The following is a 114,466-nucleotide window of genomic DNA, read 5'->3' on the forward strand; positions in this document are numbered from 1 at the left end:
CGTCGCGCCATGATGACTCGATTTAGACTGGTCACTGTTTGCCCCTGATATTTTGTAGGCAATAAACCACATGACCGGCCCGAAGTCGGTACCAAAAAAGGCGATGTGATCAACTATTTTTTGGTAGGAAAATGGCGCGGTTGACGGGGCTCGAACCCGCGACCCCCGGCGTGACAGGCCGGTACTCTAACCAACTGAGCTACAACCGCGCATCTATTTTCGTGGCCTTTACCCTGGACCAAGGAGTGCAGCGATGGCGCGGTTGACGGGGCTCGAACCCGCGACCCCCGGCGTGACAGGCCGGTACTCTAACCAACTGAGCTACAACCGCCCGCTGCGCGTTCATCTCTGAACGTTTGGGTGTATTATGGCTACGCCCGGGCATCGTCAAGCGGCGTTTTGAAGTTTTTTAGCCGAACCGGATTTTTTCCCAACTATTCGACTTGGCACGCAACACCCGCAATCCGCGTATCTGTCGGCGGACCCGATAATAGCGCGCTTTGAACTTGCAGAGAACCGCAAGCCGCTGTATCGAGCGCCGCTATGGGTGATTAGCTCAGTGGTAGAGCGCTTCGTTCACATCGAAGATGTCAGGAGTTCAAATCTCTTATCACCCACCATATTTTCAATGACTTACCGACAGTAGATAAAGTGACGCAAAGCCCGTTCTTTCAACACGCTAAGCGTGGCTTTTGTCCTATCCGCCAACGTAGACACCAGATTTCGGGCGATAGAATATCTTCTGGTCATGCAGCCGACCAAGCAGCTCATGGGCCTTGCGCACAAAGTCTTCGCGGGTCTGCCTGTCCTCGTTGCCTTCGTCAACCAGAGCAACAGACCGTGATGCGATGGAATGGCGCATGGCCTCTTCGATCAGATCCATATCTTCCACCGAAAGCTCGAACAAATCATTGTATTGAGGCATCCTGAGATCTCCTAGCTTAGCGCAGGCTCATAGATTGCCCGAAGTTCCAATTCATTTCCACCTCTATGGACTGCGGTTGATGGCTCCAATCCGACCCAAATATTCGATCATAAACGTATTGAGCCCAAGATTTCAGCATATTCTTAAAGACTTGCCACATTTCCGGTCACCCGCTTATCTTACGGTCATTGATCATCGATCTGGCGCATTTCCTGGGTGAATTTACAAATGGCAAATCTGAAGCGGGAAATTGGCCTGGTTGGTCTGACCTTCATTTCAGTTGGTGGCATTATCGGATCTGGCTGGCTGTTCGGTCCGCTTCTCGCTGTTCAACACGCAGGTCCAGCTGCCATCTTGTCCTGGATCATCGGTGCCGTTGCGATGTTCATTCTGGCGATCACGTTTGCCGAAATCTCGGCCATGCTGCCGATCCCCGGCGGGATCGCGCGGGTTCCGCAATTTTCTCATGGCAATATCGTGTCGATGGCAATGGGGTGGACGGCTTGGATCGGCTACAACACCACCGCACCGATCGAGGTAGAGGCTATGCTCAAATACCTCGCCCCCTATGCATCTTGGCTACACGCAGCAGATACAGGCGAATTGACCGGGGCTGGAGTGTCAGTAGCCTTGCTCTTCATGTTGTTGTTCGTCGCTGTAAATGCGTTGGGTGTTAAATTCTTTGCACAGGTGAATGCGACCCTGACGTGGGCCAAGATAGGGATCCCAATCGTCCTGTCCGTCCTATTGATCGCGACTCGATTTGATGCACAGAACTTCTCAACGCCTGATGGCTTCGCACCTTACGGCCTCAAAGGGATCATGGCGGCGGTTTCTACCGGAGGCGTGATTTTCTCTTTCATAGGGTTCCGGCATGTCGTTGATATGGCTGGGGAAGTTCGCAATCCAAAGTTTGCCATCCCAGCCGCCCTGGTTCTGTCGATTGTGCTGTGTGCCCTGATCTATCTGGGACTACAGATCGCCTTTATCGGAGCACTCGACCCTGCAATGATCAGCAAGGGCTGGGCGAGCCTAAACTTTGGCGGTCAAGGACCACTGGACGGCGTCATCATGTCGGTCGGTCTGCTGTGGTTTCTCAGCCTGCTGAACATCGGATCGATTATCGGCCCATTTGGAAACGGTTTGGTTTCGACAGGTTCAAATGCGCGCATTGCAATGGCGCTGTCTCAGAACGGTTTCCTGCCAAAACGCCTGCAGAGGCTTTCGACCTTCGGTGTCCCTTTATGGGCGCTAGCGCTGAACTTTCTGATTGGAACGCTCTTTCTGCTGACCGTACCATTCACCACTGTCATCGCCTTGAACGGAGCAGCGATTGTGCTTTCGTTCGCAGTAGGACCAATCGCCGTAGTATGCCTGCGGGACCTGCTGCCAGATCAACCACGATCAATCCGAATCCCTGCCGTCAAGCTCGTCGCGGTGACAGCCTTCGCCATTTCAACGCTGATCGTCTATTGGAGCGGTTGGGACACGGTTTGGAGGCTGGGTATTGCACTACTGGTTGGCATGGCACTGCTGCTAATCCGTTTCCACAATCGACTGGACGAGATGGACGCCACCGAGGCGCTTTGGCTGATGCCTTATTTCTGTGGCTTGGGACTGATTTCCTTCATGGGTCAGTTTGGTGACGGCGCACAGAAACAAATTCCGTTCGGCTGGGATATCCTAATTTGCGTCGCGTTTTCGGTAGTGATCTTCGTGCTCGCCGTGCGCTCGTCGCTGTCTGACAAGAAGTTTCAGGCCTATATCGCAAACGAGGAAGTGCTGGATCCAGCGAAACCTGTCATTGGTCTCTGAATCGAAAAAGGCGGGGAATAACCCCGCCTTTCTGAATTATCTGAATGGCTTTAGTGAGCCGTGGCAGACGGCCCGGCACCTTCCGCGGCTTTGGCCGCTGCAGCAGCAGCTTCTTCCGCAGCTTCGTCCCATTCAATAGACTCGGGCGTGCGGATAAGCGCCTGCTCAAGGACTTCCGAGACATGCTTGACCGGGATGATCTCCAGCCCTTCCTTCACGTTATCCGGAATATCGGCCAGATCCTTCTCGTTTTCTTCCGGGATCAGAACGGTTTTGATCCCACCACGAAGGGCAGCCAACAGCTTTTCCTTAAGCCCACCGATCGGCATGGCATTGCCGCGCAGCGAAACCTCGCCCGTCATGGCGATATCCTTGCGCACCGGAATGCCGGTCAAAACCGATACGATCGACGTCACCATTGCCAAGCCTGCTGATGGACCATCCTTGGGTGTCGCGCCATCAGGTACGTGAACGTGGATGTCGATCTTGTCGAAATGCGGCGGCTTCACCCCGATCTGGGGCGAAATCGAACGCACATAAGACGAGGCCGCGTCGATGGATTCTTTCATCACATCGCCCAGCTTACCGGTGGTCTTCATCCGCCCCTTGCCGGGTAGTTTCAGTGCTTCGATATGCAGCAAATCACCACCAACCGATGTCCAGGCCAAGCCTGTGACCACACCAACCTGATCGTCCTGTTCGGCCAGCCCATAGCGGAACTTGGGCACACCAAGGAAATCATCCAGATTTTCAGGCGTTACCGTTACGGTCTCGGCCTCTTTCTTGATAATCTTGGTCAGTGATTTCCGCGCCACCTTTGCAATCTCGCGCTCAAGGTTCCGGACGCCCGCTTCGCGGGTGTAAGTGCGGATGATCGCTTGCAATGCCTCATCGGTCAGCTCGAACTCCTTGGCTTTGAGGCCATGGTTCTTGATCTGCTTGCTGATCAGGTGTTGCTTGGCGATCTCGCTCTTTTCGTCTTCGGTGTAACCGGCCAGCGGAATGATCTCCATCCGGTCCAGCAGAGGTCCAGGCATGTTGTAGCTATTTGACGTGGTCAGGAACATCACGTTGGACAGGTCATATTCGACCTCCAAGTAGTGGTCCATGAACGTGTTGTTCTGTTCCGGGTCCAGCACTTCCAGCATCGCCGAAGCCGGATCGCCACGGAAATCCTGCCCCATCTTGTCGATTTCATCCAACAAGATCAGCGGGTTCGTGGTTTTCGCTTTTTTCAACGCCTGGATGATTTTACCAGGCATCGAACCGATATAGGTCCGACGGTGGCCGCGAATTTCAGATTCATCGCGCACACCACCCAGCGAGATGCGAATGAACTCGCGACCCGTAGCCTTGGCAACCGATTTACCAAGCGAGGTTTTACCCACGCCCGGAGGGCCAACAAGGCACAGGATCGGGCCTTTCAGCTTTTTTGAACGTTGCTGCACCGCAAGATACTCGACGATCCGTTCCTTGACCTTCTCAAGCCCATAGTGATCGGCGTCCAGAATATCCTGCGCCCGGCCCAGATCCTTTTTGACCCGGGATTTGGTGCCCCATGGCAGGGACAGAATCCAGTCAAGATAGTTGCGCACGACAGTGGCCTCGGCCGACATGGGCGACATGTTCTTGAGCTTTTTCAGCTCGCCCTCAGCCTTCTCGCGCGCTTCTTTCGACAGTTTGGTCTCGGCGATCTTTTCTTCCAGCTCAGCAACTTCGTTGCTGCCGTCTTCGCCATCACCCAGTTCCTTCTGAATGGCCTTCATTTGCTCATTCAGATAGTACTCGCGCTGCGTCTTCTCCATCTGAGATTTGACGCGGGTCTTGATCTTTTTCTCGACCTGCAGAACCGACATTTCGCCCTGCATCAGGCCATAGACCTTCTCAAGCCGCTCGCTGACGCTGAGGGTTTCCAGCAGTTCCTGCTTTTGTTCGACCTCGATGCCCAGATGACCCGACACCAAGTCAGCCAGCTTGGCGGGCTCGGTTGTTTCACCGACCGCAGCCAGCGCCTCTTCGGGGATGTTCTTGCGCACTTTGGCATAACGCTCGAATTCGTCCGCAACGGTACGCAGCAGAGCTTCGGTCGTGGTGACATCGCCCGGGATCTCGGTCAGATACTCGGCGCGGGCTTCGAAAAACTGATCGTTTTCAAGGAATTCGGTGATCTGAACGCGCGCCTGCCCTTCGACCAGCACCTTGACAGTGCCGTCGGGCAGTTTCAGCAGTTGCAACACGTTGGCCAGTACGCCCGAACGATAGATACCGTCAATTTCGGGATCATCTTCGCCGGGATCAACCTGGCTGGACAACAGAATTTGCTTGTCATCCTGCATCACCTCTTCCAGCGCGCGGACCGATTTGTCTCGGCCCACGAACAGCGGCACGATCATATGAGGGAACACCACAATATCGCGCAGCGGCAGGACGGGGTATGAGGAATTCAGAGGCTCTTGCATGCTCTATCCTTATCATTGGCAAGACGGCACCGGTCCCTCGTTCAGGCAACCTTCGGCCATCTCCTGTCTTGGACGATAAAGGTGGGGCACCTGTTCCCCCATTTCAACCTCATCGCCTTTTGTCGTGATGCAGCATGACCCGTTGATTTGGGGACTTCAAGGCGTCCCGCAGACATATCCACCGTTTTTAACGATACGTGCCAAGAATAAGGGCATGAGTTGGTTAAAAGACTTTTTGCACAGCCCGAGACAAAAAGAAGCCGTGGCCGACCTCATTTTTGCACTCCAACCCCTTCTTTGACGAATGACAGACGAATCCACCAAACCGGCCCGTGACCCCATAATCGGCGCGATCAAACCCGTCACGATTTCGCTTGAGCGGCTGGCACAGCATCCTGACCGCGCCCTGATTGGTCATGAAAAAGTCATGGCCCCAATCCGATTGGCAATCTGCGGGGCGCGGTAAGGCAGGTGCGCCGTTGCGCTCGATAATGGTACATGACAGGTCCGAGGCACCGGGCTCCTGCCCAACGACGCACTGGATGTTTTCGGATGGTGTTTCAAAGGTCCAGACGTCTGCGTTTGATACCGATGCGAATAATGTAAATACGATGGGAATAAGAACTCGAGGCATGGAATCCTCCTGCAAAAAACAAAATGAAATTCGTAGATCTAATGCAAACAATATAGCGGAAAACGTGCCATTTGTCACCGAAAGGGCAACAACTTAAAGCGGCTCGATATCGCCCTGCGCCCGCTGCGCATGGAACTGCGCTTGCCATTCGGCAAATGTGCTTGCGGAAATTGCCTCTCTCATCCCCTGCATAATCTCTTGAAAGTAATGCAGGTTGTGCCAAGTCAGCAGCATACCCGAGATCATCTCGTTCGAGCGGAAGACGTGGTGCAGATAGGCGCGGGAGTAATTCGAGCAGGCGGGGCAGCTGCACTGTTCGTCCAGGGGGCGCGGATCGTCGGCGTGGCGAGCATTCTTGATGTTGACGACGCCATGGCGTGTAAACACCTGCCCCGTACGGCCCGAGCGCGAAGGCAACACGCAATCCATCATGTCGATGCCCCGCGCGACCGCCCCGACGATATCGTCGGGTTTGCCCACGCCCATCAGGTATCGCGGTCTATCCTCGGGCAGAAAACCGGGGGCATAGTCGAGGCAATCAAACATGGCCCCCTGTCCTTCGCCAACCGCGAGGCCACCAACGGCATAGCCCTCAAACCCGATCTGTTTCAGCGCCTCTGCGCTCTCCTCTCGCAGATCCTGCTCCAGCCCGCCCTGCATGATGCCAAACAGCGCATGACCCGGGCGATCCCCAAACGCCTCGCGGGACCGTTCGGCCCACCGCATCGACAGGCGCATTGACTCGGCAATCCGATCCCGATCCGCTGGCAGCGCGGGGCACTCGTCAAAGCACATGACGATGTCGGACCCCAACAAGCGCTGGATTTCCATCGAGCGTTCTGGCGTCAGTTCATGTTTTGAGCCGTCAACGTGCGATTTGAAGGTCACGCCCTTCTCGGTGAGCTTGCGCAAACCGGCCAGCGACATCACCTGAAAGCCACCCGAGTCGGTCAGGATCGGACGATCCCAATTCATGAACTTGTGCAACCCACCCAAACGATCGATCCGTTCAGCCGTTGGACGCAGCATCAGATGGTAGGTGTTCCCCAATAGAATATCAGCCCCGGTCGCACGCACGCTTTCTGGCATCATCGCCTTCACGGTCGCAGCCGTACCCACGGGCATAAACGCAGGCGTCCGCACCTCTCCTCTGGGCGTATTGATCACACCGGTACGGGCCTTGCCGTCAGTTGCTTTCAGGTCAAAAGAGAAACGATCAGTCATCAAAGGGCCTCGGGTCGCGGAACCGGGCAGGCTTTGCCCGATCTGTCTGTGCAATGCAACCCGTCAGGGCAGCGATGCAACGCGTTCGGTAAACAGGCGTACAACCCCTGCCCCGTCGACGTCCTTGCATACCCGTACCGGGGGTCGCGTGGCATCAATGCGCGTCGCACCATGTTCGGCACCGCCAGAGATCACCCGCAGGCCGGTTTCTACGATCTCGAACATCGGATCATGGGTGCAGGCGATGACGGCTGTTGAATCGTGCAGACCACAGCCTTCCAGCCCGCCAACCTCTTTGTAGAACTTCAGATAGAACCGCGAGATATCACGCAGAAACCCTCCCATATCAGGGGAATTCTGGGCCAGCCCTTCAAAATCCGCGGTCTCATACAGCGTTTTAAGAGTCACATCCAAACCAACAAGCACAGTTGGCAAAGGTGCAGCAAATACTTCGTCCGCAGCTTTGACATCATGATAGATGTTGGCCTCGGCATGTTCCGTGATGTTTCCCCGGCAATAAACTGCGCCCCCCATGATCACCAGCTTGGCCAGATTGTCGGCAAACTCTGGGTCCAGTCTGATCGCATCCGCAATGTTGGTCAGTGGCCCGACGGCACAAACGACCAACTCACCGCGATGGGTCCGCGCCATCTCAACCAGAAACTCTGCCGCGGCCAACTCGTGGTTTGCTCCGATCTGAGGAATTTCCGTGATATCTCCAAACCCTTCTGGCCCATGTACATGCTCTGACGGGGCATGACCGTCTTCGCCGCGCGCAAAGGGTGCCCCTTCAGCAACTGGGATACCCAAACCCAATTTATCAACCAGATAGCGTGCATTGCGGCTGGATTGATGCACGTGGGTGTTGCCGAACACGGTCGTCAGGCCCATTAGCTCAATTTCGGGTGCGGCGGCTGCATAAGCGATCGCCATTGCATCATCGATGCCGGGATCTGTATCAATTATCAGTTTCATCTCTGCCCGATACCGCAAACGCCAACAGGATGCAAAGCAGCCACAGCATGCGATTTCCGTATCAAATAATCAGTTTCAGAGATTTGCATTCAGGCCTGCTCAATCCATACCAGAGTTGAAAACGGGCGACTCAATCCCCAAATGTATACTATAGTACACAATAAATGAGGACAGATATGACAGAAGACCAGATTATCGGACTACTTACATCAAACGTTATCTATCTCCTGGCGGCGGCGCTGATTGCGCTCGTCATCTTCAAAGGCGTCAAGATTGTACCTCAATCCGAAAAGTTTGTGGTTGAAAGGTTTGGCCGATTGCGCTCGGTCCTTGGGCCCGGAATCAATTTTATCGTTCCTTTTCTTGATGTTGCACGCCACAAGATATCCATCCTTGAGCGTCAGTTGCCAAATGCAACTCAGGACGCGATCACCAAAGACAACGTATTGGTGCAGATCGATACTTCGGTTTTCTACCGCATTCTTGAGCCTGAAAAGACGGTTTATCGTATTCGCGACGTGGACGGAGCGATTGCTACAACAGTTGCTGGTATTGTCCGTGCCGAGATTGGTAAGATGGACCTGGATGAGGTCCAATCGAACCGCGCGCAACTGATTGAACGTATTCAGGAAAGTGTCGAAACTGCCGTTGACGATTGGGGCATCGAAGTCACGCGTGCCGAGATTTTGGACGTGAATCTGGATCAGGCCACGCGTGACGCCATGCTGCAGCAATTGAACGCCGAACGTGCGCGTCGCGCTCAGGTCACCGAGGCAGAAGGCCAGAAACGCGCCGTCGAACTGCAAGCCGATGCCGAGCTTTATGCGGCAGAACAAACCGCCAAAGCCCGTCGTATCTCGGCAGAAGCCGAAGCTTATGCAACGCAGGTTGTTGCAAAGGCCATTCAAGACAACGGGCTAGAGGCGGCGCAATATCAAGTTGCGCTGAAACAGGTGGAATCGCTTAACGCTTTGGGCAATGGCACCGGCTCGCAGACCATCGTCGTGCCTGCAAATGCACTTGAAGCCTTTGGTAATGCATTTAACATGCTGAAAGGAGGCAAATGATGGCTGATCCTTTCTGGCTGACATGGTGGGTCTGGCTGGCCGGGGCGCTTGCGCTGGCCATCCTCGAAGTCGCATTGCCAGGGTTTATCTTCCTGGGTTTCGCCATCGGTGCCGCCATTACAGGGTTTCTATTGTTGGTTCCCGGCATGGCACCCTCCCTGCCCGTTCTGCTGCTGATCTTTGCGGTTTTGTCGTTGGCTGCTTGGCTGGTTCTGCGCCGCATGTTCGCTTTACCGCATGGGCAAGTCAAAACCTTCAACCACGATATAAATGAGTGATCTGTTCCGGCGCCCATAACGGGCGCCATTGGACCTCTGGACGCTGCACAGTGGTTTCCCTATATAATCTCTCAGGTAACAGACCCGAGGCATCAATGACCCACCCCAGCGAACAGTTCGAAGGCAGCCCGCTCATTGCACCTTCTACCATCGAACACCCTTTGTACGAACCCGTGGTGGAAGCGTGTCGGACGGTTTTTGATCCCGAGATTCCGGTTAACATCTATGATCTGGGTCTGATCTATACCATCGACATCACCAGCGAGAATGCAGTCAAGATCATCATGACCCTGACCGCGCCAGGCTGCCCGGTTGCCGGTGAAATGCCCGGTTGGATCGTCGAAGCCATCGAACCTGTTGCGGGTGTCAAAGAGGTGGACGTTGAACTGACATGGGAGCCCCCCTGGGGCATGGAAATGATGTCAGACGAAGCCCGGCTTGAACTGGGATTCATGTAACCCAAAACTTACCCACAGAAAATTCAGACCTGTTACAAAACAGTGTGCTGCGTGTTACTTAACCGTTTTCGGGTTGTCACAATGTTGGGCCACAACGCCCGCATCTGATGACCCGGAGATCAAGAATGCGCCTCACAACACTTTGTGCCACCCTATTGTTGCCCACACTGGCCGCCGCCAATGGCATCACGCCACAGATCAGCTATGGTCCACGCCCAGCTTATTTGATCGATAAGTTGCCGGATGGCGAGCTGAAGACAACACTGCAGGCCTGCGCGGCGCAAACACCCGAACCCTCGGATTTTTCGATTGGCCACCGAGGTGCTCCGCTGTTGTTCCCGGAACATACGGTTGAATCGAATGTAGCCGCTGCGCGCATGGGGGCGGGCATTTTGGAATGCGACGTGACCTTTACCAAGGATCACGAACTGGTTTGCCGGCACGCACAGAATGACCTGCACACCACAACCAACATCCTTGTCAGCGATCTGGCCGACACCTGCGTCGTACCCTTCACCGCTGCCGATGGTGAGATCGAAGCGCAGGCCGAATGCCGCACATCTGAGTTGACGCTAGAGCAGTTTCGCACGCTGACGCCCAAGATGGACAGCGCTGACAAAACTGCGACCACGCCCGAGGCCTATCAGGGGGGCGTCGCGGGTTGGCGTACCAATCTGTTTGCCGACGCAGCGCACACCATGACCCATGCGGAATCAATTGCTCTGTTCCGCGATCTGGGGGCTAAGTTCACACCTGAACTGAAATCCCCGTCTGTCGAGATGCCATTCAACGGTTTCAGCCAGCAGGACTATGCACAAAAGCTGATCGACGAATACAAAGCCGCGGGTGTTCTGGCGTCGGACGTTTGGGCCCAAAGCTTCAATCTGGACGATGTTCTTTATTGGATCGAAAACGAACCGGAATTCGGCAAACAAGCCGTGTTCCTTGACAATTCCTACTATATCGATGGGTTCGACCACAACGATCCATCGACTTTCCCACATGATTTCAAGGAGCTGCATGCCAAAGGTGTGAACTATATCGCGCCGCCGATGTGGATGCTGGTGACCGAACAAGACGGCAAGATCGTGCCTTCTGTTTGGGCCACACAGGCCAAGGACGCAGGATTGAAACTGATCACGTGGACGTTGGAGCGTTCGGGGCCGCTGCAAACCGGTGGAGGCTGGTATTTCCAGTCGGTTGAGAATCTGACCACGGATGACAGCATGTACTATCAGCTGCTGGATGTTCTGGCGCAGGAAGTAAAGGTCGAAGGCGTCTTCTCGGACTGGCCTGCAACCGTCACCTACTACGCGAATTGCATGGGCCTCTGACCAAAGCCTTCCCCCATTTTATGGCCCATTCTGGACCGCCCTTGCCCGAGGGCGGTCCAATTTTATGATGCAATCATTTGATGTTACATGTCGATTTTATTTCAGCCGCACGGGCATCCAGTTCATTGATGTAGTCGCCTGATAACATCTTGAGGTGCTTTTGCTCGGTCCCGGTCACCAATCCCAACAAGGCCCCAGCAGGTAGGATTGAGACCACGCTTTCCACCTGCTGATCCTCAGCATGTTTCTTCTCAGCCGCAATCGCGCGTAAATCACCCGGCGCGGTAGCGCAATTGACCGGATGGCGTTTGTCATCCGCTGCGAACACCGGGGTTGCCAGTGCAATACAAACCAGACTGATCGATACGCCAAGGCCAGGCATATTTTTTGCTTTTTGTTCCATCTCTCTTCGCCTCTAGTAGTAATCTACCCAAATAATCCGACAATACGGGCACGCTAATGCCCTCCTGCCGTTGCAGGCAACCCATCACAGCTGCGGTATTTGTCATCTCGCTCTCTTGAGCCTGACGCAGACCGGCCTTAGATTAAGTCTAACGCGCGAATACGGAGCCCGCCCATGTTTGGCATTCCCGGCAAACAAGCCGTGACTATGACACCTAAAGCCGCCGAACAAATTGTTCGGCTTATGAAATCCGGTGGCCACGCCGGATTGCGCATTGGCGTCAAGAAAGGCGGCTGTGCAGGTATGGAATATACCATGGATTATGTGGATGAGTCAGATCCGCATGATGAGGTGGTCGAGCAGGACGGCGCACGCGTAATGATCGCACCGATGGCTCAGATGTTCCTGTTCGGGACCGAGATCGATTATGAGGTCTCGCTGCTTGAGGCTGGCTTCAAGTTCAGAAACCCGAATGTGGTTGATGCCTGCGGTTGCGGGGAATCGATCAAGTTCGACGAAACGATTTCGGCTCAGAACTAAGGTTAGACCACAATATATTGACCTCGCTGCCGGAATTGTCAGCCCCTGTCTTCGATGATATCCGAAGAGCATAACACTTGAGTTCTCGGAGGGACGGAGATGCGGCGCAAACTGGCGGCAGGCAACTGGAAAATGAACGGAACCAGCGCTGCGTTGAGCGAGCTTGAGACGCTGAGCGCGTCGTATCCTGCGCCTTCGGTCGATATCCTCATCTGCCCGCCCACAACGCTACTTGATCGTGCGGCGAACGCGGTCAAAGGATCAGGCATCACGGTTGGTGGGCAGGATTGCCATGCTGCCTCCTCGGGTGCTCATACCGGAGATATCAGCGCCGAAATGCTGCTGGATGCCGGTGCGGACACGGTGATCCTTGGCCACTCCGAACGACGCGAGGATCATGGCGAGCAGAACGAAGACATTCGCGCCAAAGCCCGCGCTGCGATGGAAGCGGGCCTGAAGGCAATCATCTGTGTCGGGGAAAGCTTGGAACAGCGCGAGGCGTCAAACACGTTGGATATCATCGGCGGGCAGATGTCAGGCTCGATCCCTGACCAGTCGACCGGAGAGAATCTGATTGTCGCCTATGAACCCATCTGGGCCATCGGAACCGGCAAAGTCCCCACTCTCGAAGAGATCGGCGAGGTTCATGATTTCATTCGCGCCCGGCTTGAAAGGCGCTTTGGTGAAGGCGTTGGCCGCTCGGTTCGGCTGCTTTATGGTGGGTCGGTCAAGCCCGGCAACGCGTCCGAGATATTCGCTGTATCCAATGTCGATGGCGCGCTGGTTGGCGGTGCCAGCCTGAAGGCCAAAGATTTCTCGGGCATTATCAACGCGCTTGAGGGCGCCTGATTCTATTCAGCAATATCCTCAGCCCATAACTCGGGCTTTTCTTCAATGAACCGCTTCATCAACGCGATGCAGTCCGGATCGTCGGCAATCACAACTTCGACTCCGCGTTCGCGCAAGAAGTCCTCATTGCCGCCGAAATTCAGTGTGTCCCCAATGACAACGCGCGGAATGCCGAACTGAATGATGGTGCCCGAGCACATCATGCAAGGCGAAAGCGACGTATAAAGCACCGTATCACGGTAGGTTTTCTGCCGACCCGCTTTGCGCAGCGCGTCCATCTCACCATGTGCAATCGGATCACCGCCTTGAACCCGCTGATTGCGGCCTTGGGATACAACCTCGCCTCCGCGCGCCAGAACCGAACCGATGGGGCAGCCGCCTTCGTCAAACCCTGCCTTTGCCTCGTCATAAGCAATGCGCAGCAGGCGTGTGTCGGTATCGGTCAGCATAGGTTGTATCCTTTAAGTTTCGAACCCAAGCTGCCCGACACCGATTGATGCGTCAACGCTTAGGCCAGTTTCATGACAACCAAGCCGCTCACAATCAGTACCGCCGCCAAAATGCGCATCGGCGTCAAGGCTTCGCCGAGGAACAAGATTCCGACGGTAAAGGCTCCGACTGCACCGATCCCGGTCCAAATGGTGTAAGCGGTGCCAAGTGGCAGATCACGCATCGCCAGCGCCAATAGGCCAAACGATCCGATCATCGAAACACCCATGATCGCCGTCGGCCACAGCCGCGTGAAACCGGCGGTTTGTTTCATCGCCACGGCCCATACGATTTCAAGCAGGCCAGCGAATAAGAGTAAAATCCAGGGCATAAGAACACCTCACTCTGTGAATTCGGGTCGTCCCGAATGATCAACCATGATGGTGAGGTCGTCCTCTGAGCTTTAGATATACTCTTAAGCCCCGCTTACAAGGTGTAAAGAACCGGGCGGATTGCGCCGCCCGGCCAGCTAACTGCTCGGATGTTTTGGTCTAATTCGTAATTATCTCGGGGCCCATGAACGTGTTAGGCAGGAAGGTGGATATCCACGGGATGTACGTGACCATGATCAGGAACACGAACAGAACGGCCAGGAATGGAAGTGCCGCTCTGACAACGCCCATCATCGGCATCCCCGCTACGCCCGAAGTCACGAACAGGTTCAACCCGACCGGAGGCGTAATCATCCCGATCTCCATATTCACCACCATGATGATGCCCAGATGGATCGGATCGATCCCAAGCTCGATGGCAATCGGAAAGACCAGTGGTGCCACAATCACGAGTAGACCCGAGGGCTCCATGAACTGACCGCCGATCAACAGGATCACGTTGACCACGATCAGGAACGTCACTGGCCCCAGCCCCGCAGACAACATCGCTTCTGCAATGTGCTGAGGCACCTGTTCGTCGGTCAACACATGCTTGAGGATCAAAGCGTTGGCGATCACGAACAACAGCGTCACGGTCAGCTTGCCAGCCTCGAACAGCGTGTGCTTGGTATCGGGGTGAATAAACGCCGTGATCAAAGCATAAGGTTTTTTCAGCAGCGAGATATTCTGCGCATCGCCTTTGGTACTGAGCGGCCCCATGTCCTTGTAGACAAAGCTTGCGATGAAGAATGCATAGACTGCCGCCACAGCTGCGGCCTCGGTCGGGGTAAAGATGCCTCCGTAGATACCGCCCAGAATGATGACGATCAGGAACAAGCCCCAACCGGCCTCGCGGGCAGATGTAAAGACCTCACCCCAGCCTTTCCAGTCACCTTTGGGCAGGTTCTTGACCTTGGCCATGACGTATATGGTGATCATCAACATCAGACCCGCCATCAGGCCCGGTATGACGCCCGCTAGGAACATCCGCCCGACCGAGACTTCGACGGCGGCGGCATAGACCACCATCACGATTGACGGCGGGATTAGAATGCCCAGCGTACCCGCGTTACAGATGACACCGGCGGCGAATTCCTTGGAATAGCCGACCTGACGCATCCCGGCGATAACAATCGACCCGATGGCAACCACAGTTGCCGGGGATGAGCCTGACAGTGCCGCGAACAACATGCAGGCGAACACGCCCGCAATCGCCAACCCGCCGGGCAAATGCCCCACGCAGGCAACCGAGAACCGGATAATCCGCCGTGCAACTCCACCTGTTGTCATGAAAGACGATGCAAGGATGAAGAATGGGATAGCCAACAGGGTAAAGTGCCCTTCGAACGCCTCGAACAATGTCCCTGCAACCGAAGCAAGCGAACTGTCCGAATAAATCAGTAGAAACAGGGTCGAACTGAGGCCCAAAGCCACCGCAATCGGCACACCGATCAGCAAAAGGCCAACGACCATCGAGAAAAGGAGTACGACGTCCATCAGTCATGCCCTCCTTGCTGAGCACGAACTTCTTCGATCTCGTCCTCGACTTCATGGCTGGCGACCAGGCGGTCAGTTTCACCGCGCCATATCTGAACGGCGACCTGCGCGAACCGGATCACCAGCAGCAGCATCGACAGCGGCAATACGAGATAGGGAACCACCTTAGGCAGCTTCTCGTAATATTCGCCGTAGTTGATCATGTCTTCGAGAAAGCGCAGCGGCGCGACCATGGGTATGTCATCAACTTCGTAGAAGCTCTGGCTGCGCGCGCTCATGTCGAAACCGGTGGGGAACCAGCGACCCGAGGTTGGAGGCAGATCGGCGAACACTGCCCAATAGTCGTATGACCCTTTGAGCAAGAGCAGCGAAAACACCAGACAACAGGCCACTGCAATCAACGCCAGAATCCGGCGCGGCGCCGGGGCCAGCATATTCAGGATCGCATCCACGCCCAGATGCGCGTGTTTTTTCACCGCATAAGATGCGCCCAGAAGTACCAGCCATCCAAAGGTGAACACTGTCAGTTCTAGCGCCCATAGAATATTGGAATTAAACACAAACCGCGCGATCACATTAGCAAAAGTGACGACCGTCATCAGCCCCAGTAAGCATGCAATCAAGGTTTCTTCGATATGGTCGACCAGCCCGCCTTGGCCGGATTTCGCACCAGACATCTCTCTGTCCCCGCAATTTTTTTGATGAGAGTTGAGGGAGTGTGGCGGGCCATAGCGGCCCGCCCAGCCTGCGCATCCATAACTCCCCAGTCCCCGGATGCGCGGCCTAAACCGGGATCAGAACCCGGCGTTGATCGCCTGTGCGGCGTCGATTTTGTCCTGACCGACGTCACCGGCAAACTTGTCCCAGACCGGCTTCATCGCATCAACCCAGGCTTGGCGCTGTTCTGGGTTCAGTTCGCGAATGATGCCACCTGCGTTGGTGATCGATGCTTTGGCTTCTTCATTCACCGCGAAGGCCTCTTTGTTCCGAGTCTCGGTCACTTCGGTAAGAATGGTCAGGAACTGATCACGCACTTCGGGATCAAGGCTGTCCAGCCAGTCCACCGAGGTCACAACCAGATAGTCGATGATGCCATGGTTTGTTTCGGTGATACCGTCCTGAACCTCAAAGAATTTCTTGCCGTAGATGTTCGACCAGGTGTTTTCCTGCCCGTCCACAACGCCCTGCTGCAGCGCGCCGTACACTTCCGAGAACGCCATCTTCTGCGGGCTACCACCGATCGCTTCCATTTGCGCAACCAGAACGTCCGAGGATTGTACGCGGAACTTCAGGCCTTCTGCATCCGACGGATCTTCCAACGGCTTGTTTGCCGACATCTGCTTCATGCCATTGTGCCAAAAGGCCAGCCCCTGCAGTCCGCGGCGCTGCATGCTGTCCTTCATCGCCTGACCATCAGCAGAGGCTTGGAACGCATCCACGGCATCGATGTTCTTGAACATGAATGGCAGGTCAAACAGGCGGAATTGCTTGGTGAACTTTTCGAACTTCGACAAAGACGGTGCGGCCAGTTGCACGTCTCCTTGCAACATCGCCTCAAGTACCTTGTCATCGTTATAGAGGGTCGAGTTCGGATAGACCTCCATGCACATCACGCCGTTCATCTCGTCATTGACGCGCTGCTCAAGCAGCGATGCGGCGATGCCTTTGGGGTGCTTGTCTGTGTTGGTCACATGCGCAAACTTGACGACGATCTCGCCAACTTCGCAGGCCGCCAAACCTGCTGTCGCGGTTACGGATAAAGCAATCGCAGTTGCTGCCGTTGTCAGGAATTTCATCAGTCTTCTCCTCCCAGACTTCCCTAAAACTTTCATCAAGCGCCCAATCAGCGCCGTCTGGTGCGGAGTGAACCGAATCAACACTTCACTCTCAACAAATTGTTCATCAGCGGACAAATTAGATTTTTTATTTATTAAATCATTTGGTTAAAGCGCATCCGACGCTAATCTAGCATATCAAAAAATCGACCATGTGCGAATTTCCGCACAGGCAAAGTGCGCCCTGTGCGGGTTTCCGCACAAATTTCGAATCACACCTTCCGAATCGCACATAAGTAACAGCGCGCAACCGCAGCCCGCCCTGCGGGCTGCCGGGCCCAACGGCTCTGCCAGTATGATAAATACTGAAAAAAGCTGGCGGGAGAATTTCGCTAGCGGCGATAGTCTTCTGGTCGGATGTGATAACGGGCCAGCTTGTCATAGAAAGTCTTGCGCGGCAGCTTCAGCGCCTTGGCCGCATCTGCAGCCTTACCATTGTGGCGCCCAAGAGCCGCGATCAGCAAAGACCTTTCGACCCGCGCCAATTGCTCGCTCAACCCCAGATCGTTGGCCTGAGCCACCTCGTCCGGCATTCCCAGCACAAACCGCATGGCCGCCGACATCAGAGAACGCGCATTGCCCGGCCAATCCTGCGCCATCAACGAGGCCAGATGCTCGGGTGTTACTTCAGGTTCGGCAATTCCGGCTTGTTCTGCCGCCTGCGCAACGTAACGACGAAAGATAATGGGGATATCTTCGGGGCGCTCTGATAGCGCTGGGATACGCACGCGCATAACATCCAACCGATAGAACAGGTCTGCATTGAACCTTCCCTGCGCGCAAAGGTCGGACAAATCGGCTGTTGCCCCCGCAATGATCCTGACATCTGCCCCCTGCTCGATCATCTCCAGCGCTGCAAACTGCGTTGCATCTGTCATCGCCGAGACCTCATTTAGAAACAGCGACCCTCCCGCAGCGTCTGCGCAGACACGCAGCAGATCATCCGGGTTCAGACCTGAGGCCGGGCGTTTGACAAATGGCCCCTGCCCAACCGGCGACATCAGGTGGACCACCTCTGCCACCTTCGAGATCCCACTGCCCGCCGGACCGGTCACCAGTACTTCGGCATGCGTGGGCGCCACGCTGCGTACGCGTTCGCGCAAGGCCTCGGCCTGACCGGACAAGCCAAACAGCATGCGCGCCGCGGGATCTCCACGTTCAAGCTCGCGCCGCTGCTCACGCTCATGCAGAACTTCCGCGCGCGCGGCAAAGGCACGTTCGAGCACATCGAGCAGGTCAGCAGCAGCGCAAGGCTTTTCAAGAAAATCAAATGCTCCCTGCCCCATGGCCTGAACAGCCATCGGAATATCCCCTTCGCCGGTCAGCAAAACCACAGGTAGCTCCGGATCCACTTCACGCGCAAAGGACAGCAGATGAAACCCGTCGCGCCCGGGCATTCGGATATCCGATATGATCACCCCATCAAACTCGCGATGAATGTGATCCTTGGCAGCAACAAAGGACCCGGCTGAAACCGGTTCATAGTCCGCTAATTCAAGTGTCTGGGCCAATGCCTCACGTACGGCGGCGTCATCGTCAACCAAAAGCACTTTGCGGATCATGCAGCCTCATCCTCTGCGTAAGGCTCCAACTCAACCGTGAACTCAGCACCGTCCTCGGTATTTGAACCGCGAATGTCGCCCCCAAAGCTCTGAACCAACCCATAGGAAATGGACAATCCCAATCCCATGCCCTCAGATGAGCCCACTGTTTTTGTGGTATAGAAAGGCTCGAACATCCGATCAGGGTCTTCGATGCCCGGGCCCGTGTCACGGACCGAAACACGGATGGGTTTGCCCGCTATAAGCGAAACCGAAATCTTGCGCATCGTCCGATCGGCCATCGCATCCGCCGCATTGTTAATAAGGTTGACGAACACCTGTACCAGACGCACCTCGCCACCCCAGGCGTAAACGGCATCCTTCGGCGGCAGCCATTCCAGTTCAACGTTATCATCACGCAGCCGAACTTCGGCTAGTTCGGTGGCCGCGTTTAGCACCTGAACCAGATCTACGCGTCCCATCGGTTCGCTTTCATTTCTCGCAAAGGCGCGCAGGTTCTTGATGATCCGCGCCATTCGGGCGGCCATATCCGAGATGCGACCCAAGTTTTCACCCGCTTTCTCGTCCTTTCCGCGCTCTAGAAAGGCAGACCCGTTATCAGCGAATTGTTGAATCGCCATTAGAGGCTGATTTAACTCGTGGCTGATACCTGCCGACATCTTGCCCAACGCGCTCAGCTTGCCAGCCTGCACCAGGTCAGCCTGCGCCTGTTTAAGCGCCGCCTCCGCTTCTTCGCGCTCGACGACTTCACGACGCAGCGCCGAATTGGCAGCCGTCAATGCCCTGGTCCGCTGAGCCACCCGGCTTTCCAGCACCATGTTGGCTTCAGCGAGCGTGCGCCGACGTTCAGAGGCCAAGAACAGTAGCGCACCGAATGCAAAACAGATGGCCGCAACTGCCGCTGCCTGCAAACCCGCCAATCGGCGCGCAGGGGCCACATCCACCAGCATTTCCGCAGTCATCGCAATAACGGGCAGTTCTAGTGTCAGGTGCAAAGCACGTCGTGGGAGATAGCGACCCCAATTAAGTGTCCAAACCTCATGACCCGCTACTTTGGTCGAAGCAAAATCAACATTCTCTCCTTGGGGTGAAGTCAGGCCTTGTTGACCCTCAACGCGGTTCCAGAGCAACAAATCCGAGCGGTTCGAGATAAACACGACGCCGTCGGCATCAACAAAAAACACAGCATCGGTGCTGCCACGCCAAGTCTGTTCAACATCCTGCACATCGGCCAATACCATCAGCGCTCCCAGAATCTGCCCTGTATCAAGAAACGCGGGTGCCGCATATGAATAGATGCGATCACCGCTCGCCTCATCCACGCCATGCGCGCTTCCTAGTGCGCCTTGCATAGCCCGCTCAAACGCGGGGTGCGCAGACATATCGCGCCGCGCCACGGGTTGGGCCGCCGCCAGAATCTGACCTTCCGTGTCCAGATACATCACGTTCACTGCGGCCGTTTTGTCTGCAACCTCCAGCAGCACATTTCGGGCCGCCAGCTGTTGATCCGGACCGTCAAGCGCCAGCAAAGCAGGATGATCCGCCATCAAAGCAGCCACTTCCTGATAGACCTGCATCTGGGTGCTCAAACGGTCTGCAGCCAATTCGAGGTCGGCTTCGGCTTTTTCGCTTAGCTGTGACAAGGCCTGACGATACCCGTATGTCCAGACTGCCGCCGACAGCAGGGCAACCGCACAACAGAAACCTGCGATAATCCAAAAACGTTGCATATCTAGGGTCTTGCATTCAGCGGCGCCCATGGCAAGTCTGCAGCGCATGAAGACACTGGCCCAATCACCGACCGATCCCGCATTCGTGCAAAACCCCTACCCGTTTTATGACCGGGCGCGTCAGTCTGGCGATCTGTTCTATTGGGAGGACTACGGCATCGTTGCAGCCGTTTCTCACAAAGCGGTGCAATCATTCCTCAAAGATCGGCGCTTCGGGCGCGAAGTTCCCGCAGAGCTCGCGAAACCGGGCGCAAGCCATCTTGCGCCGTGGCTCAAGGTCGAGTCTCATTCCATGCTGGAACTCGAACCACCTCGACACACCAGACTACGGTCATTGGTCCTACGGGCGTTCACTTCGCGCGCAATCACCGCTCTGGAATCATCGATCGAACAGCTGTGCAAAGATTTGATCGGTAAATTCCCCGAAGGTCCCTTTGACCTGCTGCAAGCCTACTGCACGCAGGTTCCGGTTATTACGATCTGTCGCCTGCTAGGCGTCCCCGAGAACATGGCGCCGCAGTTGCTGCATTGGTCGCACGCTATGGTTGCGATGTACCAAGCCAACCGCTCGCGTAAAACCGAAGACGAGGCCGTACGGGCAACACAAGAATTCACCACTTATCTCGAAAACTATATTGAATTGCGGCGCAAGGACCCTCGTGACGATCTGATCACCCGATTGATCGTCGCAGAGGAAGATGGCGAGAAACTCTCGCGCGACGAACTGATCACAACGTGCATTCTCTTGCTCAACGCCGGTCATGAAGCGACGGTTCATGCCATCGGCAACGGCGTGAAAACGATACTTGCAACAAACACCCAGCAACTTGCCTTGTCACCTGACACCATCGACGGGCTGGTCGAGGAAATACTTCGGTTCGATCCGCCGCTCCATATGTTTCGGCGCTACGCCTACGAAGATGTTGAGATCTTTGGACACCGCTTCTCGCGTGGCGGCGAGGTTGCACTTCTCTTGGGGGCTGCCAATCGCGACCCTGTTGTCTGGGACCGACCCAACGCGTTCGATCCGACGCGCAACATCAGCGCCAATACCAGCTTCGGCGGAGGGCTGCATTTCTGCGTAGGGGCCCCCTTGGCACGGCTTGAGATGCGGATTGCGCTTCCAATCCTATTCCAGCGGTATCCAAATCTGGAACTATCTGATGAGCCACAATACGCAGACACCTATCATTTCCACGGGCTATCAAAACTGATGATTCAAACCTAAGAGCCCACCGCGCGTAAGATACCTACGCGTCACTCAAAGACTGATCCACTCTTCATCTGGCTAAAAATATCCGGGGGGAGTCGCCCTTGGGCGACGGGGGTAGCACCCCCAATAAACGCTTCACTCTATCCAGCAGACTTTAGAGGCAGCATCGTGGTCGATTTGATCTCCTCCATAGACAACAGAGCTGTAACGTTGTGCACCCGCACCTCAGATATCAGCGCCTGATAAAACGCATCATAAGCGCGCGCATTCCTGACCCGGACTTTCAGGATGTAATCAATGTCGCCTGCCAGACGATGAGCCTCCTGAACTTCAGGTCTATCGCGCAGCGCTTTCAGGAACTTCTGCTGCCATTCCGCTTCATGCTCGGACGTGCGGATCAATACAAAAAATGTGGCTTCGAACCCCAGCGCTTCGGCGTCCAGCAATACGGTTTGCTGACCAATAACACCCGCCCCTCTAAGCTTGCGAATACGATTCCAAACCGGGGTCTTCGAACTGCCTACTCGGGCCGCGATTTCGTCAAGCGACTGGCTCGCATCGCGTTGCAGCTCGGCTAGAATTTTCCGATCTGTGTTGTCTATCCGCACCGACATTCCAATTTTCCTTTCAATTCAGGACATGGGTTCCACCCGCCACCACAATCAGAACGGACGTTCTTATTTGACGGCGCATATGGCGATTTACCGGGAATATTTCCTATATTGGCAATCAAGTCAATTCAGCCACGAGATGATCCAATGCAGGTCAAACACTCAATCAAACGCACACGCAAGCCGGGCTTTGCCCGCGCTGCACTCGATCTGCAGATTGTCGCGGTATTTCATAAGGAGTTTGCCTGATGGCTCGCGCTTTTACCCCCAAAGTCGTCACCGCCAACGACTTGTTGGAAGGTGATGTGATTTATCAAACCGAGGATGATCGCTGGTCGCGCGATCTGTCCGAGGCCGAGTTGATCACCGATGAAGCGCATGCGCAGGTTCGTCTGCTGGATGCCGCGCGTCAGGCCAATAAGATCGTTGGCGCCTATCTGGCCGACGCCGTGGCCGGTGAAAACGGCCCCGAGCCCACCCATTTTCGGGAAGACTTCCGCCGGACTGGTCCGTCCAACTATGCCCACGGCAAACAGGAAACTTCCCCGCAGCCCCGGGCCTGATCTCTGGCCTATCTCTCTCCCCTTCAAGGCCCCGGATCCGGGGCTGCAACTAAGGACAGCTAAACATGTATCGCTACTCCGAGTTCGACACAGCATTTTTGGCAGAACGCAACGCGCAGTTCCGGGCGCAGGTTGAGCGTCGCATCGACGGCTCGCTAACCGAAGACGAATTTAAGCCCCTGCGCTTGATGAACGGCCTGTATCTGCAGTTGCACGCCTACATGCTGCGCGTTGCCATTCCTTATGGCACGCTGTCCAGCGCACAGATGCGTCAACTCGCCTTGCTCGCCGAGAAGTGGGACAAGGGTTACGGCCATTTCACCACCCGTCAGAACATCCAGTATAACTGGCCAAAGCTGAACGATGTACCGGACATGCTGGACGCGTTGGCTGAGGTTGGCATGCATGCCATCCAAACCTCAGGCAACACCATCCGCAATGTGACCGCCGACCATTTCGCGGGTGCCGCAGCGGATGAGGTTGCGGACCCACGACCCTATGCCGAACTGCTGCGGCAGTGGTCAACCGACCACCCCGAATTCCAGTTCATGCCGCGTAAGTTCAAGATCGCCATCACTGGCTCTGAAAACGACCGCGCCGTGATCAAAGCGCATGACATCGGCCTGCAACTGGTTGAACGCGACGGCATTCTGGGCGCGCGTGTTATCGTTGGCGGTGGTCTGGGCCGTACCCCAATGATCGGCAAAGAACTGTCAGACTTCGTCGCGTTTGACGACCTGCTGGCTTACTTGGAAGCCACCGTGTCCGTCTGGAACCAGATCGGTCGCCGCGACAACAAGTACAAAGCGCGCATCAAGATCACCGTACATGAGCACGGCATTGATGCCATCCGCGCCAAGGTTAACGAGCGCTTCCTCCAGGTGCGCCCGCAATTCAAAGGCGCCGATATGAACCTGCTGGAAGAGATCAAGGGCCACTTTGCTCCTCCCGCCTTCCGCGAAGGATCGGTTGCCTCGTTCGAAAGCGCCTATACGAACGATCCGGTTTTCCGTTCGTGGATCGACACCAACATCGCGCCGCATAAAAACGCGGACCACGCGATCGTCACGATCTCGATCAAAAAGCACGGCGCAACGCCGGGCGATGCAACGGCTGAGCAGATGCGCGTGATGGCCGACCTGGCTGAAGAGTTCGCCTATGACGAGCTGCGCATCAGCCATGAGCAGAACGTGATCCTACCGCATGTCCATAAATCGGACCTGCCCGCGATCCACGCCAAGCTGAAAGAGCACGAACTGGCCACCGCCAACATCGGCCTGATCAGCGACATCATCGCCTGCCCCGGCATGGATTACTGCGCGCTTGCAACGGCCCGTTCAATCCCGGTTGCTCAGGAAATTGCGACCCGGTTTGAGGACATGAAACTGGAGCATGATATCGGCCACCTGAAGATCAAAATCTCGGGCTGCATCAACGCCTGTGGTCACCACCATGTGGGCCATATCGGCATCCTTGGGCTGGATCGTGCCGGCGTCGAAAACTACCAGATCACTCTGGGCGGTGACGCGACCGAGACAGCGGCAATTGGCGACCGCACCGGCCCCGGCTTTGCCTATGATGAGATCGTTCCAGCCGTTGAGCGCATCGTCGAAGCCTATCTGGAGCTGCGCGACAGTGCCGAGGAGACCTTCCTCGAAACCTATCGTCGCGTTGGTATGGCTCCGTTCAAAGCTGTGCTGTACCCCGAGGCGCAGGCCAATGCCGCTTGACCTGATCCAGACGGAACTGGGTAGCAACAGGCGCGAGCTGACTGAAAAAGTCAACGCGCTGAATGCCCAGTTCAAACACCATAGTGCACATGACGTAATGCACGGCGCGATCCAAGAGATCGAGGAACTTGCGCTTGTCTCAAGTTTTGGCGCTGAATCGGTGGTGTTGCTGCACATGGCGGCGGTGGCTGATAAAGCCACGCCGGTTCTGTTCATCGACACGCAGATGCTTTTTGCCGAAACACTGGAATACCAGCATGAAGTCAGTGAGCGTCTGGGGCTGACCAATGTCAAAATCATCCGTGCGGATGAGGATGAAATTCAGCGTGATGATCCCTACGGTGCCTTGCACCTGCGTGATACCGATGCCTGCTGTAACCTGCGCAAGACGTTTCCTCTGCAACAGGCGTTGTCTGGGTATTGCGGCTGGATTACAGGGCGCAAACGGTTTCAGGCTGGCACGCGTGCGGCGCTTGAGTTCTTCGAGGTTGAAGACGGCACGGGCCGGATCAAGGTCAACCCGCTGGCCCATTGGGCACCAGAAGACGTTCGTACCTATATGGACGAAAATAACCTGCCTCGGCATCCGCTCGTGGCCAAAGGATACCCTTCGATCGGCTGTGCGCCCTGTACATCTCCGGTTAAAGAAGGCGAAGACCCGCGCTCGGGACGTTGGCGCGATCAGAACAAGGAAGAATGCGGCATCCATTTTGTAGACGGAAAAATGGTGCGCATCGGAGAGAAAACATGAACGTAATCGTAAATGACGAGGGCTTTTCGCCCGATGATTGGACCGACGGCTTTGTCACATTGGACGACGCGGCCAACGATGTTGTTGCGCTGGACGTGACATCGGACACAGATCCGGATGAATTGATCGATCGTTTGGGCTCGGCTCAGATGGTGCGTGTCGATTTCCCCTCTTCAGCGGATGGGCGCGGCTTTACCATAGCGCGCGTGTTGCGGCTGAAAGGCTTCAAGGGTCGTCTTCGTGCCAAAGGCCACGTGCTGGCGGATCAATACGCGATGGCGCGTCGCAGTGGATTCGATGAAGTTGAAATCGATCATAGCCTTGCGGCCCGCCAACCCGAGGATCAGTGGTTAGCCCGTGCTAATTGGCAAGAGAACAACTATCAGGCCCGCCTGCGTGGTTGAAACCACTATCGCCAGCTTGTGATACGAAAGGGGCAATCTGCCCCTTTTCCTGACTTGGATCAAAGATTAAACGGAGATGTCGGTTTACCTCACCGGCAGAAACAACGATGACAGAGATGAAACCCGTGAGTGAAGCAACAACCGTAAAGGCCCCCGTTCTGCCGGACGCCCAGACCGTGACCGATGTGAAGCATTGGACTGACCGCCTGTTCTCGTTCAAGGTATCGCGTCCGGCCTCGCTGCGCTTTCGCTCGGGTGAGTTTGTGATGATCGGTCTGCTGGGCGACAACGGCAAACCCTTGCTTCGTGCTTATTCGATTGCTTCACCGTCCTGGGACGAAGAGCTTGAGTTTTACTCGATCAAGGTTCAGGACGGCCCGCTGACTTCGAAACTCCAGCACATCCAGCCTGGAGATCAGATCATCCTGCGGCCCAAGCCCGTTGGCACGCTGGTCCATGATGCCCTGCTGCCTGGCAAGCGCATCTGGTTTTTTGCCACCGGTACAGGCTTTGCGCCTTTCGCCTCGCTGTTGCGCGAACCGCAGACTTATGAGGATTACGACGAGGTTATCATCACCCATACCTGCCGCGATGTGGCTGAGCTGGATTATGGTCGCGAACTGATCGAAGGCATCAAGCAGGACGAGTTGCTGGCTGAATTGATCGGCGAAGGCTTTGCCGACAAAATCCGCTATTACCCAACCACAACTCGGGAAGAGAGCCCCAAGATGGGCCGCATTACCGAGTTGCTGAAGGATGGCACCGTGTTTGCTGATCTGGGCATCGAAGGCGGCATCAAGCCGGATACCGACCGCGCCATGGTCTGCGGCAGCCTTGCGTTCAACCATGACATCAAGGCGATCCTTGAAGAGTTTGGATTGCGTGAAGGCGCCAATTCCGACCCCAAGGAATTCGTGATCGAAAAGGCCTTTGTAGGCTAAACATGTATCGCAGCCGGGCATTTTGAAGGCCGGACAGCGTAAATACCCCCAGATACCCGGATTTTTCCTGCTGGCTGGTGTTTATGCCGCTTGAAACGATCAACAGCCCGGTCTAAATTCCGGGCTCGAAATTCTGCAATCATCAAAGGAATGAACCCATAGCCCGCAGACCTCACAACGCGCCGCCACAGCGAGATACCGGCCCGCGCGTCAATGACAAGATCCGTGCTCCCGAAATTCGCCTGATTGGCGCCGAAGGTGAAAATGTCGGGGTGGTTCATCCCGCAAAAGCCATGCAGATGGCCGCCGATGTTGGCCTCGATCTGGTTGAGATTTCGCCCAACGCCAACCCGCCGGTCTGCAAAATCATGGATTTCGGCAAGTTCAAATACGAACAGCAGAAACGCGAAAGCGAAGCCCGTAAGAAGCAAAAGATCATCGAGGTGAAAGAGGTCAAATTCCGGCCCAACACCGATACGCATGACTATGACGTCAAGATGCGCAACGTATTCAAGTTTCTTGAAAACGGCGACAAGGTCAAAGTCACCCTGCGGTTCCGTGGTCGCGAAATGGCGCACCAGAACTTAGGTCGTGAACTGCTTGAGCGTGTGGCCGAGGACGTCAAGGATCTGGGCAAGATAGAGAACATGCCCAAGATGGAAGGCCGTCAAATGATCATGATGATCGGCCCGCTGCCGCAGAAGTAGCCAACATTCTGATCGAATGACAAAAGCCCCTCCGATGTCGAAGGGGCTTTTTAATGTCTGCATTTCCAGGCCGATCAGATTACCGAAGAGATCGCTCGTTCCAGTTTGTCGACCAACTCTGTCAGTTGCTCTTCTTCGATAATAAAGGGCGGTGCCAACAGGATATGATCACCGTTGCGTCCATCACGCGTGCCCGACATCGGATAACATATTAATCCCTCGGCCATGGCTGCCTTTTTAATTTTACCCGCCACGCCGCGCGATGGATCAAACGGCGTTTTCGTGTCGCGATCTGCGACTATTTCAATCCCTCGAAACAGGCCGCGCCCGCGAATATCCCCGACATTCGGATGCTGACCAAGCCTGTTTTCCAGCATGCCTTGCAACTTTTCTCCCATCACGCTGGCCCGCGCTGGCAGGTCACGAGAGGTAAGCTCTTGTACGACGGCCAAGGCAGCGGCCGTCGCGACCGGATGCCCGATATAGGTGTGACCATGTTGGAAAAACCCTGAACCGTCCCGGATCGCATCATAGATCTGGCTCGAGCACAGCATTGCTCCTATGGGTTGATAACCGGCCCCTAACCCTTTGGCAATACACAGGATATCGGGGGAAACACCATCATGATCGCAGGCAAACAAGTGCCCTGTGCGCCCCATGCCGCACATCACTTCGTCTAGGATCAGCAGCACGCCGTATTGATCGCAAATCTCGCGGATACGCTTGAAATACCCCTCAACCGCCGTAACCGCCCCAAGCGTCGCGCCGACCACGGGCTCGGCCACAAAGGCCATGACCGTTTCAGGCCCAAGACGCAGAATTTCGGTCTCCAACTCATTCGCTACGCGCTGCCCATATTCAAAGCTGCTCTCGCCCTCAGGCTTTTCGGCGTATTCATAACAGGGCGCAATATGGGTCATCTCAATCAACATCGGCGCAAACTGCGCTCGTCGCCATTCGTTGCCACCGGCCGAAAGCGCCCCCAGAGTGTTACCGTGATAGCTTTGCCGACGCGCGATCACATGACGGCGTTCAGGTTGGCCGGTTTCAAAGAAGTATTGCCGTGCCAGTTTGATTGCAGCCTCGGTCGCCTCGGACCCGCCCGATACAAAATACACCCGATCCAGATCACCTGGCGCATGCTCGATCAAAAGATCCGCCAAAGCCTCAGCCGGTTCCGAAGTCATAAATCCGGTATGCGCAAACGCGATCTGCGCCACCTGGTCCTGTACTGCCTTTATAACCGCGTCGTTCGAATGGCCAAGACAGGATACTGCGGCATCGCCACAGTCCAGAAACCGGCGGCCATCAGAATCAATCAGGTAACACCCATCTCCGCCAGCAGCGATTGGCAGGTCGGTTTTTGTGTGGCGTGGAAATACGTGACTCATTTCGAAGTCCTTCTCAAAAGTTCGATCAGCGCCGCGACCGATGCCGCATTGTCGGCCCAAGCTTGTCCATCGGGGCCTGCAAGGCTGTTCTCAAAACCCACGCGCACATCGCCGCCGCGCTGTGTTGCTTTTTGCAGGCACGCATGTTCCCGCCCACCAAAGGCGCAAACCATCCAGGGGTCATTCGACCTCGGAAACGCATCCAGATCTTCCGGGCTGGATTCCTGCGCCGTGGCGTATCGACCCAGAACAAGCAGGCGTTCAACCTGATCCGGTTTTACCACGCCTTCCTCCTGCCAACGGACCAGTAACGCAACGTCTTCAGCATCATAGAGGATATGCTGAACCCGTGTCCCTTGTTCCTCGCAGACGGCATAGACCTTTGGCGCAAGTAGCGGTGACCGCGCGATCTCGCGCACTGAAATCGACGCCCAATCCGGGCGAACATCTCGTAGACATTCCAACTGAGCTTGAACGTCAAAAAGACCAGCGGCCTCGGTCGTGATCTGAATGTCCAAGCTAGGCACCGCTGCACGCAACTCTGCAATAGCCTCGCGATACCGCCCTGCATCCAGTGAGTGCAAACCTTCCGTGTCACGAACATGCAAATGCAACCCGTTTGCGCCTGCCATGCTGCATGCCCTTGCAGTTGCAACGATCTCATCCGTTGAGACCGGCAGAGCCGGGTGATCCCCATGTCCTCGTCGTGCCCCGTTCGGGGCTACCAACACATAAGGTATCGTGGTTACTACAGTCTTGATCTCTGACATTCCGACACCTGCATATTTTGATCCCGAGCTAAACACTTGCGAAGTGTTTTCAATTTCCTTTCTTCATAACATATGTTTTTATTGTGACATGCAATCCACCCCACCCCAACTGACTGATCAGCTCCGTTCAAATATCGACGCCCTGCCTCAGCAAATGCAGGCCGCTGCAAAATACATCATCGACCATCCGGGCGACTTCGGGCTCGATCCGGTTCGCGTATCGGCTGATAAAATCGGCGTCAGTTCGAATGTCATCGTGCGTCTGGCGCATCGAATGGGTTTCGACAGTTTCGAGGCCTTCAGACGCCCCTTTCGCCAAACCCTTGTTACTGACCGAGAGGATCGGCTCGGACAAGACTGGCTGGATCGGATGCGATCTAATGACGACTTTGGAGCAGCGCAGTCAGGATATGCGCGGAACGAGTTGAATGTCGTGAACCGGTCCCTTCGTTTGGCCGACCCAAACGTGATGCAACAGATTGTGAGCAGCATGCTTTCCGCAAATCGCTGTTTCATAACGGCGACACGGGCCAGCTATGCCCTTGCATATTACTTCCATTACGCAGGTCGAATGGCGCACCCGGGCTTCCAACTAATACCACGGCATATGGGCTCTGCAGTCGATGATCTACTCGAAGCAGACACTTCAGACTGCCTGTTCGCCATCACCGTTCATCCCTATTCTTCGGACACCATCCAATCGATGCGCTTTGCCCGCAAATGTGGCATGCAAATCGTGCTTTTGTCGGATAGCCAGGTGATCGCCCCAGGAGTCGAACCGGATCTAGTCCTACCGATCAGCACTCGTACCCAGCATCACTTTTCCAGCTTTTCGGGGGCAATGGCCGTGCTCGAATGCCTGCTTAGCCACCTTTTCGCAGCCGGAGGGTCAGCCGCCCGCGACCGGGTCGAACGTTATCAGACGGCCCGAGAAGATACCGGCGCATATTGGAGGCCAGCCAAGCCGCCCCGTATCAGAAAAGACTAAAGCCCCGGCTCTCACCGGGGCTTATCGATTTGGCTGTGAATTTGCTTAGCTGCAGGCTTCAACGGCTCGTTTTGTCATCACGCTGACCAAATGCGCACGATATTGTTTGCTGCCGTGCAGGTCTGCGATCATGTTCATCGGATTGACGTGCAGACCCATCAATGCATCCGTGCGAAACTCTTTGTTCAAGGCTTCTTCGGCCTCGGACCAGCGGAACACGCCATCCTCGCTCGCCCCGGTCACAGCGACCCGAACGCCATCTGCAAACCGGGCGAGATAAACCCCGACCAACGCAAACCGCGACGCTGGCTGCAGAAACTTCTGATAGCTTGCTGCTTGCGGAACTGGGAACCGCACCGAAGTGATGATCTCACCTTCGTCCAGGGCGGTTGTGAACATGCCCTGAAAGAAATCATCAGCCGCAATTTGCCGCGTATTTGTAACGATCGTTGCCCCTGAACCCAGCACACCTGCCGGATAACAAGCAGCGGGATCATTATTGGCGATCGATCCTCCAATTGTGCCACGATTGCGTACCGCCGGATCACCGATCTGACCAGCCAGAGCCGCCAAAGCCGGATAGCTACCCGCTGCATCCGCTGCCACATTTGCATGGGTCGTAGCCCCGCCGATGGCAACCGAGCCATCATCCTCAATACAGACACCTTTCATCTCGGCTATTCCGCTAACCGAAACCAGCTTGGATGGCGCTGCCAACCGCTGCTTCATCGTCGGGATCAGGGTTTGCCCGCCCCCCAACGCCTGCGCATCCTCGCCTCCCAACGCAGCAACCGCGTCTGCAATGGTCGAGGGTTTCTCAAACTCGAAATTGTACATTTCGTTCTTCCTTTCCGAAAAGCGCAGATCCGCCCTTCTTCTGGCTATAAATATCCCGGGGAGCGCGAGGGGCTGGCCCCTCGCATTCCAACCTCTCAACCATGCATCGCTGTCCAAACGCGTGACGGGCTCATCGGCATATCGATGTGATCGACAGCCTTACCACCCGAATTCAGCGCATCCAGAACCGCGTTGACGACGGCAGGTGGCGAACCGATTGCTCCGGCCTCGCCACAGCCTTTCACACCCAGCGGATTGTGGGTGCATGGCGTCTGGCTGGAATGGTCGACCGCATAGAACGGCAGATCATCAGCACGCGGCATCGCGTAATCCATAAAGGATGCGCTCAACAATTGGCCGTTTTCATCGTAGGCGCAGTTCTCCAACAGTGCCTGACCGATGCCTTGACCGATGCCGCCATGCACCTGACCGTCCACGATCATCGGATTGACGATGTTGCCAAAGTCATCCGCCGCAGTGAACTTCTCGATGCTGACTTGACCGGTTTCTGGGTCTACCTCAACCTCACAGGCATAGGCGCCAGCAGGGAAAGTGAAGTTGGCCGGGTCATAGAACGCGGTCTCCTCAAGCCCCGGCTCAACTTCCAGCGGGAAGTTGTGCGGCACATAAGCCGTCAGGGTCACATCGCCCCATGCCACCGATTTGTCGGTGCCTGCTACGCTGAACTGACCGTCCTTCAACTCAATGTCAGCCTCGGACGCTTCCAGCAGGTGGGCTGCGATCTTCTTGGCTTTATCGATCACTTTCTCTGTGGCTTTGACCATGGCCGAGCCACAAACCGCCAGCGAACGCGAGCCATAGGTGCCCATGCCAAACGGGATTTTAGAGGTGTCGCCATGCACGATTTCAACCATCGACTCATCGATGCCGATCATGTCGGCCACAACCTGCGGGAAGGCGGTCTCATGCCCCTGCCCGTGGCTGTGTGCACCCACCATGACACTGATCGAGCCAGTGGCATTCACCCGCACGGTTGCCGCGTCATAAAGACCGGCACGCGCGCCCAGCATCCCGACGATGTTCGAGGGCGCGATACCGCAGGCCTCGATATAGCAGTTGATGCCGAGACCGCGCAGCTTGCCTTTGGCTTCACTGGCCGAACGACGTGCGGCAAAACCCGAGAGATCAGCCGCAGCCTCAAGCTTGTCCATCGTCCCGTTGTAGTCCCCGGTGTCATAGGTCAGAGCCACAGGCGTGTCATAGGGGAACTGGGTCACAAAGTTCTGACGGCGCAGGGCAATCGGATCAACGCCCAACTCACGCGCGGCCTTGTCGATCACACGCTCCAATTGATAGGTCGCCTCGGGGCGGCCAGCGCCACGATAGGCATCCACCGGCACCGTGTTGGTAAACATCGCTCGCACGTTTACCTGAATGACTGGCGTCTTGTAGTTGCCCGCCATCAGCGTGCCGTGCAGCCAAGTCGGAACCGAGCTGGAGAAGGTCGACAGATACGCACCAAGGTTGGCATGAGTATTTGTACGCAGGCCGATGAAATTATTCTCGGCATCCAATGCCAGCTCGATCGTGGTGACGTGATCTCGCCCATGGGCATCTGACATAAACGCCTCGGACCGGCTTGAGGTCCACTTGACCGGACGGTTGCAGGCCTTAGCGGCGAAGGTGCAGAACGCCTCTTCCGCATAGTGGAAAATCTTGGTGCCAAAGCCACCACCCACATCCGGTGCGACTACGCGAACTTTGTGCTCGGGCAGGCCCAGAACGAATGCGCACATCAGCAAGCGGATTACATGCGGGTTCTGCGAGGTGGTGTAGAGCGTGTACTCATCTGTGCCTCGGCTGTATTCGGCCACAGCCACGCGCGGCTCCATTGGGTTCGCAACCAATCGGTTGTTGACCAGATCCAGCGTGGTCACGTGGGCCGCGTTGGCGAAGACATCATTGACCTTGTCATTATCTTCTTCGCCCAGATGCCAATCGTAACAAATGTTGTTCTTTAGATCGTCATGGACGAGCGTCGCGCCTTCTTGCGCGGCCGCTTTCATATCCAACACAGCCGGAAGCTCTTCAATATCCACCTCAATCGCTTCGGCGGCATCGCGTGCAATTTCAAGGCTGTCCGCTACAACGGCTGCGATGGGGTCACCAACATGGCGCACCTTACCCTGCGCCAGAATAGGATGCGGGGGTTCCTGCATCGGAGCGCCGTGCCGGTCCGTCACTTCCCAGCCGCAGGGCATACCGCCCACGCCTTCAAAATCCTTGCCGGTGAAAACTTTGACTACGCCCGGCATGGCTTCTGCCGCCGTAGTGTCTATTGAGTTAATCCGGCCATGTGCGATGTCGGACCGCAAAAAATGCACATAGGCCTGGCCATGTACGTTGATGTCGTCGGTGTAGTTGCCTGCTCCGGTCAGAAAGCGTACGTCCTCGCGCCGCTTGGAACTGGCTCCGATGCCACTGTCTTTGGGCATTGCTTGTTCTCCTCCCTGGAAAAGAATTTTCGTCGAAAATTCTTACCCGCCTCACTCGGCGGCGATGCTGGAAACGTCCTGGCCGGATGCGGCCATGATCGCCTTCACGATATTGTGGTAGCCTGTGCACCGGCACAGATTGCCTTCAAGGTATTTGCGGATCTCGCCTTCGGTCGGGCGCGGGTTTTCTTTCAACAGCGCTGCAGCGCTCATCACCATGCCCGGCGTGCAGAATCCGCACTGAAGACCGTGATGGTCCTGAAAGGCCTGCTGTATGACGTTCAGCGTACCATCTTCGGCCGCCTGCCCCTCGATCGTGCCCACATCGGCGCCATCCGCTTCCAATGCCAGCATGTTGCAGGATTTGACAGCTTCACCGTTGACATGCACGACGCAAGCGCCGCATTGCGCGGTGTCGCAGCCTATATGTGTGCCAGTCAAATTCAGGTGGTCGCGCAGAAATCCGGACAACAAAGTCCGCCCTTCCACATCACCGCTGACGGCAACGCCGTTCACGGTCATAGAGACCTTGGTCATAAGATTCTCCCCTTTATGGCTTATTTTCTGAACCCGAGTTAAACACGGCAAATTTCGTTTGAGAACAAAAATATTTGCCTGATTTTTCTGCGTCTTCGCCGTTCAACTTTCTGACGATGATGCAAGCGGACAAAAGGGCAAATATGCCGTAACGTCACGTGCCCTTACCAGCACGTGGCTGTGGGCGCGTTGGGATTTCCTTTAGAAGTCCTCCCACCCCCATCGAGGCGATATCAGCGCCTGTGGTCTCGATCCCGCATGCAACTCGCGACAAAACCCAATCCGCCCCATTCAGTGCAGGGGAACGGGCGCATCCGGGCAAACCAATGACCGGCCTGCCGCCTGATGCCCCCAAAAACAACAAGTTTCCGGGGTCAACTGGCATTCCAAATCGGTCGACACTCCCCCCTGCAGCGCGCACCGATGCGGGGGCTACATCATTTTCGTCGGAAGTGGCGGATCCAGTTAGGATCATCACAATCTGGCCGCTAATAGAAGAAAGCGCAGCGGTAAGATCATCCATCCTATGCGGGACCACCTGAACATCGGACAAATCCATCCCCAAAGCTTCGACCCGCCCCCGAATGGCGGCAATACCCTTTTCATTTGAAGGCCCGCCGGAAATCTCGGTCACGATGAGACCTGCCGACTGATACGCCGGAACCACAAATCGAATTGCATCCCGCGCTTGTCTTGCAGCGTTTTCCACATCAGATCGAGGCACCGCATAGGAGATAACCTTGATCGTCGCGACCATGCCTCCTGCCGACATTTGCTGGTACTGCGGCACAGTCGCAACCGTGATCATCGGATTGACCTGATTGAACCTTTGCAAGGCATCGGTATCCAGCACCGCAACACCCGGACCATTCGCCAGAAGGTTGACCCGCCCCGTAAATGCCTCGGTAACACGCAAATTTGTCTGCGCCGGGTTTGGCACAAGCGCTTCTGCAAGCAGCTTTGCGGCTTCATCTTCGTGGCAATCGCCCCGCTCCAGTCGGGCGACCGTAACCTCGGTCAACCCGGCTTTCAGCAACTCGGTAATGTGTTCAGGCGAGAGCGTGATGCCCTTTCTTAGCTTCCGGTCGCCCACTTTGACGGAATGGGCCAATATCGCGCCGGTCGCGTCGGAAACAGGAACCGGACCAAACTTCACGCCTTACCTCGCAGAACCGCCGTCATTTGCGCCAGAATCGCAACCGCGATCTCGGACGGGTCGGCCGCTCCGATATCGAGCCCGATCGGTCCGTGAATCCGGGAAATCTGATCATCGGTGAACCCGGCCTGCTTCATTCGGTCTACACGCTTGGCATGGGTACGCTTGGACCCCAGCGCGCCAATGTAGAACACGTTGGCTGCCAATCCGGCCTGAAGCGCGGGGTCATCCAATTTGGGGTCGTGAGTCAACAAAACAAGCGCTGTACGTGTGTCGAGGCCCAATTTGGACACCGCCTCATCCGGCCAATCTGTCAGAATGGTTTCCCCGGGAAAGCGCGCATCCGAGGCAAATGCCTCGCGCGGGTCAATGATCGCCGGGTCATAGCCCGCGATCCGCGCCATCGGAACCAGCGCCTGAGCGATATGCACTGCCCCCACCACGATCAAACGCAGCGGTGGATTGTGGACGGCGACAAAGGTTTGACCGTCCTCTTCAAACCCGGACCTGTCCATGCGCAAGCGTTCGGCATAGGCGTTACGGCGCAATGCACGATGGCCTGTCTCAACGTTGACCTCATAAGCCACAGGCTCACGCTGCGCGCGTGCCGCGACCAGCTCGGCGAGCATAGCTTCTGGCAGGACCTTGCCGACCGGTTCAACCAGCACCCGGATTGTTCCCCCGCAGGCCAGACCAACGGCAAAGGCGTCTTCGTCGCTGACGCCAAACTCCAGCAATCTGGCCTCTTCTTCGTCGATAGCCTCCAACGCTTCGACAATCACTGCCCCTTCAACACAGCCCCCAGAAACCGAACCTTCGATCCGGCCATCGCCCGCAATGACCAACTGCGCGCCAACGCGCCGCGGCGCGCTGCCCCAGGTCTCAACCACAGTGGCCAAAGCGGCGCCTTTTCCGGCGCGATGCCACTTCAATGCGATTTCCGGGCTGCTATCGAATCGTTCCATTGAGACCTCCGGCCTAGCTTGGGTTCAACATAGTCAGCTTTGAAGCAATGAAAAGCGGGCTGGCAAGTGATCTTCCAGCTCTAATAAGCCGATTTTGAACTCACATTCGCAAATTGTTGAATGTTTGCGGGTGGCACTCTAGCCTACAAACAGTTCCGGGCACCGTTCGGAATCACCCCTGCATATTTCAAAGCGGAGACAAACAGTTGAAACGCATTCTTACACTGGGAACGGCGATCGGCATGATGGCTGCCAGCGCCGGTTGGGCTGATACATTTCTGAAATACGGTGAGGTTGAAGGCTGGAAAGTCTTCATCGATCAGGACAAGAAATCCTGCCTGATCGAAGCGGTCGATGACTCGGAAAACGTTGTCCAAATGGGCCTGACCGAGGATCGCGGTGTTGGCTATGTGGGCGTTTTCACCAAGGCCAAGACCAATATCAAGAAAGGCGAGAAAGAAGCCGTGGCCATTCTGATCGGCGACAACATCTACGTTGGTGAGGCCACTGGCATGAAGGGGAATATCACCAAGGGCTATTCTGGCGGGTATGTCCTGTCCGACGATCCTCAGTTCGCTGATGATCTGGCCAAGAAAAAGGTCATGGTGGTATTTCCGGAAAAAGAGTTCGCTTTTACCGTCGATCTGACCGGCACTTACAAAGCCATGGAGATGGCCCGTAAGTGCAACGAAGAACAGCTTTCTTAGCGGCTAATCGGACAGCGCGGCCATCAGCCGCGCTTTCTGACCCTGATCATCGGGCTGCGAGATTACGGCAGCCAAGTCCTCTAGCGACGCGATCGAATGCCCGGCCCGAAAACTGTCGACATGCGGAAGCATTGTCGCCACGCCTTGGGCCTTTGGTGCGAACCCGTCCCAGCGCAGCAATGGGTTCAACCAGATCAAGCGCCGCGACGACAGGTGCAGGCGTTCGATTTCTTTCTGCAGCATCTCGGGATCGCCACGCTCAAGCCCATCGGTGATCAACAAAACCACCGCCCCTTGCCCCATGACCCGCCGCGACCAGTCGCGATTGAACTGGTGCAGGCAGTCGCCGATCCGAGTCCCACCTTCCCAGTCCTGCGCCTCGGCCCCGGCAGCAGACAGCGCTGCGTCGACATCGCGTTGATGCAGATGCCGAGTTATGTTGGTGAGCCGCGTCCCGAACGTGAAGGCATGCACTTTGGCCCAGCCTGCCCCCTTGGCATTCGAAACCGTGTGTAGAAAATGCAGAATTATCCGACTGTACTGGCTCATTGACCCAGAGATATCGCAGAGCGCCACCAGGTTCGGCCAGCGCGGTTTGGGCTGCAGGCGCGCTATATCGCGCAATTCGCCCCCTTGCCGCATTGCAGAGCGGAGGGTTCGGGCGCGATCAATGCGCTGCCCCAAATGGCTGGCCTGACCTCGCCGGGATTCGATGGGTTTGACCGGCAGTGTCAGACGCAACAGCAAGCGTTTGGCCTGCGCGATCTCAGATGTGCTCATCTGTTCGAAATCAAGGTTGCGCAGGCGTTCTTCGGAGGACGCGGTCTGCGTCGCATCAATCTCAATCTCGGTTTCATCTTGCTGTTCGGAGGTGTGCGGCAAGTCGCGTTCAACGCCATCCAACAGGGCCTCGGCCGCGCGTTTTTCCGCCGCATCCGCTTTACGCTCTTCCTGAACGCCGCGAATAGCTGGAAGCATCATCGACATCATGTGTTCGAGATAGCGCGGATCACGCCAGTAGAGCCGAAACACCTGCGCAAAAACTGTGCGGTGCTCGGGCCGGTTCACGAAACACGCATGCAGTGTCCAGTAAAAATCCCGTTTCTCTGTGAACCCCGCAGCCTGCACCGCGCGGATTGCATCGATCACCCGCCCGGTTCCGATCGGTAAGCCAGCCTTGCGCAAAGCGCGCGCAAAATGGGTGATGTTCTGCGCCAGCTTGGGGTTTTCCGGGATATCGGGCGGGAGTTGCTCTGCCATCAAACCCCCAAACTATCTGCTAAACGATACCGCATCAGGCCGGTTCAAGGTCGGCCTTGGCCTGATCTAGAATGCGTTTCGCCTCAGATCCTTGCAGCTTTTGAATGTCGTCCTGATATTTCAGAATGGCCCCCAATGTGTCGCCAATCACCTCCGGGCTCAGGTTGATAACATCCAGCGCCAGCAAGCATTTGGCCCAGTCAATGGTTTCTGCGACGCCGGGTTTCTTGAATAAATCCTCGGTGCGCAGGCGCTGGACAAAGGCGACCACTTCGCGGCTCAGCGCATCGGCCGCCTCAGGCGCGCGGGCGTGCAAGATTTCGATTTCGCGGGCAAAGTCCGGGTAGTCGACCCAGTGATACAGACAACGGCGTTTGAGCGCGTCGTGAACCTCGCGCGTGCGGTTCGATGTGACAATCACAATCGGCGGCTCCGGGGCCTTGACGGTGCCAAGCTCAGGGATGGTGACCTGAAAATCGCTGAGGGCTTCCAGCAAGAAAGCCTCAAAGGGTTCGTCGGTCCGATCTAGCTCATCAATCAGCAACACAGGCGCCCCGTTTTCATCCGGGCGCATGGCCTGCAGCAACGGGCGTTCGATCAGATAATCATCCGAGAACAACTCGGACTGCAGCGCACCCCGATCCGCGCCGCCCGAAGCTTCGGCGGTTCTAATGGCGACCATCTGCGCCGGAAAATTCCATTCATAGACGGCTGAGGAAGCATCAAGGCCTTCGTAACACTGCAGGCGAATTAGGCGTCGCCCAAGCCCTGCAGCCAGCGCCTTGGCGATCTCGGTCTTGCCGACACCGGCTTCCCCTTCCAGAAATAAAGGCCGCCCGAGTTTCAGCGAGAGGAACACGACCGTCGCCAAAGCCCGGCCACAGACATAGCCCTCAGCGCCCAAAAGATCTTGCACGGCATCGATGGAGTTTGGCTGTGTCATGGGGTCCCCTTTTTGCTCCGCCCAACAGGTCATGACCACAACCAGAGGTCAAGACCACCCGCCATCAGTGACTTACGGCGATCTGTCTCATCGACAAGGGCAAGAGGGCCTTTCACCACCCCAGCGGCTGTGCTAGCCGAAGGCCATGACCCATTCCCTAACGATCCGCCGCCCCGATGACTGGCATCTGCATCTGCGCGATGGCGCAATGCTTAAGGCCGTTCTGCCCGAAACCGCGCGTCATTTTGCCCGCGCCATCATCATGCCGAATCTTGTTCCGCCCGTTGTGACCGGTGATCAGGCCGCTGCCTACCGAGACCGCATTCTGGCCGCTTTACCCGAGGACATGACGTTTGAGCCGCTGATGACGCTCTACCTGACCGAGGACACAGACCCAGCCGATGTCGCCGCGGCGCATGCCAGCGGATTGGTCAAGGCGGTCAAACTGTACCCCGCTGGTGCGACAACGAACTCCTCTTCCGGTGTCCGTGATTTCGACAAAGTGCGCCCGGTGCTGGAGAAGATGGCCGAAATTGGTCTACCGATGTGTGTGCACGGTGAAGTCACCGATAGCGACATCGATATCTTTGATCGCGAGGCGGTATTCATCGACCGCGTTCTTGACCCGATCCGCAAGGCAACGCCTGGGCTGCGTGTGGTGATGGAACACATCACGACATCAAACGGTGTGGACTATGTGAAATCGAACGAGAAGGATTTGGGCGCTACAATCACGACGCACCACCTGATCATCAATCGCAACCACATTCTGGTCGGCGGCATCAAACCGCACTATTACTGCCTGCCGGTCGCAAAGCGGGAAGAGCATCGTCTTGCGTTGCTGGCCGCAGCGACTTCGGGCGATGCACGCTTTTTCCTTGGAACCGACAGCGCGCCGCATACGGATAACAACAAGGAAATGGCCTGTGGTTGCGCGGGATGTTTCACCGCAACCAATACGATGTCCTTGTTGGCAGAGATGTTCGAGCGTATGGACGCGCTGGATAAACTTGAGGCGTTTGCATCGCTGAATGGACCGGCCTTCTACCGTTTACCGATCAACGAAGAGACCATCACGCTCACCAAAGGGGATGAGGTCACTTACCCCTCCAAAATTGAAACCGGCGACGGCCCCGTCACTGTGTTCGACCCTGGCTTTCCAATCCATTGGCGCGTTGTCTAATCGACCAGCCTTTCTGCCAAATCCGCTGCGCGCCCACCGGTGCGCAGCATCGACCAGATGGCGTCTGCCTCGTCTCCTCCGATCAGCTTTGAGGCTTTATCCCTAACCCGGTCTTCGCGATCCGACAGTGGAATCGGGGCAAGCAAGTCATGGCTGGCTTCACGGCGTGCACCATCGCGGCGCAAAAGCGAAATATGGGCTTGGGTCTCTGACAAGCTATCGTCAGCCTCAACCGTGATCCGATCGCGCAAGGATTGTAGCCTTGGATCCGCGCAAATCTTGTCGGAATAGCTGCCCGGAAGTGCGGTGTCATACCCCATCGCCTGCATTGCGATCACGGTGCGATAGGAAAACTTCGCACCCAATCCACTGGTTGGCTGCAGTTGATTGCAAACGCTCATCCAACGGGGGTGTGTCTTAACCTTAATCTCGGCCACTTCGGGTTCGGCAATATCGAGATCGCGCGCGGCCTCAAGCGCGGCGTGCAGGCCGTGGCAACAGGCATGAAACTTGTGGCTTACGGTCTCAAACAGCCATTCGTCCCCTATTCCCTCCAGCGCAGCGGCACTATCGTCCGCCCCCAGATGGGTTGCTCCAAACCCAAACGCACCTTGCAGCGCGTCGGCTCCGGGTTGAAACCCGTTGCGGATCAGCTGGGCAGCCTCAACCCCGTTTGAGGCCGCAAGCCCTGCGTTGTAGGGTTTGCCCATGGTTCCGAACTGCGATTTCTGACCCGAAGCACGGGTTGCTGTCAGACTCAGCAAATCGCGCATCTGATTGGCATCAAACGCCATTATCCGACCTGCAGCAACCGCAGCCCCAAACGCACCTGCCGTAGCGGTTTGATGGAACCCGGCCTGATAGTGTTCACGACCCAGCCACAGACCAATGCGGATCGACAACTCCATCCCAACCAGCGCCGATTCGAGTAAATCGACCAAAGGCCGATCCTCCCATGCCGCAAGGGCCAGAGCCGCCGGGAACACGGCAACCGATGGGTGACCGATATGGGCGAAATGCGTATCGTCATAATCGAGCGCATGAGAGACGGTGCCATTCACCAGCGCAGCGGCCCGCAACGGGGCATCACCACCACCAAACAGACGTGCTTGTGTGGCACCACTCTCAGACAGGACCATTTGGCGGATGATGCGGGACACAGGCTCATCAACTCCTGCCCGGCCAATGGCCAGCCAATCCAGAGCAGAGAGAGACGTCACGATACGGGCCTGCGACGTTGTGGTAACAGGCCCGGCGGCAAACTCGGCAAGAGCGGATGTCAGATCGGTCATAAGGCGCAGTCTAGCGCGCGCACCCCCGGCGTAAAGCCTCAGCCGTATAGTACAGCGGCACGTTGTTCGAAGGCGCGAACGATACGGTGCATGGCTTCGTTGAACACCACTCCGATGATCCCTTGCAGAACCGCATTCTTGAATTCGAAATCTACATGAAACGAGACATTACAGCCTTGATCCGTATCCTCAAACTGCCAGTCCGAACGCATGTATTTGAAGGGCCCATCCAGATATTCGGTGTCGATGCGTTTCTGCGCATCAAACAGCGTGACGCGGCTGCCAAAGCGTTCGCGGAACACCTTGAACGATATGACCAGATCCGCCTCCATAACCTTACCTTCACCGGCTTGGTAAGTTCGGCGGATACGAGCCGCAGAACACCATGGCAGGAATTCCGGGTATTTCGCCACATCCGCAACAAGATCGTACATCTGCTGAGCGGTGTAAGGCAGTGGGCGGGTCTCGGAATGGGTTGGCATGATATCCGGGATTAACTGGTGACAATGGCGCGTGATTTCGTATGTTGCGCGCCAAAGATCAAGGGGGCAGTGATGAGCCAGCGCGCATATGTGATAGATGAGATGATCTCGGCCAAGGCAATCGCCGCCCGGATCGAAGAGCTTTGTCGCGAAATCACGGCCGAGTTTGGCGGCACCGACAAGTTGGTCGTTGTTGGGCTGTTACGCGGCAGTTTCGTCTTCATCGCCGATCTGGTGCGCGAACTAGACTTGCCGATTGAGGTCGATTTCCTGGAGGCATCGTCTTATGGAGACGCAATGGAAAGCAGCCGAGAAGTGCGCATTCTCAAAGACTTGCGCGGCGCAATTGAAGGTCGCGATGTGCTGGTTGTCGAAGATATCGTGGACACCGGTCATACGCTGAACCACGTTACAGCGCTTCTGCAAAGCCGCAAGCCACATCGGTTAAAATCCATCGCCCTTTTGGATAAACCCAGCCGGCGTGAGGTTGATTTCCGCTCGGATTGGATCGGGTTTGAAATCCCTGATGAATTTGTCGTGGGCTACGGCATCGACTACGCACAGCGCAACCGAAACCTGCCATTTATCGGCAAAGTCCGGTTTGTCGAAGATCAGGACGGATGAGTCTTCGCCACTTTCTGCGTATGTCACAATGGGGGCGCAACCCGCCCTCGGAACGGCGGGTGAAACTGGTTTTTGGCGCGATACTAATCTGTCTTGTGATTGCCGGCATAGAGTATATGGGCTGGTGGCCCGACTGGGCAGAAAGCCAGCCCAGAAAGCTTAGGCCTTGAGCGTTTGCTCAATCGCCGCCAGAAATAAATCTGTCCCGATCGGGATCAAGGCATCGGGGAAATCATAATCGGGATTGTGCAGCTGCGGGTGATCCCGCCCTGCACCCAGCCAAAACATCGCCGCCTTGGCGCCTTTGCCAAATTGCCCGAAATCTTCCGAGAACCTCTGGGGGGTTGGAACCAAACTGCACGGAATATCTCGGGACTGGCAGGCAACTGACAGGATCTGCACCGCTTCGCCCGAATTTGTGCAAGCGTCAAACACGTCATCATAAGTGATTTCGACACCTAGCCCCTGTGCCTGAGCACCAGAGGTCACTAGTTGCTCGGCCTCATGGATCAGCTTTGCCATGCGAGTGTCTGAAACCGTGCGCAAAGTTACCCAAAGCTCGGCCAGACCCGGGGCGACACCAAACGTCGCTTCGCCTAACCGCGCATGGGTCACGGTTGTTAGGGCGTAGTCGTCATCCAGCGAACCACCCTGCCCCAACGCAGCCAGCGCCGGCATCAGATCGGCCAACGCACCGGCTGGCGAAACCCCATCCTGAGGCGCGGCGGCATGAGAGGTTTTGCCCGTCAAAACAATCCGCATCCCGCGCGACGCACAATTGGTCGGGCCCGTGCACAGCTCGACTGCGCCCAGCTCCAGCCCCGGTAAATTGTGTAGAGAATACACGTAATCTGGTGCAATATCTGCGAATTTGGGATCAGCCCGATACGCAATCGCGCCCTGGCCTGTTTCTTCGGCGGGTTGAAAAATCAGAACCACTCGCCCCTTCGCCGGACGCTTTTCGCCCAGTACAAAAGCCACGCCCAGTACCATGGCCATATGCCCATCATGACCACACAAATGCCCTTTGCCGGGATGCTGTGATGCATATCGCGCGGTTGAGATTTCCTGAATCGGCAGCGCATCCAGCTCACACCGAATCCCGATGGTTGGTCCAGGTTGACCACTGTCGTAAATCGCCGCAACGCCATGACCGCCAATCCCGCTCAGTACCGCATCGGGGTCGCATGCCTGAAGCAGGTTTGAGATACTTGCAGCAGTACCGCGCTCCTCTCCTGAAATCTCGGGCACCTGATGCAACTCATGGCGCTTTTCGGTCAGCCAGGACTGAAGCTCGGGTTTCAAACCTGATTCAACTTCTTCTGCCGGGCCTCGCGCAAACGGGCAAAATCATCGCCCGCATGATAGGACGACCGGGTCAGAGGTGTCGCCGAGACCATCAGGAATCCTTTGCCAAATGCAGCCTTTTCATAAGCCGCGAATTCTTCGGGTGTGACAAAGCGATCAATGCCATGATGCTTGGGAGTGGGCTGAAGATACTGACCGATGGTCAGAAAATCGATATCCGCTGCGCGCATGTCGTCCATCACTTGTCGAACCTGCTGCTCATCCTCACCCAGACCGACCATGATGCCGGATTTGGTGAAGATGGACGGGTCCATCTCTTTCACCCGTTGAAGCAGACGAAGCGAGTGGAAATACCGCGCGCCCGGACGCACCTGGGGATATAGCCCGGGGACCGTTTCGAGGTTGTGATTGAACACATCCGGTTTGGCCTCAACGACCATCTCAAGCACCGATGGATCGCATTTCAGGAAATCCGGCGTGAGAATCTCAATCGTTGTCTTGGGTGAGCGGTGCCGGACCGCCCGAATGGTCTGCGCGAAATGATCAGCCCCACCATCCAGAAGGTCATCTCGGTCAACTGATGTGATGACCACGTGATTCAGGCCCAGCTTTTGAACTGCATGCGCCACCCGCCCTGGCTCAAACGCGTCCAGCGTGTCCGGTTTACCTGTTGCGATATTACAGAAGGTACAACCGCGCGTACAAATCTCGCCCATGATCATCATGGTCGCGTGGCCTTGGCTCCAACACTCGCCTACATTCGGGCATCCGGCCTCTTCGCAGACGGTGACCAGATTGTTGTCGCGCATAATTTTGTGCGTTTCGGCATAGCCCTTGCCGCCCGGTGCCTTGACGCGAATCCAATTCGGTTTGCGCGGGGCTGCATTGTCAGGTCTATGCGCCTTTTCGGGGTGTCTTTGCTCGGGTATTTTTAGGTCACGCACAGCTGGCTTTCCTGACTTTGGGTCAATTAGCGATGTGCATAACATAGAACGAGATCATTGGTTAGACCAGCGACGCATAGCCGCTATGCTAATGGATTTCGCATGCGCAGAAAACGACTTCGATCCCATCATTTTACCTAATATTCGCCAATATTTAACCACGAAACAGATATCATGCTTTTGCAGCATATCTAACATTGAAGCCAAGTTAGAATCATTTTAACTCTCGCCACAATCACAAGTGAATCACAGGAGTTTGATGATGAAAACCGGTGCAAAACTGCCTGACGTAACCTTCCACACCCGTGTCCGCGATGAGGCCGTCGAAGGCCCCAACCCGTTCCGCTGGGAAGACAAGACAACAGCTGACTACTTTGCGGGCAAGCGGGTCATTCTGTTCTCACTGCCCGGTGCTTTCACCCCCACGTGCTCGACCTATCAGCTGCCCGGTTTTGAGAAAGGCCATGCTGATTTCTCGGCCAAGGGCATCGATGAAATCTATTGCATGTCCGTGAATGACAGCTTTGTCATGAACAAATGGGCAGCGGATCAGGGGTTGAGCAACGTCAAAGTCATTCCTGACGGATCCGGTGAATTCACCCGCAAGATGGGGATGCTGGTCGACAAGGATAATCTGGGCTTTGGCATGCGTTCCTGGCGTTACGCAGCTATCATCAATGACGGCGTAGTTGAGGCATGGTTCGAAGAGCCTGGCCTGATGGATAACTGCCCCGAAGATCCTTACGGTGTGTCATCGCCGGAAAACCTGATGAAGCATCTGGACGAAGCCCGCGAACCCGCTCTGGCGTAAATCGATCATCATCACTTGCATCAAGGCTCGCCAATCTGGCGGGCCTTTTTGCTATGCGCGGGTTCCTGAGACGACGTCTTCACCGACCTCACGGATCACCTTTGCCAGCCGATCAAACCACTTTTCTCTTCCGGTAGAGGCGCGGCGCACCAAACCAATCGTGCGCGAAGGCTGCGGCGCACCAAAGCGTAACAACCGCAAACCAGGTACTGCATTTGTCTCAGCCTGCGCTGCAAGTTCAGGAATTAAGGTAAGTCCGAACCCCTCTGCAACCAGACGCGACAATGTGGCCAATGAAGACGCACCCATGTTGATCTGGCCACTGCTGCGGTCCTGCCCGCAAACCTCAAGCGCCTGATCGGTCAGGCAGTGACCGTCCTCCAACAACATCAATTGTGCGGATTGCAAATCCAATGGCCGTAGTTCTTCGGGGCTGATGGTCAGTCGATTTAGGCGTGTTTGGCTTCCCGCCAATAGAAATCGGTCTTCAAACAGCGGTTCTTCGTAGTAAGCACCACCGCCCAGCGGGAGGGCCAGCACCGCTGCATCAATTTCACCCAAACCCAGCATGCTTAGCAGCCGCTCGGTCCGCGCCTCGCGAATCTGTACTCGCAATGAAACATCAGCAGCGCGCAACCCTGCCAGCACCCCGGGCAACAGGTAAGGCGCAACGGTTGGTATAATTCCGATCGACAATGATCGATGCCCACCAGAGTGATCCCGCGCGAACCGATCCAGCCTTTCAGCGGCACCGAGTATGTGCTTGGCATAGTCCAGAACATCCCGACCAAGCGGTGTCAGCAGGATATCGCGGGCCTGCCGTTCGAACAGCGGCCCGCCTATCGATTCCTCAAGCGCCTTGATCTGAACCGAAAGTGCCGGCTGTGAGACATGGCACACCTGCGCCGCACGGCCAAAGTTTCGCTGCTCGGCCACAGCCTGAAAATACTGTAATTGGCGGAAGGTAAAATTCATAAGCTCTGACTATCATTTACCAACATTTCCGCAAGGTCAGGATATTATATCCCGACGATCAGCCGATCATTCTGTCGCGTTCGGTTTGGTATTCATAATGGCGCTTCAGTCTCTGTAGCGCGATCCTTAAAACGATCTTCCCTGACCGCGCTGACCATCCCATGCGCTTCTCAGCCAATTCCAGCCCTTCCAGATAGCAACAGCAACGCAATGCGACATCGCTTAGACCCGGACCTAGATCCGACAATGCGCGGGCCACACGGTCACGCGCGCCAGAGGCTCCCAGCCCCGCCGGTGTGTCCGACGAGAATTCTCCACGCCCACCACCCGTCAAAAAGTGATCCCAGTTCTGCGTGACCTGCGGCCCAATCTGCGCAAGCTCAAAATCTTCGCGAAGACGTTCGCCCGCGCTCACCAGTGTTTCGTCTAGAAACGGCTTGCCATCCCGATCACGACGTCGAGCCAGCGCGATCAACGGGCTTTCTGTTGTACTGTATCTAACCCTTGGCTGATGTGTGGCGCGGCTTCGATCCCCAGCGGGTTTGAACGCGGCCTGAGCCTCCGCCATGCCAAACTCATTCTGCGCGCGCGCGCGGTTTTCAGCCTCGGCAATCAAATGGCTGAGCGCTGCACGGCCAGACGTTGAAATCCGATATCGGGAAATACGTCCGGGGTTGTCGCATGAAATCCAATCGTTCAATGCCAAAGCCTGTGCGATACGACATTCGACAACAGCTGTCTTGGTCGTGCCACCTTCGCCGATGTCCCGAACGACAACCGCCTTGTCCATATCTTCAGCCACCGCAAGCACAGCGCCCGTTTCGCACATGCGCCGAAGAACTCGGAGGGCCTCATGTTCGAACTCTTCGGTCTGGGCACCGGTTTGCCCGGGTTCCAATTTGACTATGCTAAATGCCCGGCCATGATCGCTTTCTGATGAAAATTGAGACTCTGCCAAAGACTGCAATGCGGCATCCACCAACGGGTCGTCACGTCGCATCTCGACCCTGCGGATCTGACGCAGAATAGTTGAGGCATGGCAGCCCGCAGATCGTGCAATATCCCGTATGGACCGGCCAGACTCGGTGTGGTCCAGATATCGCTGCGCCCCTTCTGGGACCCATGTGGGAACGGTGAAAGCCACGCTATTTTCCATATTTTTTTCGCCCTCGTCGACAAAGCAAACTGACAGTTCAAGCCGTCGGATTCTTAGTTAACCAAATCTAACTAGAGTTGCTTTCGTTACTCGTTCGTTAATCACAGACGGCTCTGAGCAGAATTGATTCAAAAAGATAAACAGTGATGAAACCATAGTTCGGAGTGAGCTGTGACAAGGCAACACCCGCTAAGGTTGTGCAACCTTTCTGACAACGAAATCGAAATGAAGGAAAGCTGCCGTGCAGGACCTAATGACCATGATCGCTACACTCCGTCGCCCAAGATTGCTGACCCGCGCCGCAAAGATCGGGGCACAGGACTATAACCGCGACCGCCACCTGCAGCGGCTTCTTGGGTATGGATCGATACCCGGATCGGGTGCAGCCCTGATACGTCTTATGGAGTTGGAGCGTGAAACAAATGCGCAACGTTTAGAAGAGGATGCAGCTTACTCTTTGGTGCGCCATTTGGATCTGTTGATCGCCTTGAATGGTGAGGCGCGGCTTTACCAAGCCAGCCGCGCCTCACAATATCAGTGATCAGGTGAAAGCATCCGGCATGGAAGCTTTCTTGTCTGCGACATATGCGTCCAAAGCCGCCTTCACATCGGGGTCAATCTGCGGCTGTTGGTAGTTCGCCAGCAGATGCTCAACCCGAGCCGAAGCCAGCGTCCGCGTATCGCGGGCGCCCTCTTCTTCCCACGTCTCAAAAGGCTTGTAGTCCAAGAGATCGCTCTTCCAGAACGCTTCTTTAAAGTTTGCCTGCGTATGGGCGCAGCCCAGATAGTGACCACCGGGGCCAACTTCACGGATCGCATCCATCGCTTGAGCGTTCTCGTCATAGGCCACGCCTTTGGCCAAACCGTGAAGAACCCCCAACTGGTCGGCATCCATGACGAATTTCTCGAAATCCGCCACCAAACCGCCCTCAAGCCAACCGCAGGAGTGAAGCATAAAGTTCACGCCTGACATCAACCCCATATTCAGTGAATTCGCGGTTTCATAGGCGGCTTGCGCATCGGGCAGTTTCGAACCGCAGAAGGAACCAGCGGATCGGAACGGCAGACCCAGGCGACGCGCCAACTGACCCGCGCCATAGGTTACATTCGACGCCTCCGGGGTCCCGAATGTCGGCGCACCAGAGTTCATGTCAATCGATGACACGAAAGCCCCGAAAATTGCGGGGGCACCCGGACGAATGATCTGGCTATAGGCCACGCCAGCCATCACCTCTGCTAGAACCTGCGTCAGTGTTCCGGCCACTGAAACCGGAGCCATCGCGCCACCCACAATGAAGGGAGAGATAATGCAAGCCTGGTTGTTCGCTGCATAAACCTCAAGTGATCCCATCATCACATCGTCAAACGTCATCGGCGAGTTGATGTTGGTCAGCGAGGTCATCACAGTGTTATTCTGAACGAACTCTTTGCCAAACAGGATCTCGCACATCTCAACCGAATCCTGCGCGCGGCTGGGATCGGTAACCGAACCCATGAACGGCTTGTCCGACAGGGTCATGTGCGCCATCAGCATATCCAGGTGGCGTTTGTTCACCGGAATGTCCGTGGGTTCGCAAACTGTGCCGCCCGAGTGGTGCAACCACTTGGACATATAGGCCAGCTTCACAAACTTGTTGAAATCATCCATGGTCGCATAACGGCGTCCACCTTGCGCATCACGCACGAACGGAGGTCCATAGACCGGCGCCAGCACCATATTGCGGCCCCCAATAACCACCGATTTCTCGGGGTTGCGGGCGTGCTGGGTGAACTCACTTGGAGCCGACTTAATTAACTCGCGCGCCAGTCCACGCGGCAGGCGCACACGTTCACCTTCGACATCGGCACCCGCATCCCGCCAGCGCTCCAATGCAGCAGGGTTGTCAACGAAATTGACGCCCACTTCGGCCAAAACGGTTTCGGCATTGGTTTCGATAATCTCCAATGCTTCTTCGTTGAGAACTTCGAAATTGGGAATGTTGCGTTCGATGTATTTTGCGGTTTCGATCTTGACCGCCGTACGCTCGGCCCGGCGGGCGGCGCCCCCGCCACCTCGTGCTCTGCGCCGGGTGTTTGCCTCTGCCATGAGAAAATCCCGTTGATAGGTTGGTTCGACAAATGTGTTACATCAACCGCAATTGATGCCAGAGGTAGTTTACGGCGCTATCGGGGTAAAAGCGACATGCACCCCGGGTTGCCGAGAATTCATGGGATTTGGCCGTTACTTTAGCCGTTTTTCCATCAGTACTGTGTTGCCCTTCGCCTCAATCTCTTGCCATCCGAGATGCAGGTACATGGCACGGGTTCCCGACATCAGCCGATGCGTCCGCAGACGTAGGACGCTTTGGCCTTCTGCTTTCGCGGCCTCCTCGGCAGCGTCTAGTAATTGGCGTGCAACTCCACGACCTTGAGCTTTTGGCGAAACACCCAGATTGAAAATCATCATCGCGTCAGGCTGTGGACCGTAGATTATAACACCCAGAACGTGCCCAGCGTCTTCGACTACCAGAACCTGATGAGTAGCAATATCGCCTAGAATCCCGCTTGTTACGTCGGGCATATCGTTGATTTCACGCATCGCGTCGGCATAAGCCTCAGCAAGACAATCCTCTATCGCGCGAGCGTCATTCGGTTCGGCAGACCTGAGACGAATTTCCGACATTTTGTGCCCCCTTGGAAGCAAACCGTCACTGATCGCCTAAAAGACGTCATTACGCTTGCACAAGCAAGTCTTGCGACCTAATAGCCAGTCATGACCCAAGACACCCATGACCGCCTTTTGATCATCGACTTCGGCAGCCAGGTGACGCAGCTTATCGCCCGCCGCCTGCGCGAACTGAACGTCTATTGCGAAATCCACCCCTATCAGAACGTCACGATGGATTTCGTGCGCGAGATGGCCCCCAAGGCCGTCATTTTCTCAGGCGGTCCAGACAGTGTCACGCGTGAAGGGTCACCTCGCGCCCCGCAAGAAATTTTTGACTATGGCGTTCCGATCCTGGGCATCTGCTATGGCCAGCAGGTGATGATGCACCAACTGGGTGGACAGGTTGAAAGCGGCCACGGCACGGCCGAGTTTGGGCGCGCATTCGTAACACCACGGGCCAAGCTCGATATTCTGGACGGTTGGTTTGGCGACGGCGACGAACAGGTCTGGATGAGCCACGGTGATCACGTCAGCGAAATCGCACCGGGTTTTGAGGTCTTTGGCACTTCGCCCAATGCGCCCTTCGCGATTACTGCCGATCCGTCGCGCCATTTCTATGCCGTTCAGTTCCACCCCGAAGTTCACCACACCCCGAAGGGTGCAAAACTCTATGAGAATTTCGTCAAGCTGGCGGGATTCTCAGGCGATTGGACCATGGGCGCCTATCGCGAACAGATGATTGCGAAGATCCGCGAGCAAGTCGGGGATAAGAAAGTCATCTGCGGCCTCTCGGGCGGCGTCGACAGCTCGGTCGCTGCCATCCTCATCCACGAGGCAATTGGCGATCAGCTGACCTGCGTATTCGTCGATCACGGCCTGTTGCGCAAAAACGAGGCCTCTGAGGTCGTCGGCATGTTCCGTGACAACTATAATATCCAGCTGATCCACGCAGATGAGAGCGAACTGTTTTTGGGAGAGCTGGACGGACAAAGCGACCCGGAAACCAAGCGCAAAATCATCGGTAAGCTGTTCATCGACGTGTTCCAGAAACACGCGGACACCATTGAAGGCGCCGAGTTCCTGGCGCAAGGAACACTGTACCCGGATGTGATCGAATCTGTCTCGTTCTCGGGCGGGCCTTCGGTGACCATCAAATCCCACCACAATGTGGGCGGTCTTCCTGAAAAGATGGGCCTGAAACTGGTGGAACCTTTGCGGGAACTGTTTAAGGACGAAGTCCGCGCCTTGGGCCGCGAGCTTGGCTTGCCTGCCAGCTTCATTGGTCGCCACCCCTTCCCCGGCCCTGGCCTTGCCATTCGGTGCCCCGGCGAGATCACCCGTGAAAAGCTTGAAATCCTGCGCGAAGCAGACGCGATCTATATCGATCAGATTCGCAAGCATGGTCTCTATGACGAAATCTGGCAGGCCTTCGTGGCCATCCTACCTGTCCGCACGGTTGGTGTGATGGGCGATGGCCGGACATACGACTATGCCTGTGCGCTGCGGGCAGTGACCTCGGTTGATGGTATGACAGCGGATTATTATCCGTTCAGCCATGAGTTCCTGGGTGAAACCGCCACGCGTATCATCAACGAGGTCAAAGGCATCAACCGATGCACCTATGACATCACCTCAAAACCGCCCGGAACCATCGAGTGGGAATAATCGCCCCCGCTTAGGGCATTGTGTTTTAAGGGCGAAGGACAGATCGATGAGCAACTATTCGGTGCACGAAACTGCAATTATCGATGAAGGCGCACAGATCGGAGACGGTTGCAGAATATGGCACTGGGTCCATGTTTGCGGTGGGGCCAAAATGGGGTCGAATGTATCGCTTGGTCAAAACGTGTTCGTCGGAAACAAGGTGGTCATCGGAGACAACTGCAAAGTGCAGAACAACGTCTCGATCTATGACAACATCACCTTGGAAGAAGGCGTTTTCTGCGGCCCCAGCATGGTGTTTACCAACGTCTACAACCCTCGCTCATTGATCGAACGAAAGGCTGAGTATCGCAACACTCTGGTCAAGAAAGGCGCTACTCTGGGCGCCAATTCAACCATCGTTTGCGGTGTTACAATCGGGGAATATGCTTTTATCGGTGCCGGTGCTGTCGTGAACGCTGACGTAAAGCCCTATGCGTTGATGGTAGGGGTTGCTGCAAAGCAGATCGGCTGGATGGGCGAGTATGGGGAACAGTTGAATCTTCCCCTGTCTGGAGAGGCCGAAGTGACCTGCCCGCACACAGGTGATCGATATGTGCTGAACGGCGATACGTTAAGCAAAGTACTGGCAGACACTTAGTGCACTGAGAATGCAGTGTTAATAGCTGCCAAATGTAGATCATCAGTAAGCAAGCCTTCAGATTGAGCAAAACTGAACAATCGCTCTGACATTTGACCTTGTCTAAGCGTGTAAATCACCCTCTATTCAGCCTGTTACACCTAGGGGCATGTAAGAGATCTCATGGACGGCAGTAAAATGCAGATCGGCAAGGCTGCGCTTTGGATGACAGGGGCGATCGCCTCGTTCTCGTCGATGGCGATCGCCGGACGAGAACTAAGCGTGACGCATGACACGTTCGAGATCATGTTCTACCGCAGCCTCGTTGGTATCTGCGTGGTCGCAATTGTCCTTACCGCAACGCGCAAATGGCAGCAGGTCACCACGAAACGGCTGAGCCTGCATGGCATTCGCAATGTACTGCATTTTACAGGTCAGAACCTTTGGTTTTATGCAGTAACTGTGATCCCACTGGCGCAGGTCTTTGCACTTGAATTCACCCAACCTATTTGGGTGATCCTTCTGTCCCCGCTGTTGCTGCACGAAAGATTGACCGCTTTGCGTTTAACCTCAGCGCTTATCGGGTTTGCCGGCATTCTTATCGTCGCGCGACCCGGCGCAGCCACGCTTAGTCCTGGAGTGTTCGCTGCTTCAGCTTCGGCCATATTCTTTGCCTTAACCACAATCTCAACCAAATCACTGACCCGAATTGCCAGTATCGGTTGTATCATGTTTTGGCTTACATTGATGCAAGCCGGATTGGGGTTGGTCGCGTCCGGAGCAGATGGGCACATCACACTTCCGACCTTGCAGACCATCCCATTCCTACTGCTTGTGGGGTTCGCGGGTCTACTGGCGCATTACTGCATTACAAATGCGCTGGCTATTGCGCCGGCCACAGTGGTTGTGCCCTTTGATTTTGCACGCCTTCCAACAATCGCAATTGTCGGAATGATCCTTTATCATGAACCTCTGGATCACTGGACTCTGCTAGGGGCTGCAGTGATCTTCACCGGAATTTTCCTGAACGTTTGGTCCGAGAACCGTAACAATTCGGCAACACCTGCACACAGCACAAAAACTGACTAACGCTCCGTCACCAGTTGACCATATTTTAAAGTTTAAGACAGTACAAACCGGTAACGAAGCCGGATGCGCATGATGAGGGTGCGCTTGACAGGCTATAGGACAGTGTAGGGAGGAATTAATGAAAAGAACGCTGTTTAAGGCGTGCGCGTTGTGCGTTGGCGCTACGACTGCGCAGGCGGGCGGTCTCGATCGAAGCGGTCAGGGCGTCAACATCCTGTTCGAAGAAGGGTCTGTCGCGCAGTTTCGACTTGGTTATACCAAGCCGGATGTCAGCGGATCGATGGAAGATCAGATTCCCACCAGCCCGACATTTGGTGAGACGATCGATTCCGGCAATGTGACGAACAGCTTTTTCACTCCGCATCTGGCATATAAGACCTCTTTGACAGAGACGTTGGATTTTGCGCTGATATATGATCAGCCCTTTGGTGCTGACATCGACTATTCCTCGAATTATCCGCTGTCGCAAAACGTGCTGGGGCTTGCTGGATTTGACGGGGCAAATCAGGATGTTCTGCGTGCAAAGGCCGATACTGATGCGATAACTGCACTACTTAGGTACAAATTTGATGGTGGCTTCAGCGTGATCGGCGGCGTTCGTGCGCAACGGCTGAAGGCCAGTGTTTCTGTGCCAATTGCAGGTGCAGGAACCACGCCATTCCCTTCTGGCGGATACCGCGTTGAAACAGATGCAGAGATCGATTTTGGCTATGTCGTGGGTGTCGCGTGGGAACGACCAGACATCGCGGCCCGTGTCGCCTTGACCTATAACTCGAAGATCAAGCACGATCTGTCGCAGACCGAGGCGAACGACTCGCTGGCCTTTACCCCTTTCCCAGAGGTTACGCGGTCCAGCGCGGACTCAACGACCGAAGTTGTAACACCCCAATCCGTCAACCTCGACTTTCAGACCGGCGTCGCACCAAAAACGCTGTTGTTTGGTTCGATTCGCTGGGTTGATTGGCCCCAAACAGTTTATGCTCCGCCAGTCTATACGGGCCTGACGGGCATCAACCTGGTCGATTATGAAGAAGCCACATGGACCTACTCACTTGGTCTTGGTTACCAGTTCACCCAAGAATTCTCGGGTGCCGTGACACTGGGCTACGAAACTTCTCAAGGAAACTCCGTTTCGAACCTCGGGCCAACCGATGGGTTCTGGAGCATTGGATTGGGCGGCACCTACTCGCTTGAAAAGGCCCAGATTTCTGGAGGTGTCCGCTATACTGATATCGGTGATGCGACTGCCAATGGTACTGGCCCTGACAACCGCGCCACCTTTACCGGAAACAGCGCGTGGAGCGTTGGCCTTCAGATTACATACGCGCTGGATTGAACCAGCCCATATAAACAAGCAAAGCCCCGCCAATTTGGCGGGGCTTTTTCGCATGTTTCGGGTCGATCCGCAGTCTGAGAGGTGCGAGGAAAAGAAATGACTTCTCAGAAAACCCTCACCCCACGCACCTGGTCCGAGCTGATATTGCTTGGTGTCATTTGGGGCCTGTCTTTCCTCGCCATCCGGATCGCGCTTGATACGGTGCCGGTTGTAACTTCAGTCTTTCACAGGGTTTTCTGGGCCGCGCTCGTCTTATGGCTGGTTATCATCCTGCAACGTCACCCCATCCCACGCGATCCGAAAATTTGGGGTGTGTTTCTGGTCATGGGGCTGTTGAACAACGTCTTGCCATTTACGTTGATGGCCTGGGGGCAACTTTACGTTGAGACAGGCCTGACATCGATACTGAACGCAGCAACCGCGATCTTCGGCGTCCTCCTGGCCGCACTGTTTTTCCGGGACGAACGGCTGACCAAAGCGCGCCTTCTTGGCGTCGGGCTTGGATTCCTTGGGGTCTCAATCACCATTGGCCTCAGGCAATTCGCAAACTTGAACCCGAGCAATCTGGGCCAGTTGGCCATCCTTGCTGGGACCTTGTCATATGCGTTTGCGGCGATCTGGGCGCGTTCTTACATGAGCGCCCTGCCCCCACAGGTTGCCGCTGCAGGCATGTTGACCGGATCGGCGATCCTGATGACCCCGATCTTGTTGATCGTAGATGGGGTTCCGAGCTTCGCCCTTCCTTTGGAAACCTGGTTAGCGATCGCCTATTACGCTCTGCTGGCGACCGCAGGGGCTTACCTGTTGTATTATCGGGTCTTACAACAGGCAGGCAGTGGCAACGTTCTGCTTGTAACGCTGATCATCCCGCCCATTGCGATCTTGATGGGTGCCTTGGTACGCGACGAGGCGTTGCCATCTCGCGCGTTCATCGGGTTCGCCGTACTTGCCATTGGCTTGCTGATCCTCAGCCGTTCTCGCAGTCACGATTGACGCCGCCAACCGCCCGATTTAGCTAGGGCAAAACAAGGGATGGCGGACCATGATCTACAACTCGGCGACGGATTGGCGCGAAGCTGCACGAAAGAAGGTGTTATTCTTCGGCATGTCCGGGTTGGGCAAGTCTTATGTCTCGAACACATTGCGCGACGATGGAGACTGGTTCCACTACTCGATCGATTACCGGATCGGGACCCGCTATATGGGCGAATACATCACCGACAATGCCAAAGCCGAAGCGATGAAAGTCCCCTTTCTGCGTGAGCTGTTGAAGTCGGATTCGATCTATATCGGCTCGAACATTACGTTCCAGAATTTGACCCCAGTGGCGGCCTATCTGGGTAAACCCGGTAATCCTGACATGGGTGGCCTTGAGATTTCGGAGTATCAGCAACGGCAAGAACAATTCCGGCAGGCTGAAATTCGTGCTCTTCTAGACACCAAGTATTTCATTGATCGCGCCAAACGCTTGTACAGCTATCCGAATTTTATCTGCGATACCGGCGGGTCGATCTGTGAATGGGTCGAGCCCGATGATCCCAATGACCAGATCCTGACTGAATTGTCCCGCCAGACGTTGATGATCTGGATCAAAGGTGACGAAGCGCATACCGAAGAGCTGATCAGGCGTTTTGACAAAGCACCCAAGCCGATGTCGTACCAGGCCGCTTTTTTGGATCTGGTCTGGAATGAATACCTAACCCTTAATGAGTGTTCAGGGGCTGACGTCGACCCAGACGCTTTCATTCGTTGGACATATGCGCAGGCACTCGCACATCGTCAGCCGCGATACGAGGCTATGGCCCGGAATTGGGGCGTAACAATCGCAGCCAACGATATCTCCAAAGTGCGCGACAGCGGTGATTTCAATGAGTTGATCGAACGCACTCTTGAGACCCGCACCAACCCCGCCTAAGTTCCAGACTTCTTTCGCAGATTTAGCAGCGTGACCAAATGCCGATCAAAATCCCCTCAGACCTGCCCGCCTTTGATGTCCTGACCAATGAGGGCGTCATGGTCATGGCCGAAGATCAGGCCGCGCGACAGGATATTCGGCCTCTTCGGATCGGTTTGCTGAATCTAATGCCAAAGAAGATTCAGACCGAAAACCAGTTCGCGCGCCTGATCGGAGCGACTCCGTTGCAGATCGAGCTGTCGTTGATCCGCATGACCGAGCATCAGACCAAGAACACCGCGGCCGAACATATGGCTGAGTTCTATCATCCCTTCCAAGAGGTGAAGAATCAGAAGTTCGACGGCTTGATCATTACCGGAGCACCCATCGAGCACCTGGATTTCAACGACGTCACCTATTGGGACGAAATCCGTGAAGTGTTCGAGTGGACACAGACCAATGTGCATTCAACCTTTGGCGTCTGCTGGGGCGGCATGGCGATGATCAATCACTTTCACGATGTGAAGAAGCACATGCTGGACGCAAAGGCCTTTGGCTGTTTCCGGCACAGAAATCTGGCGCCTGCATCTCCCTTTCTGCGCGGATTTTCTGATGATTGCGTGATTCCCGTCAGCCGCTGGACCGAGATGAGGCAATACGAGATTGATGCGGTACCCGATTTAATCACGCTGCTTGGCAGCGATGACGTCGGCCCCTGCCTGATCGAGGACCCCACACATCGGGCGCTCTATATCTTCAATCACTTCGAGTATGATAGCGATACGCTTAAGCAGGAATATGACCGGGACGTTGAAAATGGCACACCGATCAACGTGCCGATAAATTACTACCCTGAAGACGATCCCAGCCAGCAACCTCAGAATAGGTGGCGCAGTCACGCGCATCTGCTCTATGGTAACTGGATCAACGCCATTTATCAGACAACTCCTTTCGACATGGATAAAATTGGCCAGTAAGCTATTGATATCACTCAGCATCGCGATCATTGGGATCGTTGTTGTTACGGCCTGGCGCAGTGCTCAGCGTGAAAGTGCCGCCGAGGCCGCGTACCCGCCTGAAGGCCAAATGGTGGATGTCGATGGGATCGCGGTCCACGCGGTTGTCATGGGCGAAGGTCCGGATGTGGTTCTGATCCACGGCTCCAGCGGGAACACGCGCGATATGACCTTCGCGCTGGCTCCGATACTGGCGGAAAACTATCGAGTAATCGTGTTTGACCGACCTGGCCTTGGCTATTCGGATAGCTTTAACCCCGATGGCGAAACCATTGTAGAGCAAGCAGAAATTCTGCAACGTGCCGCATCGATTCTGGGGGCCGACAAGCCAATCGTTGCCGGGCAAAGCTATGGCGGATCGGTATCTCTGGCTTGGGCTGTGACACGGCCCGACAACATTGCGGCACTTGTTCTCATCGCGCCAGCTGCGATCCCGTGGGAAACACCATTGGACGCGTTCAACACCATCGGAGCGACCACCGCAGGCAACGCGCTGGCATTGCCGTTGGTAAGCGCGCACGTCCCCGACTGGTTTGTTTCAAAGGCGCTGGATCAGGTTTTTGCGCCTCAGAAGGCCCCAGAAGGATATGCGGAACATTTTGGCCCCGGCTTGACCATGCGCCGTGCCTCGATGCATGCAAATGCCAAACAGCGTGCAAACCTATTGGAAGAAATCACCGAGCTTCAGCCCCGATATGGCGAGATTTCCGTACCAACTGAAATCGTTCACGGAACAGCTGATACCACTGTTGGGCTCGAGTGGCATTCTAATCGACTGATTGACCAAATACCGGGTGCTGAACTAATCGAACTCGATGGAATCGGTCATATGCCGCAAGTGGTTGCAGCCCCGGAAGTCGCAGCCGCGATCGACCGGGCTGCCGAGCGCGCGGGTTTGCGTTAATCTGATCCGTAATCCATAGTAAGATTTGGATTTTATGGCGAGGTAGCACATGACCCGATCAGAACAGGATACCATCCAAAGCTACTTTCGTGACCACGCCCCAGAATCGATCCGCTCGGCCATCGAAGACGCCAAAAAGGATGAGATTCTGAACCCAACCTACCCTTACTCCAAGAAGCTGAAGGGCAAGGATTACGATCAGCAGATGGATGGTCTGCAGATTGAGCTGGTCAAGATGCAACAATGGGTGAAGAAGACCGACCAACGTATCGCTATCCTGTTCGAAGGTCGCGATGCCGCAGGCAAAGGTGGAACAATCAAACGATTTCGCGAGAACCTGAACCCTCGTGGCGCACGCAACGTTGCGCTTAGCAAACCATCGGATGCCGAACGCAGCCAATGGTATTTCCAGCGCTATATCTCGCATCTCCCGTCGGCTGGTGAAATCGTGTTCTTTGACCGCAGTTGGTACAACCGTGGCGTCGTTGAAAATGTGTTTGGGTTTTGTACATCGGAAGAACGTGAGCGGTTCTTCCGTCAGGTTCTTCCACTGGAAACAGGTTTCCGAAACGACGGCATCCACATGTTCAAGTTTTGGCTGAACGTCGGGCGTGCCGAGCAACTGCACCGCTTTCTCGCGCGCGAAACCGACCCTTTAAAACAGTGGAAGCTCAGCCCGATCGACATCGCCGGGCTGCATAAATGGGACGAATACACCCAATCGATCACCGAGACCCTCACCCGGAGTCACTCGGACAACTGTCCATGGACGATCATCCGCTCAGACGATAAAAAACGCGCCCGGTTGGCAGCCATTCGCACGGTGCTGAGCCAATTGGACTATGATGGTAAGAACCACGATGCAGTTGGAGAGCCGGACGAAAAGATTAGCGGTGGTCCGGAAATCTGGGATGCCTGATTGCTCTGCAACACATTGCCCGCGCTGGATTAACCCCTGGTCGCTGCATATATAAGACAAAACGCGCCTGAGGCCGGGATGACGAAACGCGGATATCACCACGGAAATCTAAAGCAAGCCTTGATGGAGGCCGCCCTGTCCCTGATCGAACAGAAGGGGCCAACCGGCTTTACATTATCAGAAGCTGCAAAAACGGCTGGCGTCACACCCGCTGCTGTTTATCGCCATTTCGAAGGACGCGAGGACCTGATCGCGGAAGCCGCGCGGCAAGGGTTTGAGATGTTCGCGGACCTGATGCAATTTGCCTATGACAAAGGGCAACCCTCGGCACTTGCTGCGTTCGAGGCCACAGGCCGCGCCTATCTCGCTTTTGCCCGCAAGCACCCCGGATACTATATCGCGATGTTCGAAAGCGGGATTTCAATCAATCGCACACCAGAGCTGGCATTGGCCGCCAATCGCGCCAAAAACGTGCTGGAAAAGGCGGCCAGTGATCTTTCCCAGCATATTCCACCAGAAAAACGCCCCCCGGCATCAATGTTCAGCGCTCATATTTGGGCCATGAGCCACGGCGTGGTCGAACTGTTTGCCCGCAATACTGGTGCAAGTTCACCCTTTCCACCCGAAGACCTTTTGGAAAGCGGAATTGGAATCTATCTGCGCGGGCTCGGTCTTGTCGAACAGGACGAGTAGCAATCACTTGCAGCGGATTAGTCCGGTTCAGAAGTAGCTTCGGTTGTACCAAACTGCACCCCAGCCGCCCTGACACCAGCCATCAACGCGTCGACCGGTTCTGGCTCTTTGAAAACGCGGCGTTTCAAATCCTCTAGCGGAAAGTTGGGCCACGTTTTTTGGTATACATTGGCGATACGACGCGCCTCGATTTGTTCGCCATTATTCCAATGCGCGGCCATCAGATAGGCTGCCGAAATTGGCCCAAACGGCCCTCCGCGCTCAATCGTATCTTCATAGGTGCGGATCGCAGCGCCATAGTCGCCCGTGTGAAACTGTGCTGACCCAAGCACATTGCCAAAAACAAGCCCACCGCTGCGTTCAGCAAGTTCTCCATACCACTCAGATTGCGAAAGTATGTGTTCAAAATTCAGAGTATACAATGAGATAAGGGCATCAAATTCTGCGATGTGCGGGTCGTTCGGGGCAAGAGAAACTGCCCTGCGAGACAAGGCTACAGCCCTTTGGTAATTCCCTGACCCGAACTCTTGCCAGGCGCGCGCCGATAGGGCCCAGGCCTCATCGGGGGCAAGATCCATAGCATGGGCGCTGTTTTCATCAGCAGCCCTCAGATTTGCCTCAGCGTTCGGATCGAAAAACTGCAAAATAGCCAGCATCGTCTCGACCTGCGCAGCTCCGGCATAGCCGCAGAAATACAGGGGATCTCGTTCTACCGCGGTCTTGAAAATCAGCAGGGCCGGTTGGAGACGCGAAAGATCAACAACCGGGAACATCACATCTCGGCCAGCGTCGCAGAGGTTCATTGCCTCAACCCGAGCGGGAGAGACATCGTAGATCGCGCTTTGCCCCAGGCCAGTGGCGTTTGATGTCGCACCTTTATTAATATTGCTCCAAACCAGAACACCCATGCCAACCAAAGCAGCCAAAGCTACAACCGCAGCTCCTACGCGGCGAAATCGTGGCTTCTTTGTTTGTTTGGATTGGGCCTCAAATACTGGTACGTAACTCCCGACGGGTAAGGAGATCGCTAACGGGTCAGTTGCACCTTCCGCCCCGTAATACGCATTGAGTTTTCGTCGGACCCGGCCTGCATCAACCCGCACCACCCCTTCCCGCTTGGAAAGGTCATCGGCGGAGTAACCGTAAACATCCATGGCGATGGTCTTGGCTCTGATTTCCGCTGAGCGCCCAGCCAGGACTTCATTGACAACATAGGTCAGAAATGACCGCATCCGGGCCGATCCTTTGAAGCCGTTCGACCCCAACACACGCTCAAGCGCATCGTGCACTTCTTCTGGCGAGAAGGAATGCGTGGTTTCGTGTGAATTTTCATCCCCCAAGGCAGTCAAGAACTATCCTTTCGTGACAATGGCTTGACCCCGTTATGCTACGGTAGCATGCGGCATAATACGTTCAAGTCATATTCTTCACATTGCATGCTTTCAGTGGGCAGCTGATCAAGGCGCGGCAAATGGATGAAGACGAATTCTTCGACACGCAATTCCCCGGTGCCATCACGCGGCTGCAGAACCTGCGCGCGCATGACAAGGAATTCGACCGAATATGCATGGACTACCAAGAAATGATGATCGCGCTGGCAGAGCCCCCTCACCCCGGGTCGACCCATCGACCTCGCTACCTCGCTGATTTGGCTGAAACTGTTTCGGACCTACGCAGCAGTATCGAAGCAAAGCTATCGGACGACCCGGGCGCGCCCTGACGACAATCAATACGAAAGGCACGACATCATGCTGAAACAGATATTGCCTGCTCTGATCCTGACTGCGGGTTCTGCGTATGCTCAACAAAACCCGATCATTCACGATGGTGAATTTGAGTTCCTGCGCGCCCAGTTCGGCGAAGTTTGGGATGCGCAAGACGCTGAAATCGATGCAAGGCTTTCTGAGATACGTGAAGAAAACGGGGGTAAACCACCCAATATCCTGTACATCCTGATTGACGACGTCAGTTTCGGTCAGATGGGTGACCGCAAGATGAACTATGTGATGGGAATCGAGACACCCAGCATCAACCAGCTCGCCATTGAAGGCCTGTCACTGATGCGCATGTACACGGAGCCTTCGTGCACACCGACCAGAACAGCGATGCTAACAGGGCGACACCCGGTTCGTGCAGGTGTGACCGAGGTCAAAGTTGCGCTTGTGGGCGAAGGTCTTCCGGCCAGCGAGGTAACCTTGCCCGAAATACTGAAAGAGGTTGGCTACAATACTGTGCATGTCGGCAAATGGCATCAGGGTGATATCGAACAGGCTTATCCTCACAATCAAGGTTTCGATTGGGCCGCCTTCCCTCTGCATCAACAAGTCCAACTCAGCCTCATGACCCCTGAGGCCATGCGCGCAAATAACATGCTCGGATACGCAGCTGAGGGACAGAATAACCAATTCCTACTGGACGAACGCTTCAAGCCTTATGGCCTTGTCACTGGTGTCGAGGCCATTGCAGGCGGCACTGCCCGCGAAGTCGATATGTCGGCTGGCGAAGTCTGGACCCAAGCCAAATATGAAGAAATGAATGAACGCTACCAACGTCAGGCGCTGGAACAGCTTGAACGTGCTGCGACCGAAGAAGCGCCATTCTTTATGCAATACTGGCCGCTCTATCCGCTCAATTTCGTTTACCCGGATGAGGCTCTATCCAGGAACGGAGGCTTTCACGCCGATAAGTTGCAGCTGCTGGACGGATGGATCGGCGACCTGTTGGCCAAGCTTGAAGAGACAGGCGAAGCCGACAACACGATTGTTGTGCTGATGGCTGACAACGGGCTGATGTACCATTACGAGGGGACTTCGGGCCTCAATCAACTGATCTATCGCGGTGGCAAGACCCAGCATTTGGAAGGCGGCGTGCGCACGGATGCTTTCATTCGCTGGCCCGGAGTGATCAAAGCTGACAGTGCCGCCGGTGATATCTTTCACGTGTCCGATATCTATACCACCATCGCGCGGATTGCAGGTGCCACTGACCACATTCCACGCGATCGTATAATTGATGGTATCGACCAGACGGCCTTGTTGCTGAATGGCGAGGGCAACGGTCGCCGCGACTATGTGTATGTCTACGAAGGTCCTGTTTTGCGCTCGGTGATCAAGCAGGAGTTCAAGATGCACTTACCCGCACCGGGCCAACCCGGCGCGGCTGCCCCGACCTTCAACATCTATCGCGACCCGCGCGAGCTGCACCCGTTGGTTGGCTATTCGCTTTGGGCCGGCGCATCATTTCAGGACATGATCAAGCGCCACCAGAAGATGATCACGAAATATCCGCATACCGAGATCGGACGCGGCATCCCCTATGAGGGCATCGATAACCTGCGCCCGGAATCCGAACTGACGCGCGACGTGTTCATGAGCTGGCAGGAGTAAAGGCTACAGAAAATCTTGTCTAAATATGATAATGTTTCAATATGTAAGCTGCGGCGGAGAGATTTGCTTTCCGCCCAGCACGCGAACGGGGGATATAGGATGAAGATTTTAGGGGTACTTGTTCTATCTGTCGGCCTTACTGCGCAGTCCGTACTGGCGCAAGAGAATCCGATCCAGCACGATGCCGAATTCTATATCCTGCAGGCACAGCGCGCAGAGCAATGGGCCCAGGATGATGTCGCTGTCGATGAGGCGTTGGCCACCTTTCGCGAAGACAACAACGGTAACCCGCCGAACATTATCAGCGTATTGATCGATGATCTCGGCTTCGGCGACATGGGCATACCTGAATTGAATGCCGTCCGCGGATATGAGACGCCGAACATCAACGATTTCTCGGACGAGGCGATGCGCATGGTTCGGATGTATACCGAACCATCCTGCACCCCGACGCGCGTCGCCCAAATGACCGGTCGCCTGCCCGTACGTATGGGCATGGGTGACACCACCGTCGATATTGCTGGCTTCGGCCTGCCGCAAGACGAAGTGACCTTGGCCGAGGTTCTGAAACAAGCAGGATATGCAACCAGCCACGTCGGTAAATGGCACATGGGGGATATCGCGGAAAGCTGGGCTATGAACCAAGGCTTTGACTACGCGCAACACGCCATTCACCAACAAGGCCAACTGACGATTTTCAATGATGATGCGATCAAGGAGCAAGTCTCGGTCGCAATCCGGGATTACGATGACAAATATACGCTGGACAATTGGTTCCGACCCGACGCCTCAGCGATGATGACCGTCATCGAAGGTGAAACCGGCGGTCCAATTCGCGAGATTCGAATGGAATCTGGTGAGCGATGGAACGCGGCCAAATACGATGAGATGAACCAAGCCTTTCAGGACAAAACACTGTCAGAGCTTGAGCGTCTTTCAGGCGGAGACGCGCCCTTCTTCCTGCAATATTGGCCAATGATCCCTCTGGACAACACCCGTGCTGGACGCTCTGGGCCCGAAAGCGCGAATGGCGGGCTCTATGTCGACAAGATGCAACTGCTGGATCAATGGCTGGGCGATCTGTTCGCCAGAATGGATGAGCTGGGGGTCAGCGAGAACACCATTGTTGTTGTCATGGGGGACAATGGGCATTTCACCAAATACGCCCCGCAGTCGGGCTATACACCGATGATCTATGCTGGTGGCAAAGGGGATACGACCGAAGGCGGCGTTCGGGTCGATGCCTTTATCCGCTGGCCGGGTATGATCCAGGCTGATGGATTGCTGAACAGCATCATCCATGTTTCGGATCTGTACACGACGCTCTCGCGCTTTGCGGGTGCCGATCAGCACATCCCGAGGGATCGACTGGTGGATGGCGTCGATCAATCCGCAGCGCTGTTGTTTGCGGATGAAGCGAAGGCACGCCGCGATCATGTGATCATCTATTCGGTCGCTAAACCCGAAGCGATCGTCAAGGACCAGTTGAAGCTGAAGCTGCCGGGCGCTGGTGAAAGTGCTATTTTGGCAAAATTCTTTGATCTCTACCGGGATACGCGTGAGGAGTATTCAGTCTCGACCGAGGTTGGCGCCTGGGGAGGGCAGGAATTTGCACGCATCCTTGGTCGCCACATGGCGAGGAAAGAGAAATACCCAGACACACCGCCCGCATACGGCGTGCCATACGAAGGGATCGAGAACATTCGCCCCGAAACTCAGCAAGCGGTCGAGGCGTTTCTGATCAAACGCCAATCACCGCAACAATAACCCCGGGACGCAACAGTCAAGATTTAGGATCATCACATGTTCGGACTTCTCCTATTCGCACTGGGTTTGATCGGATCACTTGGGATCGGGTTCGTCTATTTCCGGGACTTGGGCGACGTGTCTCAGATGCTTCTGAAAGTTAAACGCGAAAATATGGTGCGGTTCATTCGAAATGAATACCGCCTGATCGCCATCGGGTTGGGTGCTTTTGTCGTTGCGACGCTTGCACATTTCGCGTTGGGGGCCGGACCGTTCTGGCTGTGGCTGGTAGCGGCTGTTCTGGTCCTTTTCCTTTATGGGTTTCCGTATGTCTGGGTTCATCTCGGCCTCAGGAACCAGTTGAATACGGCGCAATATTTTCCAATAGACGAGGCCCGCAAATATGTCGGCCCGACCGCGCCTGTGATGGTGATCGACAATGGCGGCCATGCCCGTGCTCATCCCGACGCTCAGATCATGCGGCCTCATCTGGCGGGCGATGACAAAGGGCTGGGCGGTGAAGACGTCGTGATGACCTATTGCGCCATGGCCAATCTTGGTCAGGGCTATACTCCAAGCATCGAAGGCAAACGGCTGAACCTTGAAGTTCTCGCCCAGCACGGAAACAACCTGATCCTGCGGGACAACGACACGGGCGAACCCATTCAGCACATATATGGTTTTCGTGAGGCGGATCAGAACCCAAACACAGATGGCCTCGCCTGCCCGCTACGACCTGAGGCGCAGATGAAACCCTGGCCCACTTACAGGATGACCTTCCGAGGATTTCAGAAGGCCTTTCCAGATGGCGAAGTCTTTCTGAACAAACCCTCGCAAAACCCGTTGCTGCGGCTTCTGGACATGATGACCGAGATTACCTTTGGCTGGGGCATAGGCCGTCAGCATCAGGAAGAGGCTCCAGTGATGGACAACATGGACCGATCCGACGATCGGTTGCCCAACAAAACCTATGTCTGGGGGATCACCATCGGACAGGATGCCACCTGCTGGACTGATGATTTCATCGTTGACAATGATTGGATCGTAAATGCGCGGGTCGGCGGGCGGGATGTCGTTGTCAGCATCGACCCGAAGTATGAAAGCTTGGGCGTTTGGTACAATGACAGCGACCAACCCGTGACCAAATGCGACTTTTGGGGAAAATCCGATCAAGGTCAGCTACAACGGGTCGAGACCTTACGCGCCGGCGTGTTCTGGCATGTCTGGTCCGAGTTTTTTCCCAGCACAGATATCAATCGCGTCGGCGATGCCGCGAGCAAAGCCGATGACGCGGCGGCATGAAATACACAAACGCCAGATTGGATGAGAGCGACCCCATGACCGGATTTCGAAGAAGTTTTTGACAGGAGAACAATGATGGGAATGACAGCGAAGTGGAAAGAACTGGCCATCGGAGTCTCATTGGCAAGTTCAATGGCATCCGTCGTGGCGGCCCAGCAGTCCGATTGGTCATACGAGGCCTCGATCTATCTGTTTATGCCAGAAACAGAGACTTCGATCAGCACACCCCGCGGAACCTTGGATGGCACGTTGAGTTTTTCCGATGCACTGGAAAATCTCGATTTCGCGTTCATGGCGGCATTTGCCGCGACAAACGGGCGTTGGTCACTGCTTGCGGACTACAACTATACCAACCTGTCTTTCAGTAGCGATACGCCCGGCCCGGCAAGCTCGGGCCTCGATACATCCTTTACGACACAATTCCTCAGCGGCTATGTCGGTTATCGGGTCTATAATGATCAATCCGCCAATATCGATCTTGTCGGCGGTTTCAGGTGGTTCAGCACGGAAACCGATTTTGAACTGCAACCCGGCGCTGCACCTGGTCGTCGGACGACCGTTGATTCAAGCTGGACGGATCCCGTGATAGGGGCCCGCGCACGCGTCACGTTCTCAGACAAATGGTCAGGCACCGGATTTGTTGACTATGGTGGTTTCCGCAGTGGCAGTGAGACGTGGCAGGTTTTGTTAACCGCAGACTACGCGATCAATGATCGCTGGCTGATCCGCGGCGGATACCGCTATATCTCATTCGATCATGACATCGACGGGAATGATTTCAAATTCGATCAATCTGGTCCTCTGATCGGCGCAACCTACCGCTTTTGAACGTCACTTAATGACCGCCAAAATAGGCTTCGAGCAATCGTTTATCATTCCGCAATTCGTCGGCGGTGCCTGACGTCTGCATCCGTCCGGATTCGAGCACATAAATACGGCTAGCCAGCGACAGAGCGAAGTTGGCGTTCTGCTCGGTAATCACCACCGTCAGCCCGTATTCTTTGTTGAGCTTGCGCACCACCTCAGCGATTTCGTGGCAGATTTTCGGGGCCAGTCCAATTGTCGGCTCGTCGACCAGCAACAGCTCGGGACTGGTCATCAGCGCGCGCCCGAACGAGACCATCTGACGTTCCCCGCCCGACTGGGTCGAGGTCTCTTGCCCTTCCCTCTCTTCCAGACGCGGGAAGAGGCTATGCACCATCGCCAGATTGCTCTGGATATCATCGCGGGCCGTGAAGGCACCGACCATAAGGTTGTCACGCACAGACATATAGGGAAACAGGTTGAAGCGCTCGGGCGCGTAACCCACTCCATGCCGCACAATTTCCGAAGGCGTTCGACCGGCCAGGCTGTGCCCCCTCAGCCGAATATCTCCTTCGGTTTTGACAAGCCCCATGATGCTGTCCAGCAAGGTCGATTTTCCGGCACCATTGGGGCCAACCACGGCGACGATCTCACCGGGTTGGACAGTGATTGAGATATCGGTCAGCGCTTGCGCTTTGCCGTAGAAGGCCGACAGGTTTTCGATTTCCAGATACGACATTACGCGGCCCCCAGATACGAGGCCTGAACAGCCTTGTCGTTCATCACCTCGGCAAACGAGCCTTCGGCAATCATAGTGCCGCGTTCGATGGCGATGGCGCGGTCGATCAATGGCTCAAGCGCGGGCAGATCATGGCTGACGATCAGGAAAGTCATTCCATCCTTGCGCATCGACTGAATGAGGTCCGAAATCTGTGCAATCTCGCCTGTGGTGAGACCCGCGAACACCTCGTCCAGCAACATCACCTTGGGTGCGGTAGCCATCGTACGGGCCATCTCAAGCTTGCGCAGATCACCCATGGCCAATTCTGTTGGCGCGCGCTCCAAATCCGCTTCGGTAAAGCCGACGCTAAGCGCTAGCTCCCGCTCACGTTCTTTGTTTGGGGGCGAGACAATCATCTGCCAGATATTGTCAGGCATCAGCCCAACGCGAATGTTTTCGGCAACGCTCATATCACCAAACGGGCGCGGGATTTGATAGGTCCGGCTAACCCCGGCACGAATGCGCTGCGGGGTCGAAAGGTTCGAAATTTCCTGCCCGAACAGCTCGATCGTGCCACTGTTTTGCCGCAGCTCGCCCATGATCTGGCTAAACACGGTTGTCTTGCCTGCTCCGTTGGGACCGATCAATCCCAGAGACTCGCCCTCTTTGAGAGCGAACGACAGATCGTTCGTCGCGACCAACCCACCGAAACGCTTCACAAGACCGGATACTTTCAACGCCGCGCTCATGCCATCCGCCCCCTGCCCAGGGTTTTGAAGCCACGACGGACAAGCTCAACAAGGCCTTTCGGCTGATACATATAAAGCAGCAGTGCAATGGCACCATAGACGAAGTACCGCTCTGCCCCCGGAAGAACCGGCCTCAGATATTCCAGCAGGAACGTCATGAAAAACGCGCCTATCATCGGGCCAATGATGGTTGAGGTTCCACCCAGAAGTGCCGCGACAATGATGGTGAACAAGAAGTTGATATCAAACAGCGCGCGTGGAGCAAGCGATCCCAGATAGTGGACATAGAACGCCCCACCTAGACCCGCAATCATAGCGCTTGTCAGAAAGGCAAACGCCTTAAGGCGCGTGGTGCTGAGGCCCGAGCCCCGCACACTTTCCTCGTTCATTCCAATCGCAGACAAGGCGGTTCCAAGCCGCGTCTTCATCAGCAACCACATGCTGACAGCGATCGCCAGCATAAGCGTCGTAGATAGGTAATACCCGTTCGCCGCGCCGCGCGTCAGCGTTTGAATGCCCGACATGCCGCGCGTTCCGCCGGTCAAGTCGGGACGAATGACTTGAACCAGTTGATACAGCAACTCCATAAAGGCCAGCGTGACCAGTGCGAAATAGCTGCCCCGAATTCGCAAGGCTGGCAGCAACACCAGCAGGCCCGCGATCATGGTGACAACAACAGCAATCGGGATTGATATCTCAACAGCGACATCGAACCGCTTGGTCAGGATTGCAGTGGTATAGGCCCCGATACCGATCAGAAACGGGTGACCAAAGCTGACATACCCCGTTCGACCCGACAGCACGTCCCAACTGATGGCAAAGATCGCCAGATAGTTGGCAAAGATCATTGTGCGCAATGTCCCGTTCGAGACGACTTGCGGCAACAGGAACATTCCCGCGATCAAACCGCCCCAAAGCGCAAAGTGAAACCAGCGTAGGCCCATGATCACAGCTCCTCTCGGCCAAACAGGCCTTGCGGTCGGGTGACCAGCACACCGATGATCAGTAGCATTGTGAAGACTCCCCGCAACTCTGGTGCAAGCGTCGCCACAACGATGACTTCAAGAAAGCCCACAATATGCGCCACCACCAAAGTGCCCAGGATCGAGCCGATCCCGCCAACGATAACCACAGCCACCGAAATGATTAGCGGAGCCACCCACATGGATGGCGATAGCTGAGTGTAGCTGGCAAAGAAGACGCCTCCGATTGCGCCTAATGCGCCCGAGATACCCCATGTGATCAGGTTGATGCGATCCGGGTCGATCCCGGAAATTGCAGCGCCCTTGGCATCCATTGAAACCGCCTGCATCGCCCGTCCGGTATGGGTCAGCCGGACAAAGGCATAGAGCCCTAGCAGAATGGCCCAGCTAATGAGTGTCGCGATCAAGATATTATACGTGACCGAAGCGCCAGCTACGTTGATCACCCCGGGAACAATCGGCAAAAGGATTTTGCTACTGTCGCCAAAAACCAAAACAATGCCTGCCTGAATGACGACCGCAAGGATCAGCGTCGAAATCTCGACAGCCACATGATCCCCTTTAAGCGTTTTGACGATCAGGCGATATTTCAAGACGCCCATAAGCACACCTAGCGCGGCAGCCACGGCAACCCCCATTAGCTTAGGCATCCCAAGCGATTGCGATATCCAAAAGTAAATATAGCCGCCGACCATCAGATAGGCGCCATAGGCAAGATTCAGGACACGGCCGATGCTGAAGATCAGCGTGAACCCCATAGCAATGAGCGCGTAGAGACCGCTGAGCAAAAGCCCCTGAATCAGTATCTGCAACATGTGTTGATCCTTGGCTGCGGGCGCGCGCCACCGCGCACCCGTTTCAAGCTATGGTTGGGTCAGGATTACTGCTTGACCCAGCTGGGAAGCGTGAACTCGCCCGTCGCGTATTTCTCGGGGTACACAACCGCGGCAGTACCGTCCTCATACCACTGAACCACAACCATTGAGGGCTGAGCGTCATCAAACGGTTCCGACAAGTCAAACCGCGCGTTATGCGGGTAGGTCCGGTTGGTGACAGGCTCGACTTCATCGTCGCCCCAGAAGGCATAACGCAACCAAAGCTCACCGTTGAGGTCCAGAACAAGGTCCTGCTTTTTCATCGCCTCGGCCCAGCCTTCGACATTGTCAAAGCCACCCGCCTCTTCAGCGGCAGCCATGGCCTGTTTTAGACCGTGATAAGCATTGAACCCGTTAAAATGAGGCAGCAGCGGGCGGCTGTCATACTTGGCCTGATATGTGTCAACAAACTCTTGGCTGGCTGGGTCCAGTTTGAATCCAACCGAAGGCACTGGCGACAGGGTTGAAATGCCGCCACCTGCACCACCTGTATCTTCCCAATACTCCATTCCTAGGGCTGAAACATTCACGCCCGTCATCGCCATCGGAACCTGAAGCTTCACGTATTGCGACGAAACAACCTGTGAGTTCACCGACGAGACCTGATAGATAAAATCAGCCCCCGTATCCTGCGCACGACTGAAGATCGGCGCGAAATCGACAGTGGCCACGTCATAGGTGATGATATCCTTGACCTCAATACCGGCAACCGGCGCAAGCGCCTCAGTCACCAGACCAGTGATGGCTTCGCCAAACGCTGTGTCTTCGGCCAGAATGACAACGGATTCCCAACCCATCTTTTCTTTCAGAACATCCGCGCCGAAATTGATATAAAGCGTCGCCAAGGCCTCATCCGAGGCGATATTCATGAAGTAAGGCGTCATGCTGTCGGGGTCTTCGACCACCATGTCGATGATGCCGATATAAGAGGTCCAGGTATCCAGCGTCGGTATTCGATATTCCTGCATCCGAGGAAGCCAGCCCAACGAGACATCATCGATTGAGCCGGAGATGATGAAATCTACTTCTTCGGTTTCCGCCAGATACTCATAGGCCCGCACCCCCTCGGTCGGGTCCTGCCCCGTGTCGGCCGAAACCAGCGTGATCTGTTCCCTCATCACCCCGCCATTGGCATTCAGTTCTTCAATTGCGATCTCGGCACCGCGCAATGTCGACAGACCGGTGTCCGATGAAAGTGATCCGATAAATCCAACCTTGATTTCCGCTGCAGCCGCCGAGGCCATGAGCGCGATACATGTTCCGCTGAGTAGCGTTGTTTTGATCATCACATTAGCTCCCTGTGTCTTTATTTGCCTTTCTTGTATTCTGTATACAGTACACAAGACGGTAGTTCGATCAAATCCTTTCTTGGTGAGTCATGTTTAGAGTCCGCTGATTTTGCCGCTTTCGTCGTGAATTACCGCGTCGACATCAATCTCCACCATCAAACCAGGTTGTGTCAGCCCCGCTTCAACGGCGGTCAGAACTGGATCGATACCTTTGAATACCGCTCCGTGTACGCGCGCGAACTCGCCCGCACGTGACAGATCGGTTAGATAAACGCGTACCCGACCGACATGACGCATTTCGGCGCCGACGGCCTTAAGCGCCTCTTCCAAACGGGACAGAATATACTTTGTCTGCGCCTCTACATCTCCGGGTGCATGAATGCGCCCGCTGGGTTCGATGGCTGTGGTCCCCGCAACCCAAACGAATGGTCCGATGCGCTTTGCGCGGGAATAAGACGCAACTTCTTCGAACCGCCCGCCTGACTTCCAGATGCGTAGGGTCACAGGCCCAACCTCAACCGGATGGCATCCGCTGCTTTCTGCAAGGCCGCTTGTTCCTGATCGGTCAGCCGCAACTCCTCGACCTCGACCAATCCGGAAGTTCCAAGATGGGCAGGAACGCCAAGCACGACGCCATCGATGCCATATTCCCCTTGCAACATGACTGAAACCGGAACTAGGCCAGTACGCGCGCCCCGTATGTGGTCGATCAATTCGATAGATGCATGCGCCGGTGCAATGGTTGCGGAACCCGATTTCTTGAGGGCAACAACTTGCCCCCCGCCGGTTACGGCGTCCTTAACACAGGCATCGATCTGGTCAGGCGACAGAAATACATCCAACGCCCGGCCCTTTATTTTGGCTCGGCTCGGAATCGGCGCCATCTCATCTCCGTGACTCCCAAGCGTAAAGGCCTCAACATCAGCGGGTGAGACCCCTGCTGCCACGGCCAGAGCATTGCGAAAGCGACTGCTGTCCAGTGTTCCCGCCATGCCCAGTACCCGTTCACGCGGGAACCCGGTGGCGCGCAGCATTTCGACAGTCATTTCATCAAGCGGATTGGTTACGACAATGACGATAGCATCTGGCGCGGCAGACCGGATGGCCTCGGCTGCCTGACGGATCACGCGCGCATTCACGTCGATCAGATCCGCGCGGCTCATACCCGGACGCCGGGCACGGCCTGCGGTCACCACAACCACCTCTGCCCCAGCGACTAGATCGAGCGACTCGCCCCCCACACACAGCGCGCTAGCACCGGTGATGCCTGACGTATGGTTTAAATCCAACGCAGTTGCGGCGGCCATTCCCGGCGCAATATCGATCAGAGCAATCTCATCCGCAATATCCCGCATCGCGGCCAAATGGGCCACATTGCCCCCGACCCCACCAGCCCCGACCAAAGCAAGTTTTCCCAACCTGCGCGCCTTGCGCTTCGCACGCACCGGAGCAACCCATTTGGGCGAACGGCGATACAACACGCGCTGCATTGAAACCGCTGCGTCTGTGCGCGTTGGTTGTGGCTTTTCCAGCGGTCCATCGACCAATTTGATGCCAACTCGCTCAGCGGTTTCGCGCGCCAACGCCGTCACGATATCGTCCGGCAAGACCTCAAACACGATCCGACCGCGCCGGCGGGCATCTTCGACCGCATCCGAACCTATGACACGCGGTGCCGCCATCAACCGTCTTTCCCGTCCACGGCCTCAATCGCTCGGGTCGCAGCCTCAACGGCGGTTTTGACCGAGTTTTCTGACCCCGAGATAAACAGGCGTCCAAATCGCCCCACGGCGCGCACTTCGACAATGTCGATCTCTGCCGCCTTCTCCGCTTCATTCGCAGCAATCGAGATATAGGCAGCCGGGGCACATTCCACGATACCCAACGTCTGCCCCGGAACGATCAGTGCCCCCTTCCGCCATTTGTTCAACAACTGCGCCTGATAGGGTTCAACACTGGTTATGATCTGTGTCGAACTGATCACCGGTTTCAACCGGTCGGACATCGTGGCACCAAGTTCAGCCAGCATCGCATCGCGCGCAGCGGAGACCTCGGCATTCGATGGCGACCGCAGAATAAAGAATCCAAATTCACGCTCGACCATCTGGGTCGTCGCCTCGACAGACGATGCCTTGAGCGCGCGGTCGATCAGCGAGAACACTCCGTTGCCCGGCGCAAATTCTCCGATCAGAACCGTATCACCGGACAAAGGGACCGATCCCTGCACGGTTGCGCCATTGTAAGCGGCAAATTTCGGTTGCAGGTTATCGATCTGCATCAGCGCCCGGATCGTAATCTCGCTCATGCGCCATACTCCTCGTAAATGTCGCGCCAGGGTCTGCTTTCGTAAGCGACCCGTTTGATGTTGATGAGATGCAGGGCCGTCACGTTGTCTGAGGTAATGGACCCCGACCATGTTCCCGTACCCAGCATGAAGGATGGCTCTAGATCAGTCGAATATCCCATACCGCCCATGATGCCTGGCGTATTCACCAGCACGCGGCCCGTTGGCACAGTCGAGAACCGGGCCACGACCTCAGGGTCGTCCGAATGGATGACCGAGGAATGGCCCCAACCTTCGAATTTGGCGATGGATTGCGCCAGCTCGATTCCATGATCGGTGGACTTCGCTTCATAAAATGCCAGAACCGGGTTCAGTTTCTCGGCTGATAACGGGCGCTGCCAACCAATTTCGGTTTCTTCTGACACGAGGCAGCGGGTGCGCGGCGGGATTGCAAATCCTGCAGCGTCGGCAAGCGCTTGCGGGCTTTGCCCAACCCTATCCGGATCCATGGCTTGCCTGCCTTTGAAGATCACTTTGGCCAGACGATCAGCCTCAGCGGGCGTACAGAAGTACGCGCCTTTCAACTTGAGCTCGTGGCGCAGATCGCGCGCTATTTCGGGGTCGGCGACAACCGCCTGCTCACTAACGCAGGCCGTACCGTAATCGAAACTTTTTGACGTCACGATCATCTCGGCCACTTCGGCCAGATCACGCGCTTTCGACTTGTGCACATAGCACGGCACATTGCCCGCCCCTACTGCGAGCGTCGGTTTGCCGCTGGAATATGCCGCTTTGACCATGGCCGGTCCACCCGTTGCCATCACAACCGAGGTACGGCGGTGTTTCATCAGCTCGGCTGTGCCCTGAATCGTCACGGAATCCAGACATTGGATCAGGCCTTTGGGGGCACCCATCTGCTCGGCCACACGCGCCATGATGCGGACGGTTTCGATGCCACACGCCACTCCGCGCGGGTGAGGCGCGCAGACGATGGCGTTACCCGCCTTCACTGCGGAAAGCACTTTGTAGATGATTGTCGACGTTGGATTGGTCACCGGGATCAGGGCAGCCACAACGCCCATGGGTTCCCCGAACGCTGCGATCTTTGTCGCGTCATCCCGCCAGAGCATGCCCAGCGTTGTTATATCTCTCAGATAATCAGCAACAGACAACGCATTGAACAGGTTCTTGACCCGCTTGTCCGGGACATTCCCATAGCCGGTTTCCTCGACCGCCATTTGCCCCAACCGTTCGGCTTCCGGCTCGATTGCGCGCGCCATGGCGTCGACAATTGCATCCACCTGCGCAGGATCAGTGCCCAGAAAGGCGCGATAGGCTTCGAAAGCGTGATCTGCGGTGCGTCTTGCGGCGGCAATCGATTTCAGGTCTGCGTCCATCACGAAGCTCCGGTGGCGATGGTGTCAAAGATACGGCGCGCGTGATCTACATCTCCCGCTGAAACCCCTATGGTTTCCAGGCGTCGACCAGCCGCTGCTACGTCAGCGCCCAAAATTCGATCTGAGATCGCGATCAGGCTGCTCGTCAGCGGGCTTGCGATACCCGCAAGCTCACCAGCCGAGACTAAAGGAACGAGCGAGCCCAGCACCCCGTCGCGCATCATACCGCGAGACGTTTGCTGATCGGGGATCGGTCGTGCGCCTGGGCCTCGCTCGGCACCGGCAAAGGTGGAAATCCACTGTTCGGTCTCGGGCAGATTGCGTACACCGTATGCAGTTGCAATGCGCCGCCGCTCATCCGCCAGACCATGAATCACTTCTTTCTGATCGGGCCCGATCAAAGACGCAAAGGTCTGATTGGCCTCAAGCGGCACGCCACCCATCGGGACATCAGGACCACCAACGCCCATCGCAGCCCCCCCAAGGATCAGCGCAGGTATCTCAACCGCTGCTGATAGATCGTTGAAACCAGACGCCAAGACCGAGTCAACGACCTGCACATTGGGAAGATACGCAGACAAGCCATCAAGAACCTCTTCGCGCCCGCGCGGCAATGTCGCTGCAGCCATTGGCGCCGCCTGCGAAATTGTCAAAGCTGCCCCTTCGGAACGGAACCAATAGGGTAGCCCCTGGATTTCAACCAGAGTGACGTCAGCTGTGCAGCCACCAATCCGCAGAAGCCAGGCTGCTTCAACAGCTCCAAGGGAGCGACCAGGCGTCAAAACCAGTATTTGCCCATCGTTGAGATGATCGGCCAGCACCATGGCATAGGTGCGCTGCTTATGGATTGGTCCGGTTAGGAAAACCACATGTGCATCGCGCACCGCTGCGTCCAACTCGGCCGTCGTATGTATCGATGGCCCATCACGATCAACCTGATAGGTCCCGACCGGACCCTCACCCTGCAGTGAGATGCCTGAGGATTGGGCCAGCAACGACAGCTCAGATCCATAGGCCGAGAACAAAGTGACCTCGGCCCCTTCAGCAAGACACAGGGCTGCCAACAGGCGCGCATCCGCCCCGCCGCCCAATACCGCTATTCGGTCAAGCTTGGGTCGTTCAGGCGCAGCCCGGGTCGCGCCGCGTGTCGCTGCACGCGTGAATTCCTCGAAACCGGCAGACATAGCGTCTCCTTAAAGCAGGCGGATCAGGCTGCAGAGCCAGCGCCAAGGCTGTCAATAATCGCCTCAAGTTCGTCATGTGGACGGGCAATCACGTGGACAGAGACAACCTCACCAACTTTGTTTGCTGCGGTCGCACCCGCATCGGTCGCCGCTTTGACCGCGCCAACCTCACCGCGCACGAGCGTGGTGACCAGTCCGCCGCCGGCCTTTGTCTGACCAACAATCGAAACGCTGGCCGCCTTGACCATTGCATCTGCAGCTTCGATCGCGCCGACAAGCCCACGCGTTTCAATCATGCCCAGGGCCATCTGCCCCGCCACTGGTTTCGCCATCTTCTGTTCCTCCAACGAGATTTAGGTGTTTGATGTCTTATGCTTCAGGTCGTGGATACGCGGTCCACGATCGCGATGATCGCTAGATCTATGGGTGCAGTGGACAGACCCGCTGCCATACGCGCCGCTGAGCCACTGACCAGTAAAACCGTATCCCCGACCCCGGCGCCGCAGGTATCGACAGAGACCCGGGCCGGGTCGATCACCTTGCCCTTGCTGTCGACAAGATCCGTCACCAGCAGTTTCGCCCCGACCAGTTTCGCGTCTTTGGCCGTGGCTGTGACGGTTCCGGTGACTTTGCCCAGTTGCATCAGAGCGTCCTCAGGTATCGGTCCAGCTCAACCGGAGTGACCTGTTGATTAAAGAACTCAAGCTCGCGCTCGGCCTGCTGCAAAGACAGCTCCCACAGCAATTCGCCTAGTACATCACGCAGCCACTCAGATCCTCGCGCCAGTTCAATGGCGGTCGGCAGATCGGTGGGGATAGGATCACCAATTCCCTCTTCATAGGCGTTCCCCATGGTGGGATCAGACGGCTTGAGCCCCTGTTCAATCCCGTCGAGCCCTGCCGCAATTTCCGCAGCCAGCAGAAGATAGGGGTTCGCATCCGCCCCTGCGTCGCGCTTCTCAACGCGCACGGCGCTGTCGGCCCCTTCGATAACCCGAATACCGACTGTTCGATTGTCATACCCCCAACTCGCGTTGATGGGGCAGAACGTATAGGGCTGACGGCGCCGGTAACCATTCACCGTGCCACTGCCGCAGATGGCTGTTTCGCACATGCGCTTCTGCAGACCGGCGATGAACGATTTACCGGTGTCATTAATCTTGCCACCATCGGCAAACGCGTTCTTGCCGTCTTTCCACAGCGAGTAATGCGTGTGGAATCCGTTACCCGATTGCTCAAAGAACGGCTTGGGCATGAAAGTCGCTAGATATCCATGGGCGATGCCCAATTGACGGATCAACGATTTGAAAAGAACAACACGATCTGCCGCTGTAAGCGCCTCGCCATAGCGAATGTTCACTTCAACCTGACCGGCGGCGTATTCCGGGTTCGACTGTTCGATCGGAATGCCGCATTCGTTGATCTGTTGACGGATTGGGCCGACGATGTGCTCCATCCGGGCGGCTCGCCCAAGGCCATAAACCTGAATTCCGCTGTCTCGAGGCTGCCCGGTCTCCGGGTCCAATAGATAGAACTCGAGCTCAGTGCCAACATTGACCTCGAACCCCATCTCGCGGGCACGCTCAACCTGACGCACCAGCGCTTGCCTTGGATCAATCGGCACCGGTTTGTGATCCATACCTTCTGCACGGCCAAAGCATACCGCAACCCCTGGCTCCCACGGTACGGCGACGGGCTGCGTCATCGGGAAGAGGTGCATATCCGGATAGCCGTTGTCAAAATTGACATAAGGCGTGTCCCAAACATCGCAGGTCATATCGATGGCCATCAGTGCAATCGACAGCGCATTGCCGCTTTTGCAGACGTGATCCCAGTGGCTAGCCGGAATGCGCTTGCCGCGCATGATGCCGTTGAGGTCACCCACACCGAGTATGACGGTATGCGTGCCCTCGGGCAGATCAAATCCCGAACTCATTGATACGCTCTCCCTGTTTTTGGCTTTATTAATCTTGTATTCTGTATACAGTATTCACAAAGCCAATCGATAAACAAGGAAAATCTGCATCATGTCCAAGAGCTCGGTCATTGTTGTCGGAGGCGGCATCGTCGGCGTCATGACGGCACTTACATTGCAACGACGTGGTGAATCGGTCACCCTTGTTGATCGCTGGGAACCCGGACATTCCCGAGCCTCTTCAACGGATTACAACCGAGTGATCCGCGCAATTTCGGGGCGTGACGAGTTCTATACACGGTGGGCCCGAGAAAGCCGCCTGCGCTGGCTGGAGCTGCAGGCAGAGAGCGGGCAGAATCTGATGTACGAATGCGGTGCGCTGATTCTGGCAACAGGTGGTCATTGTGATTGGGAAAACGCCACAGCCGAAACCTTCGACCGCGTTGGAGTGCCCTACTACAAGTTTGGGCGGCAGGATATAGAATCGCGATTTCCGCAGTTTCGCGTTCCCGACATCGAATACGCCCTGTTCGAACCCGAAGCCGGAATGCTGATGGCACATCGCTGTGTCCTGACCGGGCTGGAATTGTTTCGCCGCGCAGGTGGCACTATGCAGCGCGGCCGCGTGACCACCGACGGGTCCGAGCGCCCAATGCTGGATGGCAAACCACTTGAAGCTGACCTTATCATAGTCTCGACCGGCCCCTGGATGGCGGACATGTTCCCGAGAACAATTAAACCGATTTCGACCGTGGTTGGCGTAAACGTCCTTTATACCTCAACACCCGATGGGTCCGAGGATTTCGACATGAGCCGGATGCCTTGCTGGATCGACCACGGTCAAGGGTCCTTTGGCCTGCCCTCCTCTGAAGGGTCGGGCGTGAAAGCGGCGGTCGTGATCCCGGACAAGATCGATCTGGACAATGACGAGAGGCTGATCCGACAGGAAACGCTGGGACGGACACGCAGCTACATACGCCATCGCCTCCCGGGCCTTGAAGGCGAACGTGTGGTAGATTCCAAATTCAATCAAATCATCCTGACACCTGATACACATTTCATCGTCGACTGGCACCCCGAGCATGAGAATGTTTTATTTGCCGGCGGATGTTCCGGACATCTGTTCAAACATGCGCCGGTCTTTGCCGAGTTTGCTGCAGGTGTGGGTATGAAGGATTTTGGGACAGCTGATCGCTTCAAGATCACCGGTCGCAGAAAGCTGAGCCCAAAGGAAAGCCCAAGCGGACGCTAAGCTTCGGAAAGTTCCGCATACAGCCCCGCATTCGGGCACTTTTCCTGCGGCAATCGCTCGCCAGACCGGATTGCATCGCGGCAGGTCTTTGCCTGGCGGCAATGCCCACATTTTTCCGCCAGCTCCAAAGCAAGCTCTGGATGTGCGTTAAGGTCGTCTTCGCTGAGACCAAACTGGCGCGCCATTGAGAGAATCCTTTCCCGCGCATTTGGCGCACCAGATCGCAACATGGCCAGATCGGCCCGGGACAAGCCAAGGTCTGAAAGCTCCAGATCACTGATGATCGCTTCTCGTGGAGCACTCACAATCCGAGCTATTCGATCAAAGAAGTCTTTGTACCCTGCCATTGCGGACCCTCCCACGTCACAATGCATTCAGTATACATGGGCAGCATTGCCGCGATTTGATCAGGATCAAGACCCGCTCGCGAACGGCAACCTTAGTTCGGAGAATAGGTACCTCGAAACAGCTCAACCGCCTGACGCGCGGCAAGATCGTCTGACACCTTAGCCGCGTTGACCGAGGTCATCGCTTCATCCGCTTCGGTCGGCGGAAGCAAAACGTCTCGTCCTTTGATGAACAGATCGCGCAGGTGATGCGCCCGGTATTCGGGATGAAACTGCACTGATCGTGCGGGGAAATCATAGTCCAGCGCGCCTACTGGGCAGTGGGCTGCCGATCCCGTCACTCGAGCTGAATCAGGAACGTGGGTCACCTGATCCTGATGCCAGACATACGCTTCGGCAAGCGATCCGCCATAATCGAAGGGCCGCGCCCCAACGACGTTGCCCAACTCGGCTTTCTCGGCCCGACCACCATAGACATCGGCCATAATCTGGTGCCCAAAACAAATCCCAAAAATCGGTTTGCGGGTTTCGCGGCAGTGTTCGAGGAAGGTGCGCAGCGGTTGCATCCATTCCGTATCATCATAAACGCCGAATTCCGATCCGCCGACTATTACTCCGTCGAACTCGCTGTAGGTGGGTAACGGCTCTCCATCAACAACCCCTACGACCGAAAACTCGGCTTCTGGCAAATGCGGCCCGATCCACTCCTGAATTTGTTGCGCGGTTCGCGGCATACCTTCCAGAAGTGGCAGCGGGTGGGTCGTTAATTCAAGAACCGCAATCCTCACCAGTCATAGGCCCTGTCAATTCCAGCCATTTTCACGCCGGTGAATGCTGATGCTTCGAAGCTGAGCGCGCGCAGGTCTTCGGTTTCCAAATTGTGGACAGAGGATTTACCGCAAGCTTTGGCCAATGCCGTAATCTCCATCGTCATGGCGGTCAGATAGCGCGCGATGCGTTCAGCGCCAGCGTTCGGGTTCATGCGCGCCTCCAGGGTTTCTTCCTGTGTCGCAATGCCAACCGGGCAACGCCCTGTATGGCAGTGATGGCACGCACCGGGCGAAGTTCCCAAGGCAGCGTAATCTTCCAAATAGCGCGGGCTGTTGCATCCCAGCGCAACCATCGCCGCGTTCCCGATCATCACGGCATCCGCGCCAAGTGCAAGGCACTTTGCGGCATCCACGCCGGACCGAATTCCGCCAGCAGCTACAAGTGAAACCTTTCCGGTCATGCCGCATTCATCCAAAGCCTCGCGTGCTGCGCGAATGGCGCTCATCGTTGGGATACCTGTATGGTTCAGCAATAGCTCCGGAGACGCCCCTGTGCCACCTTCCGCACCATCAACAACCACAACATCTGCACCCGCCTTGGCCGCAACCGCAACGTCAAATCGGGGACGTGTTGCGCCCATCTTGATGAAGATCGGCACCTGATAGTTGGTGGCAATCCGCAGCTCTTCGATCTTCACCGCCAGATCATCGGCCCCAAGGAAATCGGGGTGGCGTATGGTCGACCGCTGGTCCACACCTTCAGGCAACGTCCGCATCTGGCTGACCCGCGGGCTGACCTTCATGCCCAGCAGCAACCCGCCGGTGCCCGGCTTTGCCCCTTGCCCCACGACCAGTTCCAAAGCATCCGCGCGGCGCAAGTGATCCAGATCCACACCATACCGGGCGGGCGACATCTGATAGAGCAGGCGTTGGGAGGCTTCGCGCTCCTCTTCCAGCATGCCGCCCTCACCGGTGCAGGTCATGGTTCCTACCTTTGAGGCACCATAACCCAGCGATGCTTTTGCCGATGCAGACAGGGCCCCAAAGGACATCGAGGCGATATAGATCGGAATTTTCAGCTCCAGCGGGCGTTCTACAAGGCCGCGCCCTCCGCCTAGAACGGTCGTCGTATCGCAATTCTCGCGATACCCCTCCAAGGGGAGACGCGTCATTGTCGCGGGAACGAATGTCAGATCATCGAACGTCGGCAACCGCTTGTTGAACGTGTTGTACCCGCGCACTTGATAACGCCCAAGCTGCGCCAGCGCGTGAACTTCCGAGATCGCCTCGGGCGTCCAGCGGGTCGACCCGCCTTCATCATAAGAGGACGGCACACCGGCTGGACGGCCTTCAATTGCACCTGCATCCCGGAACCTGATTTCCTCTTCCGAGGCAACGTCGAACGGATATTCGTAAGGTTTACTCAGATCATGAGCCATGCGCTTGCGTCCCTGCTTTCAAAATACCAAAGACGCTGGCCCGAAACCATTTTGCGCCAATTTCGCGAACTGTCGACCAGTCCAAGGGGATCGAGAATCGCATCGACCTCGGCCACTTCTTCTGCTGTTGGTTCGATCACGTCGACATCCACACCAAGGCTGTCGACTTCTCCGGCCACCCAGACCTCACCCTCCCACAGCGCGTCGGCACAGGATTCCCCTGCCCCGCCAAGCGCAATGATGCGCCCGGAATGCGCCATAAAGCCGGACTGATAGCCGATCTTGCCTTCGACAACGATGTTGCCACCTTTCATCGCAACACCGACCCGTGGACCTGCGTCGCCTTTGACATGGATTGTGCCGCCAATCATCGCGGCACCACAGGACATCCCGGCATAGCCACCGACAGTGATATGACCCTTGGCCATACCCTCACCCACGGCCCAGCCACAGTTGCGTTCGATTTTGATATTCGCACCAGTATTGAGACCACCGCAATAATACCCAACCGACCCTTCAAAAGTGATATCCACGTTGTCCGGAAGACCCACGCCCAGGTTATGACGCGACAGCGTGTCGACGACGCGGATAGGTCGGCCGGTTGCGCAGGCCTCCATGATATCGCGGTTCACTTCGCGGATATGGCGCTCGCCGACTTCGATGACGATCTCATCCATCTTTGCTGCCACCTCGATCATGCCGCCAAGCTCCGGTTTCCAACGCCCCAGATACCTGTCAGGGATGGGCCGTCGTAGTTGATCACATCGCATTCCTCTGTCATCACCCGGCGAACCGCTTGTTCCTCGGTCGCAGCGGCCAGATCGCCATTGCGATTGACGACGACCAACGGCTTCATCGCAAACCGATCCTTGGCAAACCCGATCCCGTTCGGTGTTGCGATCATGTAAGTAAAGACACCATCGATTGAGGTAATTGATTTCTTCAGTGCCTGCTCCATCGTCAAACCGGCCTTCATCTGGTCGCTGACCCAGACTGCAATCAACTCGCTGTCGTTTTCGGTCAGGAACCGATAGCCCATGCGGGTCAGCCTATCGCGCCAGGTGAAATAGTCGGTGATTTGTCCGTTGTGCACGATCGCCACATCCGAAAACGGGCGCGCCCAGAAAGGGTGCGAGGCGTTGGGCAGGACCGAGCTTTCAGTGGCCAGCCGTGCATGGCCTAACCCATGAGTCCCGATCATGTCGCGCACACCGTGCTTTTCAGCCACCGCTTCGGCGCCACCGATATCTTTGATGATCTCAAGGCTGCGGCCACAGGATTGTATTTCGATGCGACCTGTCAGCTCATCTGCATCCGCGACCCAGGCTTGTAAATTCGATGGATCCGAAATCTCCATCCGAAAGCAGTAGTGGCGGTTCTGGTCCGTAAGGATTTCAGGATCGGTAAGGAAACTGCTTCCGTGTTCACGCAGAACAGCCTCGAACTCGGACAGATCGGCATCCTGCTGCGCCTTGTTGAAGCCCATTCCTCTCAGAACGTACCCCGTTTCCCGCGGCACGCCATAAACGGCAAACCCAGTGCTATCGGCCCCCCGGTGTTCCTGCGCATCCATCAGGTCAACCAGGTCCGCCCCTACCTTTCCTGGCGCGGCCAGTATCCTACCAGCAATTCCACACATGAAGAGCTCCCTGTTCATTCGCGTCTGTATACAGTATACAGTACACGAACAATAGCAACCCCAATCGCCTTGGCACCCGCTGCTTTTTTGAATACAGAATTCAGAAAGAACAGAAAGAGAGGCTCCGAGTGGCTCTAAGACAGATCAAAACACAACGTAGGCGTCTTGCGGACGAGGTCTATGACCAATTGGTCGAAGCCATCATGAGTCGCGAGATCACAGGTGAAGATCGGCTGGTGCAGGAAAAGCTGGCCGCCGAGTTGAATATCAGCCGCACGCCCGTGCGCGAGGCGCTGATGCGGTTGGAAACCGAAGGCGTGCTGGAAGTGGCCGCAAGCGGAGGATTTCGGCTGGCCCGCATGGATCAGGCAGAGGTCAGGCAATTGTATCAGGCCCGCGCTGCAATCGAAGGTCAGGCCGCGCGCATCCTTGCGGTTCATGCAAAACCAGAGGTGCTGGACCGTCTACGCGATCTTATACGTCGCGAAGAGGACCTGACCCAACCTACGACGCGGGACTACTTTGTCGCAAACCGACGCATCCACCGTGCCTTCATGGTCGAGGCTGGCAATAAGTTTCTGATCGACATGTTCGATATGATCTGGGGCAAGGCCATGGCGTTCCATTTGTTTTCAGCGATAGAAAACGTCGATATTTCCAAATCCCTTGGAAACCATCTTATGCTCGTCGATGCGATTGCGACAGGCGACGTGACCGAAGCCTTGGAAACAATCACCCGCCACATTCATGAGGGGTTTGACCTTCAAATTGAAGGTTTGAAGGAAGTCGACAGAAAATAATTCGCCCCACGCAGAAGACTGGGTCTCAAATACTCTTTGAGAACGTTTCTATGTTTCGGCGGCACGGCGAGAGCGGCCAATCGAGCTCAATGGCTCGAGTGGCCGCAACCAGATCAAATCACAAAGTGCAGTTTGTCGAATTCAGATCGCCATGCAGAGACCTCTGACAGAATGTCCTCGCCCATTAGCCCAAGCTTAATCAGGTTGGCCAAACGTTCAGCATCATCAGACGTCATGCCCCACCGCACCAGCTCGGGTGTGCCAATGCGAAGGCCGTTCATATCACCTTCTACCGGCTCTACTGGCAGCCCGATTCCGCACGCAAGAAACCCACACTTGCGCAGCGCTTTGGACGCTGCCTGTCCCCCGCCATAAGGTGCTGCCAGCACCGCAAATTGATGAGAGTTGGTGAAGCCTTCCGCACCAGAAAAAACAGGAACGCCAAGCGCATCCAAAGCCTTGGAAAGTGCTTTCGACATCGCGATCATCTCTTTCGCATAAGCCGTGCCATGCTCCTTCCAGTCCAGCATTGTAACGGCAAGCGCCGCAGTCTTAGCTGCATCGAAATTTGCGGTCATACCGGGAAATGCAATTGCATCCAGTGATTTGGCGATCTCCGCATCATTCGACACAATCAAACCTCCAGCTGGACCACCGAGGCTTTTATAAGTGCTCATCGTCTTAAAATGCGCACCCTCTTTCAGTGGGTTGGACCATGCGCGCCCAGCAATGATGCCGCATTGATGGGCGGCATCGAACATCACCTTTGCACCAACCTCATCCGCAATCGCACGCACTTCGGCCACCGGATGCTCAAACAGATTCAAACTGCCCCCAACCGTTATAAGCTTGGGGCGTTCAGCCCTTGCAATCGCGCGCAACTGGTCGAGATCGACAGTGTACCCATCGGCATTGACCGGTGCCTCGATTGTGCGTAGCCCGAATAGGCCCGCGCACCCGGCCAAATGATGAGTCACATGCCCCCCTATCGATGCAGGTGGCGCAATAATTGTGTCGCCGGCTTTACAAGTCGCCATGAAACCATAGAGATTGGCGATTGCACCAGAGGGCACCCGGACCTCGGCAAACTGGGCATCGAAAACATCGGCACACAGCTCTGCGGCGATGACTTCGATCTCTTCAATCGCTTCCAACCCCATCTCATACTTGTCGCCGGGATAGCCCAGCGATGGCCTGGACCCGATACCAGAGGACAAAAGCGCCTCAGCCTTTGGATTCATAACATTTGTCGCGGGATTCAGGTTAAAGCACTCTTTCTCATGAATGCGCCGGTTTTCATCGGCTAAGTTCTGAATGCGTGACAAAAGGGTGTCTGACGATTCAGAGGCGGCTTTGCGCGCGATGTCCTGAACCAGGGTCTCACTGGCGGTTGGCACCCAATCTCGTTGTGCAAGTGTCATCTGACATCCTCCTAGTTTGTGCCACTTTGGCTGCGGTCACGTGACATCGCAAAGCAGAATGTCTTTGCTTGTTATAGAAAAACTAAAGCTAAAAACTGACTGTCGCCCCAAATGGTCTTAAAGGGCGACCACTAAATGGCATACACGCCTATAAGGCAACAGCGCACCATATACGCTTTGTTTCAGCAGCCAACGAGCCGAACGTGTGGCCAGGGGCGATCTCGCAGCACATTAAAGCGTTCGAAGGTTGGACTGGCAGGCCGCTGTTTCGCAGTGGTGAGTAAGGTGTTCAACTCGCGCCTGCTTGCACTTACAATGTTTTCGACACCTAAGCGTTTCCTGTTTCAAGATTTGAAAGAAACTCTCTGCCATGGCGTCGTAATGTCGTCGCTGTGTATGCGGCTGACAAAACTGCATATGTTGGGCTGGCGATCAGATCTTAGGGCATGATCAACAGCTTCCCTGAAGTACCTCGACTTATAGTTAAACCGCCGTCAAATAGGGATGGGCAAAACTATTGATGTAACACTCACAATTTAGCCGCCCAATTTGCCCATTGCTTAACGCGCAATGGCCTGGAACGGGACCGCATAATGTTTCGCCGCAGACCTGGAGCAACAGGAGTCGCACCATGCGCTGTATCCGTTACAAATAGAAAAAACGTTCCAGCGGGCCCACCGGTTGAAACGACCGGCAAGTTTGTTTCATCAACTTGGTTTCTTATTTGATTATAGGGAATGCCATCAAACATTGCGTCCTCTCGCACATAACGCAACCATGCAGCGGTACCTGCTCCTGCCCTCATGGCACCATGATCTTCAGTTCCATCGGTAACATAAAGCCAAGACTTTAGCGTAAGCTGCTTGTCCCAATGCAACTGACCGGATGCAGGCACTTCTGTGTGATCGGTCCATTGAACGAAAAGATCCCAGTTGAAGTCAAAATCTTGACCAGCAAAAAATCTCTCTGCAATCTGCTTGATCGTGGGAGATCCAAACAGTGCTGTCGTCTCCGGGAACCTCTCTCGATCGAGCTTCTCCCGTTGCAATGAAATAGCATAGCTGTTGGCAGGAGTATCTTCCCGGGCAGCAACATTGCTAGCAAAGGCATCACCACTTTCGATCAAATCAACATACTCTTTGGCGATTTTCGAAAGCCTTTCAGGGTCATAAATTGAAGGGAAAATCGCCACACCAAAGGTTCGCAGGCAATCTAAAATTTTTGCCTGAGTAACTGGTTTGTCAAATGTAATCGCATCCAAACACTTTCGCTGATCCATGCCAATGGACTTTGCACGGTTTATACGAGCAGCAACCTGTGCAGTCAGCTCAGTCTCATTGGTAGCTACAGAATCTTTAGCGCTTTCAATCAAGTCATTGTATTCAAACTCGTTCTCTGAAGAAACCAATACGCGATCTGCCATCGGGTCTGAAACTTGATCGATCCTCGGAGAAGCCGACGAAGCACCGACCAATTGAGATGTGGGGGAATCAACATCTGCCTTTTTACGAAATAATGACAGTACCATTGTTAGATTCCTCTCGCCTTCATCATCAAACAAACGAAAACCATATTACATCATTGAATCCAATTATTTTCTTGCAGGAATTTAAGTGCGGCAGAATTCCTCTCGCCAAATGGGAGAGGAGGGATAAGACGTAGGCAATAGAAACATGCATCCTGAAGGTCAAAACTGCCCACTTGTTTGTAATTCTACAGTTATGTCTTCAAAATCCGAAAGGATGAAACCGGTGGAAAACGTCATACACCGCAACAACCTTAATAAGATCAGCAATAAGCACTTTAAACTATTTGCGAAGTCAAGTTTCCAGCAACAACTGAGCAACAGATTGAAATTGCAGGAACCTCAAGCTTGGAATTCGTTCCAAGTAACGAACTGAAAAGACCTGTTTTTTTAGACTGGACCTATATTGGCGTAAATTCAAATGCGATCGCAGGCGGGAGAGAAATCCGATCCCTTCAATTATCATATGTATCTCAACAGTCTAAAGAAAATCTATGACGGTGCTGTCAGACCAATTCGAACCAGTCTCAGTTGCCGCAGAAACCGTGAACCTATCCGGAACAAAGTTGACGCCACTCGGTGAGAGCGGCGATCTTCGACATTTCGAAACGACAGCGAAAAACGGATACACAGCATCACAGCGAAGCGGATAATCTCCGGACGGGTTCTAAAATACTTAAAGGCGGCAGATCTGGTCATTCCCAGACGCTATGCAACCGCCTTGCTCCGCTCAAGTAAAGTTACCCTGACAAGACCCCCAACGCGTCCTTCAGTGTGGCGCTATGAAACTAGGTCACGATATCCGGTGACGTACGCCCACATTTTTCTTGAATCTCGGAAATCAGCGCCAAGGCATCTGAGACATCGCGCAAAGCAGTTTGTGTTTCCGCCTTCAGGTCGCCATCTTTCGGTACAAACTGCTCAAGATAAACTCGGATCGTAGCATTGTCTGTCCCTGTTCCAGACAGGCGGATCACGCCGCGGCTACCGTTCTCGAAAACAATGCGAATACCCTGGTTTTTGGCAACCGAACCATCCACCGGATCTTCATAATAAAACTGATCCGCAGTCGCTACAACAAGGCTGCCCGCTTTACTTCCCGGGAGTTCCGGCAACCGGTCGGTCAAATCAGCTATCATCTGAGAAGCCTTGGCGCTATCTACGGCCTCGTAATCGTGCCGTGAATAGTAGTTTCTGCCATAGGTCTGCCAATGGTCTACCATCACGTCACGGACTGAAATCCGACGCTCGGCCAGAATGTTCAGCCACAGCAGCACGGCCCACAAGCCGTCCTTTTCGCGCACGTGGTCCGAGCCGGTGCCGGCGCTTTCCTCGCCGCATAGAGTGATACGGCCCGCGTCCAGCAGGTTTCCGAAGAATTTCCAGCCCGTTGGCGTTTCATAACAGTCCAGCCCCAGCCTTTCAGCGACACGATCAACGGCTGCGCTGGTTGGCATCGAGCGGGCGACCCCAGCCAACCCTTTGACATATCCAGGTGCGAGGTGGGCATTGGCGGCCAACACGGCAAGACTATCAGAGGGGGTGACATAGATACCTTTGCCCAGGATCATGTTGCGGTCGCCGTCTCCATCCGAAGCCGCTGCAAAGTCTGGACCATCGGGAGACATAACCAAGTCGACCAGCGGCTTGGCCCAGATCGGATTGGGGTCAGGATGCCCCTTGCCAAAATCCACTGAGGGAACTGCGTTCAGCACGGACCCTTTCGGAGCGCCCAATTCATCCTCGAGTATTGCGGTAGCGTAAGGTCCCGTTACGGCGTGCATTGCATCAAAACTCAGGGTGAATCCGTCGGCAAGCAGCGCCCTGATCCTGTCGAAATCAAAGATCTCGCGCATCAGTGCCGCGTAATCAGCCACCGGGTCGACGACTTCCACAACCATGCCCTCAAGCTCTGAAACACCAACTCGACTGAGATCGATGTCATCAGCGTCCAGCGTGGAATACTCGCTAAGGTTCTGCGAATGCGTGTAGAATTTTTCTGTTAGGCTCTCGGTGGCCGGACCGCCATTGGTACCGTTAAACTTCAGACCGAAGTCCGCGTCTATGCCACCAGGGTTGTGACTTGCCGAAAGAATAAAACCGCCGTTGGCCCCGCGCTTGCGGATCAGATTTGACGCCGCAGGTGTAGACAATAATCCATTCTGACCGATGATTGCGCGCTTTGCTTTATTGGCCGCGGCCATGCGCAATATTTCCTGAATCGCTTCTGCATTGAAAAACCGACCGTCGCCCCCGATAACGAAGTCCTTGCCTTTTGCGCCACCGATGGCGTTGAAGACAGATTGAACAAAGCTCTCAAGATAGCCGGGTTGCATAAAGACACGCGTCTTTTTTCGCAGTCCAGATGTCCCCGGCTTTTGGCCCGAGAACGGTGTGCAGGAACGTGATACTAGAGGCATGGATCAATTTCCTTTTCTTCAAGGACAGCGCTTGGGTTCCGTTTCGGCCCCATCGAATTGCTGGTATTGTTTAGGCTTTGAATGCAGGCAAACGTTTCGACATCCTTTGACGTGGGGCGTCGCCAATTCGGATGTTCGTCTATCGTCCCGGGCAGGTTCTGGGCCTGTTCGCTTCCCAGAAGATCGTCTAATTGCACCGTAACCAGCTCCGCAGGGCTCTTGCCCAGTTCCCAGTGGATTGCATGACAGACGTCATCCAGCGTCGCGTTCGGAGGAATGTTGGAGTGTTGGCGTAGTGAATTGCGTTGGATGGCCCGCGCGCCGTGCAGCCCGAGAGCCTCGTCTGTCGACAGCCATCCGATGGAACGCCACCACTCGATATCTCGCCCGCGCCAGAACCCGCTGATCGTTGGAGTATCGTGTGTTCCAAAACAAGCCATCGAGAACGGGTGCACGTCCTGCGCGGAGCGCAATGCGCCGTCGGATGTGCCTTCAAATTGCCAAACCGCATAGCTGTAGAGACCCGATGCGTTAAGACGCTCCCGGAAACCAACAGGTACCAACCCTAGATCTTCGCCAACGACACAGCAGCGATTGCACGAGGCTTCGATAGCCACAACAGCAAGAAGCGCTTCGAAGGGCTGTGAGATATAAGCCCCCGGACTGCCATCCTCCGGCACCCAGAAACTGCGCATCAGGCCCAGAACATGATCAATCCGGATGATCCCTGCCTGCGCCATCAGTTTTCTTAACAATGTCCGCAGGGGTTCGTAACGGTTTTCCGAAAGTTTGTTGGGTGCGTAAGCCGCCAATGTCCAGGATTGTCCGGCCGGGCTTAGCTGATCAGGTGGAGCACCGATTGAGACGCCGCGTGCGATCAGGTCCTGATGCATCCAAACCTCGGCGCCTCCGGGGCGTGCGCCGACCGCCAGGTCTAGGTAAAGGCCTAACGCCATCCCGGATTGAACTGCGCATAATTGGGCGGCTTCTACCTGATATGAAGCTTTCCATTGAAGCCAAGCGTGGAACCCGTCCCGGGGTTTCGGGGCAGTTTCTTCGGGCTTATGTAGGTGTGATGGCCAGTTGCGGAAATCGCTACCATGCGTTTCGCTGGTACTTTCAAATGTCGCAAACCGGGTCAGTTCAAGGCCCTCAGCTTTGCAATAAGCCTGAAGTTTGCTGCGTTCTGCGGTTGTCGCGTTTTCGCAGAATCGTTCATAATCCGCCTCTAGTGCTGGGCGATGTCGCTTACGAAATGCCTTGTAATCAATTAGCTCGCCAATTGTTCCGGTTTCGACCTGAGTGTCACTGGCAATATGGTCGACGTTCAGAAAACCTCGGTGACTGGGTGAATAAGGGCTGATTGTATCATATGCCGCCCATCCCAACGCGTGGACTGGATTGATCCCAAAATATGTCGCGCCGGACTGCCCGATGCGCGACATCGCCAGACCGAGATCCGCGTAATTTCCCAATCCGCCGTTTGTTCGGGACTGCAGCGCAAAAACTGAACCGGACACACCCCAAGCCTGTTGCAACCCGGTCAAGTCTGCAATTGTCGGCGCGTGTGCCGGGCGGCTCAGCAGGAATACTTCTTCATAGAGGCCCGATCCACGCGTAACCAATGTGAAATAACCAACGGGCAGAGGTTTCAGCTTCAGACTGGTTTCGCTTCTACCCGCCTGCATTTCGTGACCTTGATCATCCAGTACGTGCCATTCACAAGGTTGGGTCAGCGAAAATTCAAACGGTTCCTCTGCTAGAATAACTTGCTCGACGGGTAATGTTCTGGCTGTCCGTCTGGAACAACGCGCCCGCAATTCTTCGCCAATTGCTTTTTCCGTGTCGACTTCGACGTTCAACGCACGCAAAAGAGCTTTGAGGGTTGGGGGGGAAGTGGCCTGGTGCGATCCGTCCCAAGCGTCATAGCCGAGGTGAATACCGCACTCCTGTGCCAGCTGTTGCAATATGTCGTCGCTGCTCATCAACCCGCAGACCGTTCTCTCAAGACAAAAGCAACCACGGAATTTGCCGATATCCGCGTCGTCGGCGAACCCATCTCACGAGATGACTGGCGAACGACCGAAGTATCAATTTCTCGCCACCAAACGCTTTCACCAGTTGATGGCAACTGCAACTCCAACGCCCCATCTTCTCGGTTAAAGGCCAACAGGACTGTTTCTGAAAGGGCATCGCCTGCGACACATTCGGCGCAGCCGCGCAGGATCAGACACAGGCTGGACAACCCCGGATCACGCCAATTCAAGGGGGATCCGTCCATTGCACGCCATTCGACATCTGGCAGCCCGTCTGATCGTTTAGCGCCGTGTAGGAACCGGTTCTGGTTCAGGACGGGATGCTTGGACCGGAAGCTTGACAACTCTGCGGTAAACTCGACCAAGTCACCGTCCAGAGTACTCCAGTCGATCCAACTTACCGGGTTGTCCTGACAATAAGCGTTGTTGTTGCCATTCTGCGAATTGCCGCCCTCGTCGCCAGACAGTAACATCGGAGTTCCCTGTGACAGAAAAACGGTAGCTAGCATGTTGCGTACCCTTTGGTGACGGGCGGCGACTATCTCGGGATCATCGCTGTCCCCCTCAACGCCGAAATTGTCGCTGTAGTTGCTGTGGTGCCCATCACGGTTGTCTTCACCATTGGCGGCATTGTGGCGTTGAATGTAGCGTGTCGTGTCGGCCAGTGTGAAACCGTCATGCGAGGCGACGAAGTTGACCGAAGACGAGGCCTGCCGGCCTTTGGTATCAAATAGATCCGCTGAGCCCAACAAGGCCGAACCCATGTCCTGCGCAGAATGTCCGTCGCCGCGCCAGAACTTACGTACAGTGTCACGGTAGCGGTCGTTCCATTCCGAAAATTCAGGCGGGAACCGCCCAAGCTGATAGCCGCCCGGACCGACATCCCAGGGTTCTGCAATCAGCTTGACCGCGGCCAGCACCGGGTCTTGCCGCAAGGCGTCCAGGAAACCGCCGCCTACTTCGAATCCATGCGCCTCGCGTGCCAGAGTCGTGGCCAGATCAAAGCGGAAACCGTCGACGCCCATGCACTGCACCCAAAACCGCAGACTATCCATCACCATCCGCAGCACAAACGGATGCCTGACCTTCAGTGTGTTCCCGGTACCGGTGTCGTTGATATAGTACCGAGGTTGGCCGTCGGGCAGCAGGTAGTACGAGGCATTATCGATCCCGCGAAAACTCAGCGTAGGCCCAAGATGATCGCCCTCGGCAGAATGATTGTAGACCACGTCCAGAATGACCTCGATTCCCGCTTCGTGAAACTGGTCGACCATTGCGCGAAAACCGAAAACCCCTGATGGCCCGAAGTAGCGGGGTTCGGGCGCGAAGAACCCCATCGTGTTGTAGCCCCAATAATTCCGCATCGACCGCGCATGCAGGGCACCTTCGGACGTGAATGCGTGGACGGGTAAAATTTCCACTGCAGTGACACCCAATCGCGTCAGATGGTCAAGAACGGGCTGCGAAGCGAGCCCGTCATAGGTGCCCTTCAACGCTTCGAGGACACCAGGATGTAGCATCGTAGCGCCCCGGACATGTGCCTCGTAGATGAACGTGCCGTTCCAGCGCCTTCCAAGCGTCACCGCATCCGGCAAAAAGCTGTCAGGGTGCGAGACGACGGATTTGGGCACGAAAGGCGCGCTATCAATTTCACTAAATGATAGATCGCCGTATGGAGAGTCAGGCAAGTAGCCAAGGATCGCCGGATCATGGGTAACGCGGCCGTGGAGCTCGCGTGTATAGGGGTCAAGCAACAACTTGTTGGCATTGAACCTGTGTCCCCTTTCCGGCGCAAACGGACCGTCTACGCGGTAACCATATCGCGCGCCGGGCCTAAGGCCAGGAACATAGCCATGCCAAACCGCACCGTTGCGTTCAGGTAGTGCGAGTCGGGCAAGCTCCGTTCTGCCATCCTCGTCAAAGAGACACAGATTGACACGTGAGGCGTGTTCGGAAAACAGGGCAAAGTTCACGCCCTCGCCGTCGAAATGGGCACCCAGCCGCGACGGGTCGCCCGATTGGATCGTCAGTTGCGCGGGCCCGATATCCTTCATTCAGACAAACCTTGATACATTTGAGCATATTCCAACGCTGACTGATCCCAGCCAACGGGTTGCCGCATCGCCGCGCGCTGCATCATTTGCCATCTTTTCTTGTTGGCAAAACTGTCAAAAACCCGGTCCAATACGGCCTCGATACCGCTTGCCGACACATCGTCAAAAACAAAACCAGTGGCGCATTCCGCGTTGAGCGCCGCAATATTGGCGTCAACTACCGTGTCCGCGAGGCCCCCGGTGCGTGCGACAACAGGCAAAGTCCCATAGCGAAGCCCATAAAGTTGGGTTAGACCGCACGGTTCGAACCGCGACGGGATCAGAATGACGTCGGAACCACCCTGCAAAAGGTGCGCAAAGGCCTCGTCGTATCCGATTACCGCACCCACCGCACCGGGAAACCGCTGACTGGCACCAATAAAGGCCTGTTCCAGCGCCGCCTGTCCTGAGCCAAGCACGGCCAGTTGTCCACCACGGTTGACGATATGCGGTACTGCATCGGCTAATGCGTCCAAACCCTTTTGTTCGGTCAGTCGACTGATGACACAAAATAGAGGACCGGTTGCCTCGGGGTCCAGCCCAGCGCGCTCTGCAATACCGGCGCGGTTTTCAGCTTTGCGTCCCAGACTTCTTGCGTTGTAGCCGCGATTTAACGCCGGATCGCTGGAAGGATCCCATGTGCCAGTGTCAATCCCGTTCAGGATACCAGTGAGAATTCTCTCTCTGGATTTCAGAACACCTTCCAGACCCATGCCATAATGTGGTGTCAGAATTTCGCGGGCGTATGTTGGACTGACAGTCGTGATCCGGTCGGCGAACATCAACCCACTTTTCAGAAACCCTAGGTCTCCATGAAACTCGAGTGCTTCGGGATGAAACCAGTCTCCCCTTAATCCCAATTCGGACAGGACATGTGGACCGAACCTCCCCTGAAAGGCTATGTTGTGGATGGTCAAAACCGACTTTGGCGCCGCTTGACCGGACTGTTTCAGGTAAACCGGGGTCAAAGCAGCCTGCCAATCGTGCGCGTGAACGATATCAGGCATCCAACCTTCTATGCCGCCCAATCCAACCCGCGCCGCAGCCTGCGCCAGCGCACCAAAGCGCAGATGATTGTCCGGCCAATCTGCGCCGTTGGGGTCCGTGTAAGGCAGGCCTGGACGATCGAACAATTGCGGGGCGTCAAGCAAAAGCAGATCAATGCCTTGCGATGATACTAAGACAAGCTGGCCATATCCTCCCGGCAAGTCATCGAACTGAGCAACTTGATTCCCGTCACTGAGCAACGGCTGCAATGAGGGGTAAGCCGGCAACAGAATGCGACACTCGATATTCTGTCCGAACAACGCGGCAGGTAGTGCACCGACCACATCCGCTAGCCCTCCAGTCTTGATGAATGGGGCGCATTCCGAAGCGACCATTAGTACTTTCATATTACAGGTCCAGTTTTTCGATCATCGCTTGGGTTATTAGGCAGACACCGCCTTCTGTGCGCCTGAACCGCTTGGCGTCAAGTTCCGGGTCTTCCCCGACTATCAAACCCGGTGGGATTTTGACGCCCCGGTCGACGACGACATTCTTCAAATATGCCCGGCGTCCAACCTCGCAGTATGGCAAGGCGACCACACGCTCCAGCTGCGAGTAGGAATGGGTTTTAACCCCTGTAAACAGTAGGCATTGATACAATGACGAGCCCGAAATTATGCAGCCGCCAGAAACCATCGAAGACACAGCCTGACCACGGCGACCTTCCTCGTTGTGAATAAATTTCGCCGGAGGTGTCAGTTCCGAGTAGGTCCAAATCGGCCAGTCCGTAGCATAGATATCCAGACCCGGCTTGAAATCAGTCAGGTCTATATTTGCCTGCCAATAGGCGTCAATTGTTCCCACATCGCGCCAGTACGGTTTATCCTCAAGCCCAGACATCACACAGGATCGGCTAAACGGATGGGCCATCGCCCCACCTTCAGCGACGATCGCCGGGATAATGTCTTTTCCAAAGTCGTGACTGGATGTCTCCGACGCAGCGTCGGCATGAAGAATGTCATAGAGGTACTCGGCCTCGAATACGTAGATACCCATGCTGGCTAGCGACATATCCGGATCGCCGGGCATCGACGGCGGGTCGGTGGGTTTTTCAACGAAACTCAGAATCTTGTCTGTGTCGTCAACGCCCATGACACCAAAGCCTTTGGCTTCTTCACGCGGAACTTCGATGCAGCCCACTGTTACCTTTGCACCGGTTTGCACATGCTGTTCGATCATCAGTGAGTAATCTTGCTTGTAGATATGGTCCCCCGCCAACACGAGGATGTATTTCGGCCCATAGCCGCGCAGGATATTGATATTCTGGGTCACGGCATCAGCAGTGCCCTTGTACCAGTTGTCCTCATCCAATTGTTGGGACGCGGGCAGTATATCCAGAGACTCGTTGCGTTCCGCACGGAAAAAGCTCCAGCCCCGTTGCAGGTGCCGGATCAGGCTGTGCGCTTTGTACTGAGTTGCGACACCAATCCGTCGTATACCCGAGTTCACAGCGTTGGAGAGCGCGAAGTCGACGATCCGCGTCTTTCCACCGAAATAAACTGCAGGCTTCGCTCGGATATCTGTCATTTCCTTGAGGCGACTTCCCCGGCCACCAGCAAGGACATAGGCCATGGTCTGATTTGCCAATCTGCGGCGATCTTGTTTCAACGGATGTCCTCCCAATGATGGTTCAGATCTAATGGCGCCTGTATTCAAAGAAGACTGTGGCAAGCGGTGGAACTGTCATCACCACAGATTGTTCACAGCCGTGCGCTGAAATGTGTTCTGAATTCAGCCCGTCCCCATTGCCCTGATTGCTTCCGCCGTAATACATGGAATCTGTGTTCAGTCGCTCGACCCAATGACCGGCCATGGGCACCCCAACGCGGAAATCCGTTCGGGTTACTGGGGTAAAATTGCAAACAACCAACATTGGTGGGCTGTCTTCCTTGCCATAACGAACCCAGGAAAACACCGAGTCGTTGGCGTTGCCGCCATCGATCCAGCGGAACCCCTCTGAACGCGTGTCTTGTAGGTAGAGGGCGGGTGTTTCACGATAGAGCGTATTCAGATCGCGTACCAACCGTTGCACGCCTGCGTGGTTGGGGTGCTCCAACAGGTGCCAGTCCAAGCTTTGCTCGTGGTTCCATTCAGCACCCTGCGCAAACTCTCCCCCCATGAAAATCAGTTTTTTGCCAGGATGGCCCCACATGAAGCCGTAATAGGCGCGCAGGTTGGCAAAGCGTTGCCAATCATCACCGGGCATTTTGTCCAGCAATGACCCTTTGCCATGAACAACCTCATCGTGGCTGAGGGGCAGCACAAAGTTCTCGGAAAAAGCATAGTGCAGCCCGAAAGTCATCTTGTCGTGATGGTACTTACGGTTCACGGGGTCTTCGGTCATGTACCGCAGGGTGTCGTTCATCCATCCCATATTCCATTTGAAGCCAAAACCCAGCCCGCCCTCGGACGTCATAGCGCAAACACCCGGGAAGGCAGTGGATTCTTCGGCAATGGTCATCGCGTCAGGATATTCGGCATAAACGGCCTCGTTCATCTGCCTCAGGAAACTGATGGCCTCCAAATTTTCGCGCCCGCCATGGACGTTCGGGACCCACTCGCCTTCGTCCCGCGAGTAGTCGCGGTACAGCATCGAAGCCACCGCATCAACGCGAAGTCCGTCGATATGGTATTCCTTCATCCAGAATTTTGCGTTCGCGATCAGATAGTTGGCGACTTCGGCGCGGCCATAATTGTAGACTAGAGTGTTCCAATCGGGGTGATACCCTTCTTTCGGGTCGAGGTGTTCATACAAGGCAGATCCATCGAACCGCCCCAACCCGTGCGGATCGGATGGAAAATGGCCAGGCACCCAATCGATGATCAAGCCTATGCCAGCCTGATGGCACGCATCCACAAGCACCCGAAAATCGTCAGGTGTTCCGAACCGCGCAGTTGGCGCGAATAATCCAACGGGCTGATACCCCCATGAGCCACCAAAGGGATATTCCGATATTGGGGTGAGTTCTATATGGGTGAAGCCCATATCGCTGGCATAAGCGACCAGATCAGTCGCAAGTTCCTGGTAGCTTAGCGACCGGTTGTCTTGTTCTGGAACACGCCGCCAGCTTTCCAGATGCACCTCATAGACAGAAATTGGTTGATCCACATTGTGGCGTGGACCTCGATTGGCCATCCAAGCAGAATCTGCCCAGCTGTAGCGTCCAAGATCGCGGACGACCGAGGCTGTTTTGGGCGGCAGTTCGGCACCGAACCCAACCGGATCAGCCTTCTCGGGCAAAAGATTTCCGTCAGGACCAACGATTTCAAACTTGTAGACAGCGCCGTCGTTCAGATCGGGCATAAAAATCTCATGCACACCTGTTGCACCGCGTCGCCGCATCACATTGCGGCGTCCGTCCCAGCCATTGAAGTCACCGATGATCGAAACCCGCCGCGCATTTGGTGCCCAGACCCCGAAATGCACGCCATCGCAATCTTCATGAGACATGACATGCGCCCCAAGTGCACGCCACAGCTGACCGTGTTTGCCCTCGCCCAGAAGGTATTCATCGATTTCACCCAAGACCGGCCCAAACGCATAGGGGTCTGGCTCTGTCCATGTATCAATTTTGCGCGTTAGTCGCAGTAGATACGAGAAACGCTTTTTTCGGCGCGGAATAAGCCCGGCAAAAACTCCGCTGTCTTCGTCGACCCGTGACAGGGCGCACAGCTTTCGCCCGGTTTTTCGGTCTAGCACCTCGACCGTGTCCGCATCGGGGTGAAAGTACCGAATGATCAAACGTCCGTCGACCTCATGCAACCCAAGAACCGAAAACGGATCGCTGTGCTCGCCCCGCGCGATCGCCGTAGCTTCCCCAGGTTGGATGAGATCCCTACTCATGCCGATTTACCCAATGGTTTGGTCAGTGCGCTATCAGCCTGCCAGATATCACGGGCATAGCCTTGAATCGTCCGGTCTGACGAGAACCAACCCATGTTGGCTGTATTCTGCAGGGCCATCGCAGCCCAGCTTTGGCTGTTTCGATACGCGACATCGGTCCTACGCTGTGTGTCGAAATAACTATCGAAGTCACATGTGACCAAGAAATAGTCATGGTCATAAAGCGTGCCGATCAGCGAGTGATACCGGCCCGGTTCCTCAGGTGAAAACTGGCCTTCGAAAATCTGCCCCAGAACGCGCTCCAGCCGTGGGCTGGCTGAAATTGCGGCGCGCGAATACTCGTGCACCTTACGACGTTCCATGACTTCCTGCGCGGTAAGACCAAATAAGAAGAAATTGTCCGAGCCGACATGTTCGCGGATTTCAACATTTGCTCCGTCTAGCGTGCCAATCGTCAGCGCGCCATTCAGGGCGAATTTCATATTTCCAGTCCCAGAGGCCTCTTTGCCGGCGGTTGAAATCTGCTCAGACAAATCTGCAGCTGGGATCAGCTTTTCCGCCATCGTGACATTGTAATTGGCAGGATAAACGACTTTCAGAAGGTCACCGGTCACGGGATCCGAATTTATGACCTTGGCCACATCATTGATGAGCCGCACGACCTGCTTTGCAATGTGATATCCGGGTGCGGCCTTGCCCCCAAAAATCTTGACGCGCGGGGTCCATTCGAACCCAGGATTATCCCGGATTTCGTTCCAAAACGCGACCGTCTCCAGAATGTTCATTAGCTGGCGCTTGTATTCGTGAATACGCTTGATCTGAATGTCGAAGATAGCGTCGGGGTCAACCGAGACACCGCATTTGGCCGCAATCCAGTTCGAAAGTTGCTCTTTATTGTGACGTTTGGCGGCGCTGAAGTCGTTCAGGAAACTTTTTTCTCCCGCGCGGGCCTTGAGGAGTTTCAGCTGTTCTAGATCCGCCACCCAGCCATCTCCGATTTCGCGGGTAATCAGATCGCTTAGAACCGGGTTGCAGGTGTGCAGCCACCGACGCGGGGTAATACCGTTGGTCTGGTTGATGATCCGCGCAGGATGAATGCGGTTCAGGTCGGCAAAAACCGTGTCTTTGACCAAATTGGTATGCAAGGCCGAGACACCGTTGACCTTGTGTGCCATGATAAAGGCCAGTTCGCCCATGTGGACTTCGCCATGCTTAAGGATACGTGGACTGCCCGGAAACTCTTGTTGCTGTTGCTCGTCAATGGCTCGGATAATTTCCAGATGCCGCGGCAGCACACGACCCAGCAACCCCTCGTGCCAACGCTCCAGCGCTTCGGGCAGAAGCGTGTGGTTGGTGTAGCCAAGGCAACGACGCGCCAGAACAATCGCCTCATCCAGAGGCAGGTCATGCTCATCCGCCAAAATGCGCACCAATTCAGGGCCCGCAATCGCCGGATGTGTATCGTTGAGCTGGATCGCGGCAGCATTTGGCAGTTCTCGAATGTCGCCATGATCGCTTAGGAAGCGGCGCAGCAGATCCATAATAGATGCGGCGGTAAAGAAGTATTCCTGCTTAAGCCGCAGCTCCTTGCCTGCATCGGTGGCATCATCAGGATAGAGAACCCGCGAAATCGTACGCGCCAGTGCCTCTGATCGGCTGGCGGCCAAATAGTCGCCTCTGTTGAAGCTCTCCAAATCAAATTCGTTCTCGGGCCGGGCTGACCAGAGACGCAGAGTGTTACCCCACGTGCCCTTCCAACCAACGACCGGCGTATCAAATGCTTGCGCCAGAACCGTATCGGCGGGATGCCATTCCGCCCTCCCATCGTGATGGGAAACATAGCCGCCAAAGGCGATCCGGTATCGGACTTCGGGACGCTCAAACTCCCAGGCGAAGCGCTGGTTCAACCAGGTTTCCGCTTTTTCGACCTGCCGACCTTCGACAAAACTCTGCTCGAACAAGCCATGCTCATAGCGGATGCCGTAACCATAAGCCGGAATGCCAAGAGTAGCGAGTGAGTCCATGAAACAGGCCGCCAGCCGTCCGAGGCCGCCATTCCCCAAGGCGGCATCAGGTTCGTCGTTGAATACGACCGACGCATCTTGGCCAAGTTCCGCAAGAGCTTCCACAACCTCTTCCGTCAGCCCCAGATTCGCGGTCATGTCTTCGACAAGTCGACCAATCAAAAACTCCATTGAAAGGTAGTAAACACGTTTTGCGCCTGACTGATACGTCTCGCGCGTGCTTTCGAACCAAGGGTCAACTATGCGGTCGCGCAACGTTAGCGAAACCGCCATTCGCCAATCATAGGTCGACGCATGTTCTGCGTCTTTGCCGAGCGAATAGGTGAGATGTCTGAGGATTTGTGAGTGCATGATTAAACAGGGCCAATAGTTTTGGTCGGGTTGGGTTTGATTGCGACGCCTATGCCGTCAGACACACTTCCATAATTGAGGAATTGAACACCTTCGGCTTCAAGCGTTGTGCGCATGGCTTCAATCATAGCGTGCTTCACGCCGTTTTTTCCGGCTTCAAACCGGTGTACGGTCATATGAGAAACCCGCGACAAATCGGCAAATCCCTTCACAGACAATCCAAGCGCGTTGCGGGCCATTCTAAGCTGTTCTGGTTTCACGTTTTCTCCAGACTCTTTTAGGGATCGCAGATGAGCAAGCCTGCCCTACCCGAAATTCTTTATAACGGGTCCAACAAATCCGCGATCTACGCGATTTACACTCCTGACCGGTCAACCAGTATTTCCTTCAAAAAGTACGACAGACACCACCCACAGATTTGCCTCAAGCCTCATCAACGTACGCGATAAGAGCAGCTTCGCAACCATTCTGCCATACCATATCGAGCCACTTGGAAAACGAACTGGAAAACGGTTTGGCCTCCTTCAAGTCGCCGTAAATCCGACTTTGCTCAAGCCAGACCGCCGGGTTTGACTTGGCGGCAAGGGCTGCTTCGCTCAGTCTATCCCATATCGGATCATTCGCCTCGATCACACTACCATCTTCGCGTGTTCCTGCGCACATACGTGCCCATAACGCCTCGACGAGCGCTAAACCGGCAACGGAACGCCCTGCCTTCAACTGGTCTCGCAATATCGGCAAAACGAAACCTGCATGGCGCGCTGAACCGTCGAACGCCACGCGCCGGGTCGTGTCCACAATCCTTGGATTCGAAAACCTGCTTTCAACGAGGCCTACATATTCTTCCGGACTTTTTCCGGAAACCGGTGAAACCGTCGGCGCTATCTCTGTTCTCTGAAGTTTACCAAAGAACTGCGAAACAACCGGGTGCCTCATACATTCGGAAATCGTCTGAAGCCCTAATATCTCACCCACATTTGCGAGCACCTGATGCCCGGCATTGAGGACACGGATTTTCATAGTTTCAAACGCATGAACGTCGTCAGTGAAAATTGCGCCAACCCCATCCCAGTCCGGACGCCCAGCGCAGAAATTGTCTTCAATCACCCATTGGCGGTACGCTTCGTGCGTGACCACAGCAGCATCGTCAATGCCGAAATCTATGGCAAGTGCAAGTTCGCTTGGACCGGTCGAAGGGGCTATGCAATCCACCATCGAATTCGGAAATGTGGCGTTGGCGTCGATCCAATCGGCCAGTTCAGGGTCGGACATGCGAGCCATCGAAATAACGGTTTGCCTAAGGACGTCACCGTTGCTTTGCAGATTGTCGCAACTCAGCCCGGTGAATGGCGCATGCCCTGCGTCTCGTCGCACGCGAAGAGCGGCCACCATGGCTCCAAAGACCGTTCGGGGCGCCAAAGGATTTTTGGCATCGTGCTGAACGTCAGGGTGGGTGGCGTCAAACCCGTTCGTGACTGGATCAACGTAGTAGCCACTTTCGGTTACGGTCATGGAAACAATTCGAATAGCCGGATCGGACATCGTGCGAATTAGCGCTCCGTTGCCGTCTTCAATAGGCAGGTAGTCGATCATCGAGCCTATGACCTCGGCAGAGATTTTTTCCGGGTCGAGTTCGATCAGGGTCGTGAGGCAATCCTGGGCGAGAAGTTTCTCCCGCATTACCGCATCATAAGGGCGTACGCCTGCCCCTATGATAGCCCAATCCTTGGCTTTGCCCTGTTGCATCAAACGGTGCAGGTACCAAGCCTGATGCGCGCGGTGGAAATTGCCGACGCCGACATGCAGGATGCCGGGTTTCAGCGCAGCTCGGTCATATCTTGGGCGTTCGACAGTCAGTTGATCGAGTGTCGCATTCGAAAGGGAGATCAGCTCATCCATTGCCCACCATCCACGTTGTAAGTTTGTGCGACGATGTAGTTCGCCGCATCACTTGCCAGAAAAACAGCCATTCCGGTCAAATCGTCCGGTGTGCCCATGCGTCCGTAGGGCACGGCGGCATCAACTTCCTTTTTCTTTTGTCCGGGTGCTTTGTCTTCATACTTGGCAAAGAACGCATCCACGCCGTCCCAGTGCTCGCCGTCGACGACGCCCGGAGAAATCGCGTTCACGTTTATGCCGTGCTTGATCAGGTTCAGCCCCGCCGACTGGGTCAGGCTGATGACCGCCGCCTTTGTCGCGCAATAGACTGCAACCAACGGCTCACCGCGCCGTCCGGCTTGACTTGCCATGTTGATGATCTTGCCACCTTTCCCGCGCTCAATCATGCACCGCGCTACGGCCTGCGTCGTAAAGAGAGTACCCGCTACATTGATGTCAAAAGCGCGCTGATAGTCGGCGCGTTCGATTTCAACAATCGGGGCTGCTGTGAAAAGTGCTGCGTTGTTGACCAGAATGTCTATATGCCCGAACTCCGCTATCGTATTGCCCACAGCGTTGTCGATGCTGGCCTGGTCGGTCACATCCATAGCCACCTCGATTGCATTTTCTCCAAGTGCGGCAGCGCTTTGGCGAGCGCCATCAATATTGATGTCGGCGATGGCGACTCGGGCGCCTTCACTGACGTAGGCTTCGGCAAAGGCCCGCCCGATTCCTCGGGCGGCACCTGTGATCAGGGCTGTTTTTCCAGCCAGTTGCATTATTCGATCCTTAGACCTTGAGCGTCGAACTTGTGCAACTTGTCCATTTGCGGTGTCAGGTAGATCGTGTCGCCGTGCTTGGCCTGAATGTCACCTGTAATCCGCACGGTGACCATGTCAGCAAGACCCGTGTCATGGACGTGAATGAAGGTGTCCGATCCCAGGTGCTCTGCGACACCAACGACGCCTTTCCACATTCCGTCGGTTGTGCTGACATCGGTGTGCTCTGGGCGAATGCCAATTGTGGCTGCGCCGCTCTTCTCGGCCTCAGCACCCTTGATCAGATTCATTTTCGGAGACCCGATGAAGCCTGCAACAAATTCATTGCGTGGGCTGTGATAGAGCTCCAGCGGTGAACCCACCTGTTCGATCACACCCGCCCGTAGAACAACGATCTTGTCCGCCATGGTCATGGCTTCGACCTGATCGTGGGTCACGTAGATCATCGTCGTTTTGAGCCGTTCGTGAAGTTCACTGATTTCAAGCCGCATTCCGACCCGCAGGGCCGCGTCGAGGTTAGACAGCGGTTCATCGAAGAGAAACGCTGCAGGTTCCCGTACAATTGCGCGACCGATTGCAACACGCTGACGCTGACCGCCTGACAATTGCCCCGGACGCCGATCCAGATAATCGGTAAGATTCAGCGCCTTTGCGGCTCCTTCAATCCGGCGATTTTGTTCGTCCTCATCGATCCCTGCCATTTTCATCGGGAACGCGATGTTTTTGCGCACCGACATATGCGGGTAGAGGGCATAGGACTGAAAGACCATTGCCAAACCGCGCTTTGCGGGGGGCACGTCAGTGGCATCCGAGCCGTCGATTTCGATGTGGCCCGTAGTGATGTCTTCGAGTCCCGCGATCAAGCGCAACAGTGTGGATTTACCGCAGCCCGATGGCCCGACAAAAACCGTGAACTCGCCGTCTCCAATTGTCAGGTCCAGAGGCGGAATGACTTGAACATCGCCGAAGCTTTTGGTCACTTGGTTGAGTTTAATTTGTCCCATTGGTCAAGTTCCTTATTTGACGGCGCCGAAGGTCAGGCCGCTGACAAGTTGTTTCTGGCTGAACCAGCCAAGGATGAGGATTGGCGCAATGGCCATGGTTGATGCTGCACTAAGCTTGGCAAAGAACAGGCCTTCGGGGCTGGAGTAGCTAGCAATGAAGGCCGTCAGCGGAGCCGCATTGGCTGCTGTAAGGTTCAGTGTCCAAAACGCCTCGTTCCAGGCCAGAATGAAGTTCAGCAGCAAGGTTGAAGCTATGCCGGGAATTGCCATTGGCGTGAGAACGTGAAGGATTTCCTCTTTCAACGTCGCACCGTCCATTCGGGCCGCTTCAAGGATCTCACCAGGGATTTCCTTGAAGTATGTGTACAGCATCCAGACGATGATCGGCAGGTTCATCAGCATGAGGATGATGACCAGCGCGCCTCGGCTGTCGAGGATGCCAAGTTTGATGCAGATCAGGTAGATCGGGTACAGAACACCTACCGCCGGTAGCATTTTAGTGGACAGCATCCAGAGGAGGATGTCCTTGGTGCGATTGGATGGAACAAAAGCCATCGACCAGGCCGCGGGGACGGCTACGATGATACCCAATATTGTCGAGCCACCAGCGATGATGATCGAGTTCCAAAGGAACCGGGCGTAGTTGGACCGCTCCATCACCGCAGAGTAGTTTTCAAGCGTCCAGTCAAATGCCAGGAACACCGGAGGGTCTGCGATTGCGGTGGCTTCGGTTTTGAAGCTGGTCAGGACAGTCCAGAGGATCGGGAAAAAGATCAGCAGTCCAACACCCCAAGCGGCGGCTGTGTTGATGATCTTACGTTGTTGAGTTACTGCGCGGGCCATTTTGTCCTCCTCACGCGTCCAGGTTCTTGCCAACGATGCGCATCAGGAAGATCGCAACGATATTGGCGAGAATGATTGCATAGACACCACCAGCGGAACCGAGGCCAACATTCTGACTTTCAAGAACACGTTGGAAAATCAGGTAGGTCAGTGTGCGGGTACCAAAGGCACCTCCGGTCGTGACAAATATTTCTGCGAAGATTGCCAGCAGGAAGATCGTCTGAATGAGAACCACGATCGTAATTGCCCGGCTAAGATGCGGCAGAGTGATGTAGCCAAACCGCTTAAGCGGCGGGGCACCATCCATTTCGGCCGCTTCCAATTGTTCTCCGTCCAGAGATTGGATTGCTGTCAAAAGGATCAATGTGGCAAACGGCAACCATTGCCAGGAAACGATCATGACGATCGAAGGTAGCGAAGCCTCTGACAACCAAGCGATCGGTTCGGCTCCGAAAAAGCGCCACAGATGCGCGAACAGGCCGTTCACAGGATCCATGAACATATTCTTCCATACCAGGGCTGAAACCGTCGGCATGACAAAGAACGGAGCGATGACCAGAATGCGGACGACACCTTGGCCCCACATCGGCTGGTTCAGCAATATTGCCAGCAATACGCCAAAGATTACCGTGATCAAAAGGACCCCGCCAACGATGGTCAATGTGGCGATCACCGACGGCCAGAAGGCGCTGGAGCTGACAAAGCGAACGTAGTTGTCGAAGCCTACCCACCCAAGGTCTCCGCCACGCAGCGGAAGATATTGTTTGAATGAGAAAATAAGTGTCATGATCAATGGAACGAGCATCCAGCCGAGGAGCAAGATGACCGCTGGGGCCATCATAAGCCGCGCCGCTGATCGGGAGTGTTTAGTAGCCATCGGGCATACCTCCTCTGTTGATTGCCATAAGGCTATCTTAAACAGTGCAAAGTTTTTGAGAATTGATGGCGTCTCGGGCAACACTTGGGAGAAGAGTGTTGCCCGAGACCAATGGAATGCTCAGCGGTAGCCAGCTGCTTCCATAGCGTCGTTTGTAAGCGCTTGAGCTTTTGCAAGCGCCTCATCAACGGTTTGCTGACCGGCATAGACAGCCGAGAACTCCTGGCTCACTTCGGTAGCGATGCCCGCAAATTCCGGGATAGCCACGAACTGGACACCAACATATGGCACCGGCTTAACCGTCGGATTTGTCGGGTCGGCTGCGAGAATTGAGTCCAGTGTCTTCTGAGCGAAGGGAACCGCCTGATAGTTGGGGTTTTCGTATAGCGATGTACGCGCGCCCGGAGGTACGTTCGCCCAGCCTTCGTTTTCGGCGACAAGTTCAATATAGTCTTTTGACGTTGCCCATTCGATGAACTGTTTTGCTGCAGCTTCCTTTTGCGTTCCGGCCGGAACCGCCAGCGCCCATGCCCAGAGCCAGTTTGCTTTCCTGTCGACACCTTCACTATTCGGTGCTAGCGCGAAGCCAACCTTGTCGGCGACGGTTGAGTCATCAGGATTGGTCACAAACGAAGCCGCAACGGTGGCGTCAATCCACATGCCGCACTTGCCCTGCTGGAACAGGTTCAGGTTTTCATTGAATCCGTTGGTCGCGTAGCCGTTCGGTCCGGATTCCTGCATCATGTCGACAAAGAACGTCAGCGCCTCTTTCCACTCTGGCTGATCGAATTGGGCATTCCAGTCTTCGTCAAACCAGCGCGCACCGAAGGAGTTGCCGGTTACGGTGATAAACGCACCACCTTCACCCCAGCCCGCCTTACCGCGCAGGCAGATACCATTGATGTCATTGTCACGGTCGGTCATTGCTGCGGCAGCTTCGCGAATGAATTGCCAGGTTGGTGCCTCAGGCATTTCCAGACCGGCCTTCTCCATCAGGTCGGTGCGGTACATGATCATCGAACTCTCGCCATAAAATGGCGCAGCATATAGGGTACCGTCGTGGCTCAGACCGGCACGCATTGCTGGCAGGATATCATCAGCGTCATACTCAGCTGAAAGGTCGTCAAGCGAGACCAGCCATCCATTGGCGCCCCAGATCGGAGTCTCGTACATGCCGATGGTCATGATGTCGAAAGAACCGCCCTTGGCGGCGATGTCCGTGGTAACACGCTGGCGCAATACGTTTTCTTCCAACGTGACCCACTCAACCGTGTGGCCGGTCTTATCGGTGAAGTCCTGAGTCAACCCCTGCATGCGAATCATGTCGCCATTGTTCACGGTGGCGATGACAAGATTCTCTGCTAGTGCGCCACTTGCAGTGACGAGTGTCATTGCCGTCGCCGCATATAGAACTTGTTTAAATGACATCCTAATTCTCCTCCTCGTTGGATGATGAATTCGACTCTAGCCAAATTCGCAACGCGAAGTCAATTAAAAATTTACGCGCGTAAATTTAAGGATGGCTGCGCACTAACATCCTCAGGCCGACTCCCGCATGATCAAACGGCCCTCAAACAGTTTTTCCTGCCTTTCCGACGGGACTTCTCCATTCTCGAACAACGCAAACAATGTGGACACCGACCAATTCGCAATAGCTTCGTAATCTTGCGCGATTGTCGTCAGTGGAGGGCATGTAAACCTGGAAAACGGGTGATCGTCGTGGCCTGCGATCCGGAGGTTACATTCTGGACCGTGACCAACCTTAAAGCCAAGTCCATAGGCGGCTGACAAAAGGCCAATTGCAAAGCGATCATTGCTGCACAGGATCGTGTTAGTACTGAATGCTCCCTCAGACAAAAGTCGCCCCCCTTCAACTTTTCCAATTTCCTCGAAGTCCCAGCCTTCTCCGTTTACTCGAAAAATGTTCGGCGTTTTACCGTGCCGCTCCATGCTTTCGATATAGGCTTGTCGGTGTTTGTTGGCATTCGGGTTCAGAGGCTTCTTCATTTCGAAAAAGCAAGGTGGTTCCCCGCTGCGGCAAAGATACTCAACCATTAAGTCAACACTTTGAAAATGATCGGTACCAACAAATGCCCGTCCGACATCAGGCATGTTAGCATCAAACAAGACGACCGGAATATCCGCATCAAATGCTTTTACGGCGTCTGTATCAGACAACCTGCCGAACGGAGCCAATAATACACCCGCCGGTTTCAAGGATTTAAGGGAGTTAAGGTTATCTCGCTCCATTTCCGGATTGCCGTGCGAACTGAGTAAAATCGGGCTGTAGCCGGCCTCAATGCATGCGAGCTCCACACGTCTGCCAATCTCGGAAAAGAACGGGTCAGCTAAGTTAGGTACTACAACGCCAATGTTCTTGGTGGTGCGCCTGTTTTGGTTCATCGCAAAAATATTCGGATGATAGTCGTACTCTTCCAGCGCCGCTTCTATCTTTTTTCTTGTGGAAACACGCACGCTTTCTGGATCATTGAAGTATTTCGAGACGGTAGGTCGAGAAATCCCACTGATAGCTGCAAACTCTTCCATATTTCGGATTTTACGTTGCAATTTTTCCTCATACAAAATTATAACATTTCGCGCGACAACTATTGTCAAATTTAGTAATGAAAGACCTGCTGTGTCAAGTTAACCTCGAAGGGTCGCAAGCCGTCCTTCTCATAAGGAGCCATGGCGCTCAATTTCTACCGAGATTCAAGATTGAGATGGTTTAGAATTGTAATTCGGTTAGGAGCGCCATTCTACGGACGTCAGCCTGCAACAGAAGATGAACCCAAATTTCAGTCACCGTTACTTGTTCAGACGGGAGAGCTTGACGAATGCATCAACGCAGTCTGGTCAGATTTTGAAGCTGCTCTGCAATCCAACGATAAGGTTTACGAGTCCAATATCTACGAAAATGCCAACCATGGTTTATCTCGGAAAGATACGCCACAAGGATAAGATCTGGGAGGGACAACATCCGGCGATCATCGACCAGGACGTTTGGGATCGGGTGCAGGACAAAATGCGCGTAGCGTCGCAGCGACCTCGTGCAGACCCTACACCCGATACGCGCCAACACTCCAATGACCCCGGCGCCTGGCTCACCGGTCTGCTGCAGGACGAAACTGGTGATCGGTTGACGCCGACCCACACCACGCGCAAAGGCCGACGGTTGCGCTATTACGTCTCCAATCGACTGATCTCGGGTGGCAAGGATATCTCCGGCTGGCGACTGCCCGGCCCTGCGCTGGAAAACGCCGTCATTGATGTCATCGTCAAACGTCTGCAAGGCGCCGCCGCCGCACACCAGGTGCTGGCGCAACCGGAGGCCGGGTCAGCGGAGGCAGTTCAGACTTCAGTTGCGGATTTAGTAACCCGGCTTCAACGCCAAGCCGGTCAGGTCGGCGCTGCTCTTCTGGCCATCGGTCGAATTGCACGAGGACACCTTGACCTCGCCTTGAACCCCAAAACTCTGGCAAGCGCACTTGGCATCGCGTCCGATCAACTGCACACGGATCTCACACACATCACCGCATCTTTCGATCTGCGCCGCCGCGGCGTCGAGGCCAAGGTTATAGCCGGAGATATGGCACCCCAACCTGATCCCCACCTCCGGTCCATGCTGATCCGCGCCCATGGCTGGGCCCGTGATCTGAAAGCCGGGCTTCAACTGATGGAAATTGCACGCCGCGAAAACGTCCCCGGCGCCTTCATCCGCACCCGCGCCCAGCTCGCCTTTCTCTCCTCGAAGATTCAGGTCGCGATTCTAGACGGCACTCAGCCGCCCGAACTCACACTCATGCGTCTGGTCAGCGTTACCCACCCTCTTGATTGGTCCGAACAGGAACGCCAGTTCGGCTTTTGATAGCTTCAGTCATGCTTCCCTGATACAGGGTCGCCCTCCCTGATCCGTCGGCACAATACCCTTTGCCCGCGAGAAAATTCCCTGTTCCACTTTTTAGGGAATTTGCAACATAAGCCTCTGAAAAACATACAGTTCTGATAGGAGAAATGACGGAGATCAGCCCCGGTTTGCGAAAAATCCCTGTAAATTGCCGGGTATCTGGGAAATCCAGCCCAAAGCGACCCCGCTAGAATGCGACACTGAGACTGGGGCCGGAATTGCGCTCTGAGTGTGCGATCTGCTCCGTCTCTGATTGAAAGCGCATGCGTCAACTCGCGGGAATTGCGGCACAATTCCGGATCAGAAAACTCAACTGAAGTGAAACGGGTATGAGTGGCGGAGAGACAGGGATTCGAACCCTGGAGACGGTTTCCCGCCTACACACTTTCCAGGCGTGCGCCTTCGACCACTCGGCCACCTCTCCGTTAGGGGTGTCTTATGCGAATTTCCGAACCGAGCGCAAGGCCCCATTCGCAAAAAGGGATGGCTCAGAAAATCCGAAAGCTGGCCACGAATGGCAGATGATCCGACACCTCGTCCTTGAATGCCTCACGCCCCATATTCATGGTCCAGTGCATCGGAAACAGGCGCAGGCTACCGCGGACGTAATCGGTGGAGTACGTCCGTGAAACGGCGAAACCGTCCAGCAAATTAGCGCGCCCCTTATCCAAAATATGCGAGAATCGATCCTGCAGGTCCCAGCACGATACAAAGTCCATCATGTCATCCCCACCGAGATGATGGAAATTGCTGACATCCTGACCGGGGATCATGTTGAAATCGCCCATCAGCAGGATCGTGCGCTGGGTCAGCCCCGGGGTTGCACGGATTTCGGCGATCTTGTCGCCGATAATTTTGCACTGGCTGTCCCGAATTTGCTGTTCGGGTCGGTCACGGCCTGACTTTAGGTGCACAGCTATCAGCTTGGCCTTGAACTTGCCGACCTCGACATCGGCAATCAGCGCTTGACGGCCTCCGGGATCATCTCCTTCCGAGCCGTCGATGAGTTGAAGCCCCGACACCGAGACGCCCGGCTTGTGAAGGAACCCGATATGAATATTGCCATTTGGCTGCGGTAAGATCTTGACCTGATAGTCCAAACCCTTATCCGACAATCCCGCCGCCAGTCGGTTGATATGTTCGATTGGGCTGACCTCAACCAACGTGATCAATTCCGCATCAAGCAAAGCCAGACCTTCGATCTGATGCGCAACCCGATCGCTATTCGCCGGGATGCCGAGGCTCGTGTTCACCGGGTTAAAACCTGCAAGATTCCAAACCGCAATACGCGCAAGACTGTGTGAAAAACTGACCATCAATATTTCTCCTCAAATAACTCTCAGAATACATCGAAATGTAACAACCCGATAATCATTTGAAAAAATAGATTAGGTCGAAAATTCAGCGACCGTCACCATCTGCATCCGCGTCTCCTGAACCGTCCAGATCGTCGGCCGTCAGATCTGCCGGCCTTAAGGACGGTGCAGACTGTGGGAGATCATCTTGGGGCTCGGCAGCCTCAGGCTGGCCTGACAGAACCTCAGGATTTCGCAACCAAAGATCACGCTGGGCAAATGGAATCTCGATACCCTCTTCAACGAACCTGCGATTGATCTCGTGATTAATGTCGGATTTGACAGACAGAACCCAATTTACATCCCGCAAGATCGCCCGGATTTCAAAATCCAGAGAATCTGCACCAAACCCCTGGAACACCACGCTCGGCGCCGGGTTGGCCAGAACCATCGGATGCCCGTTGGCGATCTCGGCCAGAATGGTCTCAACTTTGCGGGTGTCAGTGCCATAGGCCACCCCCACCGGCACGATCACCCGGCCAATCGTGTTGCCTCGGGTGTAGTTGGTCACCACCCCGCTGATCAGGTCCGAATTGGGAACGATCACATCCGTCCGATCAAACGTCTCGATCCGCGTGGACCGGACCGAGATGTCACGGACATATCCCATCATCCCATTCACATCGATCCAATCGCCCTTGGAGATCGGGCGCTCAACCAGCAGGATAATTCCTGAGACAAAGTTCGAAACGATGGTTTGAAGGCCGAAACCGATACCGACGGACAGGGCCCCTGCCACGATCGCAAGCGAGGACAAGTCAAATCCGGCAACCATGATCGCGATCAGAGCCGCCAGAAATATCCCGACATAGCCAGTTCCCGAAACGATGGCATTTTGCCCACCAGGATCGATGCTGGTTTTGGGCAGCAACGAATTCCGCAGCCCGCTTTGCAGCAGGCGCGTCAGTGTATAGCCGATAGCAAATACGGCGATGAAGGTCAGGAAATTGCTGGGTGAAATCGTCACCCCACCGATATCGAATCCGAGCAGAATTCGCGACCACGCTTCGCGCAGATCCGTTTCGCGTGCGCCCCAATAAAGCGCGAGAATTGGCAGCGCTACGATCGCAAGCGCGAATCCGACCAAAACAGAAAACAGGGAATCGCGCGCTGCGTCCCCCTGCCCAGAAAGCCAGCCATAGATCGTGCTGACAAAACGTTGAACGATCACGAGGGCGGCGATTAACACCAGTGTCTTGACGGCAGGGAATACGATTGCTTCAGCAGCATTAATATAGCCAAAGGCCCCTAA

110 protein-coding genes, 4 tRNA genes and 1 pseudogene (2 of these 115 only partly in view) are annotated in these 114,466 nt (G+C 55.5%); 41 read left to right on the forward strand and 74 right to left on the reverse strand.

Going from position 1 to position 114,466, the window contains the following annotated elements; genetic code table 11:
- From ACR0NN_RS02270 to ACR0NN_RS02280, 3 genes are all read right to left on the reverse strand, one after another.
- On the reverse strand, positions 1-35 hold the 5' end (the start) of the coding sequence (locus tag ACR0NN_RS02270) for a methyltransferase domain-containing protein (protein ID WP_170684079.1). 532 nt of this gene lie to the left of the window's left edge; the window shows 35 of its 567 coding nt (coding positions 1-35); its start codon is at positions 33-35; its stop codon lies off the left edge, out of view.
- 97 nt (positions 36-132) lie between these two features.
- Positions 133-209 (reverse strand) — tRNA-Asp (locus ACR0NN_RS02275).
- Between the two features lie 45 nt (positions 210-254).
- Positions 255-331, reverse strand: a tRNA-Asp gene (locus ACR0NN_RS02280).
- 214 nt (positions 332-545) lie between these two features.
- Between ACR0NN_RS02280 and ACR0NN_RS02285 the strand changes: the two genes are divergently transcribed.
- Positions 546-620 (forward strand) — tRNA-Val (locus tag ACR0NN_RS02285).
- Positions 621-697: 77 nt separating this feature from the next.
- On the opposite strand, the gene ACR0NN_RS02290 is transcribed toward ACR0NN_RS02285, so the two are convergent.
- Complete coding sequence (locus ACR0NN_RS02290) at positions 698-925, reverse strand: hypothetical protein (RefSeq protein WP_170719265.1); 228 nt, start codon at positions 923-925, stop codon at positions 698-700.
- 228 nt (positions 926-1,153) lie between these two features.
- On the opposite strand from ACR0NN_RS02290, the gene ACR0NN_RS02295 reads away from it, so the two are divergent.
- A complete protein-coding gene (locus ACR0NN_RS02295) occupies positions 1,154-2,740 on the forward strand; it encodes an APC family permease (protein ID WP_170719267.1) in 1,587 nt (528 codons plus the stop codon).
- A 50-nt stretch (positions 2,741-2,790) separates the two neighbouring features.
- On the opposite strand, the gene lon is transcribed toward ACR0NN_RS02295, so the two are convergent.
- From lon to ACR0NN_RS02315, 4 genes are all read right to left on the reverse strand, one after another.
- The gene (lon, locus tag ACR0NN_RS02300) at positions 2,791-5,199 is read right to left on the reverse strand and encodes an endopeptidase La (RefSeq protein WP_170719269.1); all 2,409 of its coding nucleotides are present in this window, start codon (positions 5,197-5,199) and stop codon (positions 2,791-2,793) included.
- Between the two features lie 223 nt (positions 5,200-5,422).
- Positions 5,423-5,833, reverse strand: coding sequence for a DUF6636 domain-containing protein (locus ACR0NN_RS02305; RefSeq protein WP_170719271.1), 411 nt, complete (start codon positions 5,831-5,833; stop codon positions 5,423-5,425).
- A gap of 93 nt (positions 5,834-5,926) precedes the next feature.
- The gene (gene tgt, locus ACR0NN_RS02310) at positions 5,927-7,057 is read right to left on the reverse strand and encodes a tRNA guanosine(34) transglycosylase Tgt (RefSeq protein WP_170719273.1); all 1,131 of its coding nucleotides are present in this window, start codon (positions 7,055-7,057) and stop codon (positions 5,927-5,929) included.
- Between the two features lie 63 nt (positions 7,058-7,120).
- Entirely contained in the window at positions 7,121-8,032 is a 912-nt protein-coding gene (locus ACR0NN_RS02315; protein WP_170719275.1) for a nucleoside hydrolase, read from the reverse strand.
- A gap of 176 nt (positions 8,033-8,208) precedes the next feature.
- Here ACR0NN_RS02315 and ACR0NN_RS02320 point away from each other — a divergent pair, with 176 nt between their 5' ends.
- The 4 genes from ACR0NN_RS02320 to ACR0NN_RS02335 all read left to right on the forward strand — a co-directional run bounded on the left by ACR0NN_RS02320 (position 8,209) and on the right by ACR0NN_RS02335 (position 11,169).
- The gene (locus ACR0NN_RS02320; protein ID WP_170684093.1) at positions 8,209-9,099 is read left to right on the forward strand and encodes an SPFH domain-containing protein; all 891 of its coding nucleotides are present in this window, start codon (positions 8,209-8,211) and stop codon (positions 9,097-9,099) included.
- Positions 9,099-9,377, forward strand: a complete 279-nt coding sequence (locus ACR0NN_RS02325; protein WP_170719277.1) for an NfeD family protein — start codon at positions 9,099-9,101, stop codon at positions 9,375-9,377. Before ACR0NN_RS02320 ends, ACR0NN_RS02325 begins: the two co-directional genes overlap by 1 nt.
- Positions 9,378-9,472: 95 nt before the next feature.
- Positions 9,473-9,835 (forward strand): SUF system Fe-S cluster assembly protein, encoded by a 363-nt coding sequence (locus ACR0NN_RS02330; RefSeq protein WP_170719280.1) that lies wholly within the window; start codon positions 9,473-9,475, stop codon positions 9,833-9,835.
- A gap of 125 nt (positions 9,836-9,960) precedes the next feature.
- The gene (locus ACR0NN_RS02335) at positions 9,961-11,169 is read left to right on the forward strand and encodes a glycerophosphodiester phosphodiesterase family protein (RefSeq protein WP_170719282.1); all 1,209 of its coding nucleotides are present in this window, start codon (positions 9,961-9,963) and stop codon (positions 11,167-11,169) included.
- Positions 11,170-11,242: 73 nt separating this feature from the next.
- Here ACR0NN_RS02335 and ACR0NN_RS02340 read toward each other — a convergent pair whose 3' ends face one another.
- Positions 11,243-11,572 carry a hypothetical protein gene (locus tag ACR0NN_RS02340; RefSeq protein ID WP_170719283.1) on the reverse strand — a complete coding sequence of 110 codons (330 nt, stop codon included), beginning with the start codon at positions 11,570-11,572 and terminating at the stop codon, positions 11,243-11,245.
- A gap of 174 nt (positions 11,573-11,746) precedes the next feature.
- Here ACR0NN_RS02340 and ACR0NN_RS02345 point away from each other — a divergent pair, with 174 nt between their 5' ends.
- Complete coding sequence (locus ACR0NN_RS02345) at positions 11,747-12,112, forward strand: iron-sulfur cluster assembly accessory protein (protein WP_170719285.1); 366 nt, start codon at positions 11,747-11,749, stop codon at positions 12,110-12,112.
- Positions 12,113-12,211: 99 nt separating this feature from the next.
- Positions 12,212-12,961 carry a triose-phosphate isomerase gene (gene tpiA, locus ACR0NN_RS02350; RefSeq protein ID WP_170719288.1) on the forward strand — a complete coding sequence of 250 codons (750 nt, stop codon included), beginning with the start codon at positions 12,212-12,214 and terminating at the stop codon, positions 12,959-12,961.
- A 2-nt stretch (positions 12,962-12,963) separates the two neighbouring features.
- On the opposite strand, the gene ACR0NN_RS02355 is transcribed toward tpiA, so the two are convergent.
- The 7 genes from ACR0NN_RS02355 to ACR0NN_RS02385 all read right to left on the reverse strand — a co-directional run bounded on the left by ACR0NN_RS02355 (position 12,964) and on the right by ACR0NN_RS02385 (position 20,445).
- Positions 12,964-13,410 carry a nucleoside deaminase gene (locus ACR0NN_RS02355; protein ID WP_170684106.1) on the reverse strand — a complete coding sequence of 149 codons (447 nt, stop codon included), beginning with the start codon at positions 13,408-13,410 and terminating at the stop codon, positions 12,964-12,966.
- A gap of 59 nt (positions 13,411-13,469) precedes the next feature.
- The gene (locus ACR0NN_RS02360; protein ID WP_170684108.1) at positions 13,470-13,781 is read right to left on the reverse strand and encodes a DMT family transporter; all 312 of its coding nucleotides are present in this window, start codon (positions 13,779-13,781) and stop codon (positions 13,470-13,472) included.
- 160 nt (positions 13,782-13,941) lie between these two features.
- Entirely contained in the window at positions 13,942-15,318 is a 1,377-nt protein-coding gene (locus ACR0NN_RS02365) for a TRAP transporter large permease (protein ID WP_170719290.1), read from the reverse strand.
- On the reverse strand, positions 15,318-15,995 hold the full coding sequence (locus ACR0NN_RS02370) for a TRAP transporter small permease (RefSeq protein WP_170719293.1): 678 nt from the start codon (positions 15,993-15,995) through the stop codon (positions 15,318-15,320). The genes ACR0NN_RS02365 and ACR0NN_RS02370 overlap by 1 nt, the downstream gene beginning before the upstream one ends.
- A gap of 117 nt (positions 15,996-16,112) precedes the next feature.
- A complete protein-coding gene (locus ACR0NN_RS02375) occupies positions 16,113-17,114 on the reverse strand; it encodes a DctP family TRAP transporter solute-binding subunit (protein ID WP_480683818.1) in 1,002 nt (333 codons plus the stop codon).
- Positions 17,115-17,485: 371 nt separating this feature from the next.
- Positions 17,486-18,715 (reverse strand): sigma-54-dependent transcriptional regulator, encoded by a 1,230-nt coding sequence (locus ACR0NN_RS02380; protein ID WP_170719295.1) that lies wholly within the window; start codon positions 18,713-18,715, stop codon positions 17,486-17,488.
- Entirely contained in the window at positions 18,712-20,445 is a 1,734-nt protein-coding gene (locus ACR0NN_RS02385) for an ATP-binding protein (protein ID WP_170719297.1), read from the reverse strand. Before ACR0NN_RS02385 ends, ACR0NN_RS02380 begins: the two co-directional genes overlap by 4 nt.
- Positions 20,446-20,491: 46 nt before the next feature.
- Between ACR0NN_RS02385 and ACR0NN_RS02390 the strand changes: the two genes are divergently transcribed.
- The gene (locus ACR0NN_RS02390) at positions 20,492-21,673 is read left to right on the forward strand and encodes a cytochrome P450 (RefSeq protein ID WP_170719299.1); all 1,182 of its coding nucleotides are present in this window, start codon (positions 20,492-20,494) and stop codon (positions 21,671-21,673) included.
- 125 nt (positions 21,674-21,798) lie between these two features.
- Here ACR0NN_RS02390 and ACR0NN_RS02395 read toward each other — a convergent pair whose 3' ends face one another.
- Positions 21,799-22,272 (reverse strand): Lrp/AsnC family transcriptional regulator, encoded by a 474-nt coding sequence (locus tag ACR0NN_RS02395; RefSeq protein ID WP_170719301.1) that lies wholly within the window; start codon positions 22,270-22,272, stop codon positions 21,799-21,801.
- Positions 22,273-22,517: 245 nt separating this feature from the next.
- Between ACR0NN_RS02395 and ACR0NN_RS02400 the strand changes: the two genes are divergently transcribed.
- The 6 genes from ACR0NN_RS02400 (at position 22,518) to infC (ending at position 27,365) form a co-directional block, all read left to right on the forward strand.
- The gene (locus ACR0NN_RS02400) at positions 22,518-22,832 is read left to right on the forward strand and encodes a DUF2849 domain-containing protein (protein WP_170684122.1); all 315 of its coding nucleotides are present in this window, start codon (positions 22,518-22,520) and stop codon (positions 22,830-22,832) included.
- Between the two features lie 65 nt (positions 22,833-22,897).
- Positions 22,898-24,562 carry a nitrite/sulfite reductase gene (locus ACR0NN_RS02405; RefSeq protein WP_170719304.1) on the forward strand — a complete coding sequence of 555 codons (1,665 nt, stop codon included), beginning with the start codon at positions 22,898-22,900 and terminating at the stop codon, positions 24,560-24,562.
- The gene (locus ACR0NN_RS02410; RefSeq protein WP_170719306.1) at positions 24,552-25,313 is read left to right on the forward strand and encodes a phosphoadenylyl-sulfate reductase; all 762 of its coding nucleotides are present in this window, start codon (positions 24,552-24,554) and stop codon (positions 25,311-25,313) included. The genes ACR0NN_RS02405 and ACR0NN_RS02410 overlap by 11 nt, the downstream gene beginning before the upstream one ends.
- A complete protein-coding gene (locus ACR0NN_RS02415; protein WP_170684128.1) occupies positions 25,310-25,717 on the forward strand; it encodes a DUF934 domain-containing protein in 408 nt (135 codons plus the stop codon). The genes ACR0NN_RS02410 and ACR0NN_RS02415 overlap by 4 nt, the downstream gene beginning before the upstream one ends.
- Positions 25,718-25,824: 107 nt before the next feature.
- Positions 25,825-26,658: a ferredoxin--NADP reductase gene (locus ACR0NN_RS02420; protein WP_170684130.1), complete on the forward strand. Its 834-nt coding sequence runs from the start codon at positions 25,825-25,827 to the stop codon at positions 26,656-26,658.
- Between the two features lie 245 nt (positions 26,659-26,903).
- On the forward strand, positions 26,904-27,365 hold the full coding sequence (gene infC / locus ACR0NN_RS02425; RefSeq protein WP_238528775.1) for a translation initiation factor IF-3: 462 nt from the start codon (positions 26,904-26,906) through the stop codon (positions 27,363-27,365).
- Positions 27,366-27,439: 74 nt separating this feature from the next.
- On the opposite strand, the gene ACR0NN_RS02430 is transcribed toward infC, so the two are convergent.
- Both ACR0NN_RS02430 and ACR0NN_RS02435 read right to left on the reverse strand, forming a co-directional pair.
- A complete protein-coding gene (locus ACR0NN_RS02430; RefSeq protein WP_170719309.1) occupies positions 27,440-28,756 on the reverse strand; it encodes an aspartate aminotransferase family protein in 1,317 nt (438 codons plus the stop codon).
- Complete coding sequence (locus tag ACR0NN_RS02435; protein WP_170684134.1) at positions 28,753-29,526, reverse strand: beta-keto acid cleavage family enzyme; 774 nt, start codon at positions 29,524-29,526, stop codon at positions 28,753-28,755. Before ACR0NN_RS02435 ends, ACR0NN_RS02430 begins: the two co-directional genes overlap by 4 nt.
- An 88-nt stretch (positions 29,527-29,614) precedes the next feature.
- Between ACR0NN_RS02435 and ACR0NN_RS02440 the strand changes: the two genes are divergently transcribed.
- On the forward strand, positions 29,615-30,514 hold the full coding sequence (locus ACR0NN_RS02440) for a MurR/RpiR family transcriptional regulator (protein ID WP_170719311.1): 900 nt from the start codon (positions 29,615-29,617) through the stop codon (positions 30,512-30,514).
- A gap of 45 nt (positions 30,515-30,559) precedes the next feature.
- On the opposite strand, the gene ACR0NN_RS02445 is transcribed toward ACR0NN_RS02440, so the two are convergent.
- The 5 genes from ACR0NN_RS02445 to ACR0NN_RS02465 all read right to left on the reverse strand — a co-directional run bounded on the left by ACR0NN_RS02445 (position 30,560) and on the right by ACR0NN_RS02465 (position 36,465).
- A complete protein-coding gene (locus tag ACR0NN_RS02445; protein WP_170684138.1) occupies positions 30,560-31,351 on the reverse strand; it encodes an FAD binding domain-containing protein in 792 nt (263 codons plus the stop codon).
- Between the two features lie 95 nt (positions 31,352-31,446).
- Positions 31,447-33,807 carry a xanthine dehydrogenase family protein molybdopterin-binding subunit gene (locus tag ACR0NN_RS02450; RefSeq protein WP_170719313.1) on the reverse strand — a complete coding sequence of 787 codons (2,361 nt, stop codon included), beginning with the start codon at positions 33,805-33,807 and terminating at the stop codon, positions 31,447-31,449.
- A gap of 51 nt (positions 33,808-33,858) precedes the next feature.
- On the reverse strand, positions 33,859-34,344 hold the full coding sequence (locus tag ACR0NN_RS02455) for a (2Fe-2S)-binding protein (RefSeq protein WP_170684141.1): 486 nt from the start codon (positions 34,342-34,344) through the stop codon (positions 33,859-33,861).
- A 154-nt stretch (positions 34,345-34,498) separates the two neighbouring features.
- On the reverse strand, positions 34,499-35,500 hold the full coding sequence (locus tag ACR0NN_RS02460; RefSeq protein ID WP_170719317.1) for a molybdopterin-binding protein: 1,002 nt from the start codon (positions 35,498-35,500) through the stop codon (positions 34,499-34,501).
- The gene (locus ACR0NN_RS02465) at positions 35,497-36,465 is read right to left on the reverse strand and encodes an XdhC family protein (protein WP_170719320.1); all 969 of its coding nucleotides are present in this window, start codon (positions 36,463-36,465) and stop codon (positions 35,497-35,499) included. Before ACR0NN_RS02465 ends, ACR0NN_RS02460 begins: the two co-directional genes overlap by 4 nt.
- Before the next feature lie 206 nt (positions 36,466-36,671).
- Between ACR0NN_RS02465 and ACR0NN_RS02470 the strand changes: the two genes are divergently transcribed.
- Entirely contained in the window at positions 36,672-37,172 is a 501-nt protein-coding gene (locus tag ACR0NN_RS02470; protein ID WP_170719326.1) for a hypothetical protein, read from the forward strand.
- A 3-nt stretch (positions 37,173-37,175) separates the two neighbouring features.
- Here ACR0NN_RS02470 and ACR0NN_RS02475 read toward each other — a convergent pair whose 3' ends face one another.
- Entirely contained in the window at positions 37,176-38,432 is a 1,257-nt protein-coding gene (locus ACR0NN_RS02475) for a vWA domain-containing protein (protein WP_170719328.1), read from the reverse strand.
- 34 nt (positions 38,433-38,466) lie between these two features.
- Positions 38,467-39,375 (reverse strand): AAA family ATPase, encoded by a 909-nt coding sequence (locus ACR0NN_RS02480; RefSeq protein WP_170719330.1) that lies wholly within the window; start codon positions 39,373-39,375, stop codon positions 38,467-38,469.
- Between the two features lie 145 nt (positions 39,376-39,520).
- Here ACR0NN_RS02480 and pyrC point away from each other — a divergent pair, with 145 nt between their 5' ends.
- The gene (gene pyrC / locus ACR0NN_RS02485; protein WP_170719332.1) at positions 39,521-40,558 is read left to right on the forward strand and encodes a dihydroorotase; all 1,038 of its coding nucleotides are present in this window, start codon (positions 39,521-39,523) and stop codon (positions 40,556-40,558) included.
- On the opposite strand, the gene ACR0NN_RS02490 is transcribed toward pyrC, so the two are convergent.
- Both ACR0NN_RS02490 and ACR0NN_RS02495 read right to left on the reverse strand, forming a co-directional pair.
- Positions 40,555-41,850 (reverse strand): MmgE/PrpD family protein, encoded by a 1,296-nt coding sequence (locus tag ACR0NN_RS02490; protein ID WP_170719334.1) that lies wholly within the window; start codon positions 41,848-41,850, stop codon positions 40,555-40,557. The two genes, pyrC and ACR0NN_RS02490, sit on opposite strands and share 4 nt — an antisense overlap.
- A 38-nt stretch (positions 41,851-41,888) precedes the next feature.
- Positions 41,889-42,332 (reverse strand): type II toxin-antitoxin system RatA family toxin, encoded by a 444-nt coding sequence (locus ACR0NN_RS02495; protein ID WP_170719338.1) that lies wholly within the window; start codon positions 42,330-42,332, stop codon positions 41,889-41,891.
- Positions 42,333-42,404: 72 nt separating this feature from the next.
- Between ACR0NN_RS02495 and hpt the strand changes: the two genes are divergently transcribed.
- Positions 42,405-42,956, forward strand: coding sequence for a hypoxanthine phosphoribosyltransferase (hpt, locus tag ACR0NN_RS02500; protein WP_170719340.1), 552 nt, complete (start codon positions 42,405-42,407; stop codon positions 42,954-42,956).
- A gap of 159 nt (positions 42,957-43,115) precedes the next feature.
- Here hpt and ACR0NN_RS02505 read toward each other — a convergent pair whose 3' ends face one another.
- Both ACR0NN_RS02505 and lipA read right to left on the reverse strand, forming a co-directional pair.
- Positions 43,116-44,261, reverse strand: coding sequence for an amidohydrolase (locus ACR0NN_RS02505; RefSeq protein ID WP_170719343.1), 1,146 nt, complete (start codon positions 44,259-44,261; stop codon positions 43,116-43,118).
- Positions 44,258-45,208, reverse strand: a complete 951-nt coding sequence (gene lipA / locus ACR0NN_RS02510) for a lipoyl synthase (protein ID WP_170719345.1) — start codon at positions 45,206-45,208, stop codon at positions 44,258-44,260. Before lipA ends, ACR0NN_RS02505 begins: the two co-directional genes overlap by 4 nt.
- A gap of 262 nt (positions 45,209-45,470) precedes the next feature.
- Here lipA and ACR0NN_RS02515 point away from each other — a divergent pair, with 262 nt between their 5' ends.
- On the forward strand, positions 45,471-46,019 hold the full coding sequence (locus ACR0NN_RS02515; protein ID WP_170684166.1) for a peroxiredoxin: 549 nt from the start codon (positions 45,471-45,473) through the stop codon (positions 46,017-46,019).
- Between the two features lie 51 nt (positions 46,020-46,070).
- Here ACR0NN_RS02515 and ACR0NN_RS02520 read toward each other — a convergent pair whose 3' ends face one another.
- Both ACR0NN_RS02520 and ACR0NN_RS02525 read right to left on the reverse strand, forming a co-directional pair.
- Entirely contained in the window at positions 46,071-46,994 is a 924-nt protein-coding gene (locus ACR0NN_RS02520; protein ID WP_170684168.1) for a hydrogen peroxide-inducible genes activator, read from the reverse strand.
- A gap of 58 nt (positions 46,995-47,052) precedes the next feature.
- A complete protein-coding gene (locus ACR0NN_RS02525; protein WP_480683826.1) occupies positions 47,053-48,150 on the reverse strand; it encodes a DUF6456 domain-containing protein in 1,098 nt (365 codons plus the stop codon).
- A 253-nt stretch (positions 48,151-48,403) separates the two neighbouring features.
- On the opposite strand from ACR0NN_RS02525, the gene ACR0NN_RS02530 reads away from it, so the two are divergent.
- On the forward strand, positions 48,404-48,691 hold the full coding sequence (locus ACR0NN_RS02530; RefSeq protein WP_480683990.1) for a DUF6477 family protein: 288 nt from the start codon (positions 48,404-48,406) through the stop codon (positions 48,689-48,691).
- On the opposite strand, the gene ACR0NN_RS02535 is transcribed toward ACR0NN_RS02530, so the two are convergent.
- Positions 48,692-50,236, reverse strand: coding sequence for a trimethylamine methyltransferase family protein (locus tag ACR0NN_RS02535; protein ID WP_170719352.1), 1,545 nt, complete (start codon positions 50,234-50,236; stop codon positions 48,692-48,694).
- 135 nt (positions 50,237-50,371) lie between these two features.
- Positions 50,372-50,812, reverse strand: coding sequence for a GNAT family N-acetyltransferase (locus tag ACR0NN_RS02540; protein WP_170719354.1), 441 nt, complete (start codon positions 50,810-50,812; stop codon positions 50,372-50,374).
- A gap of 90 nt (positions 50,813-50,902) precedes the next feature.
- Between ACR0NN_RS02540 and guaA the strand changes: the two genes are divergently transcribed.
- The 10 genes from guaA (at position 50,903) to ACR0NN_RS02590 (ending at position 60,929) form a co-directional block, all read left to right on the forward strand.
- The gene (gene guaA / locus ACR0NN_RS02545) at positions 50,903-52,462 is read left to right on the forward strand and encodes a glutamine-hydrolyzing GMP synthase (protein ID WP_170719356.1); all 1,560 of its coding nucleotides are present in this window, start codon (positions 50,903-50,905) and stop codon (positions 52,460-52,462) included.
- Positions 52,463-52,508: 46 nt separating this feature from the next.
- The gene (locus ACR0NN_RS02550; protein WP_170719358.1) at positions 52,509-53,099 is read left to right on the forward strand and encodes an acyltransferase; all 591 of its coding nucleotides are present in this window, start codon (positions 52,509-52,511) and stop codon (positions 53,097-53,099) included.
- 162 nt (positions 53,100-53,261) lie between these two features.
- Complete coding sequence (locus ACR0NN_RS02555) at positions 53,262-54,167, forward strand: DMT family transporter (protein ID WP_170719361.1); 906 nt, start codon at positions 53,262-53,264, stop codon at positions 54,165-54,167.
- 118 nt (positions 54,168-54,285) lie between these two features.
- Positions 54,286-55,503, forward strand: coding sequence for an outer membrane protein transport protein (locus ACR0NN_RS02560; protein ID WP_170719363.1), 1,218 nt, complete (start codon positions 54,286-54,288; stop codon positions 55,501-55,503).
- Between the two features lie 96 nt (positions 55,504-55,599).
- Complete coding sequence (locus ACR0NN_RS02565; protein ID WP_170719365.1) at positions 55,600-56,496, forward strand: DMT family transporter; 897 nt, start codon at positions 55,600-55,602, stop codon at positions 56,494-56,496.
- 49 nt (positions 56,497-56,545) lie between these two features.
- Positions 56,546-57,418 carry an ATPase gene (locus ACR0NN_RS02570; protein WP_170719367.1) on the forward strand — a complete coding sequence of 291 codons (873 nt, stop codon included), beginning with the start codon at positions 56,546-56,548 and terminating at the stop codon, positions 57,416-57,418.
- Between the two features lie 38 nt (positions 57,419-57,456).
- Positions 57,457-58,374 carry a homoserine O-acetyltransferase MetA gene (gene metA, locus ACR0NN_RS02575; RefSeq protein WP_170684184.1) on the forward strand — a complete coding sequence of 306 codons (918 nt, stop codon included), beginning with the start codon at positions 57,457-57,459 and terminating at the stop codon, positions 58,372-58,374.
- Positions 58,364-59,317, forward strand: coding sequence for an alpha/beta fold hydrolase (locus tag ACR0NN_RS02580; RefSeq protein WP_480683829.1), 954 nt, complete (start codon positions 58,364-58,366; stop codon positions 59,315-59,317). The genes metA and ACR0NN_RS02580 overlap by 11 nt, the downstream gene beginning before the upstream one ends.
- 49 nt (positions 59,318-59,366) lie before the next feature.
- A complete protein-coding gene (ppk2, locus tag ACR0NN_RS02585) occupies positions 59,367-60,236 on the forward strand; it encodes a polyphosphate kinase 2 (RefSeq protein WP_170719372.1) in 870 nt (289 codons plus the stop codon).
- 78 nt (positions 60,237-60,314) lie between these two features.
- Positions 60,315-60,929 (forward strand): TetR/AcrR family transcriptional regulator, encoded by a 615-nt coding sequence (locus ACR0NN_RS02590; protein WP_170684187.1) that lies wholly within the window; start codon positions 60,315-60,317, stop codon positions 60,927-60,929.
- A gap of 17 nt (positions 60,930-60,946) precedes the next feature.
- Here the strand turns inward: ACR0NN_RS02590 and ACR0NN_RS02595 are convergent, their stop codons facing one another.
- Positions 60,947-62,278 carry a tetratricopeptide repeat protein gene (locus tag ACR0NN_RS02595; protein WP_480683832.1) on the reverse strand — a complete coding sequence of 444 codons (1,332 nt, stop codon included), beginning with the start codon at positions 62,276-62,278 and terminating at the stop codon, positions 60,947-60,949.
- Between the two features lie 122 nt (positions 62,279-62,400).
- Here ACR0NN_RS02595 and ACR0NN_RS02600 point away from each other — a divergent pair, with 122 nt between their 5' ends.
- From ACR0NN_RS02600 to ACR0NN_RS02620, 5 genes are all read left to right on the forward strand, one after another.
- On the forward strand, positions 62,401-62,649 hold the full coding sequence (locus tag ACR0NN_RS02600; RefSeq protein WP_170719374.1) for a hypothetical protein: 249 nt from the start codon (positions 62,401-62,403) through the stop codon (positions 62,647-62,649).
- Positions 62,650-62,677: 28 nt separating this feature from the next.
- The gene (locus ACR0NN_RS02605; RefSeq protein WP_170719378.1) at positions 62,678-64,315 is read left to right on the forward strand and encodes a sulfatase-like hydrolase/transferase; all 1,638 of its coding nucleotides are present in this window, start codon (positions 62,678-62,680) and stop codon (positions 64,313-64,315) included.
- 99 nt (positions 64,316-64,414) lie between these two features.
- Positions 64,415-66,082, forward strand: coding sequence for a sulfatase-like hydrolase/transferase (locus ACR0NN_RS02610; protein WP_170719380.1), 1,668 nt, complete (start codon positions 64,415-64,417; stop codon positions 66,080-66,082).
- 36 nt (positions 66,083-66,118) lie between these two features.
- Positions 66,119-67,363: a DUF3179 domain-containing (seleno)protein gene (locus ACR0NN_RS02615; protein WP_170719382.1), complete on the forward strand. Its 1,245-nt coding sequence runs from the start codon at positions 66,119-66,121 to the stop codon at positions 67,361-67,363.
- Between the two features lie 75 nt (positions 67,364-67,438).
- Positions 67,439-68,191 (forward strand): outer membrane protein, encoded by a 753-nt coding sequence (locus ACR0NN_RS02620; protein ID WP_480683834.1) that lies wholly within the window; start codon positions 67,439-67,441, stop codon positions 68,189-68,191.
- 7 nt (positions 68,192-68,198) lie between these two features.
- Here ACR0NN_RS02620 and ACR0NN_RS02625 read toward each other — a convergent pair whose 3' ends face one another.
- The 13 genes from ACR0NN_RS02625 to ACR0NN_RS02685 all read right to left on the reverse strand — a co-directional run bounded on the left by ACR0NN_RS02625 (position 68,199) and on the right by ACR0NN_RS02685 (position 79,584).
- Positions 68,199-68,906, reverse strand: a complete 708-nt coding sequence (locus ACR0NN_RS02625; protein WP_170684191.1) for an ABC transporter ATP-binding protein — start codon at positions 68,904-68,906, stop codon at positions 68,199-68,201.
- On the reverse strand, positions 68,906-69,637 hold the full coding sequence (locus tag ACR0NN_RS02630; protein ID WP_170719385.1) for an ATP-binding cassette domain-containing protein: 732 nt from the start codon (positions 69,635-69,637) through the stop codon (positions 68,906-68,908). Before ACR0NN_RS02630 ends, ACR0NN_RS02625 begins: the two co-directional genes overlap by 1 nt.
- Positions 69,634-70,581, reverse strand: a complete 948-nt coding sequence (locus ACR0NN_RS02635; protein ID WP_170684193.1) for a branched-chain amino acid ABC transporter permease — start codon at positions 70,579-70,581, stop codon at positions 69,634-69,636. The genes ACR0NN_RS02630 and ACR0NN_RS02635 overlap by 4 nt, the downstream gene beginning before the upstream one ends.
- Before the next feature lie 2 nt (positions 70,582-70,583).
- Entirely contained in the window at positions 70,584-71,435 is an 852-nt protein-coding gene (locus tag ACR0NN_RS02640) for a branched-chain amino acid ABC transporter permease (RefSeq protein WP_170510277.1), read from the reverse strand.
- Between the two features lie 65 nt (positions 71,436-71,500).
- Positions 71,501-72,781 (reverse strand): ABC transporter substrate-binding protein, encoded by a 1,281-nt coding sequence (locus tag ACR0NN_RS02645; RefSeq protein ID WP_170719387.1) that lies wholly within the window; start codon positions 72,779-72,781, stop codon positions 71,501-71,503.
- A gap of 96 nt (positions 72,782-72,877) precedes the next feature.
- Complete coding sequence (locus ACR0NN_RS02650) at positions 72,878-73,288, reverse strand: Rid family hydrolase (protein ID WP_480683837.1); 411 nt, start codon at positions 73,286-73,288, stop codon at positions 72,878-72,880.
- Positions 73,285-74,466 (reverse strand): malate dehydrogenase, encoded by a 1,182-nt coding sequence (locus tag ACR0NN_RS02655; RefSeq protein ID WP_170719389.1) that lies wholly within the window; start codon positions 74,464-74,466, stop codon positions 73,285-73,287. The genes ACR0NN_RS02650 and ACR0NN_RS02655 overlap by 4 nt, the downstream gene beginning before the upstream one ends.
- The gene (locus ACR0NN_RS02660) at positions 74,466-75,089 is read right to left on the reverse strand and encodes a BMC domain-containing protein (RefSeq protein ID WP_170719397.1); all 624 of its coding nucleotides are present in this window, start codon (positions 75,087-75,089) and stop codon (positions 74,466-74,468) included. The genes ACR0NN_RS02655 and ACR0NN_RS02660 overlap by 1 nt, the downstream gene beginning before the upstream one ends.
- Positions 75,086-76,465, reverse strand: coding sequence for an aldehyde dehydrogenase family protein (locus ACR0NN_RS02665; protein WP_170719399.1), 1,380 nt, complete (start codon positions 76,463-76,465; stop codon positions 75,086-75,088). Before ACR0NN_RS02665 ends, ACR0NN_RS02660 begins: the two co-directional genes overlap by 4 nt.
- Positions 76,465-77,649, reverse strand: coding sequence for a hypothetical protein (locus ACR0NN_RS02670; protein ID WP_170719401.1), 1,185 nt, complete (start codon positions 77,647-77,649; stop codon positions 76,465-76,467). Before ACR0NN_RS02670 ends, ACR0NN_RS02665 begins: the two co-directional genes overlap by 1 nt.
- 23 nt (positions 77,650-77,672) lie before the next feature.
- The gene (locus ACR0NN_RS02675) at positions 77,673-77,981 is read right to left on the reverse strand and encodes a BMC domain-containing protein (RefSeq protein WP_170684199.1); all 309 of its coding nucleotides are present in this window, start codon (positions 77,979-77,981) and stop codon (positions 77,673-77,675) included.
- 44 nt (positions 77,982-78,025) lie between these two features.
- A complete protein-coding gene (locus ACR0NN_RS02680; RefSeq protein WP_170684200.1) occupies positions 78,026-78,292 on the reverse strand; it encodes a EutN/CcmL family microcompartment protein in 267 nt (88 codons plus the stop codon).
- Positions 78,292-79,584, reverse strand: a complete 1,293-nt coding sequence (locus ACR0NN_RS02685) for a glutamine synthetase family protein (RefSeq protein ID WP_170719403.1) — start codon at positions 79,582-79,584, stop codon at positions 78,292-78,294. The genes ACR0NN_RS02680 and ACR0NN_RS02685 overlap by 1 nt, the downstream gene beginning before the upstream one ends.
- Before the next feature lie 91 nt (positions 79,585-79,675).
- Between ACR0NN_RS02685 and ACR0NN_RS02690 the strand changes: the two genes are divergently transcribed.
- Entirely contained in the window at positions 79,676-80,815 is a 1,140-nt protein-coding gene (locus tag ACR0NN_RS02690) for an FAD-dependent oxidoreductase (RefSeq protein ID WP_170719405.1), read from the forward strand.
- Here ACR0NN_RS02690 and ACR0NN_RS02695 read toward each other — a convergent pair.
- The 5 genes from ACR0NN_RS02695 to ACR0NN_RS02715 form a co-directional block, all read right to left on the reverse strand.
- Positions 80,812-81,162, reverse strand: a complete 351-nt coding sequence (locus tag ACR0NN_RS02695; RefSeq protein ID WP_170719410.1) for a hypothetical protein — start codon at positions 81,160-81,162, stop codon at positions 80,812-80,814. The genes ACR0NN_RS02690 and ACR0NN_RS02695 overlap by 4 nt on opposite strands.
- Before the next feature lie 92 nt (positions 81,163-81,254).
- A complete protein-coding gene (locus ACR0NN_RS02700; RefSeq protein WP_170719412.1) occupies positions 81,255-81,950 on the reverse strand; it encodes a type 1 glutamine amidotransferase in 696 nt (231 codons plus the stop codon).
- Positions 81,947-83,371, reverse strand: a complete 1,425-nt coding sequence (locus ACR0NN_RS02705) for an FMN-binding glutamate synthase family protein (protein ID WP_170719413.1) — start codon at positions 83,369-83,371, stop codon at positions 81,947-81,949. Before ACR0NN_RS02705 ends, ACR0NN_RS02700 begins: the two co-directional genes overlap by 4 nt.
- The gene (locus ACR0NN_RS02710; protein ID WP_170719416.1) at positions 83,356-84,069 is read right to left on the reverse strand and encodes a GltB/FmdC/FwdC-like GXGXG domain-containing protein; all 714 of its coding nucleotides are present in this window, start codon (positions 84,067-84,069) and stop codon (positions 83,356-83,358) included. The genes ACR0NN_RS02705 and ACR0NN_RS02710 overlap by 16 nt, the downstream gene beginning before the upstream one ends.
- Complete coding sequence (locus tag ACR0NN_RS02715; RefSeq protein ID WP_170719420.1) at positions 84,066-85,010, reverse strand: class II glutamine amidotransferase domain-containing protein; 945 nt, start codon at positions 85,008-85,010, stop codon at positions 84,066-84,068. Before ACR0NN_RS02715 ends, ACR0NN_RS02710 begins: the two co-directional genes overlap by 4 nt.
- 128 nt (positions 85,011-85,138) lie before the next feature.
- Between ACR0NN_RS02715 and ACR0NN_RS02720 the strand changes: the two genes are divergently transcribed.
- Positions 85,139-85,810, forward strand: a complete 672-nt coding sequence (locus ACR0NN_RS02720; RefSeq protein WP_170719423.1) for a GntR family transcriptional regulator — start codon at positions 85,139-85,141, stop codon at positions 85,808-85,810.
- Positions 85,811-85,923: 113 nt separating this feature from the next.
- Here ACR0NN_RS02720 and ACR0NN_RS02725 read toward each other — a convergent pair whose 3' ends face one another.
- Complete coding sequence (locus tag ACR0NN_RS02725; protein WP_480683842.1) at positions 85,924-87,231, reverse strand: aminotransferase class I/II-fold pyridoxal phosphate-dependent enzyme; 1,308 nt, start codon at positions 87,229-87,231, stop codon at positions 85,924-85,926.
- A 140-nt stretch (positions 87,232-87,371) separates the two neighbouring features.
- Here ACR0NN_RS02725 and ACR0NN_RS02730 point away from each other — a divergent pair, with 140 nt between their 5' ends.
- Complete coding sequence (locus ACR0NN_RS02730) at positions 87,372-87,515, forward strand: LysR family transcriptional regulator (protein WP_480683992.1); 144 nt, start codon at positions 87,372-87,374, stop codon at positions 87,513-87,515.
- Between the two features lie 245 nt (positions 87,516-87,760).
- On the opposite strand, the gene ACR0NN_RS02735 is transcribed toward ACR0NN_RS02730, so the two are convergent.
- From ACR0NN_RS02735 to ACR0NN_RS02815, 17 genes and pseudogenes are all read right to left on the reverse strand, one after another.
- Positions 87,761-88,759: a phytanoyl-CoA dioxygenase family protein gene (locus ACR0NN_RS02735; protein ID WP_170719427.1), complete on the reverse strand. Its 999-nt coding sequence runs from the start codon at positions 88,757-88,759 to the stop codon at positions 87,761-87,763.
- Between the two features lie 588 nt (positions 88,760-89,347).
- Positions 89,348-89,455, reverse strand: a pseudogene (locus tag ACR0NN_RS02740) (IS6 family transposase); the annotation flags it as partial.
- An 89-nt stretch (positions 89,456-89,544) separates the two neighbouring features.
- Positions 89,545-91,176, reverse strand: a complete 1,632-nt coding sequence (locus ACR0NN_RS02745) for an alpha-D-glucose phosphate-specific phosphoglucomutase (protein WP_170719429.1) — start codon at positions 91,174-91,176, stop codon at positions 89,545-89,547.
- Entirely contained in the window at positions 91,167-93,161 is a 1,995-nt protein-coding gene (gene malQ / locus ACR0NN_RS02750) for a 4-alpha-glucanotransferase (RefSeq protein WP_170719433.1), read from the reverse strand. Before malQ ends, ACR0NN_RS02745 begins: the two co-directional genes overlap by 10 nt.
- On the reverse strand, positions 93,161-95,266 hold the full coding sequence (glgX, locus tag ACR0NN_RS02755) for a glycogen debranching protein GlgX (RefSeq protein ID WP_170719435.1): 2,106 nt from the start codon (positions 95,264-95,266) through the stop codon (positions 93,161-93,163). The genes malQ and glgX overlap by 1 nt, the downstream gene beginning before the upstream one ends.
- Entirely contained in the window at positions 95,263-96,699 is a 1,437-nt protein-coding gene (gene glgA / locus ACR0NN_RS02760; RefSeq protein ID WP_170719440.1) for a glycogen synthase GlgA, read from the reverse strand. Before glgA ends, glgX begins: the two co-directional genes overlap by 4 nt.
- 1 nt (position 96,700) lies before the next feature.
- Positions 96,701-97,960: a glucose-1-phosphate adenylyltransferase gene (glgC, locus tag ACR0NN_RS02765; RefSeq protein WP_170719442.1), complete on the reverse strand. Its 1,260-nt coding sequence runs from the start codon at positions 97,958-97,960 to the stop codon at positions 96,701-96,703.
- A 28-nt stretch (positions 97,961-97,988) separates the two neighbouring features.
- Entirely contained in the window at positions 97,989-100,196 is a 2,208-nt protein-coding gene (gene glgB, locus ACR0NN_RS02770) for a 1,4-alpha-glucan branching protein GlgB (RefSeq protein WP_170719444.1), read from the reverse strand.
- Complete coding sequence (locus ACR0NN_RS02775; protein ID WP_170719446.1) at positions 100,193-102,571, reverse strand: glycogen/starch/alpha-glucan phosphorylase; 2,379 nt, start codon at positions 102,569-102,571, stop codon at positions 100,193-100,195. Before ACR0NN_RS02775 ends, glgB begins: the two co-directional genes overlap by 4 nt.
- Positions 102,572-102,573: 2 nt before the next feature.
- Entirely contained in the window at positions 102,574-102,831 is a 258-nt protein-coding gene (locus tag ACR0NN_RS02780; protein ID WP_170719448.1) for a helix-turn-helix domain-containing protein, read from the reverse strand.
- 163 nt (positions 102,832-102,994) lie between these two features.
- Positions 102,995-104,470, reverse strand: a complete 1,476-nt coding sequence (locus ACR0NN_RS02785; RefSeq protein WP_170719450.1) for a mannitol dehydrogenase family protein — start codon at positions 104,468-104,470, stop codon at positions 102,995-102,997.
- A complete protein-coding gene (locus ACR0NN_RS02790) occupies positions 104,458-105,231 on the reverse strand; it encodes an L-iditol 2-dehydrogenase (protein WP_480683993.1) in 774 nt (257 codons plus the stop codon). Before ACR0NN_RS02790 ends, ACR0NN_RS02785 begins: the two co-directional genes overlap by 13 nt.
- A complete protein-coding gene (locus tag ACR0NN_RS02795; protein ID WP_170719457.1) occupies positions 105,228-106,232 on the reverse strand; it encodes an ABC transporter ATP-binding protein in 1,005 nt (334 codons plus the stop codon). Before ACR0NN_RS02795 ends, ACR0NN_RS02790 begins: the two co-directional genes overlap by 4 nt.
- Positions 106,233-106,244: 12 nt before the next feature.
- The gene (locus tag ACR0NN_RS02800) at positions 106,245-107,075 is read right to left on the reverse strand and encodes a carbohydrate ABC transporter permease (RefSeq protein WP_170585545.1); all 831 of its coding nucleotides are present in this window, start codon (positions 107,073-107,075) and stop codon (positions 106,245-106,247) included.
- A gap of 10 nt (positions 107,076-107,085) precedes the next feature.
- Complete coding sequence (locus ACR0NN_RS02805; protein WP_170719459.1) at positions 107,086-107,952, reverse strand: carbohydrate ABC transporter permease; 867 nt, start codon at positions 107,950-107,952, stop codon at positions 107,086-107,088.
- Positions 107,953-108,072: 120 nt separating this feature from the next.
- Positions 108,073-109,380: an ABC transporter substrate-binding protein gene (locus ACR0NN_RS02810; RefSeq protein ID WP_170719461.1), complete on the reverse strand. Its 1,308-nt coding sequence runs from the start codon at positions 109,378-109,380 to the stop codon at positions 108,073-108,075.
- 111 nt (positions 109,381-109,491) lie between these two features.
- Positions 109,492-110,499: a LacI family DNA-binding transcriptional regulator gene (locus ACR0NN_RS02815; RefSeq protein ID WP_170686775.1), complete on the reverse strand. Its 1,008-nt coding sequence runs from the start codon at positions 110,497-110,499 to the stop codon at positions 109,492-109,494.
- A gap of 141 nt (positions 110,500-110,640) precedes the next feature.
- On the opposite strand from ACR0NN_RS02815, the gene ACR0NN_RS02820 reads away from it, so the two are divergent.
- Together ACR0NN_RS02820 and ACR0NN_RS02825 are read left to right on the forward strand one after the other, a co-directional pair.
- Positions 110,641-110,913 (forward strand): dienelactone hydrolase family protein, encoded by a 273-nt coding sequence (locus ACR0NN_RS02820; RefSeq protein WP_170719463.1) that lies wholly within the window; start codon positions 110,641-110,643, stop codon positions 110,911-110,913.
- Positions 110,879-111,820 (forward strand): hypothetical protein, encoded by a 942-nt coding sequence (locus ACR0NN_RS02825; RefSeq protein WP_170719464.1) that lies wholly within the window; start codon positions 110,879-110,881, stop codon positions 111,818-111,820. Before ACR0NN_RS02820 ends, ACR0NN_RS02825 begins: the two co-directional genes overlap by 35 nt.
- 373 nt (positions 111,821-112,193) lie before the next feature.
- On the opposite strand, the gene ACR0NN_RS02830 is transcribed toward ACR0NN_RS02825, so the two are convergent.
- The 3 genes from ACR0NN_RS02830 to ACR0NN_RS02840 all read right to left on the reverse strand — a co-directional run.
- Positions 112,194-112,283, reverse strand: a tRNA-Ser gene (locus ACR0NN_RS02830).
- Positions 112,284-112,347: 64 nt separating this feature from the next.
- Positions 112,348-113,175: an exonuclease/endonuclease/phosphatase family protein gene (locus tag ACR0NN_RS02835; protein WP_170719466.1), complete on the reverse strand. Its 828-nt coding sequence runs from the start codon at positions 113,173-113,175 to the stop codon at positions 112,348-112,350.
- A gap of 85 nt (positions 113,176-113,260) precedes the next feature.
- Positions 113,261-114,466, reverse strand: the 3' end of a protein-coding gene (locus tag ACR0NN_RS02840; RefSeq protein ID WP_170719468.1) for a DUF3772 domain-containing protein. The gene runs 1,236 nt beyond the window's last position; the window shows 1,206 of its 2,442 coding nt (coding positions 1,237-2,442); its start codon lies off the right edge, out of view; it ends in the stop codon at positions 113,261-113,263.

The organism is Ruegeria sp. BA2 (assembly GCF_056539605.1).

Bases quoted from the DNA above. Each gene is read 5' to 3' on its own strand.
- ACR0NN_RS02290 (WP_170719265.1), bottom strand. From the start codon at position 925: ATGCCTCAATACAATGATTTGTTCGAGCTTTCGGTGGAAGATATGGAT.
- ACR0NN_RS02295 (WP_170719267.1), top strand. From the start codon at position 1,154: ATGGCAAATCTGAAGCGGGAAATTGGCCTGGTTGGTCTGACCTTCATT.
- lon (WP_170719269.1), bottom strand. From the start codon at position 5,199: ATGCAAGAGCCTCTGAATTCCTCATACCCCGTCCTGCCGCTGCGCGAT.
- ACR0NN_RS02305 (WP_170719271.1), bottom strand. From the start codon at position 5,833: ATGCCTCGAGTTCTTATTCCCATCGTATTTACATTATTCGCATCGGTA.
- tgt (WP_170719273.1), bottom strand. From the start codon at position 7,057: ATGACTGATCGTTTCTCTTTTGACCTGAAAGCAACTGACGGCAAGGCC.
- ACR0NN_RS02315 (WP_170719275.1), bottom strand. From the start codon at position 8,032: ATGAAACTGATAATTGATACAGATCCCGGCATCGATGATGCAATGGCG.
- ACR0NN_RS02320 (WP_170684093.1), top strand. From the start codon at position 8,209: ATGACAGAAGACCAGATTATCGGACTACTTACATCAAACGTTATCTAT.
- ACR0NN_RS02325 (WP_170719277.1), top strand. From the start codon at position 9,099: ATGGCTGATCCTTTCTGGCTGACATGGTGGGTCTGGCTGGCCGGGGCG.
- ACR0NN_RS02330 (WP_170719280.1), top strand. From the start codon at position 9,473: ATGACCCACCCCAGCGAACAGTTCGAAGGCAGCCCGCTCATTGCACCT.
- ACR0NN_RS02335 (WP_170719282.1), top strand. From the start codon at position 9,961: ATGCGCCTCACAACACTTTGTGCCACCCTATTGTTGCCCACACTGGCC.
- ACR0NN_RS02340 (WP_170719283.1), bottom strand. From the start codon at position 11,572: ATGGAACAAAAAGCAAAAAATATGCCTGGCCTTGGCGTATCGATCAGT.
- ACR0NN_RS02345 (WP_170719285.1), top strand. From the start codon at position 11,747: ATGTTTGGCATTCCCGGCAAACAAGCCGTGACTATGACACCTAAAGCC.
- tpiA (WP_170719288.1), top strand. From the start codon at position 12,212: ATGCGGCGCAAACTGGCGGCAGGCAACTGGAAAATGAACGGAACCAGC.
- ACR0NN_RS02355 (WP_170684106.1), bottom strand. From the start codon at position 13,410: ATGCTGACCGATACCGACACACGCCTGCTGCGCATTGCTTATGACGAG.
- ACR0NN_RS02360 (WP_170684108.1), bottom strand. From the start codon at position 13,781: ATGCCCTGGATTTTACTCTTATTCGCTGGCCTGCTTGAAATCGTATGG.
- ACR0NN_RS02365 (WP_170719290.1), bottom strand. From the start codon at position 15,318: ATGGACGTCGTACTCCTTTTCTCGATGGTCGTTGGCCTTTTGCTGATC.
- ACR0NN_RS02370 (WP_170719293.1), bottom strand. From the start codon at position 15,995: ATGTCTGGTGCGAAATCCGGCCAAGGCGGGCTGGTCGACCATATCGAA.
- ACR0NN_RS02375 (WP_480683818.1), bottom strand. From the start codon at position 17,114: ATGAAATTCCTGACAACGGCAGCAACTGCGATTGCTTTATCCGTAACC.
- ACR0NN_RS02380 (WP_170719295.1), bottom strand. From the start codon at position 18,715: ATGATCCGCAAAGTGCTTTTGGTTGACGATGACGCCGCCGTACGTGAG.
- ACR0NN_RS02385 (WP_170719297.1), bottom strand. From the start codon at position 20,445: ATGCAACGTTTTTGGATTATCGCAGGTTTCTGTTGTGCGGTTGCCCTG.
- ACR0NN_RS02390 (WP_170719299.1), top strand. From the start codon at position 20,492: ATGAAGACACTGGCCCAATCACCGACCGATCCCGCATTCGTGCAAAAC.
- ACR0NN_RS02395 (WP_170719301.1), bottom strand. From the start codon at position 22,272: ATGTCGGTGCGGATAGACAACACAGATCGGAAAATTCTAGCCGAGCTG.
- ACR0NN_RS02400 (WP_170684122.1), top strand. From the start codon at position 22,518: ATGGCTCGCGCTTTTACCCCCAAAGTCGTCACCGCCAACGACTTGTTG.
- ACR0NN_RS02405 (WP_170719304.1), top strand. From the start codon at position 22,898: ATGTATCGCTACTCCGAGTTCGACACAGCATTTTTGGCAGAACGCAAC.
- ACR0NN_RS02410 (WP_170719306.1), top strand. From the start codon at position 24,552: ATGCCGCTTGACCTGATCCAGACGGAACTGGGTAGCAACAGGCGCGAG.
- ACR0NN_RS02415 (WP_170684128.1), top strand. From the start codon at position 25,310: ATGAACGTAATCGTAAATGACGAGGGCTTTTCGCCCGATGATTGGACC.
- ACR0NN_RS02420 (WP_170684130.1), top strand. From the start codon at position 25,825: ATGACAGAGATGAAACCCGTGAGTGAAGCAACAACCGTAAAGGCCCCC.
- ACR0NN_RS02430 (WP_170719309.1), bottom strand. From the start codon at position 28,756: ATGAGTCACGTATTTCCACGCCACACAAAAACCGACCTGCCAATCGCT.
- ACR0NN_RS02435 (WP_170684134.1), bottom strand. From the start codon at position 29,526: ATGTCAGAGATCAAGACTGTAGTAACCACGATACCTTATGTGTTGGTA.
- ACR0NN_RS02440 (WP_170719311.1), top strand. From the start codon at position 29,615: ATGCAATCCACCCCACCCCAACTGACTGATCAGCTCCGTTCAAATATC.
- ACR0NN_RS02445 (WP_170684138.1), bottom strand. From the start codon at position 31,351: ATGTACAATTTCGAGTTTGAGAAACCCTCGACCATTGCAGACGCGGTT.
- ACR0NN_RS02450 (WP_170719313.1), bottom strand. From the start codon at position 33,807: ATGCCCAAAGACAGTGGCATCGGAGCCAGTTCCAAGCGGCGCGAGGAC.
- ACR0NN_RS02455 (WP_170684141.1), bottom strand. From the start codon at position 34,344: ATGACCAAGGTCTCTATGACCGTGAACGGCGTTGCCGTCAGCGGTGAT.
- ACR0NN_RS02465 (WP_170719320.1), bottom strand. From the start codon at position 36,465: ATGGAACGATTCGATAGCAGCCCGGAAATCGCATTGAAGTGGCATCGC.
- ACR0NN_RS02475 (WP_170719328.1), bottom strand. From the start codon at position 38,432: ATGGCAGAGCAACTCCCGCCCGATATCCCGGAAAACCCCAAGCTGGCG.
- ACR0NN_RS02480 (WP_170719330.1), bottom strand. From the start codon at position 39,375: ATGACACAGCCAAACTCCATCGATGCCGTGCAAGATCTTTTGGGCGCT.
- pyrC (WP_170719332.1), top strand. From the start codon at position 39,521: ATGACCCATTCCCTAACGATCCGCCGCCCCGATGACTGGCATCTGCAT.
- ACR0NN_RS02490 (WP_170719334.1), bottom strand. From the start codon at position 41,850: ATGACCGATCTGACATCCGCTCTTGCCGAGTTTGCCGCCGGGCCTGTT.
- ACR0NN_RS02495 (WP_170719338.1), bottom strand. From the start codon at position 42,332: ATGCCAACCCATTCCGAGACCCGCCCACTGCCTTACACCGCTCAGCAG.
- hpt (WP_170719340.1), top strand. From the start codon at position 42,405: ATGAGCCAGCGCGCATATGTGATAGATGAGATGATCTCGGCCAAGGCA.
- ACR0NN_RS02515 (WP_170684166.1), top strand. From the start codon at position 45,471: ATGAAAACCGGTGCAAAACTGCCTGACGTAACCTTCCACACCCGTGTC.
- ACR0NN_RS02520 (WP_170684168.1), bottom strand. From the start codon at position 46,994: ATGAATTTTACCTTCCGCCAATTACAGTATTTTCAGGCTGTGGCCGAG.
- ACR0NN_RS02525 (WP_480683826.1), bottom strand. From the start codon at position 48,150: ATGGAAAATAGCGTGGCTTTCACCGTTCCCACATGGGTCCCAGAAGGG.
- ACR0NN_RS02530 (WP_480683990.1), top strand. From the start codon at position 48,404: ATGACCATGATCGCTACACTCCGTCGCCCAAGATTGCTGACCCGCGCC.
- ACR0NN_RS02535 (WP_170719352.1), bottom strand. From the start codon at position 50,236: ATGGCAGAGGCAAACACCCGGCGCAGAGCACGAGGTGGCGGGGGCGCC.
- ACR0NN_RS02540 (WP_170719354.1), bottom strand. From the start codon at position 50,812: ATGTCGGAAATTCGTCTCAGGTCTGCCGAACCGAATGACGCTCGCGCG.
- guaA (WP_170719356.1), top strand. From the start codon at position 50,903: ATGACCCAAGACACCCATGACCGCCTTTTGATCATCGACTTCGGCAGC.
- ACR0NN_RS02550 (WP_170719358.1), top strand. From the start codon at position 52,509: ATGAGCAACTATTCGGTGCACGAAACTGCAATTATCGATGAAGGCGCA.
- ACR0NN_RS02555 (WP_170719361.1), top strand. From the start codon at position 53,262: ATGGACGGCAGTAAAATGCAGATCGGCAAGGCTGCGCTTTGGATGACA.
- ACR0NN_RS02560 (WP_170719363.1), top strand. From the start codon at position 54,286: ATGAAAAGAACGCTGTTTAAGGCGTGCGCGTTGTGCGTTGGCGCTACG.
- ACR0NN_RS02565 (WP_170719365.1), top strand. From the start codon at position 55,600: ATGACTTCTCAGAAAACCCTCACCCCACGCACCTGGTCCGAGCTGATA.
- ACR0NN_RS02570 (WP_170719367.1), top strand. From the start codon at position 56,546: ATGATCTACAACTCGGCGACGGATTGGCGCGAAGCTGCACGAAAGAAG.
- metA (WP_170684184.1), top strand. From the start codon at position 57,457: ATGCCGATCAAAATCCCCTCAGACCTGCCCGCCTTTGATGTCCTGACC.
- ppk2 (WP_170719372.1), top strand. From the start codon at position 59,367: ATGACCCGATCAGAACAGGATACCATCCAAAGCTACTTTCGTGACCAC.
- ACR0NN_RS02590 (WP_170684187.1), top strand. From the start codon at position 60,315: ATGACGAAACGCGGATATCACCACGGAAATCTAAAGCAAGCCTTGATG.
- ACR0NN_RS02600 (WP_170719374.1), top strand. From the start codon at position 62,401: ATGGATGAAGACGAATTCTTCGACACGCAATTCCCCGGTGCCATCACG.
- ACR0NN_RS02605 (WP_170719378.1), top strand. From the start codon at position 62,678: ATGCTGAAACAGATATTGCCTGCTCTGATCCTGACTGCGGGTTCTGCG.
- ACR0NN_RS02610 (WP_170719380.1), top strand. From the start codon at position 64,415: ATGAAGATTTTAGGGGTACTTGTTCTATCTGTCGGCCTTACTGCGCAG.
- ACR0NN_RS02615 (WP_170719382.1), top strand. From the start codon at position 66,119: ATGTTCGGACTTCTCCTATTCGCACTGGGTTTGATCGGATCACTTGGG.
- ACR0NN_RS02620 (WP_480683834.1), top strand. From the start codon at position 67,439: ATGGGAATGACAGCGAAGTGGAAAGAACTGGCCATCGGAGTCTCATTG.
- ACR0NN_RS02625 (WP_170684191.1), bottom strand. From the start codon at position 68,906: ATGTCGTATCTGGAAATCGAAAACCTGTCGGCCTTCTACGGCAAAGCG.
- ACR0NN_RS02630 (WP_170719385.1), bottom strand. From the start codon at position 69,637: ATGAGCGCGGCGTTGAAAGTATCCGGTCTTGTGAAGCGTTTCGGTGGG.
- ACR0NN_RS02635 (WP_170684193.1), bottom strand. From the start codon at position 70,581: ATGGGCCTACGCTGGTTTCACTTTGCGCTTTGGGGCGGTTTGATCGCG.
- ACR0NN_RS02640 (WP_170510277.1), bottom strand. From the start codon at position 71,435: ATGTTGCAGATACTGATTCAGGGGCTTTTGCTCAGCGGTCTCTACGCG.
- ACR0NN_RS02645 (WP_170719387.1), bottom strand. From the start codon at position 72,781: ATGATCAAAACAACGCTACTCAGCGGAACATGTATCGCGCTCATGGCC.
- ACR0NN_RS02655 (WP_170719389.1), bottom strand. From the start codon at position 74,466: ATGGCGGCACCGCGTGTCATAGGTTCGGATGCGGTCGAAGATGCCCGC.
- ACR0NN_RS02660 (WP_170719397.1), bottom strand. From the start codon at position 75,089: ATGAGCGAGATTACGATCCGGGCGCTGATGCAGATCGATAACCTGCAA.
- ACR0NN_RS02665 (WP_170719399.1), bottom strand. From the start codon at position 76,465: ATGGACGCAGACCTGAAATCGATTGCCGCCGCAAGACGCACCGCAGAT.
- ACR0NN_RS02670 (WP_170719401.1), bottom strand. From the start codon at position 77,649: ATGTCTGCCGGTTTCGAGGAATTCACGCGTGCAGCGACACGCGGCGCG.
- ACR0NN_RS02675 (WP_170684199.1), bottom strand. From the start codon at position 77,981: ATGGCGAAACCAGTGGCGGGGCAGATGGCCCTGGGCATGATTGAAACG.
- ACR0NN_RS02680 (WP_170684200.1), bottom strand. From the start codon at position 78,292: ATGCAACTGGGCAAAGTCACCGGAACCGTCACAGCCACGGCCAAAGAC.
- ACR0NN_RS02685 (WP_170719403.1), bottom strand. From the start codon at position 79,584: ATGAGTTCGGGATTTGATCTGCCCGAGGGCACGCATACCGTCATACTC.
- ACR0NN_RS02690 (WP_170719405.1), top strand. From the start codon at position 79,676: ATGTCCAAGAGCTCGGTCATTGTTGTCGGAGGCGGCATCGTCGGCGTC.
- ACR0NN_RS02695 (WP_170719410.1), bottom strand. From the start codon at position 81,162: ATGGCAGGGTACAAAGACTTCTTTGATCGAATAGCTCGGATTGTGAGT.
- ACR0NN_RS02705 (WP_170719413.1), bottom strand. From the start codon at position 83,371: ATGGCTCATGATCTGAGTAAACCTTACGAATATCCGTTCGACGTTGCC.
- ACR0NN_RS02710 (WP_170719416.1), bottom strand. From the start codon at position 84,069: ATGATCGAGGTGGCAGCAAAGATGGATGAGATCGTCATCGAAGTCGGC.
- ACR0NN_RS02715 (WP_170719420.1), bottom strand. From the start codon at position 85,010: ATGTGTGGAATTGCTGGTAGGATACTGGCCGCGCCAGGAAAGGTAGGG.
- ACR0NN_RS02725 (WP_480683842.1), bottom strand. From the start codon at position 87,231: ATGACACTTGCACAACGAGATTGGGTGCCAACCGCCAGTGAGACCCTG.
- ACR0NN_RS02735 (WP_170719427.1), bottom strand. From the start codon at position 88,759: ATGGTACTGTCATTATTTCGTAAAAAGGCAGATGTTGATTCCCCCACA.
- ACR0NN_RS02745 (WP_170719429.1), bottom strand. From the start codon at position 91,176: ATGCCTCTAGTATCACGTTCCTGCACACCGTTCTCGGGCCAAAAGCCG.
- malQ (WP_170719433.1), bottom strand. From the start codon at position 93,161: ATGAGCAGCGACGACATATTGCAACAGCTGGCACAGGAGTGCGGTATT.
- glgX (WP_170719435.1), bottom strand. From the start codon at position 95,266: ATGAAGGATATCGGGCCCGCGCAACTGACGATCCAATCGGGCGACCCG.
- glgA (WP_170719440.1), bottom strand. From the start codon at position 96,699: ATGAAAGTACTAATGGTCGCTTCGGAATGCGCCCCATTCATCAAGACT.
- glgB (WP_170719444.1), bottom strand. From the start codon at position 100,196: ATGAGTAGGGATCTCATCCAACCTGGGGAAGCTACGGCGATCGCGCGG.
- ACR0NN_RS02775 (WP_170719446.1), bottom strand. From the start codon at position 102,571: ATGCACTCACAAATCCTCAGACATCTCACCTATTCGCTCGGCAAAGAC.
- ACR0NN_RS02785 (WP_170719450.1), bottom strand. From the start codon at position 104,470: ATGGATGAGCTGATCTCCCTTTCGAATGCGACACTCGATCAACTGACT.
- ACR0NN_RS02795 (WP_170719457.1), bottom strand. From the start codon at position 106,232: ATGGGACAAATTAAACTCAACCAAGTGACCAAAAGCTTCGGCGATGTT.
- ACR0NN_RS02800 (WP_170585545.1), bottom strand. From the start codon at position 107,075: ATGGCCCGCGCAGTAACTCAACAACGTAAGATCATCAACACAGCCGCC.
- ACR0NN_RS02805 (WP_170719459.1), bottom strand. From the start codon at position 107,952: ATGGCTACTAAACACTCCCGATCAGCGGCGCGGCTTATGATGGCCCCA.
- ACR0NN_RS02810 (WP_170719461.1), bottom strand. From the start codon at position 109,380: ATGTCATTTAAACAAGTTCTATATGCGGCGACGGCAATGACACTCGTC.
- ACR0NN_RS02815 (WP_170686775.1), bottom strand. From the start codon at position 110,499: ATGGAAGAGTTTGCAGCTATCAGTGGGATTTCTCGACCTACCGTCTCG.
- ACR0NN_RS02820 (WP_170719463.1), top strand. From the start codon at position 110,641: ATGGCGCTCAATTTCTACCGAGATTCAAGATTGAGATGGTTTAGAATT.
- ACR0NN_RS02825 (WP_170719464.1), top strand. From the start codon at position 110,879: ATGGTTTATCTCGGAAAGATACGCCACAAGGATAAGATCTGGGAGGGA.
- ACR0NN_RS02835 (WP_170719466.1), bottom strand. From the start codon at position 113,175: ATGGTCAGTTTTTCACACAGTCTTGCGCGTATTGCGGTTTGGAATCTT.